Raw genomic sequence first — 115,006 nt, 5'->3', positions numbered from 1 at the left:
CCGCCACCGAAAATTGCTATTGCAGCCCCAGGTACGACCATGTCCCACCAAGCGCCAACAATGAATGCAGAATTAGACTGAGCCCAAAAAAGCATAGTGCCCCAAGTGATTATGGTTGGATCTCCTAGGCCCAAGAATTCTAGCCCTGCTTCAGCCATTAACGCATAAATACAGGTGCCCATTGCTCCACCAACAACTATGCTGATTAGGTTGGGAAGGATCTCAACAAAAATGATTCTAAATTTAGATTCTCCCATGACTTCAGCTGCTAGAACGAATTCCTTGTTCCTTATCGCCATAGTTTGAGAACGTATTACCCTTGCACCCCATGCCCAGGAAGAGAGCCCTATGATTAAGGCGATTACCAGTGGCCCCACTTGCCCGACAAATGCAGCGATGATGATTAGTAAGGGGAGTTGCGGAAATACTAGAACAATATTGGTCATCGACATCAGGATTTCATCAACACGACCACCAAAGTAGCCAGCGCTAATGCCAACTGCGACGGCAATTACAGTTGTGATAGCTGCGGCACTGAACGCAACCAATAGTGAGATCTTTCCACCGTGTAGAACTTGACTGAATACATCTTTACCCGAGCGTGTTGAACCAAGAAGCAGTTCGGCGCTGGGCGGTTGGTGGCCTCGAGCAACCCGTTTATTTGGGTCATTTTCTGCGATCCAGCTTGCGTTGATACTCATGAATAGAACGGTTGCTACAATGATTGAACCAATAATGGCTGCTGGATTTCCTTTATAAAATCTTCGTAAAAATGAAAAGAACTTATTATTAAACACTTTTAAAACCTCTAATTATTTACGCAGACGAGGATCTAGCCAAAGGTTAAGAAGGTCGGCTATGAAATTAAATACCAGAACGAAGACAACGATCATTAAGAAGCAAGCTTGCATGGTCGGGTAGTCGCGCGCTCCTAAGGCCTTGAATAGAAGTAGCCCAACTCCAGGGTAATTGAAGACTGTCTCAATGAAGATGGCGCCAGCCATTACGAAACCTATTTGCATTGAAACAGCAGTTACAACCGGGAGGAGTGCGTTTCTTGCTGCATAGTGGGTCATTACTCTTCGGTTAGACAAACCCTTGGCTTTTGCCATGGTGATATAATCTTCGCCTAGCACGTTAATCATTGCGTTACGCATGTTAAATATCCAAGCGCCAATGCCACCTACAATCATACAGGTGATTGGAAGAATGGCGTGGTGAAGTACGCTGCTTATGTACTCCCATGTAAGGCCGGGATCTAGATCCGGATTGGCACCATAAGATAGAGGGAAAACCTTCCAGCTAAGTGCCAATATAAAGAACAAAAATAGTGCGGTTACAGGTTGTGGCATTGCACCTACAAATGCCCAGAAAGCAGGCATAAATCGGTCTGTAAAGCCACCTCGGTTGTAGGCAGCGAATGTACCAATGATTAGACCAATCATGACACAGATAACAGTAGACATGCCGGCAAGGCCGATAGTCCACGGAAGCTTAGCCGCTAGCAGCTCTGATACTGGAAGAGGGTATAGCATGATCGTCGGCCCAAGGTCCCAGGTGAATATGCTCTTTAGATATTCTAAATACTGAATCCAAAGCGGCCCATCCACAAAACCGAGCATCTCTTTGTAAGCCTGCAGTGTCTCCAAAGGCATTCTGCCTTGCGCACTAGCAAACAGTGCGTCAACAGGATCACCTGGCATGAGTCTTGGAATGAGAAAGTTGAAAGTAATAGCAATTAGTATCGCTATTAAATAAAACATAAAGCGCCTAAGGATAAAGCCCATGAGATCACCTGTTTGATTTGGAGCAGCAAAGATGGGTTTGTTGATACCCCCAAACTCTGTTTGGGGGTAGATCGATTACTTGGCGTATAGTTGCTCAAAGACCAACAGCTTGTTACCACCGTTATAGAATACGGGTTGAACAAAGTCATTTTCTTCGGTTGGCCAGCCATCAATACGAGTCGAGTTGTACTGATACCAAGTTGGGTTTGAGAATAATGGAACAAATGGGAGATTTTTCCCTGTGAAGTCCATTAGTTCAGCCAGTATCTGTTTACGACGCGTTTTGTCAGATGTAGCCGAGTACTCGTCAATTAGGGCATCGACCTCTGGGCTGCTGATACCGTGATTGGTATGCCAAGAGAGTCCCTGTTTAGCTGTGTAGTAGTAATCGCTGTAGGCTTGGATCGGATCTTCGCCGTTTGTTCGAGACCAGTTGATGGACGCCTGATAGGTACCATCTTTCAGGGCGGTATCATATACAGACCAGTCAACTGTTTTGGTAGAGGCTTTAATGCCAACTTCAGCTAGAAACTCACTAACCATTTGCACTGTTTGAACCCAGTCTGTCCAACCATTAACAACCTGAATCTCAAAGTCGATTGGTGAACCGTCGGGATTCTCTACAAAACCATCCCCATCAATATCTTTGTACCCAGCTTCATCCAGCAATTGCATTGCTTTTTCAGGGTTATATTCTGCTAGGTAATCGTATTTCGCATTAACTTCGTCATTGAAGTGTGTTTTGAAGAATTCTCCAATTCCGGTTACATGCGTTTCAACGGTTGGGTATCCGTAAGCGGCCAGATCAACAATTAGTTCTCGGTCCATGGCCATTGAAAACGCCTGTCTGAAGCGAACATCACTGAACGGGAGTTCGCGAGTATTCAAGTAAATATTGATCAGGTCGTTAGCAGGGTACCAATAACCGTGTGTTTCAGGGCTCGCTGCTACATAAGTTTTGTCTATGTCTGAAATGAAGTTTGAGCCCCAATCAATCTCATCGTTAATTAGAGCTGCCTGAATTTGAGAGTTGTCTGTGTATTGGCGGAATTTAATACAATCCAGGTAGGGCAGTCCCTGATCGGCTTTGTAATAATTAGGGTTGCGACATATTTCAATTTGGTTGTCACGAACCTGTTTTACTTCAGTAATAGGACCTGAACCTACTGGGTTCTCATTTTTAAACAATGAAATGTCTTCAACACCCGCAAAAATATGTTCTGGAACAACATGTAGTCTCGGAAGATGCCAGTCAATTGTACTGTCTTTAGCGGTGAAGTTGATTTTTACTGTTAGGTTGTCGATTTTTTCAACTGACTCAAACTTTTTCGAACCCCATTGACCGGTAGCGTCTAATTTTGCGTCGTTTTTGCCAAGATTTAGTGAGAAAAGAAGATCATCTGCATCGATCGTTTGTCCATCCGACCAGGTTAGACCACTCTTTAGGTTGATGGTCATGGACATTAGATCGTCTGAGTATTCATAGCTCTCAGCAAGGCGCCAGTTGATATCACCCTTCAAAGTATTGATTACATACAAAGGCTCGTACATCGTGCCACTAACCATGTCAGCTTGCGCACCAGAGTAGGGGTTAAAGTCTGATACGAATGTCTGGGTGATGATGGGTACTGTCAATGTTCCACCCTGTTTGGGGGTGGATGCTTGCGCTGAAGAAGCCAATATAGTGGCTGCAATTGCTAAGGTTAGCTTTTTCATGTTGTTGCCTCTTATTTTTGTGACGTCGCCATTTTCTTGGCAACGTTTTCAAGTTTTTCATGACAGCATGGTATACCGTCGTGTAATTTATGAAAACGATTTCATAAAAGATATAACACGCAATCAGGTTGCGCAAGACTCTTTTGTAATGTTTGTTACGGCTTTTTATCGGTTGTCGATTGGTTTTTAATTCTTCACAGGCTGTTAGCTATGGGTTTTGTGGAAATTTTGTGTCGGAAAGTGCACACTCCAAACCTTGTTTTTGGGAGAGTGTAAATGGATTGGGAAAGGCTGCTAACGCGCAAACGTTATGGTCACGACGAAGTAGAATCGGCAGAGCAGGGTCGAAGCCACTTCCACAAAGATCATGACCGAATCATCTTTAGTAGTGCTTTCCGTCGCTTGGGTCGTAAGACGCAAGTGCACCCTATGTCCCTTAACGATCACATCCATACTCGTCTGACTCACTCCATTGAGGTTGGCAGTCTTGGGCGTAGTCTGGGCATTCGTGCCGGCGAGTTGATTGCTGATCAGCTACCTAAGGGCATATCGCCTGATGACTTGGGGATGATTGTTCAGTCGGCCTGTCTGGCTCACGATATTGGTAACCCCCCTTTTGGTCATGCTGGCGAGTACGCCATTCGTGATTGGTTCCGTCAGCGTCAAGAGGATGAGCGTTTTTCGCAGCTCTCTGACGACGAGTTTTTAGATCTGAAAACCTTTGAAGGCAATGCGCAGGGGCTTAGAGTCGTTACCAAGATCGAGAACCATCTCTTTGATGGTGGTCTGCGTTTAACCTACCCAACCCTAGGGACACTATTGAAATACCCTTGGACGGCGCGTCACGGTGGTAAAAAGGGTAAGTTCAGCTGTTATCAAGCGGAACTTCCTCTGGTGGCATCACTGGCGAAAGATCTTGGTTTGCCTCAGCTTGAAGAGGATCGTTGGGCGCGTCACCCTCTGAACTTCCTTATGGAGGCGGCTGATGATATCTGCTACGCCATATTGGATCTTGAAGATGCTATTGAGTTGAACCTGCTTAGTTTCGATGAGGTTAAACCTATCTTGTTAACGCTTTGCGGCGACCTGGAGTTTGATGATGAGATCTTCGCGACGCAGGCCTCTGCACGTCGCAAGATTTCGGCGCTTCGTGGTCGAGCGATGGAGAATATGGTCGACTCAGCGGTGCAGGTGTTTGCCGATCAGCTGCCTGAGATTATGTCAGGCCAATATCAGGGCGAGCTTCTCAGTGACGGTGACCCCATGGTCAGAGATGGGTTGGCTGCAGCGAAACGTATCGCCCAAGAGCGGGTCTTTCCAGACAATCGAAAAGCAGAGCTAGAGGTGGGTGCCTATACTATTCTAGGTGTGTTGGTTGAGGCTTTTATCGAGGCGGTCTGGGAGCAGCACCAAAAGCAGGGAGAAGATCTCTGTTATCGCAGTGAAAAGATTATCGGTCTGATGGGGATTCATGCCCCCTCTTCGGGTGAGTCGCTCTATCAAGGCTACATGCGTGCCTTGGACTTTATTAGCGGTATGACCGACTCCTATGCAAGCTACCTTGCTCGACAGATCGGTGGAGGAATAAAGGTTTAATATGGCATCACTTCAAGATCAGCTTAGTCGACTCGTCTACAGCACGGAAAAAGGTAACCTCTGTCCTGATTGTGGCGAAGCGTTAACCGCTTGTATCTGTTCAGAGCAGGCAGAGCAGACGCGCATTGCCGCAATGGATGGGGTAGTTCGCATTCGTCGTGAAACCTCTGGGCGAAAAGGCAAAGCCGTCACTACCATTTCCGGTGTGCCAAGAGTTGAGTCTGAATTAAAGACGCTTCTGAAAAAGTTGAAGCAGGGGTGTGGTTCAGGCGGTGCTGTCAAAGAGGGAATTATTGAGATTCAAGGTGATCACCGCGACAAACTTAAAACCCTCTTAGAGAAAGAGGGTTTTACCGTTAAGTTAGCGGGCGGTTAGAGGCCGATTGCTCGCTCCGAGAGTGCCAGTTCCATTCGGGCGCGCAGCAAAGAGTAAAGCTGTATTGCCGCATCAATCTCCTCTTTGCGGTTCGTAAGACTCTCGATATTTAAGCCGAGCGGTAGATCCAATTCGGCGCAAGATTCCAAAATCATCTGCAAGTTGGTGTAACAGATCTTAATAGACTCTTTAAGTGGCTGATCGGCATCCAAAATTCGGTAGCTGGTCGCCTCTGGTACCGAAATACCCAACCACTTCATAAACTCAAGGGTCTTCTCACTGCCACAAGGTGTGAAAGTCAAAATGATTCGTGCCGGCTCCATATCGAGCTGTTTGCAGCGACGAGCATAGGAGGTCAGCATGTCGATGGTCGCTTGTGCGTTATAAACCGCTTGCGAGATGAAGAAGTGACAGCCCTCTTTCTGCTTGGTCACCATGCGCTCGTGTTCATCGCCTTTTTTCTGATGGCGCTCTGCGATACAGACACCGCCAAGGGCAATTGTTTTATGAGACTCTTCCAGTGATTGGTAGGCATCATTCAAACTGAACTTGTAGTCACCTTCCGAGGAGGGGGCGCCAACCAGGACGATATTGTTCTGGTGGTAGGTCTCAGTCGTCTCTTCTACCCACTCTTCAAACTCTTGTCGACTACCTTGAGCAACACTGTTGTAGGTGATGGTTCCGCAGCCGCTCTTTTCGTGAAGCAATTTAGCGTAGTGGCGCGGGTCACGTGTTTGAGCAAAGGGGAATGGGCGAGGTGTGTCGATGCGAGTGCTCTCGTCCTGAATGTCATAAACGATAATGCCATCGAACGCGATACGGTCGAGTCGTTACAGCAGCTTGTCAGCAATGCCTGACATCACTTCATCTTCGGTGCCCATTTTGGGTGGGGTAGTACCGATGACATAAACCCCTTGGTCCGTACCGATTAATTTGTCCTGAAGTGAGCAGCTCATCTCTATTCCAATTGCTTCTTTTAAGTGTGGCTTAGTATAAACGTGAGTGGATTTCATGAAAATTGCATATCCCATGAAATTTTTTTCTTAAGATATGCATGACGTTCAATTTAGAGCTTTCGAACGACGTTGACACCGTCGCGCAGAGTCAGAAAGACGTTTTCCACCTCGGGGTCCTCTGCAATCAGTCGGTTTGTTTCAACTAACACATCATCGATATCGGATTCTGGTTGAATGACCTTGCCAGACCAGAGCACGTTATCAAGTACGATTAAGCCACCTGGGCGAGTCAGCTCTTTAACCTTTAAGTAGTAGTTTAGGTAGTTGCGTTTGTCGGCATCGATAAAGGTGAAATCCAATGGGCCATCGAGTTGATCTGCGAGAGTCTCAAGGGTGTCGATGGCAGGGCCGAAGATCACTTCAATCTTCTTGCCGTGTTCGCTTCGCTCATAAAAAGTTTTTGCGAAGTCGATCGCGCGTGGGTTGGTTTCACAGCAGATAAGCTTGCCATCTTCCGGCATACCTTCCGCAATGGATAGCGCTGAATAGCCTGTGAACATACCAATTTCAAGGGCGCGTTTCGGCTGAGCAATCGCAGAGAGCATCTTAAGTGTTCGGCCGACCAGGCGGCCAGATAGCTTTTGCGGCCATCCCATATTTTGGTTGGTTTGGTCGATCAACTCTTGCAGGAGTTCGGGCTCTGCTGAAGTAGAGATAAAGGCATAGTCTTCGACCTGTTCGTCGACGAGAAAGTCAGGCATGGGATACTCAGTTATTGATTAAGGGTGGAGATGATAGCACTGCCCCACATGGTGACGCTCTTTCCATCTTCGGTCCAAAGGTATTGGCAAAGTTTAATATCAGACTCAATGCAGCTTTGCTGGCTGATTGCGACACCGGTAGGTAGGGTTTGGCAGCCCTGTTCTGGCTCCTTGCCCACTCCGTATAGACGTGCGCTCAACAGCGAGCGATAGAGAGACTCGGTTTCGCACACCCAGTGCTTCCCTTCATCGCTAAGAGCGTTGGCGGTTGGAGTGAGTGCAAGTGCAGTGAGCGATCCTAAAATTATTTGTCTAACTTTCATTTTAATCTCTGTGCAGGTCCGTACAATATCGCTAAAAGGAGATTATAACTATGAACGAATCGCTATACATCTTTCTGTTAACCGGCGTCTTCTCAATGTCGGCTGCGCTGAGTGTAGGTGCCATCAACAAAATGCCAGAATCTGATCGTCCTGCATGGTTTGCGGTGAAGCAGAATATGGTCATGATGGTGGTGCTCGGTAATCTTGCTGCCCTAACGCTGGTGGGTTCTCTGGCCTATGGATTTCAGACCTTGCACTGGTCGATTCCATTGAGCTCAATGTTCATCACCTTCCCGATCGTGCATCAGTTATTGGTGGTCAAATTGATCGGTGCTACCAAGGCACTATTCTTAACAGTTCCTGCTACCTTGGCCTCTATTGCGGTGCTCTATATCTACTGGCCCTAATCGTTAATTTGTCCTACCTAAAAACGCAGCCTCGGCTGCGTTTTTTGTTTTTAGTTCTTATGACGCAAAAATGTTGCGATGTTATGTGTAAATCTAATGTAAACCTAAGAGAGTGTTTTTGCCGGTTATCAATAATATATTTTGATTTTGTGCTTACAATCTAATTTTAATGCAAATATTTTGCATAAATTAAAAATTATTGGCGTTTTATTTGTGTGTTAGTATTGTTGTTTCATATCTATAATTTGCATTAGTTTCGTTAATTTTTTGTAAATATAATTAAGTTACTGTTTATTTCTCAATAATGACGCAAAATTTGTGCGTAAATTAGAAAATATTGTTATTTATATGATTTATATGGGTTGCATTGGTAGTTTTTGCAAAAATTTGTCATTAAATTAAAGATAAACGCAAATATTTTGCGTTAAGTGTTGGAATGCTTGGTTGGGTTGTGTATATTTTGAGCAATGGACGATTTAATCGTCATCACTGGCTTTAGGATTTGTAATCTGTGGATGCTAAAGATTGGGAGATAATTCGTGCGCTCCAGCAAGATGGACGTCGCACCACGAATGAGATCGCGGATAGCGTTCGTCTCTCAGGCTCGGCCGTGTCTCGCCGTATCGCACGTCTAGAAAAAGACGGCATCATTTCTGGTTACACCGCACTCGTAGATCCCGATAAGGTTGGTTATACCGCCACCGTCATGGTTGAAATTACGCTCGATAGCCAGTCTGATGCGGCTCAATCAGAGTTTGAGCGTGCGGTTGCTAAGGTCCCGAGTGTCAGATTCTGTTACCTAATGAGCGGCGATGCGGATTATCTATTAAAGGTAGCAGCAAGAGATTTGCGTGACTTTGAACGGTTGCGCCGAAAGGTTTTGAGTGATTTACCGCATGTTTCACGTATGCAGACGTCGTTTGCTTTACGCGAAATCGTCAATCACTTGGAGTACGCGCCGGAGAGCGCATAACAATGGTTAAACGTAATGAAAATTGGGTGTGAATCGTGGATTCAAAAATGATTGTAGCTCTTGATATCGGTACCTCTAAGGTCGTCTGTATGGTGGCCGAGATCGGTACGGACGGTGATATTGAGGTCGTGGGCGTCGGCTCTCACCCATCACGCGGTTTAAAACGCGGTGTGGTCGTTAACATCGAATCTACTGTGCAGTCGATCCAGCGAGCGGTTGAAGCGGCTGAGTTGATGGCGGGAGTCAAAATTCACTCAGTCAGTGTGGGCGTCTCTGGTAGCCATATTGCGAGTCAAAACTCACACGGTATTGTTGCTCTGCAGAGTAAAGAGGTGACTCAATCAGACGTAGAGCGTGTCATTGAGGCTGCTCAAGCGGTCGCGATTCCGGCGGATCAGCGCATTCTGCACATCCTTCCGCAAGAGTATTTGATTGATAACCAAGAGGGCATCAAAGAGCCGCTTGGCATGTCCGGTGTGCGTTTGGAAGCTAAGGTTCATCTGATTACCGGTGCGACTAACGCCATTCAGAATATTGAGAAGTGTGTTCGCCGCTGTGGTCTTGAGATCGATGCCGTAGTTCTTGAGCAGTTGGCATCGGGTTACGCGGTGTTGACTGATGATGAGAAGGATCTGGGTGTCTGCATGGTTGATATCGGCGGTGGTACCACCGATATCGCGATCTTTACTCAAGGTTCAATTCGTCACACAGCTGTGATTCCTGTTGCGGGCGATCAAGTCAGCAATGATATTGCCATGGCATTGCGCACCCCAATGCAGCATGCCGATCAGATCAAAATGAAGTACGCCTGTGCATTGGCGCAGTTAGCGCGTGCTGATGAGACGATCAAAGTTCCAAGCGTCGGTGATCGTCCTGCGCGAGATCTATCACGCCAAGCTCTGGCTGAAGTGGTGGAGCCGCGTTATGAAGAGCTGTTTACCCTAGTTCAGCAAGAGCTTCGCCGCAGTGGGTTTGAAGATCTAGCGGCAGCCGGCATCGTCCTGACCGGCGGTACTTCGAAGATGGAAGGCGCGGTTGAGCTCGCTGAAGAGATATTCCACATGCCTGTTCGTTTGGCTAAGCCAACGGGTGTAGGCGGTGTTGATGATCTGTTGAGTAACCCTATCTACGCAACGGCGATTGGTCTGTTGCTCTACTCGGCGGATAACGACCTTGATCAGCATGTGGATGCCGAAACAATGACCGATTTTGGTTTGATGCCGGACGATATTGCTGAGCATCAGCCTGAGAAAAAACGAGTTAAAAAAGAGCCATCAGAAGGGTGGGTCTCTAAAACAAAATCTTGGTTAAAAGGTAACTTTTAATCAGAGCTTAGTTGGCAGTAACCGGCAAAGATCGGGCCTGCCTTACATAAAACCTGGAGGAAGATATGTTTGAGTTAGTAGAAGATACAAACGAGAACGCAGTAATCAAAGTTGTCGGTGTCGGTGGTGGTGGCGGTAACGCAGTCAACCACATGGTCGCGTCGGATGTAGAGGGTGTAGATTTTATCTGTGCCAATACCGATGCTCAGGCACTTGGAAAAATGGCCGCCAGTACAGCCCTTCATATCGGTGGTGATATGACGAAAGGCTTGGGTGCGGGCGCTAACCCGGATGTTGGTCGTCAGGCAGCGGTCTCTGACCGTGAACAGATTGCCGACTCTCTGCGTGGTGCCGACATGGTCTTCATCACTGCTGGCATGGGTGGTGGTACCGGTACGGGTGCTGCACCGATCGTTGCCGAAGTGGCTAAAGAGATGGGAATTCTGACGGTGGCGGTCGTCACTAAACCCTTCCCATTTGAAGGCAAAAAACGCATGAAGATTGCGGAAGAGGGTATTCGTGAGCTGCAGGAGCAGGTCGACTCTCTGATTATTATCCCTAACGAGAAACTGCTTCCTGTGCTAGGTAAAAACACCAGCTTGATCAAAGCCTTTGGTGAAGCCAACGATGTACTTAAGGGCGCCGTTCAAGGCATTGCTGACCTCATTATCCGTCCGGGTATGATCAACGTCGACTTTGCAGACGTTCGTACGGTGATGTCTGAAATGGGCATGGCCATGATGGGTACTGGTCATTCACGTGGTGATGAGCGTGCAGCAGAAGCGACGGAAGCGGCGATTAAGAGTCCACTGCTTGAAGATGTTGATCTGAAAGGCGCAAGTGGCATTTTGGTGAACATCACAGCGGGTATGGACCTTAGCCTGGGTGAGTTCGCTGAAGTGGGTGAAATTGTTGAAGAGTACGCGTCAGACAATGCGACCATTGTGGTCGGTACCGTTATCGATCCAGATATGAGTGAAGAGCTCAAAGTCACGGTAGTAGCGACTGGTTTAGCTCAGGCTCAACAGGCGGGTGCCCGTGTTGTAAACAGTGATGTGACAACCGGTGGTCCAACTCAAGTAGAGGTGAAAACGGCGCCACCTACGGCCTCTGATTTCAGCCAGCTTGAGTTGCCAACAGTAATCCGTAATCGTCAGGCTCAACAAGCCGAGCAGGCGGTTGAGATGGAAGAGCCAGTACAACAGAAAACCGGTACTGATGATATGGAGTTCTTGGATATCCCAGCCTTCCTGCGTCGTCAGGCCGATTAATTAAGTTTTAAACCGTCCAGGTTTCCCGCTCCCCATTATTGGGTGAGCGGGTCTTTTACTGCGACGAGCAGAAACTCGTGATTCCCATCACCCCCTTTAATAGGGCTGTCGATGTAGGTCACTACTCTCATCTCTAACTCGGACATCAGCGTTTTAAAACGCTCCTCCAGCTCTTTATAGAGATCCGTCGATTTGACGATTCCCCCCTTGCCTATGTGCTCCTTTCCTAACTCAAACTGAGGTTTCACCAGTGTGACTAGGTAGCTCCCTCTGTCCAGTAGTTGGCAAAGTCCCGGCAAAATAAGGGTTTGCGAAATGAATGAGACATCCATAACGGCTAGATCAAACTGTCCAGTGGGGCTGTGTGCTTTTAGCTCAGGCTTGAGTTCACGCGCGTTATAGCCTTCAAGGCAGGTCACCTTTGGGTTGGATCTCAGCTTCTGTGCCAGCTGGTCATGTCCCACTTCAATACCTAGTACAGAGGCGGCACCCTGTTGAACGAGGTAATCGGTAAAGCCACCGGTTGATTGTCCAACATCGATGGCATGAACATCGTTAAGATCAATTTGGCAGATCTCAACGGCGCCTTTCAGTTTCAGTGCACCACGCGAAACGTACTGGTCGACTTCAGACAGAGTCACCTGAAACTCAGTCGACTCGGGAAGCTTGATGCCGGGTTTGCTTAAGGTGCGCCAGGCTTTATCAAGGTAGCTAACGCGCCCCTCTTTAATGGTACGTTGTGCTTGCGTGCGACTATCACACAGACCTTTATCCAGCAGTAGTTGATCAGCGCGTTTCATCTTGGCTCCCAAATTAGTTGGCTAATAGTAAACAAAGTTCTACTACTTGTCAGAACCAGGATCTCTGCGATAATGGCCTGAGTTTAATATTCTTGATCAGGAGCGCTTCATGTCTAATCGCAGCACCATCTCTACACCCAATGCACCGGCTGCCATTGGTACCTATTCACAAGCTGTCAAAGTGGGTAACACGGTCTACATCTCAGGTCAGATTCCTTTGATTCCAGAATCGATGGAGCTGGTGACTGAAAGCTTCGAAGCGCAGGCCGTTCAGGTGTTTGAAAATTTAAAAGCGATTGCTGAAGCGGCAGGTGGCTCGCTCAACGAAGCAGTGAAATTGACTATTCTTTTGAGTGATATGTCGCACTTTGCCAAGGTCAATGAGGTGATGGCGCGTTACTTCGACGAGCCCTATCCAGCGCGTGCTGCGTTTGCTGTGAAAGAGTTGCCTAAGTCAGTCGATATCGAGATCGATGCCATCATGGTGACAGCCGACTAATCATGCCTCGTCCTCTTGTTGCTGAGGTTGATTTAGCTGCCCTCAAACATAATTTGGCACTGGCCAAGCAGCAAAATCTGCAGGCCAAAACTCTGGCCGTGGTTAAAGCGAATGCTTATGGTCATGGCGCTGTTAAGGTGGCGCTAGCCTTAGAGTCTGATGCCGATGCCTTTGGTGTTGCCTCTATCGAGGAAGCGCTAGAGCTGCGTGAGGGTGGCCTTAAAGCGCCTGTTCTGCTGCTTGAAGGTTGCTTTTCAGAGGAGGAGTTAGCCTCTTGTGAGCGTCAAAACTTTTGGGTGGTCTGTCACAGTGACTATCAAATTGAGTGGCTAATTCGCTATCTGTCGACGACCGATTGGCGACCACAGATCTGGTTAAAAGTGGACTCTGGTATGCATCGCCTCGGTTTTGATGCAGATGCCGTAGCGGGTGTAATGGAGCAGTTCTCCTCTATAGAGGGACTGCCTACACCGGTTATGATGAGTCACTTTGCCTGCGCCGATCAGCCTGCCCATCCTCGTAATGAGGTTGCACAGTCGCGGTTTAATCCAGTCAAAACTAACCTCAGTAGTTTTGCTAACTCTGCCGGAATTTTTACCCAAGCAACGCCTGCTGATAGTTGGCAGAGGCTAGGCATTGGGCTTTATGGTGGAACGCCGAGTGAGCTGGGTTTGCAAGGTTTGCAGCCTGCTATGACGCTGAAAACAGCCATTATTGCGTTGCGCGATATTTCACCGGGTGAGTCGGTGGGTTACGGTGCAACCTATACCGCGGAATCACCTCGTAAAATTGCGACGATCGCCATTGGGTATGCCGATGGCTATCCGCGCCAAGCGAAGCAAGGTACACCTGTGTTGGTTAATGGTGTTGAAGCACCGATCGTCGGTCGTGTCTCAATGGATATGATTACCGTTGATGTGACCGATTTGCCGTCAGTGTCGGTAGGTGATGAGGTGATCATGTTCAATGAACAGTTACTTGCGGATAGGGTCGCTAAATGCTGCGATACCATCGACTACACGCTGTTTGCGGGGCTAACAGCGCGTGTTCCTAGGCGGTATTCTGAGTGAGTCTCTGGAAAACGCTGTCAGAGCGGGTGACAGGCTGAAGGCCAGTCACCATGACTCCGTAATACGTTACGTGCACCGGTGACTGGCTTTAGCCTGTCATCCGCCTTCTATTTAAGCTCCAACCTACCACATCAAATCATCAGGAATCGCGTAATCCGCATAAGGATCATCCTCATCACTCACCTGTTGATCGCTAGACAGAGGAATGATTCGTTCAGGACGACGCTGTTCTATTCGTTCTGCCACAACGGCCGGTACTAAAGCATAACCTTCACCGAGTTTAGCGACCCGTATCTGGGCGCGAGTAAGCGGCTGAAACATCGATTCATCGATGTAGATGTGCTTGATGGTCTTGCCATCAGCGAACTGGTAACGAGTCTCTGCGCGCTCTGATATTGTAATTTGATGATGTTCAATCAGCTGCTTCACTTGAGCATCGATCGCTCTCTCGGCCTGTTCGGCATCACGTGCCTCATTCAAGGCGCGATCTTGTGCCGCTTTCTGCTCGCGTTTGGCTTGGATATCCGCTTGCTGTTTGGCTTTTTCTGCAGCGACCTCATCAGGAGACTGCTTTTTCTTTTTGCGCTTCTCAATCGTCGCCTTTTTTGCCTGTTGTTTGTTAGCAAGGCCCGCTTTTAACAATTGGTCCTGAAGTGATCCCGCCATGACACCTGTTTCCATAAGTTCTAGAATGCGCGGAGTTTAACATAGCTTTTTCATTGAGGTATTTGTGAATTTAGTTGAGTGGTTAACCCTATTAGCGGTCTGTACTTTGGGGGCAGTTTCACCCGGTCCCAGCCTTTTGGTTGTTGTAAACCAGGCGTTAAATGGATCCCGTGTTCATGGTCTATTAACTGCAATCTCGCACGGTTTAATGGTCGGTGGTTGGGCTCTATTGACGGTCGTAGGGTTAAGTCAGCTGCTGGCTCGTTTGCCTTGGATAGAGGTGGGTTTAACCGTCATCGCCGCCCTTTATCTACTGAACATGGCACGCGGCGCTTGGCAGGGTGGATCGATGAAGATTGCGCCTGAAGAGCGCGCGCGAACCAGTTATTGGCAGGCGATTCGTGATGGGGCCGTTATTGCGACCTTCAATCCTAAGTTGATGCTCTTTTTTATTGCGATTTTTGCCCCTTTTGTCGGCTCTGAATCAACCTTTGAAACGCAGACGCTGCTGGTCGTAACGCCCTGGGTTACTGATACCCTCTGGTACATCATCGTTTCGCTACTGCTAAGTACACGCAAAAGCTTGGCGCTACTGGAAAAGCACGAGCAGCGAATCAATCGAGGCATGGCGGTGGCATTGACGCTTCTGGCGGGTGTGATGCTGTCAGGTCTGCTTTAACTTCATTTGCAATAGCCTAGCGGGGTGCTTATACTTCGCGCTCCTCATTCGAGGTGTTTTTGTGGTGGCTCCATTGGTCCTCCCGCAATGATAAACCGTGAACCTGGTCAGGCCCGGAAGGGAGCAGCCACAGCGGTCGACTCATGTGCCGGGATGTGGCTGGTGGGGCCATCTCCATTTCTGGTAAAAATTCCCGCTGTTTGACTCTCCCTCACCAACGATAAATGTTAGTATCGGGTTAAAATTTTCCGACCACCGAGGATAGGATGAGTTATCAGGTTTTAGCCCGTAAATGGCGTCCCCGTCGTTTCGTTGAAACGGTAGGGCAGGAGCACGTTCTAAAAGCGCTTGTGAATGCGCTCGACGAGAACCGGTTGCACCACGCCTATCTGTTTACCGGCACGCGAGGTGTGGGTAAAACCTCCATTGCACGTCTGTTTGCTAAAGCGCTGAACTGCCAAGAGGGCGTCAGCTCGGAGCCATGTGGTCGTTGTAGCTCCTGTATCGAAATTGCTGAAGGTCGATTTGTTGATCTTATCGAGGTCGATGCGGCTTCACGTACCAAAGTGGAAGATACCCGTGAGCTGTTAGAGAACGTGCAATACGCACCAACTCAAGGTCGCTACAAAGTCTACCTAATAGACGAGGTACACATGTTGTCGACCTCGTCATTCAATGCCTTGTTGAAGACGTTGGAAGAGCCACCACCGCACGTTAAATTCCTACTGGCGACAACCGATCCACAGAAACTGCCAGTGACCATTTTGAGTCGTTGTCTTCAGTTCAACCTGAAGAACATGGCGCCAGAGAAGATCGTCTCTCACCTTCAGTTTGTACTGGGCGAAGAGTCCATCCCCTTTGATGACGCTTCACTCTGGCTGATTGCGCGTTCTGCGGATGGGTCTATGCGTGATGCGCTGTCGTTGACCGATCAGGCCATTGCGTTTGGCTCTGGTGCGCTGCGTGAAGGTGATGTGCGTGCTATGTTGGGTACCATTGATCATCGCTTGGTGTTTGATCTACTGGATGCGATTGTGGCCGGTGACGGTAAAGCAACGATCGATCGAGTAGCAGCCATGGCTGAGTTTTCGCCCGATTTTGCTGGTGTATTAGCTGAGATGATCTCGATTCTGCATCGAGTAGCCTTGGCTCAAGTGGTGCCTGCTGCGATCGATAATAGCTTAGGGGATCAGGCTCAGATTCAAGCGCTTGCTGGCAAGGTGCGTGCAGAAGAGATACAGCTCTACTACCAAATCGCATTAACAGGCCGTCGTGATCTGCCGATGTCACCGAACCCTCGTGAAGCATTAGAGATGTGCTTGTTACGTATGTTGGCCTTCCGTCCTGTCGATCAGCGTCCTATCGATGCGCCACCCGTTAAGCCGTCTGAGATCTCTAGGCCTGTTGAAAATGAGCCTGCTGTCAGTGAGCCGGAACCACAGCCAGCGATCGAAACGCCAGTTGTTGAAAAGCCGCTAGAGACTCAAGCGACGCTAGCGCAGCCAGAGTCTGCTCCAGTGAATGATCCCCCGCCATGGGAGGATATTCCCGCTGAGGCCTATGCAGATCAGGAGCCAACGGCAAAAAAGTTTGAAGCGGACTCGATGGAGGCCGTATCGGCTCCGTTGGAGTCCGCTAGGGTTGAATCAACTGAGCCATTTAAGCCAGTTGAGCCCATAGATAAACCCATGGGCGAGCCGGCTGCTGAACTCGTTGAATCTAACGACAGTGCGATTGATCTGTTTGGCGAAGAGACGCCACTGGCAACCTACGATAAGCCGGATGAGCAACCAGTAGTTGAAGAGGTTAAGCCATTTGAGCCGGTTGAGCATATTGAACAGGCTAAAAAAACTGCAGAAAAATCAATTACGCTCTCCAACGTTGCACTTGAAGATTGGGTGCATTTAATTACACAACTGAATCTAACCGGTATGACCGAGAGCTTGGCTAAGGCGATGTCCTTAGAGACACTTCAGGGGAATCGTATGGTGTTGCACTATACGGCTGAGCAGGAAGCGCTCTTTAATGATCAGCACAAACAACGTATTGCTGATGCGATAACCGCATTTTTCCAAGAGCCGATGTCGGTCGATTTTCAGCTGGCTGAACAGACGCGTGAAACGCCGGTGAACTACCGCATTCGCCGTGCTGAAGAGCGACGCATAGCGGCGGTAAGGCATTTGAAACAAGATCCCAATGTGGAACGATTAATTGAGATGTTCGATGGACAGTTAGATGAACTCTCCGTTGAGCCTTTAGAGATAGAGTGAGGTCATAGTTATGATGAAAGGTGGAATGGGCAACCTAATGAAGCAGGCCCAAAAGATGCAAGAGGACATGCAGAAAGCGCAAGAGGAGATCGCTCGCGCTGAAGTGACGGGTGAAGCGGGTGCAGGTCTTGTCAGCATCGTTATGAACGGTCGTCACGACGTAAAACGTGTCAGCATCGATGACTCTTTGATGGAAGAGGATAAAGAGATTCTAGAAGATCTTATCGCTGCAGCGGTTAATGATGCGGTGCGTAAGGTTGAAACCACCAGCCAAGAGCAGATGTCGAAAATCACCCAAGGTATGGGTATGCCACCTGGCTTTAAGATGCCGTTTTAATTATGTCGTTAACCCCTAAGCTAGAATCGCTAATCAGCGCACTGCGTCGCCTACCGGGAGTGGGCCCTAAGACGGCTCAGCGTATGGCGTTGCACCTGTTAGAGCGTGATCGCGATGCTGCCATCCAGATCAGTGGTGCGCTGGCTGATGCTGCTCAGAATATTGGTGAGTGTGAACAATGCCACTCGCTCTCTGAGCAGGCCGTCTGCGATATCTGCAGTAATGCAGCGCGTGATCGTAAAACCTTGTGTGTTTTGGAATCACCGATTGATCTGATGGCGATCGAGCAGACGGGGGGCTACGCAGGCCTCTATTTTGTATTGGGCGGGCACCTGTCGCCGATCGATGGAGTAGGGCCGGAAGATTTGAAAATCGATCAGCTTTTGGATCGAGTCTACCAGGGCGAGATTAACGAACTGGTGTTGGCCACCAATCCAACGGTAGAGGGTGAAGCGACCGCTCACTACATTGCCGAACAGCTTCGCGATGTTGATGTCAGTATCAGTCGTATTGCTCACGGGGTGCCTGTAGGTGGCGAGCTTGAGTACGTAGATGGCGGTACTCTGGCGCATGCGCTGGCCGGTCGCCGCCAGATGGAGCGATAAGTTGATAGATTTTAGCGGTTACGACTTTGCCAAGCTGAGACAAGCGGCCAAAAACCCAATCTGGATCGATACCGAAGAGCAGTTGGCTCACTACTGTCAGCAGTGGTTAGAGGTGCCGTTGATTACCTTGGATACTGAGTTCATTCGTACCTCCACCTTCTACGCAAAGCCAGGCCTGATTCAAGTCGCTGATCAGCACAGTGTTTATCTGATTGATCCACTGCCTATAAAACGCTGGCGCCCATTCAGAGAGCTGCTAGAAGCGCCTCAGGTCTTAAAGGTTCTGCACGCTTGTGGAGAAGATGTTGAGTTGTTTAAACATCGCTATAAAGCGGCACCCTCACCGATGTTTGATACCCAAGTCGCGGCCGCTTTTTGTGGTTGGGGTTTCAGTATGGGACTTCAGCGTCTTGTTAAACATGCGCTGGATATCGATCTGGATAAGGGTGAAACCAAGTCCGACTGGCTACAACGCCCGCTAACTGATAATCAGACACTCTATGCGGCACTGGATGTCTGCTACCTAGCCGAAATCGTTCAGATGCAGTTTAAAGAGCTTGAGAAGTTGGGGCGCACCGAGTGGGTCAAAGAGGAGTGCGAAGAGCTAGTTGCCAGTGTCATTGCTAACGAAGCGAATATTGATGACTACTATCGACGTTTCTCACAGCTCTGGAATATTCCGACGCGTAAGTTAGCGGCTCTGCGAGACCTGACCATTTGGCGTGAACGCACCAGCCGTTTGAGGGATAAAGCCCGCAATCGCATCTTGTCTAACCATCAGATTATCGATGTGATTCAGCAGTGGCCCAATAAGCGCGACGATTTGAGAAAAATTGAAGGGTTGCGTTCAGGCAACGTCTGGGATTTTGGTAACGATATTATTCGCTGCCTAAAAAATGCTGATAAGTCAGCCCAAGATAACCCGCCAGAACCGATTGAGCAGCCTTTGAAGTTCAAGTTTCATGCTCACCTTAAAGCCTTACGTGCAGTAGGCGCCAAAGCGGCGGAGCAACATAATGTGGCGCCGGAGCTGATGCTCAGAAAGCGAGATATTGAAGCGTTGATTCGCACAGGTGTTGAGACAGGTCATTACGAATTGCCAGATAGCCTGTGTGGATGGCGAAAACCTTTGATTGGTCAGGCTCTGCTTGATCAGCTAGCAGAATTAAACGAGTCAAACTGATGTTAATTTGTTCTATTTATAAAAGCTCAAAAAAAGATGAGATGTACCTCTACGTTGATAAGCGTGAAGGTCTAGAGCGTGTTCCAGAGGCCCTTATCGAGATCTTTGGTACTCCCGTTCACTCTATGGATATGCCACTAACGGCCGAACGTAAATTGGCGCGCGCCGATACTGCAAAAGTGCTTGAAAGCATTCGTGACCAAGGTTTTTACCTGCAGATGCCGCCCCCTAAAGAGGACTACATGCTCGATATCCACATGGACCGTCCAGAGACAGGCGTCCGCTAATGTCAGAGGTGTTTTGGCGCAGTAAATCACTGGAACAGATGACCCACGACGAGTGGGAGTCTCTCTGTGACGGCTGTGCCCTCTGTTGTCTGCACAAGCTGGAGGATGAGGATACAGAAGAGGTCTACTACACCACCGTCGTTTGCCACCTTCTGAATACCGATAACTGCCAGTGCACGGATTATCCTAACCGATCTACTCGCCAGCCCAGTTGTGTCAAATTGCATCCAAAAGATGTCGAAGAGTTCCACTGGCTACCGCAAAGTTGTGCCTACCGCTTGATCTATGAGGGGCATGAACTTCCTCAATGGCATCCGTTGGTCAGCGGTGATCAGCGCAGTGTCATCGAAGCTAACGCTTCTGTCTTGAGCTACTACGAAGTCAAAGATAACGAAATCACAGAAGATGAGTTCATCGATTACGTGATTGAGCCAGAATAACCTGCTTTTACAAGAAATCATTATGTCTCAAATTCAATGTGCCAATCTCTGGCAGATGAAACGGGGTATTCAAAGTGTTATTGAAGGGTTTACCCCCGCTTTGGATGCTGCTGTGATAGCGCGTTTGGAGGAGTTAGGGTTCCATCAAGGCGCACGCGTTTTATGTACTCAAGCACCTCGTTTGGGCGCTCCTAAATTGTATAAAGTGGGTAACGCAGTCTACTCACTTGAAAAGACAATCGCAGAGTGTGTGATTGCACATCCGGTCACGTCTGAATAATGAAACAACTACTACTGGTCGGAAGCCCTAACTCGGGCAAATCGATGCTGTTCAATCGTCTTACCGGCATGAATCAGCGTGTGGCAAACTTTCCTGGAATCACAGTCGATACCTCAACGGGCCCAGCGGTCGGTCGATCAGACCTATTGGTGGTCGATTTTCCTGGCGCTTACTCTTTAACCCCTCTTTCGGGCGAAGAGCAGGTTGCTGTAGATGCCTTCTATAAATTGTTGGACGTTCCTGTCGGTCACATAGAAGCCGTGGTCTGTGTTGTCGATGCGACCCGCATGGAGAAAGGTCTTGTATTTGCGTTGCAGGTCAGGGAGGCCTGTCGACGTGCTGGTCACCCCGTGATGATTGTGACCAATATGCATGATGTTCTAGAGAGTCATAATCAGAGCGTTGATGCTGAAGGGCTGTCGCAACGCTTGGATATGCCCGTCATTCCGATCTCTGCAAAGAGTGGTGTAGGCGTCGATCAAATCATTACACGCTCAGGGCAGGGGATAGAGGTTCCAAAGGGTGAGCTAAAAGAGGATCTGATTGCGTTTGACGCTTCTGTGTTCCGAAATCTAGCGGAATCGTTGGCGAATGAGTTTGGTCCCAAAGGGGACTACCTGCTTCTGGTTCATAACCGAGCGGATCAATTCTTCCTCAGTACCCTGACGGGTGGTCTGAGTTTTCTGTTGATCATGTTTTTATTGTTCCAGGCGATATTCAGTTGGGCCGCTCCTTTGATGGATGGCGTAGAGTCACTGATTGGACTCACGGCAGACTCCGTGTTGCCTCTGATACCAAGCGGTATGCTGCATGACTTTGTCAAAGATGCTCTGTTTGGCGGGCTGGGTGCTTTTTTGGTGTTTGTACCTCAGATTTTTATTCTCACGTTGATCGTCGGTTTTATGGAAGATTCAGGGTACCTCGCTAGGGCCGCTGTCATCTGTCACAGACCGCTTCGCGCTTTTGGTCTAACTGGTAAAAGTTTTGTCCCAATGTTATCGGGTGTCGCCTGTGCTATCCCAGGCATCTATGCAGCACGAACCATAGAGTCACCAAGACGTCGCTGGTTAACCTACTTTGCCATTCCGCTTATGCCTTGTTCGGCTCGACTACCTGTCTATGGGCTTCTTATTGTCGCGTTTATTCCCAATGAGTCACTTCTAGGTGGTGCAGTAGGGTTGCAAGGTCTGGCCATGTTGGCGATCTATCTATTCGGAATCGTTATGGCCTTGTTGATCGTGTCGTTACTCTCTAGAGTAAAGGCAGGTAAGGGGAGTGATCTCCCATTTGTTCTCGAGATGCCTCCCTATCGTCTACCGGGTGCAAAAACTTTAGGCCAGTTGGCTTGGTCACGCAGTGGTGATTTTGTGAAACGTGCAGGCCCCGTGATCTTCTGGGTCAGTTTGGTGGTCTGGGTGTTAGGCTACTTCCCTAATCAGGGAGCTAATTTGGGTGAATCCTGGTTGGGGGCTATTGGTAAATTCATAGCGCCTATCTTTGAACCCATCGGCCTTGATTGGAAGTACGGTGTTGCCATTATCGCGTCGTTCCTAGCGCGAGAGGTCTTTGTCGGCACACTGGGTACACTCTATGGTATTGAAGGTGCCGAGGAGGAGTTCACCTCCTTGGCTCAACAGATTCAGGATTCGGGCATCTCTTTGGCTTCTGGGGTCGCTCTGTTTGTCTTCTTCGCCATTGCTGCTCAGTGTGTCTCAACACTAGCAACGTTGCGCAGGGAGAGCGGTAGCTGGTCGCTGCCGGCCGGTCTGTTTGTGGGGTATAGTGTTTTGGCTTACAGCTTGGCTTGGATGGCTTATCAAGGTTTAAGCTATTTCTAATTGGAGTTGTTCGGGATGAAGGAATTTGTACTCGCCATTGATCAGGGCACTACATCGTCGAGAGCGATCGCCTTCGATGCTAATCTTTCGCCCATAGCGACAGCTCAGCAAGAGTTTACTCAGATATTTCCTCAGTCTGGCTGGGTTGAGCATGACCCTGAGGAGATCTGGTCTGTTACCGCGGGCGTCTGCCTTCAAGCGATCGAAAAATCTCATATAAACTTAGCCTCTATCGCCTCAATAGGGATTACAAACCAACGAGAGACGATCGTGGTTTGGGATAAGCGAACGGGTAAGGCGATTTATAATGCAATTGTATGGCAAGATCGTCGGACCGCCGATCACTGCTCTACCCTAAAACAGAACGGCTTTGAGCCCCTGTTTAGGCAGAAAACCGGTCTGCTATTGGATCCCTACTTTTCAGCGACTAAGGTGGCTTGGATATTGGATAACGTATCGGGCGCTCGTGAAGCGGCCGAGGCGGGTCATTTGCTCTTTGGTACCATTGACTGTTATCTCATCTGGCGGCTAACGGGTGGTGAAGTTCACGCCACGGATGCGACTAATGCTTCAAGAACCTTAATCTACAACATTCATGACGGGTGCTGGGATGATGAGCTTCTTGGGCTGCTGGATATCCCCTCATCTATGCTTCCAGTAGTCAAAAACTGTGCAGATGATTTCGGTGTTACTCGGCCAGATCTGCTGGGTGGTTATGCCATTCCGATCTCTGGAGTGGCTGGTGACCAGCAGGCAGCCACACTGGGGCAGGCCTGCTTTTCACCTGGTATGTTGAAGTCTACATACGGTACGGGATGTTTTGCCCTGCTTAATACGGGTGATCAATGTGTGGAATCAAAACATCGTTTATTGAGTACGATAGCCTATCAGTTTGATGGAAAACCCACCTACGCTTTGGAGGGGTCCATCTTTATAGCAGGCGCTGTCGTGCAGTGGTTGCGTGATGGTTTGAAAATCATTCGTGATGCTTCAGAAACAGAAACGCTTGCTAACAGTGCGGACCCTGATAACCGCCTCTATCTAGTGCCAGCCTTTACAGGTTTAGGTGCTCCCTACTGGAACTCAGAGTGCCGGGGAGCAATCTTTGGCATTAATCGAGATACCGGCATAGAGGATCTTGCCAGAGCAGCGTTACGTTCTGTCTCTTATCAGACCAGAGATCTCCATGAAGCGATGATCTCTGATTGGCAAAGCGTTGATCAATCTCTTGGTCAATCGATCCTTAGAATTGATGGTGGTATGGTGGCTAATGATTGGATGGCTCAATCTCTAGCCGATATTTTACAGGCGCCCGTTCATCGACCAGAGATTATCGAGACAACCGCGCTTGGTGTTGCATGGCTGGCGGGTATGAGTATCGGCCTATATCCTGCTCAGGATGAATTTGCAGGCTCATGGGCGCTGAATCGAGAGTTTCTTCCCAATATGTCCCCTGAAGACGCCAATCAACGATATGCTGGTTGGAAAGAGGCCGTCGGTCGTTTGCTGGTCGATAAGCAAAAGCTTTAATTAGGGCACTTCAGATCCTTTTGCTGCGGTCAGCAGTTCAAACCAGGTCTCTCGATCAAGCTCAACATGATTGACCTGATGCAGCGCTTTTATTCGATCTAGATTGTTTGTGCCAACAACAGGAAGAATATTGGCAGGGTGCACTCTTAACCAGGCCAGTGCGATATGTTCACGCTGGCACTGTTGGCTCCTCTCAATTCGTTTTAGTAGGCTGTCTAGCTCTGAATTGAGAGGTTGGTTAAACAGTTGGCCGCCAGCCAGTGGTGACCAGGCCATCGGCAGTAGCTGATCGAGTTGCATCGCTTCCAGCGTTCCATCCCAGAGTGAACTCTGTTTAAAGAGATTGATCTCAATTTGATTGGTGATCAGTCGATTCGTCATTTTCGACTGCAGTAGTTTCCACTGCCACACTGAAAAGTTAGAGACACCTACGGTTCTGACTAAGCCTTCTTTAATGAGATCGTCCAGTGCCTCTCCGGTCTCTTCGGCATCCATTAATGGATCAGGTCTGTGAATTAATAGGGTGTCTAGGTAGTCGGTATGTAAGTTCTTCAGACTCTGTTTGACCTGCTGAAATAGGTATTCACGCGAGGTGTCATAATATTTAACTCGTCGCTCTGGGTAGTGATCTGAGATCAAAGCGATATCACATTTGCTAATCAGCTCCATCTGGCCTCTTAGGGATGGATTGGCTTTCAGTACGTCGCCAAAGAGTTGCTCACACTGATAGTCACCGTAGATATCTGCATGGTCAAAGGTCGTTATTCCCTGATCCAAACAGGCTTGGATTTTGGCTTCGGTACTTGAAGTGGTTGGCTTGGACTCTGCGAGTCTCCAGACACCATAAGCCAGTTCGCTGAATGTTAGATCGTAATGAAGAGTTTTGATTCGTTTCAATCTAGAGCCCCGATTTTTAGATTTTTTACCAGTCTAAATATTGTCAATTTGAGGTTCAATATAGCAATGAAATAGCCAAAAAAAAGAGCGCCGAAGCGCTCTTTTTCAGTGTGTCGGTAATCTTAGGATTACTGACCCATCTGCTGCTTGATAAGGTCACCGATAGTCGTTGGACCAGCAGTTTCAACTTCAGCGTTCTGTACGGCTTTAAGAGCAGCTTTCTCTTCAGCTTGATCTTTCGCACGGATAGAGAAGGTGATAACGCGGTTGCGACGATCAACACCTACAATCTTACCTTCAACGCTGTCGCCAACGTTTAGAGCAGTTGTAGCGTCTTCGATGCGCTCTGCAGCGATGTCAGATGCTTTAAGAACAGCTTCGATACCTTCAGCAAGTTCAACAGTAGCAGCACGTGGCTCAACTGCTGTAACAGTACCAGTAACGATTGCGCCTTTCTCGTGGCCCGCTAGGAACTCAGAGAATGGATCGCTTTCTAGCTGTTTAACGCCAAGAGAGATACGCTCTTTCTCTGCGTCAATAGACAGGATAACTGCTTCAACTTCGTCGCCTTTCTTGTAGTCGCGAAGTGCAGCTTCAGCATCAGCTTCCCAAGTGATATCTGACATGTGTACTAGGCCGTCTAGATCGTTGTCTAGACCAACGAAGATACCGAAGTCAGTGATCGTCTTGATTGTGCCAGATACTTTATCGCCAGCAGCGTACTGCTCAGAGAATGCAGCCCATGGGTTAGTTGTACACTGTTTGATACCCAATGAGATACGACGACGCTCTTCATCAACGTCTAGAACCATAACTTCTACAGCATCACCAACCTGAACGATTTTAGATGGGTGGATGTTTTTGTTAGTCCAAGACATTTCAGAAACGTGTACTAGACCTTCTACGCCATCTTCTAGAGATGCGAAACAGCCGTAATCAGTTAGGTTTGTAACCTTACCTGATACACGAGTGCCTGCTGGGTAACGGTTCTTGATCGCTTCCCATGGATCTTCAGATAGCTGCTTAAGACCTAGAGAGATACGACCGCTCTCTTTGTCGAATTTGATGATCTTAACGTCGATCTCATCACCTGGAGTTAGCATTTCGCTTGGGTGAGAGATACGTTTCCACGCCATGTCAGTGATGTGTAGAAGACCGTCAACGCCGCCAAGGTCGATGAACGCACCGTAGTTAGTAAGGTTCTTAACGTAACCTTTAACTGCTTGGCCTTCTTCAAGATCAGCAAGGATCTCATCACGCTGTGCGCTGTTAGCTTCTTGAAGAACTGCGCGGCGAGAAACAACAACGTTGTTACGCTTCTGATCAAGTTTGATAAGTTTGAATTCAAGTTCTTTGCCTTCTAGGTGATCAACGTCACGTACTGGGCGAACGTCTACCAATGAACCTGGTAGGAAGCCTTGGATGTTGTTGACGTTTACAGTGAAACCACCTTTAACTTTGCCAGAGATGTAACCTTTTACGATCTCTTCCGCTTCAAACTTAGTCTGAAGAACTTCCCATGCTTCTGCACGTTTCGCTTTCTCGCGAGAAAGTTTAGTTTCACCGAAACCGTCTTCTACAGCTTCTAGTGCAACTTTAACGTCATCACCAATGTTGATTTCAAGTTCGTTCGCATCGTTAAGGAACTGAGAGCGTGGAATAACCGCTTCAGACTTAAGACCAGCGTTAACAGTTACCCAATCAGCATCGATATCAACAACAGTACCAGTTACTAGGGTACCTGGAGTCATCGCAAGTTCTTGGAGGGATTCTTCAAACAGTTCAGCAAAGCTTTCGCTCATGAAAGTGTCCTATTTTGGGTGCCAGGGGATGGCACACTAGCCTATGACATCAGCTTCATAGGGTCGGTTCATCGTCATCTCCGATGACTTGCTAAGCTGATGGATGCAAGCTGACGGAGTTATAAAGAGGGCGAAATTATACAGGAGTGTTAGCGGTGTGCAAAGCGGAATTGGTGTTTTTTTGAGCAGTGGACAGCGGTTGGGAATAGTCTCGAGAAGAAGGGGAAAGAATTACAAATCGCTAGTGCGGTTTGATCGCGGTTTGTCGCTGCGCTCCAATTCGCTCCTACAGTCGAGCTACGTAGATAATTTTTTCCGAAGTCCTACTGTAGGAGCGAATTGCCCGAAGGACAAGCCGCGAAAGATTCGCTTAGCGAATCGTATCTCACATTCCGCTATCAACCCGCCAAACGAGACTGATCCTCTTGAAAGAACATCTCGATCATATCGATGCTCAGCTCACTGGCTTCGCGAAGCACGGCTTCACTGTCGGGATCAGTGATCTCTTCACCGGGTGCTGTCTCTGTCAGTAGCTCATCAAGCGTCTTAATAGGTTGTTCACCCTTTGCCATGCGACGCTGATTCTCTAGATCGATTTGAGCCTGCTCCATCTGATCGCGTTGGGCTTTTAACTGCTCTTCATTGAGCGGCAGCCACTGCATCGATTTCTGCTCATTGATCAAGGCGATGGTGTCACGCATGTGCTGAAAATCAGGATCAGTTTGCGTTCTTTGAGTATGGCGGTTTTGCAGCTCAGGAACCCAACGATCGAGTGATGAGTAGCTGCCGTAACGAACAGGCCTTACTTTGTCCCAAGGGAGGGCAAAGTCGAGAGCGCTTTCACCGATTTCGCTCTGATCAAACATCGATGGAAACTCGATATCTGGAGCTACTCCTTGGTGCTGAGTACTCTCACCAGAGATACGATAGAACTTCGCGGTTGTGAATTTTAGCTGCCCATGACGCAGTGGTTGAAGAGTCTGCACAGTCCCTTTGCCGAATGTGCGACTGCCAACGACCAGCCCTCGGCGGTAATCTTGTATTGCACCGGCGAAGATTTCCGAAGCCGATGCACTGAGTCGATCAATCACAACGGTTAAGGGTCCAGTCCAAGTGGTCTCTGGGTTGTAGTCGCCCAGCACATCGACACGACCTTCAAGATCACGAATCTGCACGGTTGGGCCACGGCTAATAAAGAGACCCACCAGTTCATTGGCCTCTCGCAGTGAGCCACCACCGTTTTCGCGTAGATCAACAACCAGAGCATTAACGCCCTGTCGCTTGAGGTCTTCAATCAGTACCGCTACATCACGAGTCGTGCTCCGGTAATCCTTGTCCCCTTTTCTGAGGGCCGCAAAATCGATGTAGAAGGTTGGGATGTCTATGATGCCAACTTTATGGATGTTGCCGTCACGCACAACCTCCATGATCCGAGACTTGGCCGCTTGCTCTTCAAGCTTTACACGCTGTCGCTCTAATTTGACGATCTTGCGTGTGCTCTTGTCAGCCGAAGTGGATGGGATGATCTCTAAGCGCACAATGGATCCTTTAGGTCCACGGATTCTGTCAACGACATCATCCAAGCGCATACCCACCACATCTTCGATCTCACCATTCATGTCTTGTCCGACACCCACGATTAGGTCGGCAGGCTTCAACTGGCCACTCTTATCTGCAGGCCCTGCCGGTACAAGGCTGACGATTTTGGTGAACTCATCTTCGCTCTGCAGGACAGCGCCGATCCCTTCAAGGGATAGACTCATGTTGATCTCAAAGTTCTCTGAGGTCGCGGGTGAAAAATAGGCGGTATGCGGGTCGTAAAGACGTGCTAAGGCATTAGCATATGATTGAAAAATATCTTCGCTATTGGTCTGCAGTGCACGATTAAGTTGCGATTCGTAACGTTTGATCAGTGTCTCTTTAGCTTCAGAAACACTCTTGTCAGACAGTTTTAGATTTAACACGGCGCTTTTTAGACGCAGTGACCAGTATTGATCCTGTTCACCTTTCGATTGAAACCAAGGTTTCTCTTCACGACTGATCGGAAGTCTGTCGTCTAGAGTGAAATCAAATGTTGGGTCCGATTTTAGAGCGTCGATCATCTGCTCTGTACGCTCTTGAAAACGGGTCAAAAAGCGTTCGTAGGCGGCAAATGCAAAGGCTAGATTTCCGGAGCGCATGTCATCGTCCAGAGTACGCTTGTAGTGAGCCAGTGAGTCGATATCGCTCTGCAGAAGGTAGCTTTTGGTTGGGTCGATAGTCTCAAAGAAGTTGTTGAAGAGTTTTTCGGAGAGTTCATCGTCGACGGCCTGTTCGCGGTAGTGGTGAGATTCCAACCCCGCGACCAGCGACTGAATGGCATTCGAGTGGACGGTCTCAGGCTTAAGGGAGGCCTGTGCACCTGTCGCTATCGTTAATGATAAAACCAAAAAGAGCTGTAACGCTCGCATGCCAATACTCCAAAACCGCAATAAAAGTAAAAATCTAATAGAGAGCAGTTTAGGCCAGCTCTCCTCATGATGTAAAATAACTTTCTTTTACTACGCGGGAGTGGTTGCGGTGGTTTTGCGAATTGCGGGTTTAGCGATTTTTTCTTTGATGTTGGCCGGTTGTGATAGCGCCTCTGACCGGGACGAGATCGAAGATAAAGAGGCGTTTCGAAAAGAGCTAATAGAGAAGGCACTGAATGACGATACTCGCAAAGCAGGGGAGGCTTTCCTAGCTGAAAATCGTCAAAAGCCGGGTGTGATTGTTCGTAGGTCGGGACTGCAGTACCGTGTCATTTCCGAAGGACAGGGCAAGCAGCCAGAGTACGACAGTGTTGTGCTGGTTGAATATGAAGGCCGCCGTGTCGATGGCGGTATCTTCGATAAGACCGAAGCCGGAAAGCCGATCAAATTCCCGCTCAATCAAGTGATTAAAGGTTGGCGAGAAGGCCTAGGGTTAATGAAAGAGGGAGCTCAGTATGAGCTCTACATTCCTGCTGATTTGGCCTACGGTGCGCGCAGTCCCAGTCGTGAAATTCCACCCAATTCAGCTTTGATATTTGATGTTAGGTTAATAGAAGTACTCGAGAAGGGTGCGGAGAAACAGTAATGGAACAAGAGCGTTTTAACCAAGATCTACTAACCTTTTTAGCAGATAGTCCAACCCCTTTTCATGCCACGCAGCAGATGGCAGAACGCTTAAGTCAGGCTGGCTTCAAAGAGCTGTTGGAACACGAAGCTTGGAATCCTGTCGCTGGCGAGAGTTACTTTATTCGTCGTAACGGTTCATCGATCATCGCTTGGCGTCATACTGGCAACTTTGATGCAGGCTTTAGAATGGTGGGCGCTCATACCGACTCACCCTGTCTTCGCGTCAAGCCAACGCCAGAGCTCTACCGACAAAATTATCTGCAGCTAGGCGTTGAAGTCTATGGTGGTGCGCTGTTGAACCCCTGGTTTGATCGCGACTTGTCGTTAGCTGGCCGGGTGACCTACCGCCAAGCCGATGGATCACTGGACAGCTCGCTAATCGATTTCAAAGAGGCGATCGCGACGATTCCAAGCCTTGCGATTCACCTAGACCGTGAGGCCAATAAAGATCGAACGGTTAACCCACAACTTCACCTCCCTGTGCTGCTAGGTCAGGCGGAACAGAAGCAAGATTTCAGAGCCTTATTGAAATCTAAATTGCTTGAACAGGGTGTGACAGAGGTCCAGGAGGTTCTGGATTACGAACTCTCTTTCTACGATGTTCAAGCGCCTGCAATGGTGGGTTTGAACAGAGAGTTTATCGCCTCAGCTCGATTGGATAATCTGCTGAGCTGTTTCATCGGTTTGCAGTCTCTACTCGACAGTGATGGCCAACAGGCTGGTGTTTTGGTTTGTACCGACCACGAAGAGGTGGGGAGTGCGAGTGCCTGTGGTGCTCAAGGCCCAATGTTGGCCCAGTGGCTAGAGCGACTCTTGCCGAACAACGAAGAGCGTAACCGTGTGATCAGCCACTCCATGATGATCTCCGCAGACAACGCTCACGGTGTGCACCCTAACTATGCCGATAAACATGACGAGAATCATGGTCCGCTGATTAATGCAGGACCGGTCATCAAAATTAACTCTAATCAGCGCTACGCCACCAACAGTGAAACCAGTGCAACCTTCCGCGCCATTGCGCAGGATGTGAATGTGCCAGTACAGAGCTTTGTGGTTCGATCTGATATGGGGTGTGGCAGCACGATTGGTCCGATTACCGCATCGGAAGTTGGTATTCGTACTGTGGATATCGGCTGTCCACAATTTGGTATGCACTCAATTCGTGAGTTATGCGGCAGTCAGGATGCACACTCACTCTATCTGATTCTGCAACACTACTTCGATAAAGCCAGAGTGTAAGAGGGTTTAGACGTGTTACAAACGGTTCATGAGCTGAATGATTTTTTAACAAACCACTTTCCGCAAGGTGAAGGCTTTGGTGCCGTTGAAGAGGCGGGAGATGGTTGGGTATTGATGCGATTAACGGTTGAAGATAGTCATTTGCGTCCAGGTGGTACGGTCTCAGGTCCAACCATGATGGGGATGGCGGATGTGGCCATCTGGTCTGCGTTGCAAACTAAGATTGGCCCCTCGCCGATGACGGTTACGGGTAACCTAAACATCAACTTCTTAAGTAAGCCCAAGCCTGTTGATATGTTGGCACGTGCACGTGTGCTTCGCGTTGGTCGAAGAAACGGGGTGGGTGAGTGTTACATCTACTCGGGTGATGAAGACTCGATGGTGGCGCACGTCACAGCAACCTATTCGATACCGGCAAAGTAAGGCCTCTAAAACAGACTCAACGACAAGGATTGGTCGATCATGGAAATTAAAGTTAACTACCTCGATAACTTACGCCTAGAGGCGAAGTTTGACGACTTCACCGTGATCGCCGATCAGCCGGTTCGCTACAAAGGCGATGGCTCAGCCCCCGGTCCATTTGACTACTTTTTGGCTTCATCAGCGCTGTGTGCTGCCTATTTCGTAAAGGTCTACTGCGAAGCGCGAGGCATCTCTACCGATAATATCCGTCTTGCTCAGAACAACATTGTCGATCCTGAGAACCGCTACAAACAGATCTTCAAAATCAGTGTTGAGTTGCCAGAAGATCTCAGTGATAAAGATCGCACCGGTATCCTTCGCTCCATTGAGCGTTGTACCGTGAAAAAAGTCGTGCAAGAGGGGCCTGAGTTTCAGATAGAGGTCGTCGACAGTCTTGATGAGGATGCCCAAGCTCTACTAGCGATTGCTACCGACAGTGAAACCTTCATTGAAGGAAAAGACGCGCCACTTGAACAGACCATCGCAAAGATGACACAGATTCTTGCTGATCTGGGTATGAAAATAGAGGTAGCCTCCTGGCGCAACATTGTCCCCAATGTCTGGTCACTGCACATTCGTGATGCGGCCTCTCCTATGTGTTTTACCAACGGTAAAGGGGCCACAAAAGAGGCGGCACTGGCCTCTGCATTGGGTGAGTTTTTAGAGCGTCTCTCCTGTAACTTTTTCTACAACGATCAGTATTTTGGCCAAGAGTTGGCTGAAGCAGAGTTTGTCCACCGCCCAGATGAACGCTGGTTTGAACTGACAGAAGAGGATGATATCCCAGAGGGGTTATTGGATGAGTACACTCTTGAGATCTACGATCCTGATCAGGATTTAAGTGGCTCTAACTTAATCGATACCAACTCTGGTAATGAGGATAGGGGGATCTGCGCTCTACCATTCCAGCGTCGATCGGATGGTGAAACGATCTACTTCCCATCGAACCTGATTGAAAACCTCTTTTTGAGTAACGGTATGAGTGCCGGCAATACCCTTGAAGAGGCTCAGGTTCAGTGTCTTTCTGAGATCTTTGAACGTGCGGTTAAACGTCAGATTCTTGAGCAGGAGATTGCGCTTCCCGATGTGCCTTCACAGGTGCTTGAACGCTGGCCGGGTATTGTGGAGGGTATCAAGGCGCTAGAAGAGCAGGGCTTTCCTGTTTTGGTTAAGGATGCCTCATTGGGCGGCCAGTTCCCAGTCGCCTGTGTCACTCTGATGAACCCTAAAACGGGCGGTGTGTTTGCCTCGTTCGGTGCCCACCCCAGTCTGCATGTCGCTATTGAAAGAAGCCTGACTGAATTGCTGCAGGGCCGCAGCTTTGAAGGGTTAAACGACCTGCCACCACCGACCTTTAACTCACACGAGCTGACTGAACCGAATAACTTTGTTGAGCACTTCATCGACTCCAGTGGTGTTGTGAGCTGGCGCTTCTTCAGTGACGCGTTTGATTACGAATTTGTGGATTGGGATTTCTCAGGTACCAACAGAGAGGAGGCTGATACCCTGTTTGGTATTCTGGAGTCGATGGGTAAAGAGTCCTATCAAGCGAACTATGATGACCTGGGTGTACCGGCGGTTCGAATTCTGGTCCCAGATTACTCTGAGGTCTATCCCGTTGAAGATCTGATTTGGGATAACACCAATAAATCACTGGAGTTTCGCGAGGCGATCCTCTGTCTGCACGAGTTGTGTGATGAAGACCTAGAGGAGTTGCTGGTTCGTCTAGAAGAGAGCGAGCTGGATAACTACACTGATATCCGCACGTTGATCGGCATTGAGTTTGATGAGAACAGCGTCTGGGGGCAGCTCACCATTCTTGAACTAAAACTGCTGATTCACCTAGCACTGGGTCAGTTACCTCAGGCTAAAGAGTTGGTTGAGGCCTTCTTGCAGTACAACGATAACACCCTAGATCGCGCGCTGTTCTATCGTGCAATGGATGCTGTCATTGAGGTGGAGTTAGATTCAGATATGGCCCTTGAGCACTATCTCAACAACTTTACCCGCATGTTTGGTAAAGAGCGGATTGAGGCTGTGGTTGGCTCGGTGAATGGAACGATTCGTTTCTATGGTCTCGAGCCAGTCGGTATGGAACTGACTGGATTGGAGCGCCATCAACGACTGATACAGAGCTATCAGAAATTGCATCAATGGCGAGCTTCTAAATAGTTAGGCCCTCAGTTACTGAGAGCGCTAACCTGTTTACTGGTCTGTTCAACCGAGTACTTGCCTTTAGCATCCTTGGTCACACGGCCTATCGCTACAAACGGGTCGTGAACGAACAGTAATCGTCCACCTCGACTTTCAAGCCCTTCAAGCAGTTGTCGCTTCTCATCAATCAACTGCTCTGGGAAACGGTCATATCCCATTGTGATGGGGAGATGAACCCAGGCGCTGCCGGGAATAAGATCTCCAGGGTAAACGACCGGTCCCTCCGGCATCTCGACTTCAGGCAGTATCTGCCCAGGTGTATGCCCTGAGCTCTCATGCAGTGTCCAACCATCTCCCAGTGTTGCTGACTGTTGTCCCTCTGGAATAATCTCTAATCGACCGGACTCCTCCAGCAGTTTGATCAACATAGGAATGTAAGAGGCTCGATCACGAGCATGAGGGTCGTTTGCGCGCTGCCACTGGACTTCACCAACTAAGTATTTCGCATTTGGGAAGAGCAGGTAAGGATCTTCACCCTCTTGCCACTCAGACAGTAACCCGCCTGCGTGGTCAAAATGGAGGTGGGTCAATAGAACAATGTCGATCTCTTCGTGGGAGACACCTGCTGCCTGAAGATTGTTGATCAGGCAGTGCTCTTGCTCTTGAATACCATAGCGATCTTTCATCTCGGGGCTGAAGAATGCGCCAACGCCAGTCTCAACCAAGATGTTACGTTTTGGGCTGCTCTCCTGAACCAGCATGGCGCGGCAGGCTAAGGGAATACGGTTAAGCTCATCAGGCTCTATCCAGCGTTGCCATAACGCGCGAGGCGCATTACCAAACATTGAACCGCCATCCAGCTTCTGTGTATTCCCCTCTATCGAGGTAATGCTACGCATGATTAAGCAAACTCTTCGGTGTCGATCTCAGTTTGTTGACCGGTACTATAGCGCTCACCGGCCACGGTATCGCGGTTAATGAGTTGTTCTAACTCATTAACAATGTCGCTACTCAGTGTGACATCGGCTGCGCCTAGGTTGTCACGCATGTGCTCGACAAAGCGAGTGCCTGGAATCGAAACAATCGAGGGATCCTTTGCACGGATCCAGGCCAGCGCTAATTGCGCTGGGGTACAGCCAGCACGCTCAGCAATGGCAACATAGTCACTCAGTAGCGCTCTGTTCTGTTCAAAGTTCTCTGGGTAGAAGCGTGGCATGGCACGGCGAATGTCTTTTTCAGCCAGTTCGTCCAAGTTGTCGATTGTGAGACTTAAAAAGCCACGTGCCAGTGGACTGAAGGCGACGAAGGTAACGTCCAGTTCACGGCAGGCGTCGAGAACCGCGATCTCTGGGTTGCGAGTCCAAAGTGAATACTCAGTTTGGATAGCGGCAACGGGGCACTCTTTATGGGCGGCTCGCAAGGTGTCAGCTGACATTTCTGAAAGACCGTAGCTCGCAATTTTACCCTCTTTTATAAGGTCAGCCATGGCGCCTGCACTCTCTTCAATTGGAACGTCAAAGTCACGACGGTGCAGGTAGTAGAGGTCGATTTGATCTGTTTGAAGGCGTTTTAAGCTGGCTTCACACTGTGCTTTGATGGTTTCAGGGCGGCCGTCCAGTGCTTTACCTTTTTCAGGGTCGATGTAGAGAACACATTTTGATGCCAAAAAGATCTCATCGCGGACCGACTTGAGCGCTTCGCCAACAACTTTCTCATTTTTGCCGCCACCGTATAAGGTTGCTGTATCAAAATGGCGGTAGCCCATCTCAAAGGCTTCACGAAACCCTTTGATCGCCTCGTCATCTGATACCGGGGTGTTGTAGGCGTGTGACATGTTCATACAACCCAAACCGATTGGGTTATTGCGTAGCATCTCAAGTTTGCTCATGAAAAATCCTTAAAAATGAGTCAATTTGTACAGAGATTAACAAGTTAGTGCGGACGAGTGAACTCGAAAAGGGGAATTAGGTATTCGAAAAAAGAAAAACGATTCGGTGCCAGAATGGACTCTGGCACCTTTATTGAGGTTAGGCTGTTGCAGCGTTTAGAGCGGCATCGTAGTTAGGCTGTTGCGCAATCTCTGGAACCAGTTCTGAATGCAATACTTTGCCATCACGAATCACCACAATGGCTCTAGCCAGAAGCCCACGCATACCTGAATCGATGATTTCGACGCCAAAGCTTTTTCCAAACTCTGGATTACGGAAGGTTGAAGCATTGCTAACGCGCTCTAACCCTTCAGCACCACAGAAGCGTGCTTGTGCAAAGGGTAGGTCTGCCGAGACATTAATCACCTCGACGCCATCATGACTCGCCAACTGCTCGTTGAACGTGCGGACTGAGGTGGCACAGGTTGGAGTATCGATGCTAGGGAAGATGTTCAAAACAACCGTTTTGCCTGCAAGATCAGATAGAGAGAACTCAGAGAGGTCGGCTGCTGTGAGTGTAAAATCTGGACAGTCACTCCCTGCAGCAGGAACATCTCCATAGGTATGTAAAAAATCTCCGCGTCGCGTAATTTGAACCATGTTATTACCTCATTAAATAGAGTGATTTTGTTATAGGTATACTCATTACGCTAGCGGCAGACACTTGGATTTAATTACTCAGAGGCAGTGATCGCCTGTTTGAAAATTGCTCGAAAAAAAACCGGCTAGTGCCGGTTTTTTTTATGTTCCAACGATTAGATTCGTTCGAAGATGACGGCGATACCCTGACCACCACCAATACACATGGTTACTAGCGCGTATTTGCCGCCAGTACGTTGCAGCTCGTGAATCGCCTTAGTCGCGATGAAAGCACCTGAACAGCCAACAGGGTGACCCAATGCAATAGCGCCACCGTTCGGATTGGTTTTGTCTGCAGGAAGACCTAGACCTTTAGAGACTGCAATCGCTTGAGCGGCAAAGGCTTCGTTAGATTCGATCACATCCATATCATCAATGGTTAGGCCGGCACTCTCTAGTGCGGCTTTTGATGATGGGATAGGGCCTTCACCCATGATGTGGTTAGGTACACCGGCAACCGCGTAAGAGACGATTTTAGCGATGGGTGTTTCACCGTTCGCTTTAGCGGTTTCAGCATCTGCAAGCACAAGGAAGGCTGCACCGTCATTGATGCCTGAGGCATTACCTGCCGTAACAGTACCGTCTTTCTTAAATGCGGGACGCATGCCGCTCAGTTTTTCTGCGGTCGTACCTGGTTTAGGGTGTTCGTCCGTATCAAACACAGTTTCGCCTTTACGAGACTTCAGTGTGATTGGAACGATCTGATCTTTGAATCGACCTTCATTAATCGCTACTTCAGCACGACGTTGTGACTCTGCCGCGAACGCATCTTGCTCTTCACGAGAGATGTTCCATTTTTCAGCCAAGTTTTCAGCCGTGATCCCCATGTGACCAGCGCCAAATGGATCGGTCAGAACAGAGACCATCGCGTCAATCATGCCAGTATCACCCATGCGAGCACCGGTACGCATAGCAGGTGCCATATAAGTACCGCGTGACATCACCTCGACACCACCGCCAACAGCATAGTCGCATTGACCTAGCTCGATCTGTTGAGCACTGGATACCACCGCTTGAAGGCCTGAAGCACATAGGCGGTTAACAGCCATCGCAACTGAGTTCATAGGTAGACCTGCCTGGATAGAGGCAACACGTGCAACGTAGGGGTAGCGTGATTCTGTAGGAATACAGTTACCCACAGTCACGTAGTGGATCTTCTCGGGATCCGCTTTTGAACGTGCAACCGCCTCTTTCATAACGGTGCCCGCTAGCTCTGCTGGCTCCATAGAACTTAGGCTGCCACCAAAAGCACCGATTGGTGAACGCATTGCGCTTAGAACAACTACTTCACGTGTCATCTGCATATCTCCTTATGCACAATTAATTTTGGTATTCCGACAATATATAGGGTTATCGCTACAAATACATGACCAAGTCGACTAATTGATAGTTATAATCAAGAAAAAATTTGAGGTGTTTATGTTTGTTCTTTTCGATATGGATGGCGTGTTGGTCGATTCCGAACCGCAGTGGAAGCTTGTGGAACAGGAGGTGTTGGCTAAGTTTGGTATCCATATGGAGATCGAAGAGCTCAAAAAACACGCCGGCGCAACGACCTTCGATTTCATGACCAAGATGAACCGTCTCTACCCTGAGAAAGGCCTAGTGGTTGAAGAGATGGTTGACCAAGTTATTTCGGAGATGGAAAAGCGGTTGGTGACACTGCCGTTGATGAGAGGGGTAAAGGCATTTATTGATCAGCTTCAAGCCGATGCAGTTCCAATGGCGATTGCCTCAAGTTCGGCGATTCGGTTAATTGAAGCGGTGATTAAGACTCATAACTTACCGATCACTGCCTATGCCTCAGGCTCAGAGATCGGTCTCTCTAAACCTCACCCCGAGGTGTTCCTACAAGCTGCTAAACTGGTCGGAGCTGATCCCTGGCAAGTGCTCATCATCGAAGACTCTGTTAATGGAACCATAGCAGGTAAGGCGGCTTCGATGTCGGTGGCCGTTGTGCCAGAGAGTTTCCCACCAAGATCTGAATTGTCGATTGCGAATCATGCCTTTGAATCGATGACCGACCTGCATGATTTTTATCGTCAGGGTGGGTTTAGCTACCTAGACTAGCGTTTCTGTGAAGAGGTTTCCTCTGCCTGTGCTTGAATAGCCTCTTCATGGATATCGAAACTGTGCTCAGACTTCTGCTCCGCCAAGCCCTCTAATGGCTCTAGAGTTTCCTCGGTCAGCGACTCACTCTCAACAATAGAGTTAACGGGTTGATCCGTTTCATTAACCCCTTGTACCGCCTCAACCACTTCGTCTGGGAATAGCTCTTCAATCGCAGTGTCGGGTAGATCCTCGGTACGAGGGTCAAACTCTGCAATGACCTGTGTTTCTGGCATCGCAGGGATAAACTGCTCTTGCTCTTCGATCGGTACGGGTGGTTTTTGTACCTGTCTGAATAGTGTAAACACGACCAGCATCAGCAGAATAACCACGAATCCCAAGAACAACGAACCGGGTGCAAAAGAGCCCAGTAGCATTGAGCCTAACAGTGGCCCTGCAATACTGCCAAGGCCATAGCTCAGCATCAGTGTCGAGGAGGCGGCAACACGCTCCTCACTGCGAATCAAGTCGTTGGTAATCGCTACCGCTATTGAGTAGATCGCCGCAATCATCGCCATGAACAGTGAGGTCGAAAGAATCAGCAGCACAAACTGATCAGAACCAAACAGTGATGCTCCCAGAGCTGCTAGAGCTGCGACGAGGGCGGTTGCCGTTAACACTTTGCTTCGTGTGATTCGGTCACACAGCCAACCGATGGGCCAAGCGAACAGCATCGCGCTCATAACCGATATCGACATCAAGGTAGAAATTTGATCCGTTGCAATGTCGCTCAATGTGGCATAGAGCGGAACCAGTGCGTAGAACGAACCGATCAACAGCCCGCCACAAAATGCTGAAAAAAGCCCCAGCGCCGATTTACGCCAGAGTCGCTGCAGTGACATGAACTCTGCAGTCTCTAGGGGCGGTGATTGAAGGCGTGACGCAGAGAGAGGGATGACGGCTGCGATCAGTAGAAGCCCCGCAATGATGAAGGCTGTGGATATTTGCAGGCCAGAGGAGTGGCCGAGAATGACCTGCCCTGATGCTGCCGCTGAATAGGCTGCAATGGTGTACAGAGAGAATAGGGTAGCGCGGTTGTTGTCGCTAGCCACGGCGCTAAACCAACTCTCTATCGCAATGAATAGACCAGCAACGCTGAACCCGCCGATAATCCTGAGTAGACTCCAAACCCAAAAATCCTCAGCGAAGGGGTAGAGCAGAGCGGCCATCGCGGCAAGACTGGCCAGTGTCGAGAATGCCCGAATGTGTCCCACTCTGATCAGCAGCCGTTGAGCAAAGATTGAGCCAATCACAAACCCGATAGAGTAGAAGGTCATGATCCAACCAATCTCGGTTGGCGGTGTATTCGCCATACCCAAACGAACGCCAATCAGCGACATCAAATAGGCATTGCCAGACGCTACAAGCATCAGGCTCATGAATAGAGCCAGAAGAGAGATGAATATTAGGCGCATATTGGGCGTTACTTGCCAGAGGTGGAGTTTTGAAAATCGTTTAGCCGCTTCATTTCGACATCAAACAGCACTTTTAAGGCCTCTCGCACATGTCGAACGTGGTCCATCGCAGCCGATCGAGCCCAGGCCGATTGTCCTGTGGTTACTGCCTGGTAGATTTCGCTGTGGTGTTTATCGACCACCTGCTTAAAGCCCCCTTTCTGGTTGAAGTTTCTAACAGCCTCTTGAATGCTAATCAGCGTCAGATCCTTCAAACTTGACAAGGTGTGTATCAATACCGAGTTGTGGGATGCCTCGATCACGCGTCTATGAAACTCATGGTCCAAGTTAGCATCCCAATCGGGGGCTACCGACTCCATCTTCTTGAACGCCTCACGAATGCGATACTGATCGCGAGCGGTCGCTCGTTGTGCGGCTAGAAAGCAAGCTTGCCCCTCCAGCTGTTCACGGACCTCAAGAATTTCCAGTACAGCCTTGGGATCCTGACCAAAAAGATTGATCAGAGCGGACTTGTTTTCTGAACTGGTGACCGCGCAGGAGACAAATGATCCTCTACCGTGGTGCGTTTCAATGATCCCTTTACCCGAGAGTATATGCAGTGCCTCTCGAACAATGGTACGCGACACACCTAGACGTGCAGAGAGGGATCGTTCAGACGGGATCTTGCTCTCCGGTCCTAACTCACCATCAGCAATCAATTTTTGCAGATATTGAGTGACTTCATTAACAGCGCTGCTTGCAGATTGGCTCATCTATTTCGCATCTCGGTATGGATTGGTCAGACCAGTTTTCCACGCCATCAATTGAAACGCAAGCCCCATCTGGGTTTGAATGCATAAACGTTTCATCGAGTGAGTGACCATCAAATCAGTGGTTTGATTTCAAGTGGTCATACCAGTAGACAGCTGCGTAAGTTTTTGTGACAGCATCGCTCTATTGGTCTGTCTACTACTCCAATTTAAGAGGTTGAACTTATGCTCGAACTGAAACGCTTAGATATTGAAGATGCTCGTCTGTTAATCGAAGGGGCTCGAAACCGAGCTAATGAGATTGGTGTACCTATGTGTATCGCGATAACAGATGAGTCAGGGAATTTGATCGCTTTTGAACGTATGGATGGCGGTAAAACCACCAGTGTAACCATCGCTCAAGACAAAGCCTACACCGCAGCGGCTGCTCGCAAAGCGACGCACGAGTACAACGCTGCATGTACACCCGGCTCGTTGGTGTTTGGTATTCACACCTCGATGGGTGGACGTCTGTGTGTTGTGGGCGGCGGTTATCCCGTGGAGTCAAATGGACAAGTAGTTGGTGGCATCGGATTGAGTTCTGGTACACCAATGCAGGATATGGAGTGTGCTCAAGCTGGTATAGAGTACTGGCAACAGCAGACTCAACAATAAAAAGTACCCAGAGTGGGGTCGGAGATCAGTATGCAGAGTGCAGTGGCTAGCCCGGATCGTGTTGCTAAGCGTCAACGCATTGCTCAGCGATTTAATGAGTTCATTGATTCGCACTACGTCATCAGTGACAGCGAAACGTTAAAGCCTTATGAGTGTGACGGCCTTTCAGCCTATTGCGAAGAGGCGTTGATCGTTGTTTTGCCATCAACGGTAGAGCAGGCACAGAAGGTTCTTAAAATTTGTCACGAAGAGAACATCCCTGTGGTAGCTCGTGGTGCAGGTACCGGTTTGTGTGCCGGTGCTATGCCTCATGGTGATGGCGTGGTCTTATCGATGGCGAAGTTCAATAAGATCCTCGAGATCGATACTGACGCTAGAGCGGCTCGCGTTCAACCGGGTGTTCGCAACCTAGCGATTAGTGAGGCGGCAGGTGACTACAACCTCTATTATGGCCCAGACCCTTCCTCGCAAATAGCCTGCACCATTGGTGGTAACGTGGCTGAAAACTCAGGGGGTGTCCACTGCCTTAAATACGGTTTGACCGTGCATAACCTGTTAAGTGTTCAGTTCCTGACGATGGAAGGTGAGCTGCTAACCATCGGCTCAGAAGGTCTTGATAGCTGTGGTATGGATCTGATGGCGTTGTTCACCGGTTCAGAAGGGCTATTGGGTGTGGTCACCGAAGTGCGAGTGAAGCTGCTGCCAAAACCTGAGCGTGCTCAGGTAGTGGTTGCAGGATTCGACTCGGTACCCAAAGCGGGTGATGCCGTCGGTGAGATCATTGCTAAGGGTATCATCCCTGGCGGTCTTGAGATGATGGATGGCTTTGCCATTAAAGCGGCTGAAGATTTTGCCAAAGCGGGCTACCCAGTCGATGCTCAAGCATTGTTGTTGTGTGAGGTCGATGGCACCGATGAAGAGGTGGCTGAGCATATCGAAGCGGTTGAAACGCTGTTTCGTGAACTGGGAGCCACCTCGGTTCGCACATCTCAAAGTGAAGAGGAGCGAGCGCGTCTATGGGCTGGGCGAAAATCCGCCTTCCCAGCCGTTGGACGTATTTCACCAGACTACTACTGCATGGACGGTACCATTCCGCGTGGTCAGCTAACGCATGTGCTGCTCGAGATGCAGAAGATGTCAGAGCACTACGGTCTGCGTGTGGCCAACGTTTTCCATGCCGGCGATGGCAACTTGCACCCACTGATTCTCTTTGATGCGAACGTACCAGGTGAGCTGGAGCGCACCGAAGAGTTCGGTGGCAAGATTCTTGAACTCTGTGTTGAGGTGGGCGGCTGTATCACGGGCGAGCACGGTGTAGGCTATGAAAAACTCCGTCAAATGCCGGCTCAGTTCAGTGATTCAGAGATCGAGCAGTTCCACAAAGTGAAGCGTGCCTTTGATGCCAAAGAGCTTCTTAATCCCGGTAAAGGTATACCGACCTTGAGAAGTTGTCAGGAGTACCGTTCGTTGGATCTTGATCTAACGCCCAATGCTCAGGTTAGCGCCAATAGCAATACTGATGCAGGAGAGTTCCGTGTCTGATTTAACCAATGAATTGATTAGCCAAGTCCGTGATGCGGTTGAAGCTAAAGAGACGCTGGCTATTTCAGCGGGTGGCAGTAAAGCCTTTGTGGGACGTCAGATCGAGACGGATCGTAAGATCGATGTCAGTGGTCACACGGGCATTGTTAGCTACCAACCGGTTGAGCTCGTTATGACCGCACGTGCCGGTACCACGCTTGCAGAGATTGAGTCAGCCCTATCTGAACACAATCAGATGCTGGCTTGTGAGCCGCCACGTTTCGGTGGCAAAGCAACCCTAGGTGGTACTTTAGCAACAAACGTTTCTGGTCCGGGACGCCCTTGGTACGGATCCATTCGTGATCATGTACTAGGCGTCAGGTTGATCAATGGCGAAGCAGAACAACTTCGGTTTGGTGGTCAGGTGATGAAGAATGTCGCCGGTTACGATCTTTCGCGTCTGCAAGCGGGTGCGATGGGTGGATTAGGCCTAATGACCGAGATCTCTCTAAAAGTACTGCCTAAACCAGCGACTACCCGCACGTTGAAGTTTTCAATGGATCAAGCCGAAGCGATACAGCGCATGAACTCCATGTCAGGTCAGCCAAAGCCGATTACAGCGGCTTATTGGCACAACGGAGAATTGTTTGTTCGTCTGGCAGGTGCAGCCTCAGCAGTTGATGCGACTGCAAAAATTTGGGGTGGTGATGAACTGGCTCCAGAGGTTGCCTTGGCTCTTTGGGCGGATCTGCAAGATCAGAAACCAACCCTATTCAATGCGGAAAAAGTCTGGCGCTTCTCCGTTAAGGGCAGTGCGGATGTCCTACCCATCGAAGGGGATTCATTAATCAACTGGGGTGGCGCTGAGCGCTGGTATGCCGGTGATCACAGTTTCGATCGTATGGTGGAGCTAGCAGAGAGTGCTGGTGGACAGGTTTCACTCTACCGCGGAGGTGATCGTACTGACGAGGTACTTCATCCGGTTAATCCATCAATTCAGGCTCTGCAACAACGCATTAAAGCGTCTGTCGATCCGCAGGGGGTGTTCAATCCCGGCCGTGCGTTTGGTTGGTTGTAGGAGTCAGTGTAATGAAAACGAATATAGTTCAAACCTTCCTAGCGACGCCTGAAGGACAAGAGGCGGAAGAGATTCTGCGTAGCTGCGTTCACTGTGGTTTCTGTACAGCGACTTGCCCAACCTACCAAGAGTTGAATGATGAGCGAGACGGTCCGCGTGGTCGAATCTATCTGATCAAACAGCTGTTGGAGACCGATGAGGTGACCGAAAAAACTCGGACACACCTAGATCGCTGTCTGACCTGTCGTTCATGTGAGACGACCTGTCCATCGGGCGTTCAATATGGACGTCTAGTTGATATAGGTCGTGGCATTGTTGAGAAGAAATTGGATCGCCCTGTTACGGAAAAAGTGGTTCGCTGGGGATTGAAACAGGTTCTGCCTCACGCTAACCGCTTTGGTCCGCTGCTAAAAGTAGGTCAGGTGTTTAAACCGATTCTACCTGGCGCTCTGGGTAAGAAGGTCCCGCCTAAACGTAAAGCCTCTCCTTGGCCAGCCAAACGTCATGCTCGAGTTATGATGGCTCTTGCCGGTTGTGCTCAACCCAGTGCTGCACCCAATACCAATGCGGCAACGGCTCGGGTACTGGATAAGCTAGGAATCACTCTGGTTGAAGCACCACAAGCTGGATGCTGTGGAGCGGTGAATTACCACCTGTCGGCACACGAAGCGGGTCTTAATGAGATGCGCAAGAACATTGACGCCTGGTGGCCAGCGATTGAAGGGGGCTGTGAAGCCATTGTGATGACCGCGTCTGGTTGCGGTGCCATGGTTCAGGAGTACGGGCATCTATTAAGAGATGACCCATACTACGCGGAGAAGGCCAAGCGTGTGAGTGAGCTGACAAAAGATATCAGTGAGGTGCTGCTGGCTGAAGATCTGTCATCACTTGCTCCCAATACTGATGGTGAAAAGATCGCGTTCCACTGTCCTTGTACCTTGCAGCACGCTATGAAACAGAGCGGCTCCGTAGAAAAAGTACTCGAGAAAGTGGGCTTTGATCTGGCCAAGACCAAGGATAAGCATCTCTGTTGTGGTTCCGCGGGCACCTACTCGATTCTTCAGCCGAAGATCAGTCAAAAGCTGCTAGCCAATAAGGTTGAGGCACTGACAGGGGATAACCCGACACAGATCGCTACCGCGAACATTGGGTGTCAGTTACACATTGAGACAGCTTCGCCGGTACCGGTTAATCACTGGATTGAACTGTTGGATCGATAAGATCGCAGTCACTATTAAAGGGGCCTTGTTAGGCCCCTATTTATTTGTCACTGCTTCTATTTTTCAGTTTCGGATTCGGGTGTGACGAGATGATCTCGGTTCCAAAGAGTGGGGTAGAGCGGAATCCAAAGTGCTACCAGGGCGAGGGTGCCAAAGCCACCAAATAGAATGGAGGGGACCGCACCAATCCAGGCGGCAAGTGCACCTGATTCAAATTCACCCAGTTGATTGGAGGTTGCAATAAAGAGTGAGTTAACCGCGCTGACCCGTCCGCGCATCTCATCGGGTGTTTCAACCTGAACCAGTGTTGAGCGAATCACAACACTGATCATATCGGCGGCGCCAAGAACAAACAGAGCGGTCAGCGATACCCACATCACTTCAGAGAAACCGAAGACCAGAGTACCTAAGCCAAAGACCCAAACGGCTGCATAGAGCCAACGCCCCGAGTGTCGTTGGATCGGGTATTTTGCAAGCAAGAACGACATCGCAACAGCACCCGCCGCAGGTGCGCTTCTTAACAGTCCTAAACCGACCGAATCGGTCTGTAATATGTCATGCGCAATCATCGGCAGAAGAGCGGTGACACTGCCGATTAGGACCGCCAACGTATCGAGCATTAACGATCCCCATACCGGTTTGTTGCGCCAGACGTGGACAAAGCCCTCAAACAACTCTTTGCGACGCTGCTCGCTTCGGTCCCGTTTGATGGCTGTATCTTTCATGCCAAACAGCGTCACAATCGATATTAAGACGAACAGCATGCTAGTGGCATAGAGTGTGCCGGCTCCAAAAATATAGATGACGCCACCTAAAGCCGGACCAATAATTGTAATGGTCTCACGAGCTGAAGCGGTCAGTGTCATCGCTTGGGTCAGAAGCTGGCGCGGCACCAGATTCGGCACCATCGCTTGCCCCGCAGGCATGCTGAAGGTTCTAGAGACGCCCAGCATGAAACAGGCTATGTAGATGATCCCTTCTGTAATGGTCTCAGTGAAGCTGGTTAAGGAGAGCGCACCAATGGTGATTAACAGCAGCACCCGACTCCAAATCATCACCTTATGACGATCGTATCGATCGGCCATGTCGCCTGCGTGCAGCGTAAACAGAATCTGAGGTACATAACGCGCCAGACCAACCCAGCCGAGCGCCATAGCGCTTTCGGTCATCAGGTAGACCTGCCAGCCCAAGCCGATCAGCATCATCTGAATCGCCATGCCGGAGGTGAGTTGGCTGGTGAGGAACCGAACAAATAATCCCTGTTTTAATAGCCGGGTGTCACTCACTGGTCTGAATCCTTAGAGGGGTTTCTGGCCTCTTCATGACTCTCTAATCTATGGCCTGCATCAATAAATTTTGGCAGACGCAAATTGCCAAATATGGCGGCCAGTCGGGTTAGAAAAATGACTAACATTGCCAAGTAGGAGAGGAGTATCGGATCGATGTAACCCTCACCTAATACAAATACCATCGCACCGAGTATGGTGCAGGTGGCATAGAGTTCGCCGTCGCCACCGCCAAGAATCATCGGGTCTTCATTGGTTAGCACATCACGGATAAGGCCGCCTGCAACGGCTGTGATACAGGCCATCATGACGACCAGTAGGGGCGATAGATCAGCCATCTGGGCCTTTTGCGCACCGATGATTGCAAAAAGTGAGATACCGGCGGCATCGAATATCAGCAACAGTCGGCGCGGGTAGCGAAGATAACGCGCTAAGATAAAGGTCACGAGACCCGCAATCAGTGCCGTTGATATATACCAGGTCTCTTCAAGCCAAAAGATGGGGCCGTTGTTGATGGTTAGGTCACGAATAGTCCCTCCACCTACCGCAGTGACGACGGCTAATACCATTACGCCAAAGATGTCGATGCGCTTACCGGTGGCGGCTAAGGCACCGGTGATAGCAAATACAACCGTCCCTAGAAACTCGGCAGCGAGTAGTGGCTGACTAAACAACAAAAGCCTCCCTTTGCTCTCTATGGATGCAAGCTTATCTGTGCGACAATCGGACTCATATTTATATGGGTCAGTGTTGGTATGAATTGTGCATTCTTTCACTCAAATCATCCATGAGTAAAGGATCTATTTGATTATGAAAATTTCTGAAGCGGGCGTTAAGTTTGGTACCAGTGGCGTTCGAGGCTTGGTCAGTGAGCTAACCAATGAGGTCGCGTACGCCTTTGCTGCTGCGTTTTGGCAAGCGGCAGGTCAAGGGACCCGTGTTGTTATAGGTCATGACCTGCGTCCCTCCAGCCCGCAAATTACCCGAGCCTGCATGGCGGCCATGAGAGACTTAGGTGTCGAGGTGATTTATGTCGGTGCATTGGCAACACCAGCCGTCGCCTACTACGCGTCTAAGATGCATGCGCCTGCGATTGTGGTGACTGGCAGCCATATCCCGTTCGATCGGAACGGAATCAAGTTTTACAGCGTCGAGGGTGAGATCAATAAGGCACATGAAGAGTCGATCTCATCGGCCGAGGTAGTGCTGCCTCAAATTATTGAGTGTCCAGAACTGCCTGCGATTGATGCTGGTGCTAAGTCGGCTTACCTATCACGCTATGTTGACTGTTTCGGTCAAGATCTTTGTTCTGGCTTGAAGGTCGCTATCTATCAGCACTCAAGTGTTGCTCGTGATCTGTTAAGTGAACTGTTCGAGGCGATGGGGGCAGAGGTGATTGCCCTTGGCAGGACAGAACAGTTTGTGCCTATCGATACTGAAGCGGTGCGTACAGAGGATATTGAACAGGCTAAGCGTTGGGCGTCTGAGGTTGGATTTGATCTTTTGGTCTCTACCGATGGTGATGCGGACCGTCCTCTCATCGCCGATGAGACAGGGACCTTTTTCCGCGGTGATATTCTGGGTGTCCTCACAGCAAAGGCGGTCGGTGCAGAAGCGGTTGTGACTCCCGTCAGCAGTAATACGGCACTGGAATTAAGCGGTTGGTTTGATCAAACGCTGCGTACACGAATAGGCTCACCCTATGTGATTGCAGGAATGGAGTCGGTTGCAGAGGGTGTTGTTGCCGGTTTTGAAGCGAACGGTGGATTTTTGTTAGGTAGCGATGTTGGACTGAATGGGTCAACGCTTTCAACGTTGGCGACGCGTGATGCTGTTCTGCCAATGCTGGCGGTCATCTACCTCGCCAAACAGAATCAGCTTAAGGCCAGTCAACTGTCGGCCGAGCTGCCAGAGCGATACACCGCATCGGATCGCATTCCAGGGATAGCGACCGAGTGGAGCCAATCGATGTTACAGCGTCTGAATGAGGGACAGCTGCAGTTTGAATCGCTAATGCCTTGGTCTTTGGGTGGTATTCGATCAGTCGATCAGACCGATGGTTATCGTGTCGACTTTGATACTGATACGATTGTCCATCTTCGTCCCTCTGGTAATGCTCCAGAGCTGCGCTGTTATGTCGAGATGAACAGTGAACAGGATGCGACAGAACTCTGTCGTCGAGTACTTAACAAGGTCGAGCAACTGTTTAAGAGTGAAGTATAGATGTTAAATTTTGCTGCTAACCTATCGTTTCTATTTTCAGACCTTCCCTTTTTAGAGCGTTTCGTTGCGGCAAAAAAAGCCGGTTTTGATTCGGTCGAGTATCTTTTCCCGTACGACTATCCTGCGGAACAGATTAAAGACCTTTTAAATGAGTCTGGTTTGGAGCAAGCGCTGTTCAATGCCTCTGCCGGTGATTGGGGTGCGGGTGAACGTGGGCTAGCGGCGCTGGTCGGTCGCGAATCTGAGTTTAAAGCCTCGATTGAACAGGCGGCCTCTTATGCCGAGGTGTTGGGCAATCGACGTCTGCACATCATGTCCGGGCTAGCCGATTTTTCCGATCCAAAGGCATTTGAAACCTATCTGAATAATTTAACCTGGGCGGCCGATCAACTGAACTTATCAGGTATCAATGTGTTAATTGAGCCGATTAACAGTCGTGATATGCCAGGCTACTTTTTAACGACACCTGAGCAAGCTGCAGAGGTGATTGAGTTGGCCAATCGCACAAATTTAAAAATGCAGTTTGACCTCTACCATGCTCAGATTATGTGCGGGGATCTTATTACCCGTTTAGAGCGATACTGGCCTCTGATTGATCATATGCAGATCGCATCCGTGCCCGATCGCAATGAACCATCCAGCGGCGAAATCAACTACTCCTACCTCTTTAACTGGCTCGATCAAAAAGGGTATCAAGGATTCATTGGTTGCGAATATCGACCTAAAACAACGACTTTAGAGGGTTTGGGTTGGTTGTCTGACTACAAAAGGTCATCTAATGGATAAACCCAAGGCGCTTCTTGTTGCCGGCATTAGTGCTGAGCTAAAAGGTATGTTGGCGGAGGTGGTTGAACTGGTTCCGCTAAATAAGCAGGGTGATGCGAATCAGTTTTTAGCGGATCAGGGTGCCGATTTTGAATTGGTGGTCACCAGTGCCGGCAAAGGCTGTGCAAACGCATTGATGGAGCAGCTGCCCAATCTTAAAGTGATCTTTAACTGGGGCGTTGGCTATGACAAAGTGGATGTCGAGTTTGCGACTTCGCGCAATGTGTATGTGACCAACACACCCGACGTGCTTAACGAGTGTGTGGCGGATATGGCGATTGGGATGCTGATCTCACAAGCGCGCTGTATGGGCGAGGCTGAACGCTTTGTTCGTCGCGGTGAATGGCTTAGCAACCCAACACCACCGATGGGGCAAAAAGTCAGCGGTAAGCGCCTGGGTATTGTCGGATTAGGACGCATTGGATTGGAGACTGCTAAGAGAGCCGAGGCGTTTTCAATGCAGATTCGCTATCACAATCGTCATCCACGGGAGGATGTCGACTACGCTTATGAAGCGTCGATTGTTGAGCTGGCAAAATGGTCCGACTACTTGCTTCTGCTCTGTCCAAGTACGCCAGAGACCTATCAGATGATCGATCGAGAGGTGTTACAGGCCTTGGGACCACAAAGTTCGCTGATCAATATCGCCCGCGGTGCGGTGGTGGATCAAAAGGCACTGGTTGATCTTCTGCTGTCCGGTGAGTTGGGTGGTGCGGCGTTGGATGTCTTTGAGAGAGAGCCAGAGGTGCCAGAGGCGCTAATGGATCTGCCTAATGTGTTGCTATTGCCACACGTTGGTAGTGCCACGTTTGAAACCCGAACGGCAATGGCCCAGTTGGTTGTCGATAATGTAAAAGCCTATATCGAATCAGGAAGCCTGGTTACTCCCGTCAATTAGTCCAGTAGGTAAATGCTGGTAAAGAACCAGAGGGTGATGGCTGTGCTGGCAAAAATGATGGCCAGTCTAACCCAGCTGTTTGGAATCCTCTTGGAGATGATGCCTGCTGCATAGCCCCCAATCAGTGTGCCAACCAGCAGTATCAATGTTTCGTTCCAGCTAATCAGATCATTGATTAGGAATAGCACAATGGCACAACCTGAAATGGTCGATGAGTAGAGCAGTTTAAGTGCATTCATCTCATTAACAGAGCGATAGCCTGCTAAGCTGCAGTAACTCAGCAGTAATATCCCCAGTCCTGCATTAAAGAATCCACCGTAGATTGATACGCCAATAAAAAGCAGGGTAAATAACCCGTTTTGTGCTTTATCGATATGGCGATGTTTTTGGCTCCACTTTTGTAATGTCTTATTAAACTGTCCGCCAAAAATAAACAGCAGAGTCGCGAAGAGTAGTAGCCAAGGCACGGCTTTTTCAAATTCGCTGTTAGAGGTTTGTGTTAACAGGTAGGCACCTATTATTCCGCCGATCGCAGAGATAAAAGAGAAGATCAGAAGTTTTTTAGGTGAATCTTTTATCTCTTGTCGAAGCGCATAGGTGCCCGAAAGATAGCCAGCTGTTGCAGCAAAGGTGTTGCTGGCATTGGCGATGACAGGGGGAACCCCAACAGCAATCAGAGCGGGGAATGTGATAAAACTTCCACCGCCAGCAAGAGAGTTTACGATGCCACCTAAAATACCTGCAGCGGCAAGAAATAGAATCTCTTCCAAACTTATTGACTCTTTAGCTGATTGATTAAATGCCAAATTGATAAGGCTAAAGAGACCGCTGCCGTGACAATAAGCACCTCTGCCATAGTGATCCCTTTAATGATCTCTGGCGTGTAGCCACATAGCTCCCAAGGTTCAAATATTGCCGGAAGCCAAAGGTGAAGGGGAAACCAGTTTGGGAAAGGGTCGCTCAATGTGCAGCTGCTCTCAAACCAGTAGCGCTCGATCCCTAAAACTTGGTAGCTCTGGTAAAGCAGAAAAGCCATCAGTGGAACAAGTAAAAAGGCGAGCAGCGTCTGTATAGAACGCGCTGAGAAGATCTTCCCGGATACTGCCAAGAGAAGGGCGCCAAAGAGTGTGGCACGAATCTGTACGCAGAGAGCACAGGGACCGTAGTCGAGTAGGTATTGAAAAACTAAAGCCCCAGCCTCGAGGCCTAACGCGAGTATAAGTGTGTAGCTCCAGATGAGCGGTTTTGGCGATTCTCTAAACTTAAACATGGCTTCTTTGAATGGTTATTTTCTAGGTGATTCTAATCATCTTTTTATTCGCTGTCGCTATTAAAAATTAGAACTTTGTAAATTTATTTAAATGGATTTATTCGTGGTTTAATTTAATTGTTTGGTTTAGGTTTTTTAAATATTTTTATTTATTTAAATTTTTATATTGAGAAAACTATTTATTTTTATATATTATGTTGGCGTTAAATTAAAACTGTGCATCCCCTTTGCCAACTATTAATAGTATTAGGAATTTTTGATGAGCGATTTTATTAAAACTCTTTTGCGCAAAAACTCTCTTCGTAAACAGTGCCAATCGGTTGGTGCAGATGAGATCGAAAAAGTGATTGCCGATCTAACGGATATTCTTGAAGAGCGTCGCGCTGAGGAAGCTGCTTTACTAGAGCAGAACCGTGCAAAGCTGGAGGCGATTGAAGCGATTCGCCAGAAGATGCGTGAAGCGGGTATTGCGCTCGATGAGCTAACTGGTATCACTGAATCGGCGCCTAAATCTCGTAAAGAGGTGAAAGCTAAGTACCAGATTACCGATGCAAGTGGTCAAACCCATGCCTGGACAGGTCGCGGTCGCACTCCAACTGTATTCGCAGAGTACATGGCTTCTCGTGGTATCACAAAAGATCAACTGCCAACCATAGATTGATATATAATCGCCCTATGAGTGAAGGCCCTTCCTCGGAAGGGTCTTTTTGTTTCTATGTTTTGAGGTTGCGTCCGCATGTCTGATGAAAAACTGCAAAAAGTGTTGGCGCGCTCCGGTGTAGGCTCACGTCGTGAGATGGAGCGTTGGATCGAAGAGGGTCGAGTCGAAGTAAACGGCAAATTGGCGACTCTTGGTGATCGTGTTTCTGCTGAAGACCAGATTAAGGTCGATGGCAAATCTATTGAACTGAACAGTGCGGGTAGCCAAACGGCTCGAGTTCTTATCTACAATAAACCCATTGGTGAAGTCTGCACTCGCCATGATCCTGAAGGCAGGCCAACTGTCTTTGATAATCTGCCGAAGCTTAAATCTGAGCGTTGGGTTGCGATCGGTCGTCTCGATATCAATACATCGGGTCTTTTGGTTTTTACTACCGATGGTGAAATTGCTAACAAGATGATGCACCCATCGAGCAACATTGACCGCGAATACGCGGTTCGAGTTCTAGGTGATGTCAGTGATGCTGTACTCAAGCGTTTAACCGACGGTGTTCTGCTTGAAGATGGCATGGCTAAGTTTACCGACGTTCGTTACTTCAACGGTGAAGGTGCCAATAAATGGTTCCACTGTTGTGTGATGGAGGGTCGTAACCGTGAAGTTCGTCGTCTTTGGGAGTCTCAAGAGCTGCAAGTTAACCGCCTAAAGCGTGTCCGTTTCGGGCCGGTATTCCTGCCCAGTGACGTTAAGGTAGGCACTTGGCGAGAGCTTGGTCAGAAAGAGGTCGACATTCTAACGGATGAGCTGCTGCTAGAGCGTCGCAAAGTGCCTTCGATCAATCCCGAAGATCTTGATCGTAAAGAGCGCGAATACAAACGCCAGAAAATACGTCAAACCACCGATCACAACCGTGATTCAGCCCGACAGGACCGCCGCAAGCGTAAGGTTCGTGTGGTGGGCAAGCGAGGGTGACAATTGAGGGGGCTGTCCTTCGGTCTGATCCCTCTCTCTAGCTGATAGTGACGGGCCTTCAGCCTGTCATCTGCTTTATCGGTGTTTTCCAGATAGGCATTAAATTCTAACTGCGGATGACAGGCTGAAGGCCAGTCATCTCTACTAAGATCGCGGCCTTTTTAAGACCGCTCCAACGTTGGTAATGGCCAGCCTTTAGGCTGGGTATTCGCTCTCTAGCTCAAATCCGCAGCGGTCATTGCACCTTGTGCATCTATATTCTGTCCGTTGACTCCTTTGCTATCAGGTCCCATTAGGAATAGATACGCAGGTTGGATATCGTCGGGTGTTGCAATGGTGCTTGGGTCCTCTGCAGGGTATGCGTAGGCACGCATTGCAGTGGCGGTACCGCCTGGATTGATGGCGTTGATGCGGATGCTTGGGTCATTCTCTAGCTCGTCAGCTAAAGTCTCCATCAGTCCCAGTGTGGCGAATTTAGAGACGCAGTAGGCACCCCAGTAGGCACGGCCCTTGGTCGCAACCCCCGAAGTGACAAAAATGACTGAGGCGTCTTCGGATTGTCTAAGCAGTGGCATTAGGGTCTGTGTCAAGATGAACGGTGCATTGACGTTCACGCGCATCACCTGTTCCCAGATGATCGGGTCGTAGTTCTCAATCGAAGTTCTTAGACCAAGAATCCCGGCATTGTGCAGGATGCCATCTAGCTTGCCAAAGGTCTCATCCAGTAAGTTAGCCAGCTCAATGTAGTCGGGTTCGCTTGCCTTGTCGAAGTCGATCGGCACGATGGCAGGCTGTTTACAGCCTAGCGCTTCAATTTCATCGTAGACAGCTTCAAGCTTCTCTTCGGTACGGCCCGCTAATATGACGGTCGCGCCTGCTTTGGCGTAGGCGATAGCTGAGGCTTTACCAATTCCATCACCGGCACCGGTTACCAGAATGGTGCGTCCTTCAAGAAGTTGCTCGGGAGCGTCGTAGGTAAACATGCTTAGACCTTTTAAATAAATTGTTCACTAAGAAATGAGAGAAGGTTCTCGGACTGATGAAGTGCATGAGTTGCTTGCCACTCCCTATAATCCTCGCCTTGCGCTAAGTAACCGAAGGTGCAGGCTACCGTTGGTGTGCCTGCCGCTTTTCCAGCGACAATGTCGCGAATATGGTCGCCAAAGTAGAGTGAGTGCTCTGCTGTTGCATCAATCGTTTTAAGCGCTTTGATAATCCCTTCTGGATCGGGTTTTGATTGACTAACGTCCTCTGGGCAGATGCAGACACTGCAGCGATCAGTGAGTTGCAGTTGCTCAAGCACGATATCCGTCAAATCTCTAGGTTTGTTCGTCACAATGCCCCAGGGAATCTGCTGCTCTTCAAGCCAGCTCAACGCTTCGTTAAAGCCGGGAAACAGACCGCCACTCTCGACGGGGTTACTTCTATACAGAGAGAGAAACTCATTGTGAAGTGCTGTCTCATTGGCAATGAACTGCTCTGGGAAAGCGGCCTTAAGCATCGGCTTTCCGCCGTTCGAGGCATTGTCCCTAATTAGCTGAAAATCGGGCTCCGCGAAGCCGTGGTTCTGTGCCTGCTGACAAATGACGCGATAAAAGTCCGGGGCTGTATCCAGCAGTGTGCCGTCTAGATCAAAGAGTGCAGATCTCATAGTGGTTTGGTCGCGGCAACCAGATAGTTCACGCTGACATCATTAGCATTCAGTGCGTAGACTTTGGTCAGTGGGTTGTAGGTCATACCGCATAGGTCATCCACCTCCAGTCCAGCAGCACGCATGTGGTTGGCCAGTTCAGCCGGGCGGATGAACTTGTTGAAGTCGTGTGTGCCGTTGGGAACCAGTTTAAGCAGACGCTCTGCACCCAAAATGGCAAACAGGTAGGCTTTCGGGTTGCGATTTAAAGTCGAGAAAAAAACGCGTCCACCTGGTTTGGTTAGGGCTGCACAGGCTTTTACGACCGAAGCTGGGTCTGGAACGTGTTCTAGCATCTCCATGCAGGTGACGACATCAAAGCGCTCTGGGTTCTGTTCAGCGAACTCTTCCGCTGTTGTGCGGGTGTAATCGACTTTAACGCCAGACTCTAGGCCGTGCAGTTTGGCGATTTTTAGTGGCGCTTCACCCATATCAATGCCGCTAACTGAGGCGCCGCGGTGCGCCATCGCTTCCGATAAAATGCCACCGCCACAGCCGACATCTAATACCTCTTTGCCGGCCAGATCAGCATGACGATCAATGAAGCCAACTCGCAGTGGGTTGATATCGTGAAGGGGTTTGAATTCACTCTCTTTATCCCACCAGCGTGATGCAAGCTCTTCGAATTTAGAGATCTCTTGTGGGTCGATATTCAGGTTTGTTTGATCGGTCATTTAGGCTACCAAAGTGGCAATTCATTAACGGTTAATGGCGCTAGTTTATCACCCCTTTGAATAAGGCCCAAAAGCTGATTTGATTCAATTGTTTGTGTTATGATGTGGACTTTATTTTTGCACCGGGTGGCGGTGCGAACAGAAGACTAAAAGGAACGCCAGATAATGGGTGACCTAACCAAAGAAGTTCTTCCGGTAAATATCGAAGACGAACTGAAGCAGTCCTACCTAGATTACGCAATGAGCGTGATCGTCGGCCGTGCACTACCTGATGCGCGTGACGGCCTAAAACCGGTTCACCGTCGTGTGCTGTTTGCGATGAATGAGCTGGGTAATGATTGGAATAAACCCTACAAAAAATCCGCTCGTGTGGTTGGTGATGTAATCGGTAAATACCACCCTCACGGCGACAGCGCGGTTTACGATACGATCGTTCGTATGGCGCAAGACTTCTCTATGCGCTACATGCTGGTAGACGGTCAGGGTAACTTTGGTTCGGTGGACGGTGACTCTGCTGCGGCAATGCGTTACACCGAAATTCGAATGAAGAAGATCTCTCACGAGCTTCTTTCGGATCTGGATAAAGAGACGGTCGATTACGTCGATAACTACGACGGTACCGAAAAGATTCCAGCGGTCCTTCCGACTCGTGTGCCTAACCTGTTGGTCAATGGTTCAGCGGGTATTGCGGTAGGTATGGCGACGAACATTCCGCCCCACAACTTAGGTGAGGTGGTTCGAGGCTGTTTGGCACTGATCGAGAACCCGGATATTACTATCGATGAACTGCTTGAGTTTATCCCAGGTCCAGACTTCCCGACGGGCGGTATTATCAATGGCCGTGCAGGTATTTTGCAGGCCTACCGAACAGGTCGTGGCCGTATCTATGTTCGTGCAAAACACCACGTTGAGGAGCACCCGAAAAACGGTCGTCCTATGCTGGTTATCACCGAGATTCCTTACCAGCTCAACAAAGCGCGCTTGATCGAAAAGATCGCTGAGCTGGTCAAAGAGAAAAAGATCGAAGGTATCAGCGAACTTCGCGATGAGTCAGACAAAGATGGTATGCGTATCGTTATTGAGTTGCGTCGTGGTGAAGTGCCTGATGTCATCATCAATAACCTATTTGCGCAGACACAGCTGCAGAGCGTGTTTGGTATTAACATGGTGGCGTTGGTTGATGGTCAACCGCGTCTATTGGATCTGAAAACGGCGCTTGAGTGTTTCGTTCGTCACCGTCGCGAAGTTGTCACACGTCGTACGGTTTACCTACTGCGTAAAGCGCGAGAGCGTGGCCACATCTTGGAAGGTTTGGCGATCGCACTGGCAAACATTGATCCTGTCATTGAACTGATTAAGAAATCCCCAACCCCTGCGGAGGCAAAAGAGGCGCTGATTGCGACCGCTTGGGCGCCTGGTCAGGTGTTGGATATGCTAGAGCGTGCAGGTGAAGATGCCTGTCGTCCAGAAGGTTTGGAAGCTCAGTTCGGCCTGCGTGACAACAGCTACTACCTATCGCCAGCTCAAGCGCAAGCGATTCTCGAATTGCGACTACACCGTCTAACCGGTCTAGAGCACGAAAAGCTGATTGAAGAGTACCGCGATCTTATCGAGCGTATTGCAGAGCTTTTAGAGATTCTTGGCTCACACGTTCGTTTGATGGAAGTGATTACTGAAGAGTTGAACGAGCTGGTTGCAGAGTACGCAGATGAGCGTCGCACTGAGATCACTGCGTCTATGCAGGATCTAACCATTGCTGATCTGATCACCGAAGAGGAGATGGTTGTCACTATCTCGCACGGTGGTTATGCGAAGACACAGCCGCTTGAGGCCTACCAAGCACAACGTCGCGGCGGTAAAGGTAAGTCTGCGACAGCAATGAAAGATGAAGATTTTGTCGAGCATCTGCTGGTGACTAACAGTCACGATACGATCCTGTGTTTCACCAACTTCGGTAAGGTCTACTGGCTGCGCGTGTTTGAGATCCCTCAGGCAAGCCGTACCGCTCGTGGTCGACCTATGGTCAATATTCTGCCGTTGGCAGAGGGTGAGCGCATCAGCACGATTCTTCCTGTTAAAGAGTTTGATGATGAGCGTTGCGTATTCATGGCGACAGCCAATGGTACCGTGAAGAAGACCCGTCTATCGGCCTTCTCTCGCCCACGCAGTACAGGTCTGATTGCATTGGATATCGTTGAAGGTGACCGCCTAATCGGTGCATCACTGACAAACGGTAGCGACGATGTGATGCTGGTGACCTCTGCGGGTAAAGCGATTCGCTTCAATGAAACAGATGTTCGTGAGATGGGTCGTACCGCTCGCGGTGTGCGTGGCGTTAAGTTGGATGATGTCGCTAAAGTGATCTCATTGATGGTGCCTAAGGAGGGTGGTCAGGTGCTGACTGCTTCTGAGAAAGGCTATGGTAAGAAGACAGCGATCACAGAGTTCCCAATTCGTGGTCGTGGCGGTATGGGTGTCATTGCTATGCAGTGCACCGATCGTAACGGTGCGTTGGCCGGTGCTGTCCAGGTATTTGATGGCGATGACATCATGCTGATCAGTGATCTTGGCACCATGGTTCGTACCCGTACTTCTGAGATCTCCTCACTCGGTCGAAATACCCAGGGTGTCCGACTCATTCGCGTAGCGGATGATGAGACTCTGATCGGTATCGCTCGAATCGAAGAGCCGGAAGAGGATGAAGATGCGACTGATGCAGCTGGAGAGGGTAACTCAACAGAAACTAATGCATCAGAAGAGAGTCAAGTTGCACAAGAGGAGTCTGATGATTCCGACGGCAGCGAAGAAGAGTAATTGAGGCTCGGAACCCCTATTAAATGAATCGTCTATTTAATTTCAGCGCTGGCCCTGCAGCGCTGCCAACGGAAGTACTAGAAATCGCCCAATCTGAAATGTTGGATTGGCATGGCAAAGGCCTCTCTATTATGGAGATGAGCCACCGTAGCGCTGAGTTTGTTAGCGTTGCTGAAGGGGCTGAACAGGATTTGCGTGATCTGATGAACATCAGTGACGACTACGCTGTCATGTTCCTTCAAGGGGGCGCGACCAGTCAGTTTGGTATGGTGCCGATGAATCTGTCACAAGGTGGCAAGGTCTCGTACATCAACACGGGTGTTTGGTCGAAAAAAGCGATCAAAGAGGCAAAGCGTTTTGCAGATGTCTCTATCGCTGCCTCAACTGAGTCATCAAACTTTTGTGAAGCGCCGCTGCAGTCTGATCTCTCTATTGATTCGACGGCTAACTACCTTCACTACACCACCAATGAAACCATTGGCGGCGTTCAGTTTGATTACATTCCAGACGCGGGTGACGTGCCGCTTGTGGCTGATATGTCTTCGGACATACTCTCTGCGCCTGTTGATGTCTCACGCTTTGGTTTGATCTATGCGGGTGCTCAGAAGAATATCGGACCTGCCGGCTTAACGGTTGTGATCGCGCGTAAAGATCTATTAGGCAATCCCTTAAGTACAGCGCCGACTATGTACGACTATGCGGTTCACGCTGCTGAAGGGTCGATGCACAATACGCCGCCGACACTGGCCTGGTATCTGTCAGGTTTAGTATTCCAGTGGATTAAGCGCCAGGGTGGTTTGTCTGCAATGGCGGAATTGAATCATCGCAAAGCGTCTAAACTCTATGCTGCGATTGATGCAAGTGACTTTTTTGCCAACCCAGTTGCTGTGCGAAACCGTTCGATCATGAACGTTCCGTTCACACTGGCGGATTCTGCTCTGGATAAAGCCTTCCTGGCCGAATCTGAAGAGGCCGGGTTGTTGAATCTTAAGGGGCATCGTTCTGTCGGTGGTATGCGTGCAAGCATCTACAATGCTGTGCCCGAAGCAGCGGTTGATGCACTGATCGATTTTATGGCTGATTTCGAAAAGCGCCGAGGCTAACAATGGATCAGCAGAATCTCTACCAGGGGCTGACTCAAGATGAGGCGCTGACACAGGTGCGTGATGAGATCGATCAGATTGATCAAGAGATTCATGCTCTGTTGAACAAGCGTGCTGAGTGTGCCCAAAGAGTGGCTGATATTAAGCATAACTTTGGTGCAAATTCGCCGGTTTTTTATCGACCAGAGCGAGAAGCCCAGGTGCTTCGTAAAGCGATGCAGCGCAATCAGGGACCACTTCCTGATCAGGAGATTGCACGTCTGTTCAGAGAGGTGATGTCGGTCTGTCTGGCGCATGAGCACCGTATGAATGTTGGGTTTGTTTCAACCTCTGAATTAGATACTGAGCAAGCTGCTCTGAAACAATTTGGTCACTCGGTTGAGCCTATTGCATTCGCTAGTGCATCGGAAACCTTGCTGAGCTTAGCGCAGGGGGCGTTGCACTACGCGGTTCTTTCAGTAAATAGATTGCCTGAGGTCTTGTCGTTATTGGTGACTCATCAGTTAAACGTTGTTGGTGAGGTAACTCTCCATGGGGATGAGGCCTTTTTAGTGTTAGGGCATCAAGAGGTTTCGGCATCGGGCGATGATAAAACAGCATTGATTGTTGAGAGTGCCGAATCAGTGGTTACTGATTCGAAGCGAAATATCACCGATGGATCCCTAACCTACATGGAGCTTGATGGCGCTAGGTCGATTGAACAGCTTCAGTCTTTGTTGGGGCCAGAACTTAACTTTCACTACCTGGGTCTTTTTCCCAAAGCGGTTTTTTAGGAACTAAAATCGTGTCTGTAGATCAAAAAACTTTAGCAGTATCGGGTGTTCAACAGTTAACACCTTACCAACCAGGGAAGCCCATCGAAGAGCTTGAGCGTGAGCTGGGGATTACTGAGTCGATCAAACTGGCCAGTAATGAAAACCCTTTGGGCCCAAGCTCTATCGCACTTAAAGCAGCTATTGATAGTCTACAAGATGCAACGCTCTACCCTGATGCGTCGGGAACAGAGCTAAAACGCACCTTGAAGGCTCATTATGGACTAGCAGAGGATCGTTTAACCCTGGGTAATGGATCCAATGATCTACTCGAGCTGATCGCTAGGGTGTTTGTTTGTCCTGACGATGAGGTGATCTACTCAGAATACGCTTTCATTGTCTATCCGCTGGTGACTCAGGCCTGCTGTGCCGTGTCCGTAGTTACCCCAGCCAAAGAGTATGGTCACGATCTAGACGCTATGGCTAATGCCATTACTGACAAGACGCGTCTTATCTTCTTAGCCAACCCCAATAACCCAACCGGCACGGTCTTCTCTGAAGACCAGTTTCGCGCGTTCATGGCTCGTGTGTCTGAGCAGGTTATAGTGGTTTTGGATGAGGCTTACACCGAATATTTAACGGCCGAAAGTATGCCGAACGGACTGTTGCTGGCTGATGAGTTCGATAATTTAATCGTAACTCGAACCTTTTCCAAAGCCTGGGGCTTAGCAGGGCTTCGTTGTGGTTTTGCTTATGCTTCAGTCGCCGTTACCGATCTGTTAAACCGTGTTCGTCAGCCATTTAATGTCAGTATTGCGGCATTGGCAGCAGCTCAAGCGGTTCTTTCGGATTCTGAATACCTGAAGAGAAGCCAAGAGGTAAATCAGCAGGGCCTTAAACAGATGTCCGAAGGGCTCGCTGAATTGGGTGTCAGCTATGTTCCTAGTCAGGGCAACTTTGTCTTGATCGATTTGCAGCAGCCTGCCATGCCGATCTACCAATCCATGTTATTGGAGGGTGTCATTACGCGCCCAGTTGGCAATTACGGACTCCCTAATCATCTTCGGGTCAGTATCTGTCTTGAGCACGAAAACGCTCGTTTCTTGAAAGCCCTAGCTGAGGCGCTTGCTTAATGTCGTTTAAAGCTGAGCGCCTATTAGTCATTGGACTGGGTCTGATCGGCGGCTCTTTTGCGCGTGCTGCAAAAGAGTTGGTTAGCGTTCAGCATGTGATCGGTTTCGATCTCAATCAAGAGGAGTGCGACCTAGCGTTGGCTCTCAATGTGGTTGATAGCATCGCAACGGATCTTGAATCAGCGGTAAAACAGTCTGATCTCATTCTATTGGCCGTTCCAGTCAAAGCGATAGAGAAGGTGATGCTGCAGATCGCTCCTTGGCTTAAGCCTGAGGCGATCTTAACCGACGTTGGCAGTACAAAGCTGAATATTCTTGAAGCGGCTAAAGCTATTTGGCCTGAGGGTCTGCCAACAGGATTTATACCTGGCCACCCGATAGCGGGCGCAGAGAAAAGTGGTGTATCGGCATCGCAAACGGATCTTTTCAATCATAAAAAAGTGATCTTAACGCCTCCTGAGGGAGCCTCTAGCGAAGCGACGCTAACTCTGGCCCGAGTCTGGCAGGCAATTGGTGCTGAAGTGGTTCAAATGGAGCCTAAGCGTCATGATCAGGTCTTAGCGGCGACCAGCCATTTACCTCATCTCTTAGCTTTTTCACTCGCAGATACCTTAGCAGCAGAAGCTGAGAGTACCGATATCTTTCGTTATGCGGCCGGTGGCTTTAGAGACTTTACCCGAATTGCAGCCAGTGATCCGACCATGTGGCATGACGTCTGTTTCGCCAACCGTGAGCAGTTGCTAGAGCAGATAGATCGCTTTATGACGGGTGTGCAAGATCTAAGAGCTGCTGTTGATCAGGGTGACAGTCTACGCTTATTGGGCATTTTTACCCGTGCTAAAGCCTCCCGTGAACATTTCTCTTTGGTATTAGAGCGTGCTGGCTATGCTGAGCTCAGAGGTGATGCCATTGATACGCTGGTCTCATCTCCCACGGCTAAGTTGAGCGGTGAGTTACGAGTGCCCGGCGATCGTTCAATCTCGCAACGCGCCATTATGTTGGCAGCGATTGCCGAGGGTGTCTCCGAGATCGAGGGGTTAATTGAGAGTGAAGATACTCTAGCAACGATTCAGATCTTCCGTGATCTGGGCGTGGTTATCGAAGGTCCACACCAAGGTAGAGTAAGAGTGTTTGGTGTGGGTCTAAATGGACTGCAAGCGCCGTCAGCGCCTCTCTATTTTGGTAGCTCAATGACCTCGTTAAGAATGTTGTTAGGTCTACTCTCTGCTCAAGACTTCGATGTGAGGTTAACGGGCAGTGAGCAGTTATCCAAGATCTCGCTGCAAGAGATTATCGATCCACTGACACAGATGGGTGCCTCCATCGACAGTAATACAGGCTCGCTGCCAATCACTATTAAGGGTGGTCAGCGCTTTAAATCGATTACTTATGCGCCAAGCCATGCCAGTGCTCAGATTAAAGGTGCATTATTGTTGGCGGCCATCAGTGCGGGTGTTGAATTAGAGGTTTATGAGCCGAATACGACGCGTGATCACACTGAACGTCTCCTAGATGCCTTTGGTGTTCAATTGGTGAGAGAGGGACGTCGACTGTTTATCGAGTCGGGCGTTTCGCTAAAAGCCTGTTCGGTTCAGGTACCAGCGGATCTGAGTTTCGCCTTCGCCTTCGCGGTGGGTGCTCTTTTACAACAAGAGTCGAGTCTGGTTATTGAAAATGTCAGTGCGAATCCCACTCGACTTCACTCTTTGCGTCTACTTGAACGCATGGGTGCGCACATTGCGCTGAATAACAATCGTCATGCGGGCGGTGAGCCGGTCGCTGATTTAGAGGTAAAAGCCTCGTTGTTATCAGGTATCGAGTGCCTCTCATCTGAGTTGGCCTCGGTTGGGGATGATCTCCCTCTACTGCTGTTAGCGATGGCGTCTGCTCAGAGTGATTCGACTATATTAGGTATCGATCGAATTCCAGAACGACAGAGAGCCCTATTCAAGACGACAGTGGATGAGTTAAGTAAAGCGGGTGCCGACATCAGTATGTCACAGACTGATGTCACTATTTCGCCGGTTTCAGATTGGCGTCCCTGTGAGTTGGAAGCTGCAGAGCACCCAGCACTTGCACTCGCTCTACTGATGTTAAGTTTACGTTTTGATCGTTCCATCCGAATTAACGGATGTCGAGCAATCAGTACCGCCTTTCCTGAACTGATTGATCAGGCGCGAAGGGTCGGTATTAAATTGATTGAGGAGTAGTGGATGGATCCACTCAATAATGAAAATTCATGCCCTATCATTACCGTTGATGGGCCAAGTGGTTCAGGTAAAGGTACGATCTGTCGATTGCTGTCGCAGGAGCTTGGTTGGAGCTTGTTGGATAGCGGGGCTTTGTATCGCCTGACGGCTTTGGCTGCGAACCATCATGGTGTTGATCTTAGTGATGTAGAGGCACTGCAGGTGTTGGCTGAGCATCTCGATGTGCGCTTTGTTGCCTCTGAACAGGGCGATGAGGTGACTATTTTACTTGAAGGTGAAGAGGTCACTCATGCTATTCGTGCGGAGCAGATAGGTAACGATGCCTCTAAAGTGGCCGCTATTACTGAAGTGCGCTCTGCACTGTTGAAACGTCAACGCGATTTTGCTCAATCCCCCGGCTTGGTGGCCGATGGACGTGATATGGGAACCGTTGTATTTCCTCAGGCACCGTTGAAGATCTACTTGGATGCCTCCGCAGAGGTTCGCGCGGATCGTCGTTATAAGCAGTTGATAGATAAGGGGCTGAGTGCTAGCCTTGAAACTATATTAGAAGATATTCGTGCGCGAGATGATCGTGACATGAACCGTTCGGTTGCGCCACTTCGCCCAGCCGATGATGCCGTGATTCTCGATAGTACATCTATGTCTATCGATGAAGTTATGAAAACTGTGCTAGAACAAGCACGCCACAAAGGGTTGCGTTAGCACTCCGTAAACTGAGGCTTAGACCATGAGCGAAAGCTTTGCAGATCTGTTTGAAGAGAGTCTTGAACAGGTCAATATGACACCAGGTTCCATCATTACTGGAACCGTAGTAGGTATTGAAAATGACTTTGTTGTTGTAACAGCGGGTCTTAAGTCAGATGGGGTTATTCCCATCGATCAGTTTAAAAACGCTGCAGGTGAGCTTGAAGTCGCTGTTGGTGATGAAGTGCAAGTGGCGCTTGAATCCCTAGAAGATGGCTTCGGTGAAACCAAACTTTCGCGTGAACGTGCCAAGCGTGCAGAAGCATGGGCTGTTCTTGCAAAAGCGTATGAAGCTGGCGAGACGGTTACTGGTCGCATCAGTGGTCGTGTCCGTGGCGGCCTAACGGTTATGGTTAACGGCATCAACGCCTTCCTACCGGGTTCTTTGGTGGATACTCGCCCACTGCGCGATACCAGCCATCTTGATGATCAAGATCTAGAGCTTAAAATTGTTAAACTCGATGAGAAGAGCAACAACATTGTTGTGTCACGCCGTGCGATTCTAGAAGAGGCCAACAGCGAAGAGCGCGAGAAGCTGCTTGAGCAGATGGAAGAGGGCGCAACGCTTAAAGGTATTGTTAAGAACCTTACTGATTACGGCGCGTTCATTGACCTTGGCGGTATCGATGGTCTTCTTCACATTACCGATATCTCTTGGAAACGTATCAAACACCCAAGTGAAATGCTTAATGTTGGTGATGAGATCGACGTTAAGGTTCTTCGCTACGATCAAGAGCGTAAGCGCGTATCCCTAGGTATGAAGCAGTTGGCTGCAGATCCTTGGACTACGGCTATCGAAAACTATACTGTGGGTCAGCGCGTTACTGCTAAGGTGACTAAGCTTGCTGACTATGGCTGTTTTGCACAGATCGGTGAGGGCGTGGAGGGTCTAGTTCACGTCTCAGAGATGGATTGGACTAACCGCAATATCCACCCATCTAAAGTTGTTCAGGTTGGCGATGAGGTTGAAGTTCAGATTCTCGATATCGACCAACAGCGCCGCCGTATCTCTCTAGGTATTAAACAGTGCCGCGAAAATCCTTGGAATGCCTTTGCATCGTCAACGAATAAGGGTGACAAAGTTTCTGGTACTGTCCGCTCAATCACTGACTTCGGTATCTTCATCGGCTTAGATGGTGGTGTAGACGGTCTAGTTCACTTATCTGACATCTCTTGGGATGAGTCTGGCGAAGAGGCCGTTAAACGTTTCAATAAAGGCGATACGGTTGAAGCGGTTATCCAGCAAGTGGATGCAGAGCGTGAACGTATCTCTCTGAGCATTAAAGCACTTGCCTCTGATCCATTTAGCAGCTTTGCTGAAGCGAACGGTAAGGGCTCTAAAGTTACCGGTACGGTTGTAGCAGTGGATGCTCGTCAAGCTGAAATTGAAGTGGCTGAAGGTCTAAACGCTATTTTGAAAGTGGCTGAGTTTGCCCGTGAACGAACTGAAGATCTATCTGCAGAGCTCTCTGTGGGTGATAGTGTTGAAGCGATTGTGATCAATGTTGATCGTCGTAATCGTTCTATCTTCTTGTCAGTTAAAGCGATTGAAGCCAAAGAGCAGCAAGAAGCACTTAAAGCGGTTCAGTCTGCTCCAAAAGATATGGATGTAGGCGCAACGACGATTGGTGATCTCATCAAAGAGCAGATGGGTAAGAAAGAGTGATAGAAAACAGGGTGAGCTTATTACCCTGTTTTCAGTATCGATAGGAAGTGGGTATGACTAAGTCTGAGCTGATCGAACGCCTAATAGACAAACATCCGGAACTCTCTGTGAAAGATGTCGAGTTGGCAGTGAAAATCATGTTAACTCAAATGGCTGATACCTTAGCCGATGGCGAGCGTATTGAGATTCGCGGATTCGGAAGCTTCTCACTTCACTATCGTGCCCCCCGCGTCGGTCGCAACCCAAAAACGGGTGAATCCGTTTCTCTGCCGGCCAAGCATGTACCACACTTTAAGCCTGGCAAAGAGCTGCGCGAGCAAGTGAATGCAAGCTTGAAAGATGAGTATTAAGTTTGAGAGCGATTAAACTTCTTATCACGTCAGCGATTGCTCTGTTGGTTCTTTTAACGGGCATTGTTCTCACCATTCATAATACAACACCCGTCGTCATTGATTTGGTCTGGGTGAAGCTACCCGAAGCAAGCCTATCGATCTGGTTGATCATCTCAATGGTTGTCGGCCTGTTAGTCGGTATTCTATTGACCAGTGCACGAGTGCTGACACTGCGTGCTAAATTGCTCAATTCGGCTCGTAAGTTGCGTAATGCTGAGCAACAGATTGAGACGTTGAATCGTGAGGTTCAACGAGGCGCAGAATGAGTGCCAACTCCCCCTACCTAATTTTTCTCTTTCTACTGATTGCCGTTGCCATAGGTTGGTACCTGGGTAATCGACGCCTGAAAAGAAAAGATCGTCGCAATCAAGCACTACCACCAGCCTATCTGTCAGGTCTTGATCACCTCATTGATAACCGAACGGAAGAGGCGATCGAATCGTTCATTCATGCCCTTGAGGTTAACTCTGACAATTTGCCGGCACACATTGCGTTGGCCAAGCTGCTGAGGCGTAAAGGCGATATCGATCGTGCCGTTCAAATTCATGAGCGCATGTTAAAGCGTAAAGATCTCTCAGTTTATGATCGTCAGCGTGTGAAATTGGCCTTAGCACGAGACTTTTTTGCTCTAGGCTTGCTAGATCGTGCAGAAGACGCTGCTGCACCTCTAGCCAAACAGACCGACTATCCAGAATTAAGATATCGCGCCATCGTTCTGCTAATCCGTCTCTATGAGCAAGAGGGTGAGTGGCATCGGGCGCTGCAAAGTGCTGATATTTTGCCAAAGAAAAACCGTATAGAGCTTGTTAATGAGCTCTCACACTATCACTGTGAGCTTGCCCAAAATCACATCTCTAATGGTGAATTAGACCCTGCACTTAAAGAGTTAGAGTTTGCGTTGTCTACCGATGCAAAGTGTGTTCGAGCCAATCTCATCTCAGCTCGAGTATTCATGTTGAAGTCGCAATGGCGTTCGGCGATTAGAGCCTTGCAAAGCATTGCCGATCAAGACCCACTGTTTATACCAGAAACACTCAATCCACTCAGGCGATGTTTTGACGCTTTAGGTGATGAGCTTGGTTTGAGCCAGTATCTAAATGACTTAATGAAGCAGTACCCCTCAACCAGCGTGATGCTTGCCTTGGCTGAGTTGAAAAGAGATAGGGAAGGGGTTTTTGCTGCGGGCCTATTTATCACTGAGGCGTTGAAGAGTCGCCCATCAGTAAAAGGTTTTAACCGCCTAATTGATATGCATATTGAGCATGGCTCATCCAGTGCACGAGAGAGTCTGTTGAATTTGCGGTCGTTGACGCAGCAGCTCGAGATGTCAAAACCGGTCTACCGCTGTGGTCATTGTGGTTATGCAGCACGCAGTTTAGTTTGGCAGTGTCCAAGTTGTAAGCGATGGGGTAGTATCCGCCCAATCCAAGGTTTAGAAGGTGAATAGAGTGTCCATTGAAGATAACAAACGCGTTATTGTTGCCCTAGATTATCCAGAAGCTGATAGCGCCATTGCGATGGCTAAGCAGTTAGATCCTGAGGTCTCTCGTGTCAAAGTGGGTAAGGAGCTATTTACTCGTTGTGGGCCTGATGTGGTTGAACGTCTGCACGCTCTCGGTTTTGAAGTCTTCTTGGATCTTAAGTTTCATGACATCCCCAATACCGTTGCAAAAGCCTGTGGTGTTGCAGCCGAGCTGGGGGTCTGGATGGTTAATGTCCATGCCAGTGGCGGCCGTCGAATGATGGAAGCGGCTCGTGAAGAGGTTGAGAAGCGTAGCCAGGGGCCGCAACGTACCTCCTTGATTGCGGTGACCGTGCTAACGAGTATGGAGCGCAGCGATCTGGCCGAGATGGGTTTGGATATCGATCCCATTGATCAGGTTAAGCGCTTAGCCACATTGACAGAGAGTTCAGGACTTGATGGCGTGGTCTGTTCAGCACAAGAGGCGGCTGCAATCAGAGCTCAAGCCTCCGATCAGTTCCAGCTTGTGACTCCAGGTATTCGCCCAGCGGGTTCTGTAGTCGGTGATCAGCGTCGCATCATGACACCTGCTGAAGCAATCGCTGCAGGTAGCACCTATTTGGTGGTTGGGCGTCCAATAACCGGTTCAGAAGATCCTAAAGCCGCGGCCATTGCGGTGCAGTCAGAAGTAGATTTGGCTTTAGGTTCAAGGTAAACACTTTGAGGTGTCTGGCCTTTAGCCTGACACCTCTTTCAAATGACACTCATTACTAGATAACCGCTGTTAAAGTGGTGTCAGGCTGAAGCCAGACACCTTACTGCGAAAAAATATAAATATTTTTTGGTGTTTTTTGATCCATGGTCTAGTGTGAATAGTGAGAGTAAGGATTGCTCTCATTTCAAATAAGACATGGAGGTTCACTATGAACATCAAATCTCTCTCTACACGAGTTCTAGCACCACTCTTCTTTACACTGTTTTCATCGACTGCGATGGCAGGTTATCCGGTTAACATTAATTCAGCAGATGCCGTTGAGCTGGCGGATGCTTTGGATGGGATTGGCCAATCTAAAGCTGAAGCGATTGTTGCTTACCGTGATGCGAATGGTCCGTTTAACTCTGTTGAAGCGCTCACAGCAGTTCGTGGAATAGGTGTCGCCACCGTTGAGAAAAATGTGGAATACATTCTTCTTGAACCGGCTAAACCTATGAGTGAATAACGAATAGTGCTTAGGAGGCTCCAGAGGGGCCTCCTAAACCTGATTAAAGTACGAAGAAGAGTGTGAGAGGAATGAATGCCAGGCTGGCTAAATTTCCGATCAGTACAATAGAAGCAACCGTCTCAGGTTGCTGATTGTAGCGCTCAGCAAACATATAGTTCAGAACCGCCGGTGGCAGTACGCTAAATAACACAATGTAGGCGGTGAACTCTTTAGAGAGACCCATAATCCAAGCAAAGGGTATCGCGAATACTAGGCTGCTTAATGGTGAAAAGATGGCTCCATAGACACCGATCTTCCACTGGCTTAGATCGACACTGATCATCCTTACCCCTAATGCAAACAGCATCAATGGAATCGATATCTGGCCCAACATATCGATGGGTGTAGCCAGCCATGTAGGCAATGGCAATTTGAATAGCGCCCAAGCTAATCCAGCAAAGGTTGATAAGATAATCGGATTCTTAAAAAGCCCTGTGAGTTTGGCGTTCTCATCAACAATATGAATGCCCAGACTGAAGTGCAACAGGTTGCTCACTAAGAACATCACCACAAAAGCGGCAAGGCCGGCATCCCCAAAAGCCAGAAGTGCTAGAGGCAGACCTAGGTTGCCACAGTTGTTGAACATCATTGGCGGAACAAAGGTTTTAGAAGAGATGCCCAGAAGCTTCGCAACCGGTTTCATCACTATTCCTGCACCTAGCACCATGACGATCGACCCTAACGCTAGATCTAAGTGTGCGTACAGATCAAAACTCTTTCCAGCCATAACACTGAATATAAGCGCCGGCAAAAAGATATCCATGTTGATGCGGTTTGCGACTTGTAAGTCGGGATTTGCCTTTCTTGCGTAAAGGTAGCCAGCAGTGACTATGGCAATGATTGGAAATACGGTTGAGAAGACCCGCTCAAGCAGTAATAAAAGATCGGCGCTGGTTGTCATTGAGAGTCCTGACATCAAAAAAATAAGTATGGCAAAGGATACTCCAAATAGACTCAATTTTTCATATAACAAAACGTTACTATTGAATTAAATTGGTTATTTATTTCGCATATGCGTAAAAACTTTCAATTATCCGTAGCAAAAAGAGGGCGTTGTCGTAATAGTGCTACACTTGTCGCTAAAATCTGAAATATCTCTGGACTAAAGTCGAGTGCCTGTGTAGTGTTTTTACATAAATCAAAGCTAGACGCAGATTGACTGCGCTTCAAACGATCAACCAGGTACCTTTTTTACAAGGTCCAAGCGTCAACGGAAATGGCGCAAAAGGGAGAGTACTGTGAACGAAATCATTGAAGATATCGACCCAATTGAAACGGATGAGTGGCTTCAGGCATTAGAGTCAGTTGCGCAACATGAAGGCAGCGATCGAGCGTCTTACCTTCTTAGAAAATTGGGTGCCAAAGCGGCTGAGTTAGGTGTTGAAAACTGTTCAGAGTTGAGCACACCCTATAAAAACACTATAGCGCCACAGAACGAAGCGCCTCTTCCTGGTGATCTATTTATGGAGCGCCGCATCCGTTCCTTCATCCGCTGGAACGCGATGGCGATGGTGATGCGAGCGAATGACAACGATGAGGGACTTGGCGGTCACATCTCTTCATTTTCATCTTCAGCAACACTTTATGATATCGGTTTTAACCACTTCTTCCGTGGTAACGAAGGCGAGCAAGATGCTGATATGGTCTTCTTCCAAGGCCACATCTCACCAGGCATCTATGCACGTGCTTACCTTGAAGGCCGTCTGACTGAAGAGCAGTTAGACAACTTCCGTCGTGAAGTTGATGGTAATGGTCTATCGTCTTACCCACACCCTTGGTTGATGCCTGATTTCTGGCAGTTCCCAACCGTCTCTATGGGTCTAGGTCCAATCCAAGCCATTTACCAGGCACACGTGATGCGTTACATGTCTGCACGTGATTTGGTTAAACGTGGTGATCGTAAAGTTTGGGCATTCCTAGGTGATGGTGAGTGTGATGAACCAGAATCCTTGGGTGCTATCTCACTGGCTGGTCGCGAGCAGTTAGAGAACCTTATCTTCGTTGTTAACTGTAACTTGCAGCGTTTGGATGGTCCGGTTCGTGGTAACGGTAAGATCGTTCAAGAGCTAGAGAGTGTCTTCCGCGGTGCGGGTTGGAACGTCATCAAGTGTCTATGGGGTCGTCACTGGGATCCGCTGTTTGAGCGCGATAAGACGGGTCTACTGCAGAAGCGTATGGACGAAGTGGTCGACGGCGAACTTCAGAACATGAAGGCGAACGGCGGTGCTTACACACGCGAGCACTTCTTTGGTAAATACCCTGAACTTCTTGAGCTGGTTAAGGATATGTCTGATGACGATATCATGAACCTTAACCGTGGCGGTCATGACCCATACAAAGTGTACGCTGCCTACAAGGCTGCGGTTGAGCACAAAGGTCAGCCAACGGTTATCTTGGCTCAAACTGTAAAAGGTTACGGTACTGGTAAATCGGGTGAAGCGAAAAACGATACTCACTCGATGAAGAAAGTGGCACTGGATGATCTTAAAGATTTCCGTGATCGCTTTAATATTCCAGTTGAAGATGATCAGCTAAAAGAGCTGCCATACTACCGCCCAAGTCCAGATTCACCTGAGATGAAGTACATGTTGGGTGCGCGTAAGAAACTTGGTGGTTTCTACCCAATTCGTCGTACTGAGTTTGAACAGCTTGAAGTGCCTGCTCTGGATACCTTCGCAGGTCAGCTTAAATCGAGTGGCGAACGTTCGCTATCAACACAGATGGCATTTAACCGTGTGCTAAGTTCTATCGTTAAAGATAAGAATCTTGGTGAGCGAGTCGTGCCGATCGTCCCTGATGAAGCACGTACCTTTGGTATGGAAGGTATGTTCCGTCAGTTGGGCATCTACACCTCTGAAGGTCAGAAGTACGTACCGCATGACCATGACCAGATCATGTTCTACAAAGAGAGCAAGTCAGGTCAGATCCTTGAAGAGGGTATCAACGAGTCGGGTGCATTCTCTGCATGGCTGGCTTGTGCGACAGCTTACTCGAACAGTAACTGCACATTGATTCCGTTCTACATCTTCTACTCAATGTTCGGTTTCCAACGTGTTATGGACCTGACTTGGGCGGCGGGTGACTCACAAGCGCGCGGTTTCTTGATTGGTGCAACCTCAGGTCGTACGACGTTAAATGGTGAAGGTTTGCAACACCAGGACGGTCATTCACACCTGATGGCGCAGATGATTCCAAACTGTATCTCTTACGACCCAACTTACGGCTATGAAGTTGCGGTGATTGTGCAAGACGGCATGCGTCGTATGTATCAAGAGCAAGAGAACAAGTTCTACTACATCACTACCCTTAATGAGAACTACCAGCATCCAGAAATGCCAGTAGGAGCCGAAGAGGGAATTGTTAAAGGTATCTACCTGCTTGAAGAGGGTAAGAAAGCGGACCTTCGTGTTCAGCTGTTCGGTTGTGGTTCAATCCTTCGTGAAGTGCGCGAAGGTGCCACCATCCTTCGTGAGGAGTTTGGCGTTGAGGCCGATGTTTGGAGCACAACATCGATCAACGAGCTGACTCGCGATGCGATGGAAGTGAGTCGCTGGAATATGCTTCACCCAGAGGAGCAGCCACGTGAATCGTTCCTAGAGCAATCTTTGAAAGGTCACGAGGGTCCCGTTATCGCTTCTACAGATTACATGCGTATGTATGCTGATCAGCTTCGTGAATACATTCCACGTCGCTACAAAGTACTGGGTACTGATGGTTTCGGTCGTTCAGATACTCGCAGCAAACTGCGTAGCTTCTTCGAAGTTAACCGCTACTACGTCGCTGTAGCAGCGCTTAAGGCACTTCAGGAAGAGGGCAAAATCGAAGCTTCAGTTGTCGCTAGCGCGATTCAGAAGTTCAACATCAACCCGGATAAACCAGCACCTTGGACGGTTTAAGTCGATTGAGAACTTTGAAGAATTCGTAAGGAGATAACTGTGAGTACTATTACTGTAAACATTCCAGATCTCAGCGGCGCAACTGACGTTGATGTGATTGAAGTACTTGTGGCTGCTGGGGATGTGGTCGCTGAGGGCGATAGCCTGATTACACTAGAGACCGATAAAGCCTCTATGGAAGTGCCTTCACCGCAAGCAGGTAAGATTGTGTCGATGGCAATTTCAGAAGGCGACACAGTCAATGAGGGCGATCTGTTAATGGAAATTGAGATTGCCTCTTCTGAGTCTGCACCGGCTGAAGCAGCCGTTGCTGAGCCAGAATCGATTGAGCCAGTCTCTGCGCCTGTAGAGTCGGCTGCTCCAGTGGCGGCTGCGTCGACTATCGAACAGGTTCTAATTCCAGACCTGAGCGGTGCATCTGATGTGGATGTAATCGAGGTGTTGGTCGCTGTCGGTGATGCGGTGTCTGAAGGTGATAGCCTAATCACTCTAGAGACAGACAAGGCTTCTATGGAAGTTCCCTCTCCAGCATCGGGTGTCGTTAAAGCGCTAACGATTGCCGAGGGTGACAAGGTCAATGAAGGCGATCTACTGATCGAGCTTGAAGTAGCCGGTGCAGCTGCGCCAGTATCAGCACCTGTTGAAGCTTCACCTGCTGCGGCACCTGCTGAAGTGTCAGCGCCTGTTGCAGCGGCACCGACAGGCGGCGTTGAGTCTGTATTAATCCCAGATCTAAGTGGTGCATCGGATGTCGATGTGATCGAGGTGTTGGTCAAAGAGGGTGATAGTGTCGCTGAAGGCGATAGCCTGATTACGCTTGAGACCGACAAAGCGTCAATGGAAGTTCCGTCACCAGCGGCTGGTGTCATTAAATCGATGAAGATCAGCGAAGGCGATAAAGTTAACGAAGGTGATCTTCTATTAGAGCTTGAGGTGGTAGGCACTGCTCCTGCAGCAGCTCCTGTTTCTGCACCTGCACCAGCGGCTTCAGCGCCTGCTCCAGCGCAGTCAGCAGCACCTGAGAAACCAGCTCCAGTTGCATCAACAACGGATTTAGTGGATCTAGAGAAGCGTAATCGCTCAGTTCATGCTGGTCCTGCCGTTCGCGCCATTGCGCGTGAGTATGGTGTGGATCTCTCCAAAGTAACGGGTTCTGGCCGCAAGGGTCGTATTGTTAAGCAGGATGTTCAAGCCTACGTTAAAGGTGCGCTACAGAAGTTGGATTCAGCTCCTGCTACCGCGGTGACTGGTGGAAGTGGTATACCTGCAATTCCTGCGGTAGATCACAGTAAGTTTGGTGAGATCGAGAAAGTTAAGCTAAGCAAGATCGATAAGATCACCCGTGACAATATGTCTCGCTGCTGGTTGAACATCCCTCATGTGACTCAGTTTGATGATGCTGACATTACCGAACTTGAAGCTTTCCGTAAGGAGATGAAGGATGAAGCGGCTAAGCAGGGTGTGAAACTGACACCACTTCCTTTCTTGATCAAAGCGGCTGCGATTGCACTAACGCGTCATCAGAAGTTTAACGCTTCTCTGGATGCGGATGGTGAGCACATTGTCTACAAGAAGTTTGTAAACATTGGTATTGCGGTTGATACCCCTAACGGTCTGATGGTTCCTGTTATCAAGGATGCAGACAAGAAGAGTATCTACGAGCTCTCTAATGAAGCGATTGAGCTGGCGGGTAAAGCGAAGGATCGTAAGCTCAAGCCAAATGAGATGCAGGGAGCGTGTTTCACAATCTCTAGTCTTGGTGGTATCGGCGGTACAGGTTTCACCCCTATCGTGAATGCGCCTGAAGTGGCTATCCTGGGTGTCTCTAAAGCGGATATCAAGCCGCGTTGGAATGGTAAGGAGTTTGAGCCTCGCTTGATGCTGCCACTCTGCCTGTCGTATGACCACCGTGCGATCAACGGCGGCGATGCGGGTCGATTCCTAACAGATCTTAACGGATTGCTAAGCGATATTCGTCGTTTGGTTTTGTAAGTTAAGAGAACTCACTTATAAAAGCCCTGCACTGCAGGGTTTTTTTGTTTCAAACTCTCTATTTTTACAAAGTAAAATGTATTTTGTTATTCGGAATTAGCGATCGTGATACGCTTTAAATTTGGAGGTGCATTATGATTCAAGGGTTTTTAATACTGCTGGCATTTCAGCTGTTGGGTGAGTCGCTGGTTGTTGTATTGGGGTTGCCGCTACCGGGTCCTGTCATCGGTTTGGTTCTGCTGTTGTTTGGTCTGTTAGGGCTCGGCCGTATTCCAGATTCACTTAAAATCACCAGCGATGGATTGCTATCGAATTTAGCGCTTCTGTTCATACCTGCTGGTGTGGGATTGGTGCTGCACTTTGATCTACTGGCCAGCGAGTGGTGGATCATTCTATTGGCTCTATTGATATCGACCATTCTGGCGACAATTGTGACGGCGGCTCTGTTTCAGTGGTTAATGAAGCGGGTAGGGGGTGAGAAGTGATTATAGGAACCGACTTTTGGGTCTACTTTGCTGCCCGACCTCTGATATGGATTGTGTTGACCTTGGCTGTGTTTACCTTGGCGAATTTGCTCTATCAACGTGCAGATCGTTCGCCCATCTTACATCCTGTCTTGATCAGCATGGTTGTCCTGATTCTTATGTTGTTGGTGACCGGAACACCTTATGAGACCTATTTCTCAGGTGCTCAGTTTATTCACTTCCTACTCGGGCCTGCGACGGTGGCGCTGGCAGTACCGATGTTCCAATATTTTGATGAGATTCGTAGGCTCTGGTTGCCGATATTAGTCTCCAGTGCAGTGGGTGCACTGGTGGCCTCACTCTCTGCAGTTGGTGTGGCTTGGCTATTTGATGCTCGAGCTGAAACCATGATGTCAGTAGCACCGAAGTCAGTTACATCGCCTATCGCTTTGGGTATTGCGGAGAAGATTGGAGGGTTACCCTCCTTGGCCGCTGCTTTGGTGTTAGTGACCGGGGTGATGGGTAGTATTTTGGTGCCGATCATTCTTAAGCGAATGCGAGTTGAGGATCAGGCTGTTCGAGGCTTCGTATTGGGTTTGACCTCCCATGGTTTTGGCACGGCCGTAGCGTTGGAGGTGGGTGCAGTAGCCGGTGCTTTTGCTGGCTTGGCGATGGGATTGACCGGTCTATTAACAGCCTTCCTACTACCAATTGTTATCGGCTGAATTTGAAATAGAGAGGCAACATCAGTAAAGTTCGCGCCGAGATTGAAGGATTAATAGGTCATTATTGCCAATGAGTACTCCACTAGAGCGCTACAAAAAGGATTTGCAGCGCGACGACTTTTCATACGACGCCACTCAAGAGATGGCCGTTGAACACTTGCAGCGACTTCATGATCAGCTAATTGAAGCTGAGAATGCGCCGGCTCCAGGACTTCTGGGTCGTCTTAAGCAAAAAGTGGTGAAAGAGAAGGTGGAGCCGATTAAAGGTCTCTATTTCTGGGGTGGTGTGGGTCGTGGTAAGACCTACTTGATGGATACCTTCTATGACACGCTGCCCTTCGAGAGAAAGATGCGTACGCACTTTCACCGTTTCATGCAGCGAGTCCATGCTGAGCTGAAAGCTTTAGATGGCACTAAAAACCCTTTGGTTACCATCGCTGAAAAGTACTCGAGAGAGACGCGGATTATCTGTTTTGATGAGTTTTTCGTCTCTGATATCACCGACGCGATGATCCTGGGTAGCTTGCTTGAAGAGCTATTTGCCCGCGGCGTCTCTCTTGTAGCGACCTCCAACATCGTGCCTGATGGTCTCTATGAGAATGGTCTGCAACGTGCGCGCTTTATGCCAGCCATTGCGCTGCTTAATCAGTACACCGAGGTCGTGAACGTCGACAGTGGCATCGATTACCGTTTAAGAACACTTGAGCAAGCTGAACTCTACCACTGGCCACTGGATGATGGTGCTGATGAGTCGCTTGAGAAGAGCTTTAATGGTTTGGCACCAGATCTTGAAGAGTTAGAAGAGAATCTGTCGATTGAGATCAACAACCGCATGTTAACGGCTCGTAAAGCTTGTGAGGATGTGATCTGGTTTGACTTCAGTGCGCTGTGTGAAGGGGCGCGCTCACAAAACGACTACATTGAGTTGGCGAAACTCTACCATGCTGTACTCCTAAGTAATGTTCCACAGCTTGGGCGTACCAATGATGATGCAGCGCGTCGCTTTATCAACCTAGTCGATGAGTTTTATGACAGCGGTGTGAAGTTGATTATCTCAGCCGAAAAGCCCATTCATGAGATCTACACAGAGGGTCGATTGGAGTTTGAGATCGAACGAACCAAATCTCGACTGCTTGAGATGCAGTCGCATGAGTACCTGGCGAGAGAGCATAGAGCGTAAGTTGAAAGCGGGTGACAGGCTGAAGCCAGTCACCGAATGTGCTATCTACAACCTGTCCGTGTCTGGCTTCAGCCTGACACGACCCTATCGGCGGTTTTCCAGAGCTTAAAGCAACGCTTCCAACCACCTAAAAAAAATTCAATTTACACTGGTTTTATAAGCATAAATTCCTGTATAATCCGCGCTCCGCGTAATTGCGGAATGGAAGGTTGTGATTACCACACAACGAATAATTATAAGGTAAGTCGGGATCTATCCTCGATTTTGATTCGAGACTTATAGTAGGAAAATACAATGTCATACACTGTTAGCGCTAAGCCAGCCGAAGTAAAACGCGACTGGTACGTTGTTGACGCAGAAGGTAAAACCCTTGGTCGTCTAGCAACTGAAATCGCTCGCCGCCTACGCGGTAAGCATAAAGCGGAATACACTCCGCACGTTGATACTGGCGATTACATCGTCGTTGTTAACGCTGAAAAAGTACACGTTACTGGTAACAAACGTAACGACAAAATGTACTACCGTCACTCTGGTTTCCCGGGTGGTCTTAAAGAAGCAAACTTCAATAAGATGATCCAGACTTTCCCTGAGCGTACGATTGAACTTGCTGTTAAAGGCATGCTGCCAAAAGGCCCTCTAGGTCGTGCGATGTACAGCAAGCTGAAAGTATATGCAGGTACGGAACATCCGCACACTGCTCAGCAGCCTAAAGAATTGAACATCTAAGGGAAAACGAACAATGGCAACTACTCAGTACTACGGCACTGGCCGTCGCAAAACTTCCACTGCCCGCGTTTTCCTGCGTCCAGGCACTGGTTCTGTTTCTATCAACAACCGTACTCTTGAGCAGTACTTCGGTCGTGAAACTGCACGTATGATCGTGATGCAGCCACTTCAACTGACTGAAACTGCTGAGAAATTCGATGTATACGTAACGGTTACTGGCGGTGGCGGTTTCGGTCAAGCTGGTGCTATCCGTCACGGTATCACTCGCGCTCTTATGGAGTACGATGAGACTCTACGTCCTACACTTCGTCAAGCTGGTTTCGTTACTCGTGACGCTCGTGAAGTTGAACGTAAGAAAGTGGGTCTACGTAAAGCACGTAAGAAACCACAGTTCTCAAAACGTTAATTCGTTTTCGGCTCTACAGCCACAAAAAAACCCAAGCAATCGCTTGGGTTTTTTTTCGTTATAACCTTATGATTATTTAGTCTCTCTAAACACCCCTGAATACGACTATTGGCGGGCCTTTCCTTGACCTGTCACCTTGAAAAAATAGGGTCTTTTCTTTACCATTTCGCGCCAGATAGAGGTCTCAATCCGATAGTTCGAGATCTCATGTTAAACGGATTTTATCTTTCGTTTCGCTCCGTCTATTTGAGGTGATCCCTCGATTAGACCAATTAAGGGAGAGTAGTTGATGAGCAATGACGGCGTAAATAAAGGCCGGCGTCGACTTCTAATTGGTGCTACATCTGCAGCGGGTGCAGTGGGCGCAATTGGAGTAGCCGTACCTTTCGTCGCTTCCTGGAATCCTAGTGCCAAGGCGAAAGCCGCTGGTGCACCTGTTAAGGCGGATATCAGCAAGCTAGAGCCAGGTCAGCAGATGATTGTTGAGTGGCGTGGTAAGCCTGTATGGGTTGTACGACGCACTGAAGAAGCATTGGCGAACCTAGAAAAACTTAACGGCCAGTTGGCTGATCCAAGTTCAGAGAAACCTCAGCAGCCAGAATACATTCCAGGAACCTCTGCTCGCTCTTTGCGCCCAGAGATCATGGTAATGGTTGGTATCTGTACACACTTGGGCTGTTCACCAACTTACCGCCCTGAAGTGGCTCCAGATGATATGGGTCCTGAGTGGTTGGGCGGTTTCTTCTGTCCATGTCACGGTTCTCGTTTTGACCTGTCTGGTCGTGTTTATGCGGGTGTTCCTGCACCGACTAACCTGGTCATTCCTCCTCACTCTTACCTTGATGACAATACGCTTGTTATCGGTGTCGATACGGAGACTGCATAATGGCTGGTTCACGCAATAAGGGTAATCCAGGCTTCATGGGCTGGATCGATGATCGTTTCCCAGCGACAGCACTTTGGGATGATCACCTAGCAAAATACTACGCACCAAAAAACTTTAACTTTTGGTACTTCTTTGGCTCTCTTGCTCTATTGGTTCTAGTTAACCAGATCCTAACGGGTATCTGGCTAACAATGAGCTACAACCCAAGCGCTGAAGGTGCCTTTGCCTCTGTTGAATACATCATGCGTGATGTTGAATACGGTTGGTTGCTGCGCTACTTGCACTCTACCGGTGCATCGGCCTTCTTCGTAGTTGTCTATCTACATATGTTCCGTGGCATGATGTACGGCTCTTACCGTAAGCCTCGTGAGCTTGTGTGGCTGTTTGGTATGACCATCTACCTAGCGCTGATGGCTGAAGCGTTCATGGGTTACCTACTTCCTTGGGGACAGATGTCTTACTGGGGTGCACAGGTAATTGTATCGCTATTCGGTGCTATTCCTGTCGTAGGTGCTGATCTGCAGCAGTGGATTCGTGGTGACTTCTTGATCTCAGGTATCACTCTGAACCGCTTCTTCGCGCTGCACGTTATTGCACTGCCAATCGTCATTTTAGCGCTTGTAGTACTTCACATCATCGCGCTACACGAAGTGGGCTCTAACAACCCAGACGGTGTAGAGATCAAAGAGAAGAAAGATGAGAATGGCGTACCTCTAGACGGTATCCCTTTCCACCCTTACTACACAGTTAAAGACATTGTCGGCGTTGTCGTCTTCCTGTTTGTTTTCTGTACGGTTGTATTCTTCTTCCCTGAGGGTGGCGGTTACTTCCTAGAGAAGCCAAACTTTGAGCCTGCGAATCCGCTGAAAACGCCTGAGCATATTGCACCGGTTTGGTACTTCACACCTTTCTATGCAATCCTGCGTGCGATTACTTTCCCACTGTTTGGCTTGGATGCTAAGTTCTGGGGTGTCGTTGCAATGGGTGCTGCAATTGCGATCCTGTTCGTGTTGCCTTGGCTAGATCGCAGCCCAGTTAAGTCGATCCGCTACAAAGGCTGGTTGTCTAAAATCTGGTTGCTCGTATTTGCGATCTGTTTTGTCATTCTGGGTGTTTTAGGTGCGATTCCAGCAACGCCAGAGCGTACTCTGCTTGCTCAGATCTGTACTGCTTTGTACTTTGCATTCTTTATCCTAATGCCATGGTACACACGCATGGAAAGCACTAAACCAGTACCAGAGAGGGTGACAGGCTAATGAAAAAGTTTCTACTTACTCTAGTAGTGGCCCTTATCCCATCAGTAGCTTTGGCTGCTGGTGGTGCAAAAATGCCACTGGAACATATTGAACTGGATCGTACCAACGAAGCCTCTTTGCAGCGTGGTATGGCGACGTTTGTTAACCGTTGTCTTGGCTGTCACTCAGCTCAGTACCAGCGTTACGAGCGTTCAGCGACGGATCTAAACATCCCTGCGAATCTGGTTGAGGAGCACCTCATCTTCGGTGACAAGAAGATCGGTGAGCAGATGACGATCGCTATGAAGTCTTCTGATTCGGCAACATTCTTCGGTAATCCTCCACCAGATCTAACGCTAGAGACACGTCTACGTGGTCCAGATTGGGTATACACTTACCTTAAGAGCTTCTACAAAGATGAGTCGCGCCCATGGGGTGTTAACAACGCCGTCTTTAAAGATGTGGGTATGCCTAATGTGTTGGAAGATCTTCAAGGTACAGTGACACTTCGTTGTTCACAGGAAGAGCTGCTGCACCGTGGTTTAGAGTCTGAAATCGATCCACTAACAGGTGTCGCTAAACCAGGCTGTCTAACGGTCGATAATGGCACTGGTTCACTTGAGCCTGCTGAGTTCGATAAGGTGATCTACGACCTTGTTAACTACATGGCTTACATGGCGGAACCGTCTAAAGCAGATTCGCACCGTATCGGTACGAACGTATTGATCTTCTTGTTCTTCTTCTTCTTTATCGCGTTTGCATTGAAGAAAGAGTACTGGAAAGACATACACTAAACGTTCGATTTCTGTTAAATTATAAAATCTACGTACTCCATCGGGGTGCGTAGATTTTTTGTTTCTAATATCTGTTAATTTTTGGAGTAGTAGATGGGCGTGGTAGCTAAACGTTCTTCAATGACCTTTTTCTCTGATGGAGCTGACCATTACAGCCATCGAGTTCGCATTGTTCTGGCGGAAAAAGGTGTAGCGGTTGATATTGTCGACTGCCAAGATGATGAGTTGCCAGAAGATGTTGCTGCTCTTAACCCATACAACAGCCTACCAACACTGCTTGATCGCGAACTGGTTCTGTTTGAATCGAATGTGATGATGGAGTATTTGGATGAGCGTTTTCCACACCCTCCATTGTTGCCGGTATACCCTGTAGCTCGTGCAGAGAGCCGTCTCTACATCTACCGTATTCAACGCGACTGGTGTCGCTACGCTGATACCATTCTTAACAAGAAGGGTAGCGAAGAAGAGATCGATGCTGCACGCAAAGAGCTGCGTGACAGCCTAGTGGCAATCTCACCGATCTTCCAAGAGAAGCCGTACTTCATGAGTGAAGAGTTTAGCTTGGTCGATTGTGTTATTGCTCCCATTCTATGGCGTCTGCCTGCGATGGGTATTGAGCTTCCAGAAGCTCAGTGTAAGCCGCTGATCGCTTACATGGATCGCCTATTTGATCGTGAATCTTTCCAAGAGTCACTATCAGAAGCAGAGCGCGAGATTCGCGAGTAATCTGTGTCTGAACTAACCCCCTCGCGTGGTTACCTGCTAAGAGCCCTTAATGAGTGGCTCTTAGATATGGATCTAACGCCCCATATTGCTGTTGATGCTCTGGTACCAGGCACCGATGTTCCTCAAGAATTTGTCAAAGATGGGCAGATCACACTCAATATAGCGCCCGGCGCTGTACGTGATCTCTACATGGACAATGAGGCGCTCAGCTTCAACGCTCGCTTTTCAGGAACGCCTCGACAAGTCTATGTACCGATGGCGGCGCTGATCGCTATTTTTGCCCGCGAGAACGGTGTCGGTATGGGGTTTGGTATGGAGCCGGGTGCCGAAGCACTTAATCTTGTGCTAGAAAAGGCGCATGCAGAGCCAGGGAGTACTGAAGCAGTGACGGCAGAAGCCTCAGCTGCTAAACCTGATGCTGCCAAAAGGCCTGGCTTGCGTGTCGTTAAATAGGCGATGAGATAATAAAAAGGGAGCAATTAGCTCCCTTTTTTGTGCCTGTTAGCTGCTTATGGCAGTGGTACGTACTCAAATACTTTAACAATGCGCTGCACACCGGGTACTTCACGCACAATCGCTACGGCTTGATCGGCTTCGCGCTGGCTAACCAAGCCCATCAAGTAGACAATGCCATTTTCGGTGACAACCTTAACGCGTAACCCCTCAATTGACTTGTCACTTAGGAGTTTCAGTTTAACGCGGCTGGTTAGGTAGATGTCGTTACTGCGTACAATCGTCGAGCTTGGTCCTGCAATTTCAAGTTCGTTATGGATGCGTTTGACTTCACGTGTCTGCCCAACGATCTGCTCAGCCTCTTGGCGAACATTCTCATTAGGTACCTGACCCGTTAATAGCACTTGGCCGTTAAAGCTTTTCACATTGATGTGAGATTGAGCCAGTGGTGCCGATCCTTTACTTAGGTTGACCATAACCTTTAGCTCAATGGCTTCATCTTCGATGATGTTACCCAGTGTGCGATTTCCAATGTCTTCGCGAATTGGCTCCTCACGTGATGAGCTTACGATGGTAGAACAACCCGTTACTAGAGTCGTTGTCATCACAAGAGTGGCTAGGACTTTTTTCATGGCAAGTTAAGCTCCAAAAAGTTGATATTCAATAAGATCGAGAAGGCATTGAAGGGTCAGCATCTGTGCCAGGTGGATCGATGGATCATCCTCTGCTGCTACGCAGATCTCAATCTCTGTTGGCTCCATTAGTGCGGTAATATTTCCGCCGTCACGACCCGTGATCGCGATCACCTGCATTTCACGGTCGTGTGCCGCTTGAATTGCTTGAATGAGGTTACGATCATTACCTGAAGATGAGATTAATACTAAAACATCTCCGGGTTGACCCAATGCCTGGATTTGGCGCGCATAGGTCTGAACATAGCCAGACTCTTCTGCGGTACCGGTAGTGACACCGGAGTCAGCCCCAAGAGCGATAGCAGGCAGGCCCGGGCGCTCTTCACGAAATCGCTGCATAAGCGTCGTTGTGAAGTAGTTAGCGATCGATTGACTCGCGCCATTACCGGCGCAGATGATTTTGTGCTCTGACATTAAACAGGCTAGCAGCTGTTCAGAGGCGTCAGCGATCACCGGCGAGTAGTGCTCAATGGTTTGAGCGCTAATGCCTAAGGCGGTGTGTAACTGATTGACGATTCTCTCTTCGAGTTCCATATGACTACTAGCTATCGGGTCTAAAGGCATCTTTATACCATAGACAGTTGCTTATCTCGCCCCCTGTAGTGAGAGAAATGACATCAAATCTAAAGTTGTAGTTTGCATAACGTCTATTTTGGCCGATCCAGAGATGTGCGGCTTTAATCAGTTTGCGCTGTTTGCTGGCCGTGACGCTCTCGGCGCCCGACCCATAATGGGGATTGGATCGGACTCTTACTTCAACAAAAACGATGGTATCGGAGTCCAGCATCACTAGATCAATCTCCCCAAAACGGTAATTCACGTTTCGGTTTAGATATTTTAGACCCTGTTTACGAAGATACTGCTCAGCGATCTGTTCGCCCTGGTTGCCGATGGTTTTGCGGTTCATAGTCTCATCCTTGAGTGGTTATGAACTTAGTTTAGCTGAACCTCTTGAGTCTGCATGTTGATAGTCTCTGGCTGAGGCTCCTCCAAAGGGTCACTCTTTAAGGGCTTGGTTTCAGGTATCTGTGGTTCGCCCAATAAAACAGGTATACCTTGATCAAATTGTGCCCAGAGTAGCTGACGATTAAATCGTCCTGATGGGTCTAAGCTCAACCGGCCCGTCTCCCCCTGCACCGTGAGCTCTGGTGAACTCTTTAGCTGACTTAGGAAGGGGTAGACTTTGACCGCGTCTGAACCCAGTGCGTAGAGGCGTCCAAGTCGACTCGCGCTGTCGGGTCTCTCGAGTGCTAATGAGAGGTTCAAAGCTGTCGTTGGCTGAAGTAACCAGGGTTGGTCTGGGAATTGGATGCGATTAAGGTCGACGTCCCTTGTCTCATTGAAGTTGCCTTCAAAGTGGTGGGAAGTCGCATAAATGGGGTAATCACCAGCAAAATGGAATGCGAGCATGGGAGTCAGTTGACGTGCATCCTGTGGTTGAGCGGCCAGCAGAATGGCATCAATATCGCGTCTTGGACGCTCATCAAACTCCAGCGACTCGCCTAATAGTTTTTTAATCGCGTTGTATCGCTCAGTACTTTGATCCGTATTGAGCAGTTGGCTGACCTGACTGGATAGATCGCCATTCAGCTCATAACTCAATTCGGCAACGGCTTCTGCGCCGCTAGATTCTAGGTTCTGTCTGAAATCATCCGCTAAACGAGCGCCCCATGCCGCGGCTGGGGTGATCAGTGCAAAGCGTTTGTGTCCTTCTAGAGTGGCTCTGGTGACAACCTGTTTGATCTCTTGGTCCGAACCTAAATCGAGTTGAAATAGGTTGTCAGTCAAACGGTCAGTTCGGTTAAAGGTGATAAAAGGGACTGGAAGCTTGCCGTTATTTCCCAGTTCATCAATCAATTTACCGCGCAATGGCCCAATCACTAGGTCGGCTTGCTGCTCTATTGTATAGGCGATGATGCTCTCAGCACTGGCACCCTCTGTATCAAGGCTCACTAACTCAGGCGCCTCAAACCCACGTTGTGAGCGCGATTTAAGCGCAGCAATAACGCCCTCTGAAATGATTCGAGCCGGCTCAGCCAAGGGGCCGCTGAAGGGTAGGGCAATTAGGATACGTTTGGCAGAGATAACATCACCATCGAGAAGAGACGCGAGAGCTGCGGGTGGCGTATTACTTGCTGGGTGCTTGTCCCAGAGTGTTCGCCATTGTGAGGCGACTTCACGTTGGGCTGTTAAATCGTTTATTGGAGCAAGCTGCAGTGCGAGTTCAATCCACCCTTGGGTAACAAATCCATAGTTTGAGAAGTTGGCCGCAACCAAGGTTTCATTATCGACTTGGTTAATCAGTGCCCAGATTTGGTCGTTGATACTCTGCTGTTGATCGAGCGAAAGCTCGTTAAGTTCACTCAGAGATAAAACGGCACTGAGCGGGTTGTTTTGCTGTTCGAAAATGTCTGCTTTGAGCAGTGCGATCTCAACACGCTGTTCGCTGTTAAGTGTAGGAAGGTTTTGATCCGTTAAGCGGTTCAGCGCTGACCCACTATCACCCAGCTTAAGGTAGGCTTTTGCCTCTAATTGAACGACGTTGAAGGCGTTATTACTGTTGATGCCTGCTAGGTTGATGACTGACAGACTGTTCGCCGCCTCTTTGTAACGTTGCTGATCAAATAGCAGGTTAGCGGCTTTAAGGCGAAGTACCGCTGCTTGATCACCACGAGCATTGATCGCTTGTAGCAAAATGTCTGCGGCCGTGCTTGCCTGCTTTGGCGAATCCGGTGTTTTATCGACGACGGTTGGTTTTTCTAGTTGCGGAGTACAGCCTGCCACTAGTAAAGCTAATATTGCGCTTCTTCCTAACAACTTCAATGCGTTGCTCATGTTATAGTCCACACCCTGTAACTCAAATCGGATGGATATCATATGTCTTTGCCTACCCTGTATGTTGTGGCAACGCCCATTGGAAATCTTGCGGACTTTACGCCTCGTGCGCAGCAAGTGTTAACCGATGTCGACCTTGTTGCGGCTGAGGATACTCGCCATACAGGAAAGCTTCTGCAGCACTTTAACATTAAAGCGAACTTGATATCAGTACATGATCACAATGAGCGCCAACGCGCGGGATTGATTATTGATCAGTTGGCGGCTGGAAAGAGTGTTGCTCTAGTGTCTGATGCGGGAACTCCGCTCATTTCGGATCCCGGCTTTGTTCTGGTGCGGGCCGTTAAGGAGGCTGGTTATGCCGTCTCACCGATTCCTGGGTGTTGTGCCTTTGTTGCCGCTTTAAGTGCCTCTGGCATGCCTTCTGATCGCTTCTCATTTATCGGCTTTCTACCAGCTAAAACGGGTGCTCGAGTCAAAGCGTTAGAGCAGTTGTCTGATCGTGAAGAGACGCTGATTTTTTATGAATCGACCCACCGCATCGTCGACTCCCTAAAAGATATGCAGAGCGTCTTTGGTGATCAGCGAATGGTGGGCGTAGCTCGAGAGATCACAAAGACGTTTGAGACTATCCACTCAGCACCCATTGCAGAGCTGATTGAGTGGATGTTGGCTGACGCTAACCAGCAACGTGGTGAGTTCGTTGTGATGGTTGAAGGGGCTGTCAAAGAGGAGGGCTCTTTGAATGAAGAGACTCTTCGCGTACTCAATTTATTGGCTGCTGAACTGCCTCCCAAAAAGGCCGCTGCCATCACTTCTGAGATCACGGGTGTTGGAAAAAAAGAGCTCTATCAGCAGCTAATTTCCTAGGGGGCCGTTTCGAAGCGTGCTATGCTTCACTCTGAGTCTTTTAGACAGTCGCCGCTCTGCTTGCAGAGGGGAGGAAAGTCCGGGCTCCATAGGGCAAAGTGCCAGATAACGTCTGGGCGGCGTGAGCCGACGGAAAGTGCAGCAGAAAGTATACCGCCTAAGCGCTTCGGCGCCGGTAAGGTTGAAAAGGTGCGGTAAGAGCGCACCGCGTGGGTGGCAACACTCCACGGCGATGGTAAACCCCACTCGGAGCAAGACCAAATAGGGACCTGTTAGGCGTGGCCCACGCTAGGTCCGGGTAGGTCGCTGGAGGTTAGGAGTGATCCTAATCCTAGATGAATGACTGTCCACGACAGAACCCGGCTTATCGAAAGACTCACCCAATACCAAAAAGGCCGCTCTCAAATAGAGCGGCCTTTTTATTGGTCACTACCGCCTAATCTTTATATTTTTTATGGCACTCTATGCACTGGTTTCTAAGGCTGTGCAGTGTGTCTTGAAAACGCTTCAGATCGTTTGGAGTCTCTTCTGAAAGTTGCTCGGTGGTTGCAACAAACTCCGCCATCATCGATTGAAATTCAGAACCCTCGCTCCAGATCGATGCATTAGCATCACCCCAGGGGGCTTTAGGTTCAAACTGGGAAGCTAAGGGCTGTGTCGCTTTGACTAGATTGGCCGAATACTTCTTGATCAGCTCTGGCTGAAAAGAGATTCGCTCTTTGGCCATATCGTCCAGTGGTGAAAAATTACGCCGTACCTCCTTAAAGCTGTCAGTACGAAGCGAATGCCACTCTCTAAAATACTTCCCATCGGTCTCTTGGGTGTAGTGTTGGTAACCCAAAACGGATAAACCGATCATTGCCAGTAAACCGATCGTGATGATGGATATTTTTCTGTTCATGTCATTTGCCTGAATTGAGCTCTATTCATAGATTACAAATTTCGCTAGGGTAGCAACCCGTTTAGCTTTTGTGCCGTATACGATACCTCATGCGTAGCCGTTCAGGCAGATAATTTAACAATAGGTGTTAGGGTTTTGGTTAACGTTGGTTTTTTGGATGGTGGTGTAGGTCAGGAGATCTTTCAGCGTGCGGGCAAGCCACGTCACGCTCTCTGGTCTGTCGAAGTTATGATGAACCAGCCTGATATTGTTCGTCAGGTGCACTCGGATTATCTTAATGCTGGTGCGAGAACACTCTGTCTAAATACCTACACCGCGACCCCAACTCGTCTCAAGCGAGCGGGTGTCACTCATCCTATTGAGTCCATCTACAGCTTGGCCAGCAAAACGCTAGAATCCATTCGTGAATCCTCTGACACTCATTTTGATATTGCAGGTGTGTTGGCTCCGATTGAGGGGAGCTATTTACCCAATCCGCCACGCAGCTACCAAAGCCTGTTAGATGAGTTTCGATTGATCTGTGCGCTGCAGCCAGAGGTTGATCTGTTAATGATCGAAACGATGAGCAACTCCACTGAAGCGCGTGCTGCATGCCGGGCTGCACAAGAGACCGGTAAGCCTTTTACTCTTGGTATCCGTGTTGAACCCAATGGTCTGTTGAGATCAGGGGAGTCGATAGAAGATCTCTTAACCGCTGTGAAAGAGTTTGATCCCAATGGGTACTGGATCAACTGCTCTGCACCCGAGGAGGTGCCTGCAGCATTGAAACAGATCGCTGACCATCACAAACCCTTTGGTGCCTACGCTAATGGCTTCTCATCTGTTGAGCCCCTGGCTGCTGGTAACTCGGTCGCCGAGTTGATGGAGCGTAAAGATCTTACCCCGCATCAGTATGCCGAACTGGCGCTGGATTGGTTTGAAACGGGTGCTCGGTTAATCGGTGGTTGTTGCGCGATCTCTCCCAAGCACATGCAGCAGACGGCCGAGTTGCTCTCTCTTCAGGGTGCGCAGTTGGTGCCGGTCTCACAGATCCTGAAACCCTAACCGCTACTAAGCCACTAGGCGGTCGTTAGGTGCGCACCATCATGGTGCATAACTCTGCCCATTGACTGTGCATTTTTGGTGCGTACTCTCAATCTGTTTATATTTTATCCTATAAAAACAAAGGTTTATAATTTCTGGTACCCTGTTTGCAGTAGCTTCATAACGAATACTTAGATGAACTGTTATGAGTCGACTACTGCTCTCTACCGATCTGGATGGAACCCTTCTAGATCACTACACCTATAGTGCCGCGCCCGCGGACACACTCTTTCCGCTATTAAATCGGCTGAATATCCCTTGGATTTTCAATACCAGTAAAACAGCACCTGAGTTGATTGCGCTGCGAAGCCAGTTGGCCAACTCACACCCCTTCAGTGTCGAGAACGGTGGAGCTATTTATCTGCCCAAGGGGAGTCAGTTAGCAGCTGATTGGGAGATGCAAGAGCACCTCGGGTTTAACGTCATCAATCTTGGCCTGACACGCTCTGAAATTTTGTCACGAGTTGAGCCTTTCAGATCGCAGTTCAACTTCTATGGTCTTTCGGAGATCTCTGCTGATGAGATGGCTGCTTTGACCGGGCTCTCGCTTGAACGGGCTCAGTTAGCTCTGGATAGGAACTTCAGCGAACCCCTGGTCTGGAGAGACTCTGAAGAGCAGCTTCAACGTTTTGCGCTATCTCTAGCGAAGGTGGGTATCCAAGTCGTTAAAGGGGGGCGTTTTGTCCACCTGCAAGGTGAAGTATCAAAAGCGCTCTCTCTTGCGTGGTTGATCGATCAGTATAAAACGCTTTGGAACAGTAGTGTCGAGAGTGTTGCGCTGGGTGATGGTGAGAACGATCGCGCGATGCTTGAGATGGCGGATATTGCCATACAGGTTCGATCTCCCGTTCATAGCTTTCCAGTTATTAATGCCTCAGGTGAGGTGATTCAAACAGATCTTTGCGGGCCAGAGGGTTGGTATCAAGCGGTTAAGGCCTTGATCACTGATCGATTCCCCGATGCATTTTAATTTAGGAGTATTTCATGGGCGATTTTTATCAAAACGGTATCATTACAACGCTGCATAATTTGTCAGATAGACCGGTTGAAGCGCTTGAATCAGAGTTGATGGAGTTCTCTAAGCAGCGGCCAATGGGGTTGATCCTACCCTGTCTCTACTCGGAGTTGGAGACCGAAGCGATGCCCAATATTCTTGAGCATCTAAAGCAGGTCCCCTACCTGTCACAGATCGTGATCGGTCTAGATAGGGCCGATGAACAGCAGTACCGTGATGCCTTAAAATTTTTCTCCGATCTTCCACAAAATACCAAAGTGCTCTGGAATGATGGCCCACGTCTGCGTGCCGTTGATGAGATTTTGCAAAGTCATCAGCTATCCCCCGATCAACCCGGTAAGGGGCGGAATGTTTGGTTCTGCATGGGTTATGTATTGGCATCGGGTGTTGCCGAGTCTGTGGCAATGCACGACTGTGATATTTTGACCTACGATCGTTCTCTGCTGGCGCGACTTATCTACCCGGTTGCCAACCCCAACTTCAACTACGAGTTCTGTAAGGGGTTCTATGCGCGGGTGGCTGACGGCAAGATTAATGGTCGTGTCAGTCGATTGTTGGTTACCCCGCTGTTAAGAGCACTGAAGAAAGTGTGTGGGCCTCTCGATTATCTGGAGTATCTAGACAGTTATCGCTACCCCTTGGCGGGCGAGTTTTCGTTCAGACGCGATGTGATGAATGATATTCGTATCCCATCCGATTGGGGTCTGGAGATTGGCGTATTAAGTGAGATGACTCGCAACTACTCCAACAACCGCCTCTGTCAGGTTGATATTGCCGACATCTACGATCACAAACATCAGGATATCTCGCTCGATAATGAGAATGCCGGACTCTCTAAGATGTCGATCGACATTACCAAAGCGGTGTTCAGAAAGTTGGCGACCAATGGCATTGTCTTTAATCAAGAGACCTTCCGAACCATTAAAGCGACCTACTTCCGGATTGCTCTCGATTTTGTAGAGACCTATCGAAACGATGCTTTGATCAACGGTTTGAAGTTAGACGTTCATCACGAGGAGCAGGCTGTTGAGCTGTTCGCTCAGAACATTATGAAGGCGGGAACTCACTTCTTGGATCATCCAATGGAGACCCCCTTTGTACCAAGCTGGAACCGCGTGATCAGTGCCTGCCCAGATGTGCAGCAGATGATTTTAGATGCGGTCGAAGCGGATATGAGCGAATTTGGGGAGGGTTGATCATGGTGATACTAAACCACACTCCGCTTGAGCAACGCGTAGCCGCACATCTAACGGCACTCTTCCCTGATAAGGATGTTCATGAGCTGACCCGGCAGTGTCTAAAGGTTATGAAGATCTCGGTGGATACCCCCTCTCCTGAACCACATCGAAATATATGGGATCAGTCTGATGTCATGCTGATCACTTATGCTGACTCGCTTAGGAAAGAGGCTGAAGTGCCCCTTAAGACATTGAATGACTTTGTAAAGAGTCGTCTTTCAGAGAGCATCTCGGTGGTTCATCTGCTGCCATTCTTTCCATTCAGTTCCGATGATGGCTTCAGTGTTATGGACTACACCACGGTCAATCCCAGCTGTGGAGATTGGTCTGATATCCGTTCCATGACCCAATCTTTTAAGGTTATGGGTGACCTGGTCATCAATCACTGCTCAAGTCGCAGCCTCTGGTTTGAGAACTACAAAAAAGGGATCGATCCAGGGGCGGGTTACTTTTTTGAAGCCGAGCCTGAATGGGATCTGTCGCAGGTGGTTCGCCCCAGAACTTCGCCTCTTCTTAAAGAGGTACGTACTGTGAATGGCGAGAAGCACGTTTGGTGCACATTCAGTCATGATCAGGTCGATCTAGATTTTACTAATCCAGATCTGCTGCTAGAGATTCTCTCGATCATACATCTCTATCTGGAGCAGGGGATACGTTGGTTCCGCCTCGATGCGGTGGCTTTTTTGTGGAAGGTGCCTGGCACCAGCAGTATCAACTTGCCAGAGACTCATGAGGTGATACGGCTGCTACGACTGCTCATAGAGCACCACTCACCGGACGCCGTCATCATTACCGAGACCAATATTCCCAACTCGGAAAACCTCACCTACTTTGGTAACGCTAATGAAGCGCATCTGATTTATAACTTTTCCCTCCCTCCGTTACTGATTAATACCCTGGTGACAGGTGATTGCACTCATTTGAAGCAGTGGTTGATGACTATGCCTCCTGCCCAATATGGCACAACCTATCTCAACTTTATCGCGTCACATGATGGTGTTGGCTTGCGACCGACTGAAGGGCTGCTGAGCGAATGGGAGATCGACAACCTAATTGGCACCATGCAGAGGTTTGGTGGTCGAGTCAGTTGTCGAACGGACGCCGAAGGAAACTCCAAGCCTTATGAGATCAATATTAGCCTTTGGAATGCTATGGCTGGCACGCATCAGTCGGGTCCTGATGGGCTTCAGTTTGCACGCTTTATCTGTGCAGCAGCAGTAATGATGGCGCTCGAGGGTGTTCCGGCTTTCTACATTCATTCATTGTTAGCGACAGAAAATGATGTCGAACGCATCGAGCACACGGGTAGCTTTAGGTCGATCAATCGTCATGTGTGGGATGCTGATCGATTGGAACAACAGCTCTCTGCAGAGACCCATCACAAAAAGGTGTTCGAAGCGATGCAGGCTCTGCTGAAGGTTCGTCGCAAGCAGCCGGCCTTTCACCCCAACGCGACCATGTACACCTTGCACACAGGGGAATCGCTGTTTGCATTCTGGCGTCAAAGTATCAATCGCTCCCAGAGTATTTTTGCCGTCTATAACATCACCAATGAGCCGCAGACCTTTAATTTGTCGCAGTTGAACCTGGTGATCACCGATGAGTGGACAGATCTCGTTAGTGGAGAGGTGTTTGATGACCGGCTGGCACAAGTGACACTGCGCCCCTATCAATATCTTTGGTTGACCAATAAACCAGCCTAATTCTTTCAGTAATTTGGCACATCGCATAAGCTTGACCTATTAGGGGTTGAGTAGAGCGATGGTGCCAATGAAAGCCATAGTGTTTAGTGCTAGAAAAGATGAGAAGAGTTACCTGATCGACGCCTTTGAGGCTTCAGGTCATGAGGTGATGTTTGAAGAGGTACACCTTAATCGAAAAACTGCCGAGTTGGCGGCCGGTTTCGATGCTGTTGTCGTGTTCGTCAATGATCAGTTGGATGAGTCTTGTCTTGAGAGGCTGGCAGAGCTCAGCGTTAAAACAGTGGCGCTTCGTTGCGCGGGTTATAACAACGTCAATTTAGATGCTGCTAAACGGCTTGGTTTATCGGTTGTACGAGTGCCGGCCTATTCGCCATATGCGGTAGCCGAGCATGCTTTAACGCTTCTGATGACACTCAATCGACACGTTCACAAAGCCTACAATAGAGTGCGAGAGGGTAACTTTTTGCTGGATGGCTTGGTGGGGCGTGATATTCATCGCAAGACGGTTGGGGTAGTCGGCACCGGTAATATTGGTTCAGTCTTCTGCCAAATTATGAGGGGCTTTGACTGTCGTCTGTTAGCCTATGATCCTAATCCCTCTCAAGATCTAATCGAGCAGGGCGTTGAGTACGTAGAGCTTGATAGCTTGCTGGAACAATCAGATTTTATATCCTTGCACTGTCCGCTCACGGCTCAGACGCATCATCTGATTAGTGAGCGTGCATTGGCACTGATGAAACCTAAGGCTATGTTGATCAATACCTCTCGTGGAGGTCTGGTCGATACCAAGGCGGTTATCAATGCACTTAAACAGGGTGGGTTGTCGGGTCTAGCTATCGATGTTTATGAAGAGGAGGCGGATCTCTTCTTTGAAGATCAGTCTAATCGGGTCATTGCGGATGACGATCTGATGCGCTTGATGACCTTTCCCAATGTGATAGTGACCGGGCATCAGGCCTTTTTGACCGAAGAGGCATTAACTAACATTGCTCAGACAACGGCGAACAATCTAACCTGTCTGGAGCAAAACGCCTCTTGTGAGAACCAGCTTGTTTGAAGGTAACCCATGATAAAAACCGTTTTTCTTGATCGATCAACGCTTGGTCCGACGGTCTCAATAACCAAGCCAAGTTTTGAACATGATTGGATTGAGTACGATCGCACCGCTCAGTCTGAAGTGGTCGAACGTCTGCGAGGCGCCCAGATTGCGATCTCTAATAAGGTGCCTATTCGTGCCGAGGCTTTTGAGCAACTGCCTGACTTAAAGTTGATTGCCGTTGCTGCGACAGGTTATGACGTGATTGATGTGGAAGCTGCTCGTGCCCATGGGGTTAGTGTGGTGAATGTTCGTGGCTATGCGACTAATACCGTCCCTGAGCATGTGTTAGCCCTTATGTTTGCACTGCGTCGTTCCATTGTTGGTTATCGCCAAGATGTTATTGATGGTGAGTGGCAGAGAGCTCAGCAGTTCTGCTTTTTTAACCACCCGATCAAAGACCTTGCTGGTACAACCATGGGAATCGTCGGTCGGGGTGCATTGGGTAGCGCTCTGGGGCGTCTCTGCTCGGCACTTGGCATGAAGGTTCTCTATTCTGGACGTAAAGGTGAACAGAACCCGCCTGAGGGTTATACCCCCTTCGATCAATTTCTAGCTCAAAGTGATGTGATCTCACTTCACTGCCCGCTGACCCCGGAAACGCGCGGATTGATTGGTGCAGATGAGTTTGCGCAGATGTCTCGACAACCTATTCTGATCAATGCTGGTCGGGGTGGTTTGGTGGATGAACAGGCGTTAGTTGAAGCGATAAACAGTCAGCAGATTGCAGCAGCGGGCTTCGACTGCTTAACCTCTGAGCCAATCAACGACGACCACCCGTTTCACGCTATCCTCACCAGGCCAAATGTCATAGTGACACCTCATGTTGCCTGGGCAAGTGAAGAGGCGATGCAGACTTTATGGGATCAGTTGATCGGTCATATCGATAATTTTCACAAAGGTGAGCCAAGCAATTTGGTGAACTGATTCTCCTCTCTGGAAGATGTTCTCATGGCGGATGTCAGGCTGAAGGCCTGACACCGTCACTCCGTAGTTATTTTCTTGCACCGGCGACTGGCTTTAGCCTGTCACCCGCTCTCTTATTACGCGCGATATTTCTACTACCGCCCCGCTTTTACACCCCTAATAGATGAATTTATATCCACTTTTTTGAAGTTGCATTGCAGCTTGTGTGGGTCTATAGTGGCGTGGAGTGGTAAAAAGTGGGTTAAAGTGGGTCATAGTGGAGAAATGGTGGGGGAGCCGGCTCTTCGCGTGAGTGGCGATTTAAGTCGCAACTCAAGAGATTCACAGATAGGAGTGGTAACGAATGTTCCGTGGGGTCAACAAAATCAATTTGGATGCGAAGGGGCGCATGGCATTGCCTGCGCGCTATCGCGACCAAATTGCAGACTGCTGCGAGAACCAGTTAGTAGTTACCATCGATACAGAAACTCGCTGTCTACTTCTCTATCCGTTACCGGAGTGGGAAACCATTGAGAAGAAGATTGAGTCTCTACCAAGCTTTAACCCCGCGGCCCGCCGCATCCAGCGTCTGTTGATAGGTCATGCTACTGATCTTGAGCTGGATGCGAACGGCCGTTTTCTATTACCACAACCCCTTCGTGAATATGCGCAGATGGACAAGAAGTTGGTGCTTCTTGGTCAGGGCCGCAAATTTGAGATCTGGAGCGAAGACCAGTGGTTAGCCGCTCGAGATCAATACCTGGCTGAGACCGATGAGTCGAGCGCTCTGCCAGATGATCTTCAAACGCTTTCGCTTTAGGGGGTGACTCAATGAGTGACTCTTTCAAGCACATCACAGTCCTTCTGAACGAAGCGGTCGACGCGCTGGTGCAAGATCCAGCTGGAATTTATGTCGATTGCACCTTTGGTCGTGGCGGCCACAGTGCGTTGGTGTTAGAGAGATTGAATGAAGAGGGTCGTTTAATTGCTATCGATAAAGACCCTGAGGCGATCGCTTTTGCTCATCAACGTTTTGCGGATGAGCCGCGTTTCTCAATTGAGCATGGCTCCTTCTCACGACTTCAATCCTTTATCGAAGCGCGTGGTTTAACGGGCAAGATTTCTGGCGTTTTGATGGATCTGGGTGTTAGCTCACCGCAGCTGGACGATCCCAAGCGTGGCTTCAGCTTCCAGAATGATGGTCCATTAGATATGCGGATGGATACAACGTCTGGCGAGAGTGCCGCGGACTGGATCAATCGTGCCTCTGAAAAAGAGATCGCCGATGTTCTATTTACCTATGGCGAAGAGAAGTTTGGTCGTCGCATGGCGGCGGCGGTTGTTCGTGAGCGAGAGATAGAGCCTATAACCACAACGGCTCGTTTGTCCTCGATCATTGCAGAAGCTAACCCTAAATGGGAGAAAGGCAAGAACCCAGCGACTCGTGCCTTTCAGGGGATTCGAATTCATATCAATAAAGAGCTTGAAGATGTTGAGCAGGTTCTTGATCAATCCCTAGAGGTGCTTGCTGTTGGTGGGCGTCTTGCAGTCATCAGTTTCCACTCGTTAGAAGATCGAATTGTTAAGCGCTTTATTCGTACTTATGTGAAAGGGGATGAGCATCTTCCTGCAGGTATACCGGTTACGCAGGATATGTTGAATCAACGGCTGAAGGCGATTGGTAAGGCGGTCAAAGCGGGCAAGGATGAGGTGTCTGATAACCCACGCTCCCGAAGTGCGGTGATGAGAATAGCGGAGAAACTCAAATGATCCCATTCTCTATACCCTTCAAGGATAGGCTGGCCATAAAGCAGAAGCCAAAGCAACAAACTAAAGAGCTGCCCATGTTAGAACTTGGTCAGCTTTTTGCACCTCTGGTCTCTGGCTTTTTATTGATTGCTTTCATCTTTATCTCAGCCTTGGCGGTGATCTACACCGCTTACGACTACCGTCGTCTGTTCAATCAGCATCAGGTCCTGGTGCGTCAAAGTGACGAGCTACGCATTGAGTGGGGGCAGCTGTTGCTAGAGCAGTCGGCTTGGGGTGCAAACAACCGAGTTGAAGTGTTGGCAGAGCAGCGCTTAGGCATGAAGATGCCTAAAGCTAATGAGATTAGGCTGGCGATCGATGAGTAACGAAGAGGTGGTACAGACTCAAGCGGCAAAAGGCTGGCGGCTGTGGTTGGTCTTCATTGCGCTCGTGCTAATCTCTGGTGTGATTGTCGCTAAGATGGTGTCGCTCTATACAGCGGAGCAGGCGTTTCTGCAGAAGCAGGGTGATGCTCGATCGCTTCGCACTCGCTTAACGCCTGCGCATCGCGGCTTGATTACCGATCGCCATGGTGACCCCTTGGCGGTCAGTGCACCGGTGGCGACCATTTGGGCTGACCCTAAAGAGACTGATCTACAAAATTCAAACTTGCCTCAGTTGGCTCGTCTGTTGAGTCTTAACCCGCAATCACTACTCAACTCTCTAAAAGAGAATCCATCACGCCGCTTCATGTACCTTAAACGACAGGTGACGCCTGAATTGGCAGAGCATGTGAATGATCTCAATATTCGTGGTATCCATGTCGATCAAACCTTCCGTCGCTTCTACCCGACCGGCGAAGTGTCAACTCACTTAGTTGGGTTCACAAATGTGGACGGAAAAGGGCAAGAGGGCTTTGAGTTGGCCTTTGATGAGATGCTGCATGGCGAACCTGGTCGAGCGCTGGTTCTTCAGGATCGCAAGGGACGCACCATCAAACACCTAAAATCTCTGCAGGAGGCAGATCCAGGTGAAGATTTAGCGCTCAGTATCGATCTGCGTTTACAGTATTTAGCCTACCGTGAGCTCAAAGACGCGGTTCAGACGCATAAGGCCGATTCGGCATCGGCAGTTATTCTCGATGCTCGTACTGGTGAGGTATTGGCCCTAGTTAATCAGCCCTCTTACAACCCGAACGATCGCCGAAATTTAAACCCTATCGGGCTGCGTAATCGTGCAGTTACCGATATTTTTGAACCGGGCTCAACGATGAAGCCGATCACAGTTGCCGCCGCCTTAATGAGTGGCGATTACCAGTTTGAAGATGTGATCGATACCTCCCCAGGTTATATCCGAGTTCGAGGTTCATCCATTCGTGACCACCGTAATTACGGTGAATTGGATATGACAGGCATCATCACCAAATCGAGTAACGTCGGTGTCGTTAAGCTGGCGCTATCGATGGAGAGTGACGCGGTTCGTAACCTGATGTTTAACATGGGACTGGGTCAGCCCACCAATACCGGTTTTCCAGGCGAGCGCTCAGGTGTGCTGCCTTTCCTAAGTGAACGTCAAGAGGTAGAACGTGCGACCTTGTCCTACGGATATGGTCTATCGGTGACGCCGCTGCAGTTAGCTCAATCGTACATTCCCTTCGCGAATCGGGGCGTCAAACTGCCTGTATCACTTTACAAGTTGGACGAAAAGCCCAAGGGTGAGCGCGTGATGCCAGCCGAGGTGGCTACCCAGGTGCTTGGCATGATGGAAACGGTTGTTACGCCAATTGGTACGGCTAAACAGGCCGCAGTGACCGGCTACCGTGTTGGGGGTAAGACGGGTACAGCTCACAAAGCCGTTGCTGGCGGTTACGCAGAAGATGCCTATGTCTCAGTATTTGCCGGCATCGCACCGATCAGTGATCCTCGAATTGTCATGGTGGTGATGGTCGATAACCCTAAAGGCCAAGAGTATTACGGTGGTGCGGTGGCTGCGCCCGTCTTTTCACGAGTGATGGGCGGTGTGCTGCGCTTAATGAATATCCCACCCGATAACTGGGAAGAGGCAAGTATGCAGGTGGCCTCAAAATGACCCAGTTATCAATGCAGTGGAATCTTAATGAACTCCTAATGCCATTTGGCCTAAGGAGCTCTGAGGTTTCTGTTACGCGACTATCGCAAGACAGTCGTGAAGATCAGACCGGCTCTCTGTTTGTGGCGCGTTCGGGTGCCAACTACAGTGCATGCGATTTCGCTGAGCAGGCCGTTAACAAGGGCGCTAAAGCGGTTATATTGCAGGGTACGGCAGCTGAGGCATCTGAGTTAGCTGAAAAACTGAATGTCGAGGTGATCGCTTGGCAGCCTGAGATCTGCTCTTTGGCTCAGTTGGCTGATCGCTTTTACCGATCACCCTCTCGTTCGATGACGCTGGTCGGTATTACCGGTACCAACGGTAAAACTTCCTGTGCTCACTTCCTCGTTCAACTGCTCTCACAATTGGGCCGTCGAGCCGCTATGTTGGGCACAATTGGTATTGGCTTTTTAGACGATCTTAAGGTCTCTAGTCATACCACGCTGGATCCGATTGCCTTGCAAAGAACTCTGGCTGAGTTGCTTGAAGCGGGCGCTGACAGCGTAGTGATGGAGGTGTCGAGCCACGCCATTGATCAGGGGCGAATCGATCAGCTAGCCTTTGATTTAGTGGCCTACACCAACCTGTCACGTGACCACCTGGACTACCACGGTTCGATGGAAGCTTATGCCGCCGCCAAAGCGAAGTTGTTTGACGCCTATGGGGCACCGCTGCAATTGATTAATGCCGATGATGAGTACGCGGTAACTTTGTTAAATAGGCCAACCGACGCAAGGCGCTTAAGCTTCTCTACGACATCGAAATCAGCGGATGTCGCTTCGTACGACCCTAAGTTTAGTGCCAAAGGACTCTCATTTACGCTAGAGATGATGGATCAAACCATCAGGGTAGACGCACCACTGATGGGTAGCTTTAACCTCTCCAATCTGACTCTGGTGATCGGTGCAGCGGCGATGCTGGGTTATGACCTAAGTGATGTAGAGCGATCTGTCTCTAAAGTTCAGCCGGTGCCGGGTCGTATGGAAGTAGTCTCTAACGCAACCGAGCCTTGTGTCATCGTTGATTATGCCCACACGCCGGATGCGTTAGAGAAAGCGCTAACCGCCTGTCGAGAGCATTTGGCCGGTGGCGAATTGCTGACTCTGTTTGGCTGCGGCGGTGACCGTGATCGTGGAAAACGCCCAATGATGGCAGCCATTGCCGAGCAGTTGGCGGATCGGATTTGGGTGACCAGTGACAACCCTCGCACCGAAAACCCTCAAGCGATTATTGATGAAGTGATGCAAGGTTTTGCTGGCGTTAAGCCTGTCTTTGAAGTGATCGGTCGTGCCGATGCGATTGATCAGATTATTGCTCAGGCATCGGTTAACGACATCGTTTTGATCGCCGGTAAAGGTCACGAAGATTATCAAGAGATCAATGGCGAACGCCTGCCCTTCTCAGATCAAAAACAGGCTCTGTCAGCATTGAGAGGAGGTGTCACACTATGATGCGCGATTACTCTCTGATAGAGCTTGCGGCCGTATTAAACGCTGAACTTAAAGGTTCAGATACAAAGATTGAACGTGTGATTACTGACAGTCGCAAAGCCTGTTCGGGTGATCTCTTCGTCGCTCTAAAAGGAGAGCGATTTGATGCTCATGCGTTCGTTGAACAGGTTAGTCAGCAAGGTGCATCGGCCGCTGTTGTCGATCATCCACTCGAGCTGCCTATTGCTCAGCTAGTCGTAGCCGATCCCCGAATAGCATTGGGACAACTGGGTGCACTGAATCGTCAGCAATTTTCTGGTCAGTTGGTTGCTGTGACAGGAAGTGCCGGTAAAACCAGTGTTAAAGAGATGCTCGCATTGATGTTCTCCTCGCTGGCGCCCACTTTGGCTACTCAGGGCAATTTGAATAATGACATTGGTGCACCACTGACCCTGCTTGAGCTCTCACCCGATCATCAGTTTGCAGTGATTGAATTGGGTGCTAGCGCAGTCGGTGAGATCGATTACACCGCTGCACTGACTCAGCCAAATATCGCCATTCTTAACAATGCAATGGAAGCCCATGTAGAGGGGTTCGGTAGCCTTGAGAATATCGTGCAGGCTAAGTCAGAGATCTATAACGGCCTCGTTGAGAGCGGAGTCGGAATCGTTAATTTAGATGATCCGCATGCCCAGGTTTGGACAGATAAGCTGGATCGTTTGAATAAGCGCTGGATCGGTTTTGGTTTGAATGAATCGGCAGAGTTATCCGCAACGAATCTGAGAGTGAATGACCAGGGTTGCTTTGGATTTACTCTGACATATCAAGGCAATCAATACGCTGTTCAGCTCTCTGTTATGGGGCGTCACATGGTCTTCAATGCGCTTGCAGCCCTTGCTGCTTGGGTCGCTTCGGGTCAGCCCATTGCCAGCGCAATCAAACCGCTGCAAAACTACACAGGGTTCAAGGGGCGCCTGCAGGTTCATTCACTCAAGCCCTCTCTTGCATTGATTGATGACTCCTACAACGCTAGCCCTTCCGCCGTTAAAGCCGCCATCGATACTCTGATGACTCTGGATGGCGAGCACCTGCTTGTCCTCGGAGATATGGCCGAGTTGGGTGCTGACGCGGAGGCGCTTCATTCAGAGATCGGTCGTTATGCCAAGCAGCAGGGGGTTGATCGTCTGATGGCAACGGGTCCTCTGATGGCCAATGCGGTGTCAGCTTTCGGCGAAGGGGCGAGTCATTTCGCTTCGCGTGATGAATTGATTACTGAGTTAACACATAACCTGCCTAAAGAGGGTGCTCTGCTGGTTAAAGGTTCACGAAGTGCAGCGATGGATCGTGTCGTCGATGCACTAATAGAGATGGAAAAATAGTATGTTGGTCTACTTAGCAGATTACCTTTCTCAGTTTTATAGCGGCTTCAATGTCTTCAAGTACATTACGCTGCGCGGCATTATGGGTGTGTTAACGGCCCTCGCCATGGCGCTTTGGATGGGACCTCACCTGATTAGAAAGCTTCAGATAAAACAGATAGGACAGGCTGTTCGCAACGATGGGCCAGAGTCACACCTAAGCAAAGCTGGCACACCGACTATGGGCGGTGCGCTGATTATTCTAGCGATTATCACCAGTACCTTACTCTGGTCAGACTTAACGAACCCCTATGTTTGGGTGACGCTGTTTGTACTGGTGGTGTTTGGTGCTGTTGGCTGGGTGGATGACTGGCGCAAAGTCATTGAAAAAGACTCACGAGGTCTGCCTGCAAAGTGGAAATACCTGTGGCAATCTGTGGGCGGTGCCGCGGCCGCTGTGGCGCTCTTTTGGTTGGCCGAAACACCCGCTGAAACCGATCTCTTGATTCCGTTCTTCAAAGATACCGCGCTGTCACTGGGTCTGCTTTTTATACCCTTCGCCTATTTTGTCATTGTCGGAAGTTCCAACGCAGTCAACCTAACCGATGGTTTGGACGGCTTAGCCATTCTTCCGACGGTTATGGTGGCCGGTGCACTGGCGGTTTTTGCCTACCTGACGGGTCACGTTAAGTTTGCAGAGTACCTCAATATCCCTTACATCCCTGGCGCCGGTGAGTTGATCATTCTGCTCGGCGCCATTATTGGTGCCGGTTTAGGATTCCTCTGGTTTAACACCTACCCAGCGATGGTCTTTATGGGCGATGTAGGTGCACTCGCGCTAGGCGCTGTATTGGGTGTGGTCGCGGTTATTGTTCGCCAAGAGCTGGTACTTCTCATTATGGGCGGAATTTTTGTGCTGGAAACGGTCTCAGTCATTCTGCAAGTGGCGTCGTTCAAATTGACGGGGCGTCGCATCTTTAGAATGGCTCCAATCCATCACCACTTTGAGTTGAAGGGTTGGCCTGAGCCACGAGTCATCGTCCGTTTCTGGATCATCAGTTTTGTACTGGTGTTGATCGGCTTAGCCTCATTGAAAATACGATAGGAAATAACGTGTCACTGATTACCAGCGATAAGCGCAGAATCATTATTGGCCTAGGTCAAACTGGCCAGAGCATCGCACGCTTCTTTGCAAGTCGTGGTCTGCCGTTTGCCGCTTGTGATACCCGTGAGACAGCTGCTGCAATTGATGCATTCCGTCATCAGTACCCTGAAGTTGAGCTACAAACCGGTCCGCTCAATGGTGAATGGCTGAGTCAGGCAGATGAGCTAGTGATCAGTCCAGGTGTCGCTAAAGATCAGCCTGCGATTCAGGCAGCCATAGCATCGGGTGCTAAATTGATCGGTGATATTGATCTGTTTGCTCGCGAGGTAACGGCTCCGATCATTGCGATTACCGGTTCCAATGGTAAAAGTACCGTTACGACGCTAGTTTGGCAGATGGCAGTCGATGCTGGATGTCGTGCAGAGATTGGCGGCAATATCGGTATTCCGGTTCTGGATCTATTAGCCAAGCCGGCTGCCGATCTCTATGTTTTAGAGCTCTCCAGTTTTCAGCTTGAAACCACGCATGATCTCAAAGCATCAGCTGCGACCGTATTGAACATGTCGGCAGATCATATGGATCGTTATGACGGTATGCAGGGGTATCATGCAGCGAAACACCGCATCTATCGCCACTGTCAGCAGGCGATTTTTAATCGTGAAGATGCTCTTTCAAGACCTCTAGTACCGAACAGTACTAAACAGACCTCCTTTGGTTTGGGAGCGCCCGACCTTAATCAGTACGGCCGATTGATGGTTGAGGGTAAGCCTTGGTTAGCAAAAGGTGCTGAGGCCCTTATGCCAGTTGCCGATATGAAGATGCGTGGCGAACACAATGAGTTGAACGCATTGGCGGCTCTGGCTCTGTGCGAATCTCAGGGACTGAAACTATCGTCCCTTTTAAAGACCCTGTCTCAATTCCCGGGACTCGAACACCGCTGTCAGTGGATTGCAGAGCGAGAGGGTGTCAGCTGGTTCAACGACTCTAAAGGGACTAATCTTGGCGCTACACTGGCTGCCGTTGTGGGTCTTGGAGAGACGCAAGAACGCACACACTCATTAATCTTGATCGCGGGTGGACAAGCTAAAGGTCAGGATTTTTCGGGCCTAAAACTACCTAGCCAACGCTACTTAAAATCACTCATTCTGATCGGGGAAGATCGCCAACAGATGGCCGATGAGATCGGTTTTGAAGCAACCTGTTTTGCCGATTCATTGATGGACGCAGTGCGTTTGGCTGAGTCTCAAGCAGAGTCGGGTGATGCGGTTCTGTTATCCCCAGCTTGTGCAAGTTTCGATATGTTCACAGGGTTTGAAGATCGTGGTCATCAGTTTGTGGCGGCCGTGAGAGAGGTGTTGTCATGCGATTAACACTTCCCCATTTTAGTAAGCTTTGGAATTTTAAATTGCCTGCGGAGCTGCGTGTTCCTCAGGGCACTTTACCTTTCGATCCACTGTTGATGATGAGTATGCTAGCACTGATGCTGACAGGCCTTGTCATGATCTCTTCAGCCTCTATGGATGTTGCAGCGGCTAAATTTGGTGGGCCATTCTTCTTCATTTTTAGGCACGGCCTATTTGTTGTGGCAGCGCTGTTAGTGGTTGCACTGCTGGTGAGAATTCCCATTACTGTATGGGAGCGTTTCTCAGTCTGGCTGCTCTTCTTGGGACTGTTGTTGCTGTTGATTGTTTTAGTGCCTGGCATCGGTCGCGAGGTCAATGGTAGTCAGCGTTGGATAGGACTGGGTAGCTTCAATCTACAGGCCTCAGAGGTCGCTAAGGTCTGTATGGTGATGTTTATTGCGGGCTATCTGGTGCGCCGTCTACACGAGGTTAGATCGACTTGGAAGGGGGTTGTGAAACCTGCTATTCCACTGGCGTTCTATGTTTTTGCACTCTACCTAGAGCCGGATTACGGTGCCATCGTTGTTACAACTGCAACGGTTATGGGCATGATCTTCCTGGGTGGAATGCGACTGTTACAGTTAGTTACTGTTGTTGGCGTTGTCGGAGTGTTGGTCGGTGCGATGGCGTTGACTCAAACTTACCGTTTGAAACGTCTGCAGTCTTTCTCGGATCCTTGGGCGGATCCATACGGTGCTGGCTATCAGCTCTCTCAAGCGCAGATCGCTTTTGGTCGCGGAGAGTGGTTTGGAACCGGTCTTGGTAACAGCGTACAAAAACTCTTCTACCTACCCGAAGCCCATACAGACTTTGTCTACTCAGTACTCGCGGAAGAGCTCGGGCTGATCGGTGCCATGGCGGTTGTTGTTCTCTATGTGGTTTTAATCGCTCGAATCTTCTTGATCGGTCGCCAGGCTGAGAAGCAGCAACGCTTTTTTATGAGCTACATCTCCTACGGTTTCGGCTTCATTCTTGCGGGTCAGGCGATGATCAATATCGGTGTGAACGTGGGCGCCTTGCCAACCAAAGGTCTGACACTGCCGCTGATGAGTTACGGTGGTTCATCACTGATTATCTGTGCGGCGATGATCGCCATCGTGCAGCGCGTCGATTATGAACTGAAACGTGAGCGCCTGGGTATGAAGCCCGTTGAGAGCCGTTGGAGTCGATTCTGGTCACGCTGGACACAGGAGGCCTCTCATGAGTCAGTCTAAACGCCTACTCATTATGGCCGGCGGTACCGGCGGGCATGTCTACCCAGCACTTGCCGTGGCTGATCTGTTGCGTGCTGAGGGTCACCAGGTGGAGTGGTTAGGTTCTGTTCGTGGCATTGAGAATCGAGTGGTCCCTGAAGCGGGCATTAGGTTGCATGCCATTAACGTCTCAGGCCTAAGAGGGAAAGGCAAACTGAGCCTTATTGCTGCGCCTTTCAAATTAATTAAAGCGCTATGGCAGGCCTTCAAGGTAGTGAAGCAGGTTCAGCCAGATGCCGTTCTGGGTATGGGTGGTTTTGCGTCGGGGCCTGGAGCCCTGGCCGCTTGGCTACTCAATAAGCCTCTAGTGATTCATGAGCAAAATGCGGTCGCTGGATTGACGAATACACAGTCTCGTCGATTTGCTAAACGTGTACTCCAAGCCTTTCCCAACGCCTTTAAATCGGGCGCACAAGGTGAAGTGGTCGGTAATCCTATTCGTGGCCCTATCTTGGATGTTGCAGCGCCTGATAAACGGTTTGCAGGGCGAAGCGGGGCTATCAATTGCCTAGTAGTGGGGGGCAGTCTGGGTGCATTAGCGATCAACGACTTGGTACCTCAAGCTGTGGCTAGATTGTCATCTGAAGAGCGCCCCAATCTGTGGCATCAATCAGGACCAACGCACATTGAGCGTTGCCAACAGGCTTATGCTGATGCAGGTGTTGATGCCGAGGTCGTGCCCTACATTGAATCCATGGATGAGGCTTATGCCTGGGCCGATCTGGTGATCTGCCGAGCGGGGGCATTAACCGTCTCTGAAATTGCTATAGCCGGTGTGCCTGCTCTGTTTATTCCCTTTCCTCATGCGGTTGATGACCATCAAACAGCAAACGCTCAGTATTTGGTTGACGCAAAGGGTGCAGACCTAATTGCACAAAAGAATTTAACAGCCGAGGGACTCTCTCAATGGCTGAAACAACATCAATCTCGAACCGATCTGTTGGCCATGGCTAACGCTTCGCGTTCTCAGGCGAAACCAGACGCAACCCGTCAGGTCGCTGATATCTGTTTGGAGGTGGCCCTATGAGCCCAAAAGCCGGACATCGTAAAGAGTATGAAGTGCCAGAGATGCGCCGTATTAACCGAATCCACTTTGTGGGCATCGGTGGTGTGGGTATGTGTGGCATCGCCGAAGTGTTATTGAACCAGGGTTATGCTATTTCCGGTTCTGATATCCGTGAGTCGGCAGTGACCAATCGACTTCAGTCACTCGGCGCGACCATTTTTATTGGCCATGCGGCTGAGAATGTCGAGGGGATAGATGTCCTAGTCACCTCAACAGCGGTCGATCAAACCAACCCAGAAGTTGCTCGCGCCAAAGAGCAGTTAATACCGGTGGTTCGTCGTGCTGAAATGTTGGCCGAGTTGATGCGCTACCGCCATGGGATTGCAGTGGCAGGCACACACGGTAAAACAACGACGACCAGCTTAGTTGCTTCTATTCTCGCAGAAGCCAATCAGTCCCCCACCTTCGTGATTGGCGGTCGTCTAACCAGTGCAGGCACTAATGCTCAGCTTGGACGCAGTCGCTACTTAGTCGCTGAAGCGGATGAGTCTGATGCCTCATTCCTGCACCTGCAGCCGATGGTGGCGATTGTCACCAACATTGATGCTGATCATATGGATACCTACGATGGCGACTTCGGCAAGTTGAAGCAGACCTTTATCCGTTTTCTGCAGAATCTTCCATTTTACGGACTGGCCGTTATGTGTATCGATGATCCCGTCGTGCGCGAATTGATGCCAGAGGTTGGGCGACCCATGCTTAGTTATGGCTTCTCCGAGGATGCCGACTTCCAAGCTTATGACCTAGAGCAGAATGGACTGCAGAGCCGTTTTAAGGTGAGACGTCCAGGTGGACTAAGTCATCTTTCGGTCTGTCTAAATATGCCAGGACGCCACAACGTGTTGAACGCACTCGCGGCGATTGCCGTGGCAACGGATGAAGAGATCGACGATGCCGCGATCTGTCGAGCATTGGAGAAGTTCGAAGGCGTGGGCCGTCGTTTCCAGGTGTTGGGTGAGCTGCCACTAGAGAGTGGTAGCGTGACACTGGTTGATGATTACGGTCACCACCCACGTGAGGTGCAGGCGGTTATCAGTGCGGTCGAAGAGGGCTGGCCGGGTCGTCGCTTAGTGATGGTCTATCAGCCTCACCGCTACACACGTACGCGTGATCTCTATGAAGATTTTGTTCAGGTGTTGCAACGTCCCGATCAGCTACTGCTGCTTGAGGTCTATGCAGCCGGTGAGGAGGCGATTCCAGGCGCGGACACACGTTCCCTCTGCCGTTCTCTGCGTCAACGTGGCAAAGAGCCCATTTTTGTTGAATCAAATGAGCACATAGCCGAGATGTTGAAAGAGGTTCTGCAACCGGGTGATCTGCTTCTGACTCAGGGTGCAGGGAACATCACAACGCTGGCTCACCAGCTACGTGAACACTGGGGTGAGGTCTAAGTCTGATGGCTGAATCGATTACTAAATACTCCAAACAAGAGCTGCAAAGCCTAGGTCGTGTCGCCGTTATCATGGGTGGCAATGCGTCAGAACGTCAGGTATCTCTGAACAGTGGTAATGCGGTATTAGCGGCGCTGCAGAGTGCCGGTGTCGATGCGTTCGCACTGGATTTGACAGGTAATGGACAGAACCCATTAACTCAATTAGTCGAAACCGAATTTGATCGCGCGTTTCTGATTGTCCACGGGCCTGGTGGAGAAGATGGCCAGCTACAAGGCGCTCTTGAACTGATTAATAAGCCTTACACCGGCAGCGGCGTCGCAGCCTCTGCGGTGGGAATGGATAAGATGCGCACCAAGCAGCTCTGGTTAGGTGCCGGTCTACCCACTCCAGCCTATGCGTCGCTTTGCCCAAGCAGTGACTTTGATCAGATCGTTGAGGATCTCGGACTGCCTCTGATGGTGAAACCCGCTAATGAGGGGTCGAGTATTGGCATGAGTCGTGTCAGCAGCGCTCAAGAGTTACGTGATGCTTATGCTGTGGCGGCTCAGTTTGATAGCCGAGTGATCGCCGAACAGTGGGTCAATGGTCCTGAGTTCACCGTCGCAATTCTAAATGGCCGTGCACTGCCCATTATTCGCCTTGTGACACCCCATGAGTTTTACGACTTCGATGCTAAGTACCAAGCGAATGACACTCAATACCTGTTTGATACCGGTTTGGATAACGAGCAGATCGAAGAGATGCAAGGTCTGGTTGAGCAGGCTTTCCATGTAGTCGGTTGTAGTGGTTGGGGGCGCGTGGATTTGATGATGGATCAAGCGGGTCGGTTTCAGTTGTTAGAGGTAAATACCACACCGGGTATGACCGATCACAGTCTGGTGCCTATGGCGGCAAAACAGGCCGGAATTAGTTTTAGTGAACTCTGTGTCGAAATTGTGATGGAGGCTCGATAGTCGTGGCCTTCAGCCTACCTTGGAAAAAAACGATCCCCACTCAAGTGGCTGAGATCGTTGAGACTCAACAGTCAGCTGCGCAAGAGGCGGAGATCCTCTTTGAGCGAGCTGATCGTTTGGTTGAGTCCGAGGTGGCAAATGAGTCGGATTGGATCTGGAAGCCGGTGTTGGTACTGACCATCTGCTGGATTTTGCTGTCACTGATATTCACAGCGATTCGCGAGTATACCCAGTGGTTGAATCGTCCTGTAGAGACCGTTGTTGTCGATGGAGCAACCCGTCACATCGATAAAACTGTCATCGCGAATCAGGTAGCAGCGGGTATCAATGGACGCATTTTGGAGCTCGACCTTGGCGCCATTCAAGAGCGACTTGTTGAGGAGCCATGGATCAATGAAGTTGAGGTGCGCCGAGCTTGGCCACCGGCTTTACAAGTGAAGTTGATTGAAGAGGTTCCTGTTGCACGTTGGGGAAATCGAGGCTTATTGAATCACCAGGGTGACATCTTCTGGCCAGAGAGGGTCGATGCTTATCACGCCCTGCCCGAGTTGTCAGGACCGTCCCACGAGACGGTTCGAATTATGCAGCAGTTTAGGGATCTAAACTCACTGTTTATTCGATCGGGTATTACCTTGGCTGGACTGGAGTTGGAGTCTCGAGGTGCTTGGACACTGCATCTCAATAATGGAATCAAAGTGGTCGCAGGTCGAGATGACCTGATGCCCAGACTAAGGCGCTTCATACAGGTCTATGAAACGCAGCTGGTTAAGCAGCAAGAGTCAATTGAAGAGGTTGATATCCGTTACACCAATGGTGTGGCGGTTAAATGGAAAAAGGGTTCAGGAACCAAGCGTTCCTAAAACAGGTTTTCACGACTCAATCAGCAGAATTTGAGCGAGGGTATTTAAATGCTTCATCTCTATTGGGGAATAGAGTTGAAAGGGGGAGAGAAGATGTTTCAGTTAATTGATCAGGCTGCAGAAGGCGCAAAGATCAAAGTGGTCGGCATCGGGGGTGGCGGCGGTAACGCGGTTGCTCATATGCGTACACAAGCCATGGATGGGGTTCAGTTTATCTGTGTGAATACTGATGCCCAGGCGTTGAGTGATATTACTTTGAGTGAGGCGCTGCACATTGGTCGCGAAACGACCAATGGTCTTGGCGCAGGTGCTAATCCAGAGGTTGGGCGTGCCGCGGCTCAAGAGAGTCGAGCTGCGATTGCTGAACAGTTGGCGGGTGCCGATATGGTGTTCATTACGGCCGGCATGGGCGGTGGTACAGGTACCGGGGCAGCGCCAGTGGTTGCCGAGGTTGCACGTGAATTGGGTGCGCTGACGGTTGCGGTCGTGACTAAGCCGTTTAAGTTTGAAGGCAAGAGCAGAATGCGCATTGCGGATCAGGGTATCTCTGAGCTTAAAGAAGCGGTTGACTCGTTGATTATAATTCCCAACGAGAAGTTGATGAGCGCGCTTGGTAGTAAGGTGACGTTGATCAAAGCCTTTGCGGAAGCCAATAATGTTCTTAAAGGGGCGGTCGAGGGCATCTCTGATCTGATCACTCGTCCTGGTATGATCAATGTCGACTTTGCCGATGTACGTACTGTGATGACAGAGATGGGCATGTCGATGATGGGCACTGGCCGAGCATTAGGTGATGAGCGTGCTCGAATTGCGACAGAGCAGGCGGTTCAAAGTCCTCTTTTAGAAGGGGTTGATCTTAAAGGGGCTAAGGGTGTCTTGGTCAATGTAGCGGCAGGCAAAGATCTAAGCCTGGGTGAGTTTTCGGAAGTGGGTGATCTGGTTGCAGAGTACGCCGCTGAAGATGCCACTATCGTGGTCGGCACGGTAGTCGATGAAACTCTGGGAGACGAGATTAAGGTTACGGTTGTAGCAACAGGGTTAAGTTCTACTCAGCAGAGCGTTATACCGGAACCTGTGTTGGTTGTTGAAAACAGAGAGCCTAAAGCGAAATTGGACATCAATACGTTCGAGCTTCCGGAGATTCTGAAGCGAACTAATCTTGAAGCTCTGCTGGATAAGCCGGAGCCTGAAGATCCCTACGCGGATCTCGATTACTTAGATGTTCCGACCTATCTTCGTCGCTGAACGGAACCTGAATATTTTTTGAGTAAACGCTAGGAAGCGGGGTGGCTTTCCTTTATGATGTGCTGTTAATACGTCATAACTGGATTGGTTGCCCCCGCGGATGATTAAACAGCGCACACTCAAAAACAGCATTAAAGCGACAGGTATCGGCCTGCATTCAGGTCAAAAAGTCTACCTGACCTTGCGCCCAGCCCCTGTTAATACGGGTATTATCTTCCGTCGTGTGGATCTTGATCCCGTGGTTGAAATCCCTGCTGTTGCGCACAATGTCTCTGACACCACGCTGTCTACCAACATCTCTATGGGCGGCGCTCGTGTCGCGACGATTGAGCACCTTCTATCTGCTCTGGCGGGACTTGGTATCGATAATGCCTACATCGAGTTGAGTGCTGAAGAAGTCCCTATTATGGATGGCAGTGCCGCTCCTTTTGTTTTCTTGGTTCAGTCTGCCGGTATTGAAGAGCAGAACGCGCCTAAACAGTTCATCCGTATCCTTAAAGAGGTTCAGGTTGAACACGAAGGTAAGATTGCTAAATTCCTTCCGTTCAATGGATTTAAAGTCGGCTTTCAGATTGAGTTCGATCACCCAGTATTTGAAAACCGTACTCAGCATGCTGCCCTCGATTTTTCGAGCACCTCCTTTGTTAAAGAGGTGGCACGTGCGCGTACTTTTGGTTTTATGCGTGATATCGAATACCTACGTTCTCAAAACTTGGCGTTGGGTGGCAGCTTTGATAACGCAATCGTTGTTGATGACTACCGTATCCTCAATGAAGATGGCCTTCGTTACGAAGATGAGTTCGTTAAGCACAAGATTCTTGATGCAGTCGGTGATCTCTACCTACTCGGTAAGAGCTTGATCGGTGAGTTCTACGGCGATAAATCAGGTCACTTCCTGAATAACCGTCTGCTTCGTACGCTTCTAGAAGATGAATCTGCATGGGAAGTGGTGACCTTCGAAACTGACGATCACAAAGCCCCCATTTCATATCAGCGTCCAGCAGCTGCTGTCTGATTGAACAAAACATGTTATAAAACAGGGCCGACTTAGATCGGCCCTATTTTTTTGCAAAATAGCTAAGGGTTTACTCAGTAAAAGGTTGTTTTTAGGCTGAGTGCCCCCATAAAAAACTTAATTAATAATGACTCACTAGTTGACCCAATCATGCTTACCTCTTTCCTCTCTAAAATTTTCGGCAGTAAAAACGATCGTGAACTTAAACGTATGGGCCGCATCGTTAAACAAATTAACGAACTAGAACCCGAGTTTGAATCACTCAGTGACGAGGGGATCAAAGAGAAAACGGCTCAATTTAGAGAGCGACTCGAACAGGGAGAGTCTCTAGATAAGCTCCTACCTGAAGCCTTTGCCAACTGTCGAGAAGCGTCAAAACGCGTGATGGGTATGCGCCACTTCGACGTTCAGTTGATCGGTGGTATGACACTGCATGATGGCAAAGTGGCTGAGATGCGCACCGGTGAAGGTAAAACTCTGGTCGCTACGCTTGCGGTCTATCTAAACGCAATCTCTGCCAAAGGTGTTCACGTCGTAACCGTCAACGACTATCTTGCAAGTCGTGATGCAGAGTGGATGCGTCCACTCTACGAAGCACTGGGTCTATCAGTGGGTGTCGTTGTGTCAGGTCAGGATGGTGAGACCAAACGCGCTGCCTATGCCTGTGATATCACCTACGGTACCAATAACGAATTTGGTTTTGACTACCTGCGCGACAACATGGCGTTCAATCTGACCGATAAGGTTCAGCGTGATTTCAACTTTGCCGTGGTCGATGAGGTGGACTCGATTCTGATCGATGAAGCACGTACCCCGTTGATCATCTCAGGTCCTGCTGAAGACAGTTCAGAAACCTACAAAGCGATCAACACACTGATTCCACATCTGACTCAATTTGAAGGTGAGATTGATGTCAAAGATGAGACGCAGGTGATCAATGAAGATTTCCACGTCGATGAGAAGAACCGTACCGTTGAGTTGACCGAAGCGGGTCATGAAAAAGTTGAAGGCATGTTGATCGAAGCGGGTCTTCTTGCGGAAGGCGATAGTCTCTATGCTCCGCAGAACCTAACCCTGCTGCACCATGTCCTAGCGGCACTTCGCGCACACCACCTGTTTGTTAAAGATCGTGACTACATCGTTCAGGGTGGTCAGGTTGTCATCGTCGATGAGCATACCGGTCGTATCATGGCGGGCCGTCGTTGGTCAGAAGGTCTTCACCAAGCTGTTGAAGCGAAAGAGGGTGTTGAGATCCAGATGGAGAGCCAAACCCTAGCGTCGACCACCTTCCAGAACTACTTCCGTCTCTACAACAAGCTATCGGGTATGACCGGTACAGCGGATACGGAAGCGTTCGAGCTACGTCAAATTTATGGTCTGGACGTAGTGGTCATTCCGACTAACCGTCCGATTCAACGTATCGATTACAACGATCTGGTCTACTTGTCGATCGAGGATAAGTTCGAAGCGATCGTTAAAGAGGTTAAGCACTGCCAAGAGCAGCAACGCCCAATTCTAGTGGGTACTGCGTCAGTCAGCTCTTCTGAACTTCTTTCGCAGATGCTTGATAAAGCAGGCATCAAACATAACGTACTGAACGCCAAGCAACACGACCGAGAAGCGGGTGTCATCGCTGAAGCGGGTCGTCCAGGTGCAGTCACCATTGCAACCAATATGGCCGGTCGTGGTACCGATATCATGCTTGGCGGTAAGCTTGAAGTTGAACTTGAAGCACTAGGTGAAAATGCTACAGAAGAGCAGATCGAAGCCGCTAAAGCGGATTGGTCTAAGCGTCATGAAGCGGTGCTTGAGGCGGGTGGTCTACACATCATCGGTACTGAGCGTCACGAGTCTCGTCGTATCGATAATCAGTTGCGTGGTCGTGCTGGCCGCCAAGGTGACCCAGGTTCGTCACGTTTCTTCCTGTCACTTGAAGATGACTTGATGCGTATCTTCGCTTCCGATCGTGTTCGTAACATGATGAAAGCGCTAGGTATGGAGAAAGGTGAAGCGATTGAGCATAAGATGGTCTCCAATGCCATTGAGAAAGCTCAGCGCAAAGTGGAAGGCCGAAACTTCGATATTCGTAAGCAGCTTCTTGAGTATGATGATGTTGCTAACGACCAGCGTACCGTCATCTACGATCAGCGCAATGAGTTGATGTCGAGCGATGATATTTCTGAAACCATCGATGCGATCCGTGAAGAGGTGGTTAACGACACCATCAGCACCTTTATTCCACCTGAGTCACTCTCTGAACAGTGGGATATCCCGGGTCTGGAAGAGGAGATCAAAACACGCTTTGCCGTTGAGATGCCGATTCAGCAGTGGCTAGATGAGGACGATAACCTCTACGAAGAGACACTGCGCACACGCATTCTTGATCAGATCGTTGAAGTGTATCGCCAGAAAGAGGCGTTGGTCGGAACCGAATCCTTCCGTAATTTCGAGAAGCAAGTGATGCTTCAAGTGCTGGACCAGCTTTGGAAAGAGCACCTGCAGACGATGGATCTACTTCGTCGTGGCATTCACTTACGTGGTTATGCTCAGAAAAACCCGAAACAGGAGTACAAACGTGAGTCGTTTGAACTGTTCCAGGGGCTTCTAGAGAACATCAAAGCCGACGTTGTTCGTATCATCAGCCACGTTCAAGTGCGTGCTCCTGAAGATGTTGAAGAGATGGAGCGTCAGCGTCGTGAAGCGGCTGAGAAACAGGCCATGGACTTCAAACACGATGCTGCGACGGGAATGCAGGGTGAAGAGACTGATAGCGGTATTGAAGGCGAAGAACAACCAGCAACCTTCAAACGTGATGATCGTAAAGTAGGGCGTAACGAACCTTGTCCTTGTGGATCAGGCAAGAAATACAAAGCCTGTCACGGTAAGATCTCTTAAGCAAAATCGATCATTAAAGGCTGCTCATTGAGCGGCCTTTTTTGTGCGCGTTACTTTCGATCGGTTATTTTCTAGCCGTTATTTTGAAGGGTTAAGCAGAGAGAGTCGACAATCTCTCAATCTGTCTGCGACGCAACTCAGATCCTAGCTCGGCACCCGAGAATCCATCAGCCATCACCTGTTTTGGCTGAACAGCTGCGACTGACTCAACGGCTGTCGCTAAGTCAGCAGAGTTGAATCGGTTATCCTGCTGCAGTGCGTCGTGAATATGGATCAGAGGCTCAGCGGCGGTGGGTTGCTTGATCAATTTAAGAT

The 115,006-nt window shown here is 49.3% G+C and carries 111 protein-coding genes and 2 other RNA genes (2 of these 113 running past the window's edge); 81 read left to right on the top strand and 32 right to left on the bottom strand.

Annotated elements, in window-relative coordinates; genetic code table 11:
• The 3 genes from XMA152_RS12605 to XMA152_RS06745 form a co-directional block, all read right to left on the bottom strand.
• A protein-coding gene (locus XMA152_RS12605) for an ABC transporter permease (RefSeq protein WP_371813293.1) crosses the window boundary here: on the bottom strand, positions 1-797 show its 5' portion. The gene continues 121 nt to the left of window position 1, outside the view; the window shows 797 of its 918 coding nt (coding positions 1-797); its start codon is at positions 795-797; its stop codon lies beyond the left edge, outside the window.
• Between the two features lie 15 nt (positions 798-812).
• Positions 813-1,787: an ABC transporter permease gene (locus XMA152_RS06750; RefSeq protein ID WP_173483110.1), complete on the bottom strand. Its 975-nt coding sequence runs from the start codon at positions 1,785-1,787 to the stop codon at positions 813-815.
• Positions 1,788-1,862: 75 nt separating this feature from the next.
• The gene (locus tag XMA152_RS06745; RefSeq protein WP_173483109.1) at positions 1,863-3,503 is read right to left on the bottom strand and encodes an ABC transporter substrate-binding protein; all 1,641 of its coding nucleotides are present in this window, start codon (positions 3,501-3,503) and stop codon (positions 1,863-1,865) included.
• 276 nt (positions 3,504-3,779) lie between these two features.
• Between XMA152_RS06745 and XMA152_RS06740 the strand changes: the two genes are divergently transcribed.
• Together XMA152_RS06740 and XMA152_RS06735 are read left to right on the top strand one after the other, a co-directional pair.
• Positions 3,780-5,099, top strand: coding sequence for a deoxyguanosinetriphosphate triphosphohydrolase (locus tag XMA152_RS06740; RefSeq protein WP_173483108.1), 1,320 nt, complete (start codon positions 3,780-3,782; stop codon positions 5,097-5,099).
• Between the two features lies 1 nt (position 5,100).
• Complete coding sequence (locus XMA152_RS06735; protein ID WP_173481374.1) at positions 5,101-5,475, top strand: translation initiation factor Sui1; 375 nt, start codon at positions 5,101-5,103, stop codon at positions 5,473-5,475.
• Here XMA152_RS06735 and XMA152_RS06730 read toward each other — a convergent pair.
• The 4 genes from XMA152_RS06730 to XMA152_RS06720 form a co-directional block, all read right to left on the bottom strand.
• On the bottom strand, positions 5,472-6,182 hold the full coding sequence (locus tag XMA152_RS06730; RefSeq protein WP_371813292.1) for a hypothetical protein: 711 nt from the start codon (positions 6,180-6,182) through the stop codon (positions 5,472-5,474). The genes XMA152_RS06735 and XMA152_RS06730 overlap by 4 nt on opposite strands.
• 123 nt (positions 6,183-6,305) lie before the next feature.
• The gene (locus XMA152_RS12830) at positions 6,306-6,431 is read right to left on the bottom strand and encodes a hypothetical protein (protein WP_371813291.1); all 126 of its coding nucleotides are present in this window, start codon (positions 6,429-6,431) and stop codon (positions 6,306-6,308) included.
• 110 nt (positions 6,432-6,541) lie between these two features.
• Positions 6,542-7,192, bottom strand: a complete 651-nt coding sequence (locus XMA152_RS06725; RefSeq protein ID WP_173483107.1) for an O-methyltransferase — start codon at positions 7,190-7,192, stop codon at positions 6,542-6,544.
• 11 nt (positions 7,193-7,203) lie between these two features.
• A complete protein-coding gene (locus XMA152_RS06720) occupies positions 7,204-7,515 on the bottom strand; it encodes a hypothetical protein (RefSeq protein WP_173483106.1) in 312 nt (103 codons plus the stop codon).
• A gap of 50 nt (positions 7,516-7,565) precedes the next feature.
• Between XMA152_RS06720 and XMA152_RS06715 the strand changes: the two genes are divergently transcribed.
• The 4 genes from XMA152_RS06715 to ftsZ (XMA152_RS06700) all read left to right on the top strand — a co-directional run bounded on the left by XMA152_RS06715 (position 7,566) and on the right by ftsZ (XMA152_RS06700) (position 11,491).
• Complete coding sequence (locus tag XMA152_RS06715; protein WP_173481370.1) at positions 7,566-7,922, top strand: hypothetical protein; 357 nt, start codon at positions 7,566-7,568, stop codon at positions 7,920-7,922.
• A 511-nt stretch (positions 7,923-8,433) separates the two neighbouring features.
• Positions 8,434-8,895, top strand: a complete 462-nt coding sequence (locus XMA152_RS12825; RefSeq protein ID WP_173483105.1) for an Lrp/AsnC family transcriptional regulator — start codon at positions 8,434-8,436, stop codon at positions 8,893-8,895.
• Positions 8,896-8,942: 47 nt separating this feature from the next.
• Entirely contained in the window at positions 8,943-10,220 is a 1,278-nt protein-coding gene (ftsA, locus tag XMA152_RS06705) for a cell division protein FtsA (protein ID WP_173481368.1), read from the top strand.
• A 65-nt stretch (positions 10,221-10,285) separates the two neighbouring features.
• The gene (gene ftsZ, locus XMA152_RS06700) at positions 10,286-11,491 is read left to right on the top strand and encodes a cell division protein FtsZ (protein ID WP_173481367.1); all 1,206 of its coding nucleotides are present in this window, start codon (positions 10,286-10,288) and stop codon (positions 11,489-11,491) included.
• A gap of 35 nt (positions 11,492-11,526) precedes the next feature.
• On the opposite strand, the gene XMA152_RS06695 is transcribed toward ftsZ (XMA152_RS06700), so the two are convergent.
• Entirely contained in the window at positions 11,527-12,291 is a 765-nt protein-coding gene (locus tag XMA152_RS06695; protein ID WP_173483104.1) for a TlyA family RNA methyltransferase, read from the bottom strand.
• A gap of 109 nt (positions 12,292-12,400) precedes the next feature.
• Between XMA152_RS06695 and XMA152_RS06690 the strand changes: the two genes are divergently transcribed.
• Both XMA152_RS06690 and alr read left to right on the top strand, forming a co-directional pair.
• Complete coding sequence (locus tag XMA152_RS06690) at positions 12,401-12,790, top strand: RidA family protein (protein ID WP_173481365.1); 390 nt, start codon at positions 12,401-12,403, stop codon at positions 12,788-12,790.
• 2 nt (positions 12,791-12,792) lie between these two features.
• Positions 12,793-13,860 (top strand): alanine racemase, encoded by a 1,068-nt coding sequence (gene alr / locus XMA152_RS06685; RefSeq protein ID WP_173483103.1) that lies wholly within the window; start codon positions 12,793-12,795, stop codon positions 13,858-13,860.
• A 123-nt stretch (positions 13,861-13,983) separates the two neighbouring features.
• Here alr and XMA152_RS06680 read toward each other — a convergent pair whose 3' ends face one another.
• Positions 13,984-14,526, bottom strand: a complete 543-nt coding sequence (locus tag XMA152_RS06680) for a DUF2058 domain-containing protein (protein WP_173481363.1) — start codon at positions 14,524-14,526, stop codon at positions 13,984-13,986.
• Positions 14,527-14,590: 64 nt separating this feature from the next.
• Between XMA152_RS06680 and XMA152_RS06675 the strand changes: the two genes are divergently transcribed.
• From XMA152_RS06675 to glpK, 11 genes are all read left to right on the top strand, one after another.
• Complete coding sequence (locus XMA152_RS06675; protein WP_173481362.1) at positions 14,591-15,205, top strand: LysE family translocator; 615 nt, start codon at positions 14,591-14,593, stop codon at positions 15,203-15,205.
• Positions 15,206-15,276: 71 nt separating this feature from the next.
• Positions 15,277-15,373, top strand: an RNA gene (ffs, locus tag XMA152_RS06670) — signal recognition particle sRNA small type.
• A gap of 98 nt (positions 15,374-15,471) precedes the next feature.
• Complete coding sequence (gene dnaX, locus XMA152_RS06665) at positions 15,472-17,475, top strand: DNA polymerase III subunit gamma/tau (RefSeq protein ID WP_173483102.1); 2,004 nt, start codon at positions 15,472-15,474, stop codon at positions 17,473-17,475.
• Positions 17,476-17,485: 10 nt separating this feature from the next.
• A complete protein-coding gene (locus XMA152_RS06660; RefSeq protein ID WP_173481360.1) occupies positions 17,486-17,812 on the top strand; it encodes a YbaB/EbfC family nucleoid-associated protein in 327 nt (108 codons plus the stop codon).
• A gap of 2 nt (positions 17,813-17,814) precedes the next feature.
• Positions 17,815-18,417 carry a recombination mediator RecR gene (gene recR, locus XMA152_RS06655; protein WP_173481359.1) on the top strand — a complete coding sequence of 201 codons (603 nt, stop codon included), beginning with the start codon at positions 17,815-17,817 and terminating at the stop codon, positions 18,415-18,417.
• Positions 18,365-19,600 carry a ribonuclease D gene (gene rnd, locus XMA152_RS06650; RefSeq protein ID WP_254442830.1) on the top strand — a complete coding sequence of 412 codons (1,236 nt, stop codon included), beginning with the start codon at positions 18,365-18,367 and terminating at the stop codon, positions 19,598-19,600. Before recR ends, rnd begins: the two co-directional genes overlap by 53 nt.
• Entirely contained in the window at positions 19,600-19,887 is a 288-nt protein-coding gene (locus XMA152_RS06645; RefSeq protein WP_173483101.1) for a YcgL domain-containing protein, read from the top strand. The genes rnd and XMA152_RS06645 overlap by 1 nt, the downstream gene beginning before the upstream one ends.
• Positions 19,887-20,327 carry a YcgN family cysteine cluster protein gene (locus XMA152_RS06640; protein ID WP_173483100.1) on the top strand — a complete coding sequence of 147 codons (441 nt, stop codon included), beginning with the start codon at positions 19,887-19,889 and terminating at the stop codon, positions 20,325-20,327. Before XMA152_RS06645 ends, XMA152_RS06640 begins: the two co-directional genes overlap by 1 nt.
• Before the next feature lie 22 nt (positions 20,328-20,349).
• On the top strand, positions 20,350-20,607 hold the full coding sequence (locus tag XMA152_RS06635) for a FeoA family protein (protein ID WP_217364012.1): 258 nt from the start codon (positions 20,350-20,352) through the stop codon (positions 20,605-20,607).
• On the top strand, positions 20,607-22,445 hold the full coding sequence (locus tag XMA152_RS06630) for a ferrous iron transporter B (RefSeq protein ID WP_173483099.1): 1,839 nt from the start codon (positions 20,607-20,609) through the stop codon (positions 22,443-22,445). The genes XMA152_RS06635 and XMA152_RS06630 overlap by 1 nt, the downstream gene beginning before the upstream one ends.
• A gap of 15 nt (positions 22,446-22,460) precedes the next feature.
• Positions 22,461-23,975 carry a glycerol kinase GlpK gene (gene glpK, locus XMA152_RS06625; RefSeq protein WP_173483098.1) on the top strand — a complete coding sequence of 505 codons (1,515 nt, stop codon included), beginning with the start codon at positions 22,461-22,463 and terminating at the stop codon, positions 23,973-23,975.
• On the opposite strand, the gene XMA152_RS06620 is transcribed toward glpK, so the two are convergent.
• The 3 genes from XMA152_RS06620 to XMA152_RS06610 form a co-directional block, all read right to left on the bottom strand.
• Positions 23,976-24,872: an aldo/keto reductase family oxidoreductase gene (locus XMA152_RS06620; RefSeq protein WP_173483097.1), complete on the bottom strand. Its 897-nt coding sequence runs from the start codon at positions 24,870-24,872 to the stop codon at positions 23,976-23,978.
• A gap of 128 nt (positions 24,873-25,000) precedes the next feature.
• Positions 25,001-26,674 (bottom strand): 30S ribosomal protein S1, encoded by a 1,674-nt coding sequence (gene rpsA / locus XMA152_RS06615; RefSeq protein WP_173481345.1) that lies wholly within the window; start codon positions 26,672-26,674, stop codon positions 25,001-25,003.
• A 398-nt stretch (positions 26,675-27,072) separates the two neighbouring features.
• Positions 27,073-29,124, bottom strand: a complete 2,052-nt coding sequence (locus XMA152_RS06610; protein ID WP_173483096.1) for a carboxy terminal-processing peptidase — start codon at positions 29,122-29,124, stop codon at positions 27,073-27,075.
• A 109-nt stretch (positions 29,125-29,233) separates the two neighbouring features.
• Here XMA152_RS06610 and XMA152_RS06605 point away from each other — a divergent pair, with 109 nt between their 5' ends.
• Genes XMA152_RS06605 through XMA152_RS06590 form a run of 4 tightly spaced genes read left to right on the top strand, consistent with a single transcriptional unit; the run spans position 29,234 to position 33,684 of the window.
• A complete protein-coding gene (locus XMA152_RS06605; RefSeq protein ID WP_371813290.1) occupies positions 29,234-29,770 on the top strand; it encodes an FKBP-type peptidyl-prolyl cis-trans isomerase in 537 nt (178 codons plus the stop codon).
• Positions 29,770-31,050, top strand: coding sequence for a M18 family aminopeptidase (locus tag XMA152_RS06600; RefSeq protein WP_173483095.1), 1,281 nt, complete (start codon positions 29,770-29,772; stop codon positions 31,048-31,050). The genes XMA152_RS06605 and XMA152_RS06600 overlap by 1 nt, the downstream gene beginning before the upstream one ends.
• Positions 31,051-31,062: 12 nt before the next feature.
• A complete protein-coding gene (locus tag XMA152_RS06595) occupies positions 31,063-31,473 on the top strand; it encodes a PaaI family thioesterase (RefSeq protein ID WP_371813289.1) in 411 nt (136 codons plus the stop codon).
• Between the two features lie 39 nt (positions 31,474-31,512).
• Positions 31,513-33,684: an OsmC domain/YcaO domain-containing protein gene (locus XMA152_RS06590; protein ID WP_173483094.1), complete on the top strand. Its 2,172-nt coding sequence runs from the start codon at positions 31,513-31,515 to the stop codon at positions 33,682-33,684.
• A gap of 8 nt (positions 33,685-33,692) precedes the next feature.
• Here the strand turns inward: XMA152_RS06590 and XMA152_RS06585 are convergent, their stop codons facing one another.
• From XMA152_RS06585 to XMA152_RS06570, 4 genes are all read right to left on the bottom strand, one after another.
• Entirely contained in the window at positions 33,693-34,565 is an 873-nt protein-coding gene (locus XMA152_RS06585) for an MBL fold metallo-hydrolase (protein ID WP_173483093.1), read from the bottom strand.
• A gap of 2 nt (positions 34,566-34,567) precedes the next feature.
• Entirely contained in the window at positions 34,568-35,554 is a 987-nt protein-coding gene (locus tag XMA152_RS06580) for an aldo/keto reductase (RefSeq protein ID WP_173483092.1), read from the bottom strand.
• A 139-nt stretch (positions 35,555-35,693) separates the two neighbouring features.
• Positions 35,694-36,194: a thiol peroxidase gene (tpx, locus tag XMA152_RS06575; protein ID WP_173483091.1), complete on the bottom strand. Its 501-nt coding sequence runs from the start codon at positions 36,192-36,194 to the stop codon at positions 35,694-35,696.
• Positions 36,195-36,349: 155 nt separating this feature from the next.
• On the bottom strand, positions 36,350-37,531 hold the full coding sequence (locus XMA152_RS06570) for an acetyl-CoA C-acyltransferase family protein (protein ID WP_173481336.1): 1,182 nt from the start codon (positions 37,529-37,531) through the stop codon (positions 36,350-36,352).
• 121 nt (positions 37,532-37,652) lie between these two features.
• Here XMA152_RS06570 and XMA152_RS06565 point away from each other — a divergent pair, with 121 nt between their 5' ends.
• Positions 37,653-38,303, top strand: coding sequence for an HAD family phosphatase (locus XMA152_RS06565; protein WP_173483090.1), 651 nt, complete (start codon positions 37,653-37,655; stop codon positions 38,301-38,303).
• Here the strand turns inward: XMA152_RS06565 and XMA152_RS06560 are convergent.
• Positions 38,300-39,757, bottom strand: a complete 1,458-nt coding sequence (locus XMA152_RS06560) for an MFS transporter (protein WP_173483089.1) — start codon at positions 39,755-39,757, stop codon at positions 38,300-38,302. The two genes, XMA152_RS06565 and XMA152_RS06560, sit on opposite strands and share 4 nt — an antisense overlap.
• Before the next feature lie 8 nt (positions 39,758-39,765).
• Entirely contained in the window at positions 39,766-40,509 is a 744-nt protein-coding gene (locus XMA152_RS06555) for a FadR/GntR family transcriptional regulator (RefSeq protein ID WP_173481333.1), read from the bottom strand.
• A gap of 222 nt (positions 40,510-40,731) precedes the next feature.
• On the opposite strand from XMA152_RS06555, the gene XMA152_RS06550 reads away from it, so the two are divergent.
• From XMA152_RS06550 to glcF, 4 genes are read left to right on the top strand one after another with little or no spacing between them, the layout of a single operon-like run.
• Entirely contained in the window at positions 40,732-41,160 is a 429-nt protein-coding gene (locus tag XMA152_RS06550) for a heme-binding protein (protein WP_173481332.1), read from the top strand.
• 30 nt (positions 41,161-41,190) lie between these two features.
• Positions 41,191-42,702 carry an FAD-linked oxidase C-terminal domain-containing protein gene (locus tag XMA152_RS06545; RefSeq protein WP_173481331.1) on the top strand — a complete coding sequence of 504 codons (1,512 nt, stop codon included), beginning with the start codon at positions 41,191-41,193 and terminating at the stop codon, positions 42,700-42,702.
• Positions 42,695-43,759, top strand: coding sequence for a glycolate oxidase subunit GlcE (glcE, locus tag XMA152_RS06540; protein WP_173483088.1), 1,065 nt, complete (start codon positions 42,695-42,697; stop codon positions 43,757-43,759). Before XMA152_RS06545 ends, glcE begins: the two co-directional genes overlap by 8 nt.
• Before the next feature lie 11 nt (positions 43,760-43,770).
• Positions 43,771-44,979, top strand: a complete 1,209-nt coding sequence (gene glcF / locus XMA152_RS06535) for a glycolate oxidase subunit GlcF (RefSeq protein WP_173483087.1) — start codon at positions 43,771-43,773, stop codon at positions 44,977-44,979.
• Positions 44,980-45,035: 56 nt separating this feature from the next.
• On the opposite strand, the gene XMA152_RS06530 is transcribed toward glcF, so the two are convergent.
• Both XMA152_RS06530 and XMA152_RS06525 read right to left on the bottom strand, forming a co-directional pair.
• A complete protein-coding gene (locus tag XMA152_RS06530) occupies positions 45,036-46,265 on the bottom strand; it encodes an MFS transporter (RefSeq protein ID WP_173483086.1) in 1,230 nt (409 codons plus the stop codon).
• Positions 46,262-47,041, bottom strand: a complete 780-nt coding sequence (locus XMA152_RS06525; RefSeq protein WP_371740564.1) for a trimeric intracellular cation channel family protein — start codon at positions 47,039-47,041, stop codon at positions 46,262-46,264. The genes XMA152_RS06530 and XMA152_RS06525 overlap by 4 nt, the downstream gene beginning before the upstream one ends.
• 34 nt (positions 47,042-47,075) lie before the next feature.
• Between XMA152_RS06525 and XMA152_RS06520 the strand changes: the two genes are divergently transcribed.
• The 3 genes from XMA152_RS06520 to XMA152_RS06510 are packed head-to-tail and all read left to right on the top strand — an operon-like array spanning position 47,076 to position 50,211.
• Positions 47,076-48,488 carry a phosphomannomutase gene (locus tag XMA152_RS06520; protein ID WP_173481327.1) on the top strand — a complete coding sequence of 471 codons (1,413 nt, stop codon included), beginning with the start codon at positions 47,076-47,078 and terminating at the stop codon, positions 48,486-48,488.
• Positions 48,489-49,274, top strand: coding sequence for a 2-oxo-tetronate isomerase (gene otnI / locus XMA152_RS06515; RefSeq protein WP_173481326.1), 786 nt, complete (start codon positions 48,489-48,491; stop codon positions 49,272-49,274). It begins immediately after the preceding gene.
• A complete protein-coding gene (locus XMA152_RS06510; RefSeq protein WP_173483085.1) occupies positions 49,267-50,211 on the top strand; it encodes a 2-hydroxyacid dehydrogenase in 945 nt (314 codons plus the stop codon). The genes otnI and XMA152_RS06510 overlap by 8 nt, the downstream gene beginning before the upstream one ends.
• Here XMA152_RS06510 and XMA152_RS06505 read toward each other — a convergent pair.
• Together XMA152_RS06505 and XMA152_RS06500 are read right to left on the bottom strand one after the other, a co-directional pair.
• Complete coding sequence (locus tag XMA152_RS06505) at positions 50,208-50,981, bottom strand: sulfite exporter TauE/SafE family protein (RefSeq protein WP_217362073.1); 774 nt, start codon at positions 50,979-50,981, stop codon at positions 50,208-50,210. The two genes, XMA152_RS06510 and XMA152_RS06505, sit on opposite strands and share 4 nt — an antisense overlap.
• A gap of 2 nt (positions 50,982-50,983) precedes the next feature.
• Entirely contained in the window at positions 50,984-51,481 is a 498-nt protein-coding gene (locus tag XMA152_RS06500) for a disulfide bond formation protein B (protein ID WP_173481324.1), read from the bottom strand.
• A 259-nt stretch (positions 51,482-51,740) separates the two neighbouring features.
• Here XMA152_RS06500 and XMA152_RS06495 point away from each other — a divergent pair, with 259 nt between their 5' ends.
• Positions 51,741-52,142, top strand: coding sequence for an H-NS family nucleoid-associated regulatory protein (locus XMA152_RS06495; protein WP_173483084.1), 402 nt, complete (start codon positions 51,741-51,743; stop codon positions 52,140-52,142).
• A 75-nt stretch (positions 52,143-52,217) separates the two neighbouring features.
• Complete coding sequence (gene rluB / locus XMA152_RS06490; protein WP_173481322.1) at positions 52,218-53,111, top strand: 23S rRNA pseudouridine(2605) synthase RluB; 894 nt, start codon at positions 52,218-52,220, stop codon at positions 53,109-53,111.
• 215 nt (positions 53,112-53,326) lie between these two features.
• On the opposite strand, the gene XMA152_RS06485 is transcribed toward rluB, so the two are convergent.
• From XMA152_RS06485 to ubiG, 3 genes are read right to left on the bottom strand one after another with little or no spacing between them, the layout of a single operon-like run.
• Entirely contained in the window at positions 53,327-54,094 is a 768-nt protein-coding gene (locus XMA152_RS06485; RefSeq protein ID WP_173481321.1) for a YciK family oxidoreductase, read from the bottom strand.
• An 11-nt stretch (positions 54,095-54,105) separates the two neighbouring features.
• Complete coding sequence (locus tag XMA152_RS06480) at positions 54,106-54,762, bottom strand: HAD family hydrolase (RefSeq protein ID WP_173483083.1); 657 nt, start codon at positions 54,760-54,762, stop codon at positions 54,106-54,108.
• A complete protein-coding gene (ubiG, locus tag XMA152_RS06475; RefSeq protein WP_173481319.1) occupies positions 54,759-55,475 on the bottom strand; it encodes a bifunctional 2-polyprenyl-6-hydroxyphenol methylase/3-demethylubiquinol 3-O-methyltransferase UbiG in 717 nt (238 codons plus the stop codon). Before ubiG ends, XMA152_RS06480 begins: the two co-directional genes overlap by 4 nt.
• Before the next feature lie 165 nt (positions 55,476-55,640).
• Between ubiG and gyrA the strand changes: the two genes are divergently transcribed.
• From gyrA to XMA152_RS06415, 12 genes are all read left to right on the top strand, one after another.
• A complete protein-coding gene (gyrA, locus tag XMA152_RS06470; protein WP_173481318.1) occupies positions 55,641-58,289 on the top strand; it encodes a DNA gyrase subunit A in 2,649 nt (882 codons plus the stop codon).
• A 23-nt stretch (positions 58,290-58,312) separates the two neighbouring features.
• On the top strand, positions 58,313-59,392 hold the full coding sequence (serC, locus tag XMA152_RS06465; RefSeq protein WP_173481317.1) for a 3-phosphoserine/phosphohydroxythreonine transaminase: 1,080 nt from the start codon (positions 58,313-58,315) through the stop codon (positions 59,390-59,392).
• A gap of 2 nt (positions 59,393-59,394) precedes the next feature.
• Positions 59,395-60,165: a chorismate mutase gene (pheA, locus tag XMA152_RS06460; RefSeq protein ID WP_173481316.1), complete on the top strand. Its 771-nt coding sequence runs from the start codon at positions 59,395-59,397 to the stop codon at positions 60,163-60,165.
• Between the two features lie 11 nt (positions 60,166-60,176).
• Entirely contained in the window at positions 60,177-61,277 is a 1,101-nt protein-coding gene (gene hisC, locus XMA152_RS06455; RefSeq protein ID WP_173483082.1) for a histidinol-phosphate transaminase, read from the top strand.
• Entirely contained in the window at positions 61,277-63,487 is a 2,211-nt protein-coding gene (locus XMA152_RS06450) for a prephenate dehydrogenase/arogenate dehydrogenase family protein (protein WP_173483081.1), read from the top strand. The genes hisC and XMA152_RS06450 overlap by 1 nt, the downstream gene beginning before the upstream one ends.
• Positions 63,488-63,490: 3 nt before the next feature.
• A complete protein-coding gene (cmk, locus tag XMA152_RS06445; protein ID WP_173481313.1) occupies positions 63,491-64,192 on the top strand; it encodes a (d)CMP kinase in 702 nt (233 codons plus the stop codon).
• Between the two features lie 25 nt (positions 64,193-64,217).
• Positions 64,218-65,900: a 30S ribosomal protein S1 gene (gene rpsA / locus XMA152_RS06440; protein ID WP_173483080.1), complete on the top strand. Its 1,683-nt coding sequence runs from the start codon at positions 64,218-64,220 to the stop codon at positions 65,898-65,900.
• Between the two features lie 53 nt (positions 65,901-65,953).
• Positions 65,954-66,250, top strand: coding sequence for an integration host factor subunit beta (locus XMA152_RS06435; RefSeq protein WP_173481311.1), 297 nt, complete (start codon positions 65,954-65,956; stop codon positions 66,248-66,250).
• Between the two features lie 2 nt (positions 66,251-66,252).
• Complete coding sequence (locus XMA152_RS06430; protein WP_173483079.1) at positions 66,253-66,558, top strand: LapA family protein; 306 nt, start codon at positions 66,253-66,255, stop codon at positions 66,556-66,558.
• Positions 66,555-67,739, top strand: a complete 1,185-nt coding sequence (gene lapB / locus XMA152_RS06425; protein WP_173481309.1) for a lipopolysaccharide assembly protein LapB — start codon at positions 66,555-66,557, stop codon at positions 67,737-67,739. The genes XMA152_RS06430 and lapB overlap by 4 nt, the downstream gene beginning before the upstream one ends.
• Position 67,740: 1 nt before the next feature.
• Positions 67,741-68,469: an orotidine-5'-phosphate decarboxylase gene (gene pyrF / locus XMA152_RS06420; protein ID WP_173483078.1), complete on the top strand. Its 729-nt coding sequence runs from the start codon at positions 67,741-67,743 to the stop codon at positions 68,467-68,469.
• Between the two features lie 208 nt (positions 68,470-68,677).
• Positions 68,678-68,974 (top strand): ComEA family DNA-binding protein, encoded by a 297-nt coding sequence (locus tag XMA152_RS06415; RefSeq protein ID WP_173481307.1) that lies wholly within the window; start codon positions 68,678-68,680, stop codon positions 68,972-68,974.
• A 43-nt stretch (positions 68,975-69,017) separates the two neighbouring features.
• Here the strand turns inward: XMA152_RS06415 and XMA152_RS06410 are convergent, their stop codons facing one another.
• Positions 69,018-69,917, bottom strand: coding sequence for an AEC family transporter (locus tag XMA152_RS06410; protein ID WP_173483077.1), 900 nt, complete (start codon positions 69,915-69,917; stop codon positions 69,018-69,020).
• A 337-nt stretch (positions 69,918-70,254) separates the two neighbouring features.
• Between XMA152_RS06410 and aceE the strand changes: the two genes are divergently transcribed.
• From aceE to XMA152_RS06350, 12 genes are all read left to right on the top strand, one after another.
• Positions 70,255-72,912 carry a pyruvate dehydrogenase (acetyl-transferring), homodimeric type gene (gene aceE / locus XMA152_RS06405; RefSeq protein WP_371813288.1) on the top strand — a complete coding sequence of 886 codons (2,658 nt, stop codon included), beginning with the start codon at positions 70,255-70,257 and terminating at the stop codon, positions 72,910-72,912.
• A 39-nt stretch (positions 72,913-72,951) separates the two neighbouring features.
• Entirely contained in the window at positions 72,952-74,904 is a 1,953-nt protein-coding gene (gene aceF / locus XMA152_RS06400; RefSeq protein ID WP_173483076.1) for a dihydrolipoyllysine-residue acetyltransferase, read from the top strand.
• A 134-nt stretch (positions 74,905-75,038) separates the two neighbouring features.
• Complete coding sequence (locus tag XMA152_RS06395) at positions 75,039-75,389, top strand: CidA/LrgA family protein (RefSeq protein WP_173481304.1); 351 nt, start codon at positions 75,039-75,041, stop codon at positions 75,387-75,389.
• Positions 75,386-76,093: an LrgB family protein gene (locus XMA152_RS06390; protein WP_173481303.1), complete on the top strand. Its 708-nt coding sequence runs from the start codon at positions 75,386-75,388 to the stop codon at positions 76,091-76,093. The genes XMA152_RS06395 and XMA152_RS06390 overlap by 4 nt, the downstream gene beginning before the upstream one ends.
• A 70-nt stretch (positions 76,094-76,163) precedes the next feature.
• Complete coding sequence (gene zapE, locus XMA152_RS06385; RefSeq protein WP_173481302.1) at positions 76,164-77,273, top strand: cell division protein ZapE; 1,110 nt, start codon at positions 76,164-76,166, stop codon at positions 77,271-77,273.
• A gap of 294 nt (positions 77,274-77,567) precedes the next feature.
• Positions 77,568-77,999: a 50S ribosomal protein L13 gene (rplM, locus tag XMA152_RS06380; protein ID WP_173481301.1), complete on the top strand. Its 432-nt coding sequence runs from the start codon at positions 77,568-77,570 to the stop codon at positions 77,997-77,999.
• A gap of 13 nt (positions 78,000-78,012) precedes the next feature.
• Positions 78,013-78,405, top strand: a complete 393-nt coding sequence (gene rpsI, locus XMA152_RS06375; protein ID WP_173481300.1) for a 30S ribosomal protein S9 — start codon at positions 78,013-78,015, stop codon at positions 78,403-78,405.
• Positions 78,406-78,694: 289 nt separating this feature from the next.
• Positions 78,695-79,291: a ubiquinol-cytochrome c reductase iron-sulfur subunit gene (gene petA / locus XMA152_RS06370; protein ID WP_173481299.1), complete on the top strand. Its 597-nt coding sequence runs from the start codon at positions 78,695-78,697 to the stop codon at positions 79,289-79,291.
• The gene (locus tag XMA152_RS06365; protein WP_173481298.1) at positions 79,291-80,547 is read left to right on the top strand and encodes a cytochrome bc complex cytochrome b subunit; all 1,257 of its coding nucleotides are present in this window, start codon (positions 79,291-79,293) and stop codon (positions 80,545-80,547) included. Before petA ends, XMA152_RS06365 begins: the two co-directional genes overlap by 1 nt.
• The gene (locus XMA152_RS06360; RefSeq protein ID WP_173481297.1) at positions 80,547-81,320 is read left to right on the top strand and encodes a cytochrome c1; all 774 of its coding nucleotides are present in this window, start codon (positions 80,547-80,549) and stop codon (positions 81,318-81,320) included. Before XMA152_RS06365 ends, XMA152_RS06360 begins: the two co-directional genes overlap by 1 nt.
• Before the next feature lie 93 nt (positions 81,321-81,413).
• Positions 81,414-82,046, top strand: a complete 633-nt coding sequence (gene sspA, locus XMA152_RS06355; RefSeq protein ID WP_173483075.1) for a stringent starvation protein SspA — start codon at positions 81,414-81,416, stop codon at positions 82,044-82,046.
• Positions 82,047-82,049: 3 nt separating this feature from the next.
• Entirely contained in the window at positions 82,050-82,499 is a 450-nt protein-coding gene (locus XMA152_RS06350) for a ClpXP protease specificity-enhancing factor (RefSeq protein ID WP_173483074.1), read from the top strand.
• Between the two features lie 56 nt (positions 82,500-82,555).
• Here the strand turns inward: XMA152_RS06350 and XMA152_RS06345 are convergent, their stop codons facing one another.
• Genes XMA152_RS06345 through XMA152_RS06330 form a run of 4 tightly spaced genes read right to left on the bottom strand, consistent with a single transcriptional unit; the run spans position 82,556 to position 86,026 of the window.
• Positions 82,556-83,131, bottom strand: a complete 576-nt coding sequence (locus tag XMA152_RS06345; protein WP_173483073.1) for a BON domain-containing protein — start codon at positions 83,129-83,131, stop codon at positions 82,556-82,558.
• Between the two features lie 6 nt (positions 83,132-83,137).
• Complete coding sequence (locus tag XMA152_RS06340; RefSeq protein WP_254443870.1) at positions 83,138-83,755, bottom strand: SIS domain-containing protein; 618 nt, start codon at positions 83,753-83,755, stop codon at positions 83,138-83,140.
• A complete protein-coding gene (locus XMA152_RS06335; protein WP_173483072.1) occupies positions 83,733-84,098 on the bottom strand; it encodes a YraN family protein in 366 nt (121 codons plus the stop codon). Before XMA152_RS06335 ends, XMA152_RS06340 begins: the two co-directional genes overlap by 23 nt.
• Positions 84,099-84,124: 26 nt before the next feature.
• Positions 84,125-86,026 carry a penicillin-binding protein activator gene (locus tag XMA152_RS06330; protein ID WP_173483071.1) on the bottom strand — a complete coding sequence of 634 codons (1,902 nt, stop codon included), beginning with the start codon at positions 86,024-86,026 and terminating at the stop codon, positions 84,125-84,127.
• A gap of 42 nt (positions 86,027-86,068) precedes the next feature.
• Here XMA152_RS06330 and rsmI point away from each other — a divergent pair, with 42 nt between their 5' ends.
• Both rsmI and rnpB read left to right on the top strand, forming a co-directional pair.
• Positions 86,069-86,896, top strand: coding sequence for a 16S rRNA (cytidine(1402)-2'-O)-methyltransferase (rsmI, locus tag XMA152_RS06325; RefSeq protein ID WP_173483070.1), 828 nt, complete (start codon positions 86,069-86,071; stop codon positions 86,894-86,896).
• Between the two features lie 32 nt (positions 86,897-86,928).
• Positions 86,929-87,279: RNase P RNA component class A (gene rnpB / locus XMA152_RS06320), an RNA gene on the top strand.
• Between the two features lie 53 nt (positions 87,280-87,332).
• On the opposite strand, the gene XMA152_RS06315 is transcribed toward rnpB, so the two are convergent.
• The gene (locus XMA152_RS06315; RefSeq protein WP_173481289.1) at positions 87,333-87,797 is read right to left on the bottom strand and encodes a cytochrome c; all 465 of its coding nucleotides are present in this window, start codon (positions 87,795-87,797) and stop codon (positions 87,333-87,335) included.
• A gap of 135 nt (positions 87,798-87,932) precedes the next feature.
• On the opposite strand from XMA152_RS06315, the gene XMA152_RS06310 reads away from it, so the two are divergent.
• The 22 genes from XMA152_RS06310 to secA all read left to right on the top strand — a co-directional run bounded on the left by XMA152_RS06310 (position 87,933) and on the right by secA (position 114,691).
• Complete coding sequence (locus XMA152_RS06310; RefSeq protein WP_173483069.1) at positions 87,933-88,841, top strand: homocysteine S-methyltransferase family protein; 909 nt, start codon at positions 87,933-87,935, stop codon at positions 88,839-88,841.
• A gap of 184 nt (positions 88,842-89,025) precedes the next feature.
• The gene (locus tag XMA152_RS06305; RefSeq protein ID WP_173483068.1) at positions 89,026-89,850 is read left to right on the top strand and encodes a mannosyl-3-phosphoglycerate phosphatase; all 825 of its coding nucleotides are present in this window, start codon (positions 89,026-89,028) and stop codon (positions 89,848-89,850) included.
• A 14-nt stretch (positions 89,851-89,864) separates the two neighbouring features.
• Complete coding sequence (locus XMA152_RS06300) at positions 89,865-91,091, top strand: glycosyl transferase (RefSeq protein ID WP_173481286.1); 1,227 nt, start codon at positions 89,865-89,867, stop codon at positions 91,089-91,091.
• Between the two features lie 2 nt (positions 91,092-91,093).
• The gene (locus XMA152_RS06295; protein ID WP_173483067.1) at positions 91,094-92,836 is read left to right on the top strand and encodes an alpha-amylase family glycosyl hydrolase; all 1,743 of its coding nucleotides are present in this window, start codon (positions 91,094-91,096) and stop codon (positions 92,834-92,836) included.
• 67 nt (positions 92,837-92,903) lie between these two features.
• Positions 92,904-93,893: a 2-hydroxyacid dehydrogenase gene (locus tag XMA152_RS06290; RefSeq protein ID WP_173483066.1), complete on the top strand. Its 990-nt coding sequence runs from the start codon at positions 92,904-92,906 to the stop codon at positions 93,891-93,893.
• 9 nt (positions 93,894-93,902) lie between these two features.
• Entirely contained in the window at positions 93,903-94,859 is a 957-nt protein-coding gene (locus XMA152_RS06285) for a D-2-hydroxyacid dehydrogenase (RefSeq protein ID WP_173481284.1), read from the top strand.
• Positions 94,860-95,202: 343 nt separating this feature from the next.
• Entirely contained in the window at positions 95,203-95,658 is a 456-nt protein-coding gene (gene mraZ, locus XMA152_RS06280; protein ID WP_173481283.1) for a division/cell wall cluster transcriptional repressor MraZ, read from the top strand.
• 11 nt (positions 95,659-95,669) lie between these two features.
• Entirely contained in the window at positions 95,670-96,608 is a 939-nt protein-coding gene (gene rsmH / locus XMA152_RS06275; RefSeq protein ID WP_173481282.1) for a 16S rRNA (cytosine(1402)-N(4))-methyltransferase RsmH, read from the top strand.
• A gap of 74 nt (positions 96,609-96,682) precedes the next feature.
• Positions 96,683-96,973 (top strand): cell division protein FtsL, encoded by a 291-nt coding sequence (gene ftsL / locus XMA152_RS06270; protein ID WP_173481281.1) that lies wholly within the window; start codon positions 96,683-96,685, stop codon positions 96,971-96,973.
• Positions 96,966-98,675: a penicillin-binding protein 2 gene (locus XMA152_RS06265; RefSeq protein ID WP_173483065.1), complete on the top strand. Its 1,710-nt coding sequence runs from the start codon at positions 96,966-96,968 to the stop codon at positions 98,673-98,675. Before ftsL ends, XMA152_RS06265 begins: the two co-directional genes overlap by 8 nt.
• Positions 98,672-100,165, top strand: a complete 1,494-nt coding sequence (locus XMA152_RS06260; RefSeq protein WP_254443123.1) for a UDP-N-acetylmuramoyl-L-alanyl-D-glutamate--2,6-diaminopimelate ligase — start codon at positions 98,672-98,674, stop codon at positions 100,163-100,165. The genes XMA152_RS06265 and XMA152_RS06260 overlap by 4 nt, the downstream gene beginning before the upstream one ends.
• Entirely contained in the window at positions 100,162-101,523 is a 1,362-nt protein-coding gene (gene murF / locus XMA152_RS06255; RefSeq protein ID WP_173483064.1) for a UDP-N-acetylmuramoyl-tripeptide--D-alanyl-D-alanine ligase, read from the top strand. The genes XMA152_RS06260 and murF overlap by 4 nt, the downstream gene beginning before the upstream one ends.
• Position 101,524: 1 nt before the next feature.
• Positions 101,525-102,607: a phospho-N-acetylmuramoyl-pentapeptide-transferase gene (mraY, locus tag XMA152_RS06250; RefSeq protein WP_173481278.1), complete on the top strand. Its 1,083-nt coding sequence runs from the start codon at positions 101,525-101,527 to the stop codon at positions 102,605-102,607.
• 8 nt (positions 102,608-102,615) lie between these two features.
• Positions 102,616-103,977 carry a UDP-N-acetylmuramoyl-L-alanine--D-glutamate ligase gene (gene murD, locus XMA152_RS06245; RefSeq protein WP_173481277.1) on the top strand — a complete coding sequence of 454 codons (1,362 nt, stop codon included), beginning with the start codon at positions 102,616-102,618 and terminating at the stop codon, positions 103,975-103,977.
• Entirely contained in the window at positions 103,968-105,224 is a 1,257-nt protein-coding gene (ftsW, locus tag XMA152_RS06240; protein ID WP_173483063.1) for a putative lipid II flippase FtsW, read from the top strand. Before murD ends, ftsW begins: the two co-directional genes overlap by 10 nt.
• The gene (murG, locus tag XMA152_RS06235; protein WP_173483062.1) at positions 105,211-106,290 is read left to right on the top strand and encodes an undecaprenyldiphospho-muramoylpentapeptide beta-N-acetylglucosaminyltransferase; all 1,080 of its coding nucleotides are present in this window, start codon (positions 105,211-105,213) and stop codon (positions 106,288-106,290) included. The genes ftsW and murG overlap by 14 nt, the downstream gene beginning before the upstream one ends.
• Entirely contained in the window at positions 106,287-107,720 is a 1,434-nt protein-coding gene (murC, locus tag XMA152_RS06230) for a UDP-N-acetylmuramate--L-alanine ligase (RefSeq protein WP_173481274.1), read from the top strand. Before murG ends, murC begins: the two co-directional genes overlap by 4 nt.
• A 5-nt stretch (positions 107,721-107,725) precedes the next feature.
• Positions 107,726-108,676 (top strand): D-alanine--D-alanine ligase, encoded by a 951-nt coding sequence (locus XMA152_RS06225; RefSeq protein ID WP_173481273.1) that lies wholly within the window; start codon positions 107,726-107,728, stop codon positions 108,674-108,676.
• A gap of 2 nt (positions 108,677-108,678) precedes the next feature.
• Positions 108,679-109,536, top strand: a complete 858-nt coding sequence (locus XMA152_RS06220) for a cell division protein FtsQ/DivIB (RefSeq protein WP_371813287.1) — start codon at positions 108,679-108,681, stop codon at positions 109,534-109,536.
• Between the two features lie 93 nt (positions 109,537-109,629).
• Entirely contained in the window at positions 109,630-110,781 is a 1,152-nt protein-coding gene (ftsZ, locus tag XMA152_RS06215) for a cell division protein FtsZ (RefSeq protein WP_173483061.1), read from the top strand.
• A 100-nt stretch (positions 110,782-110,881) separates the two neighbouring features.
• Entirely contained in the window at positions 110,882-111,796 is a 915-nt protein-coding gene (gene lpxC, locus XMA152_RS06210; protein ID WP_173481271.1) for a UDP-3-O-acyl-N-acetylglucosamine deacetylase, read from the top strand.
• A 150-nt stretch (positions 111,797-111,946) separates the two neighbouring features.
• Positions 111,947-114,691, top strand: coding sequence for a preprotein translocase subunit SecA (gene secA, locus XMA152_RS06205; RefSeq protein WP_173481270.1), 2,745 nt, complete (start codon positions 111,947-111,949; stop codon positions 114,689-114,691).
• 91 nt (positions 114,692-114,782) lie between these two features.
• Here secA and XMA152_RS06200 read toward each other — a convergent pair whose 3' ends face one another.
• Positions 114,783-115,006 carry the 3' end of a hypothetical protein gene (locus tag XMA152_RS06200; protein ID WP_173481269.1) on the bottom strand. The gene runs 868 nt beyond the window's last position, so 224 of the gene's 1,092 nt are visible here — the last part of the coding sequence; its start codon lies beyond the right edge, outside the window; the stop codon is at positions 114,783-114,785.

The organism is Marinobacterium sp. xm-a-152 (genome assembly GCF_013282965.1).
In the GTDB taxonomy this organism is placed as follows: domain Bacteria; phylum Pseudomonadota; class Gammaproteobacteria; order Pseudomonadales; family Balneatricaceae; genus Marinobacterium_E.
This window is presented reverse-complemented; position numbering and strand designations above follow the sequence as displayed.

What these genes read in the sequence shown, in the direction of transcription:
- XMA152_RS06290 (WP_173483066.1), top strand. Translation starts at nt 92,904, where the DNA reads ATGAAAGCCATAGTGTTTAGTGCTAGAAAAGATGAGAAGAGTTACCTG.
- recR (WP_173481359.1), top strand. Translation starts at nt 17,815, where the DNA reads ATGTCGTTAACCCCTAAGCTAGAATCGCTAATCAGCGCACTGCGTCGC.
- XMA152_RS06745 (WP_173483109.1), bottom strand. Translation starts at nt 3,503, where the DNA reads ATGAAAAAGCTAACCTTAGCAATTGCAGCCACTATATTGGCTTCTTCA.
- rpsA (WP_173483080.1), top strand. Translation starts at nt 64,218, where the DNA reads ATGAGCGAAAGCTTTGCAGATCTGTTTGAAGAGAGTCTTGAACAGGTC.
- XMA152_RS06495 (WP_173483084.1), top strand. Translation starts at nt 51,741, where the DNA reads ATGAGCGATTTTATTAAAACTCTTTTGCGCAAAAACTCTCTTCGTAAA.
- XMA152_RS06750 (WP_173483110.1), bottom strand. Translation starts at nt 1,787, where the DNA reads ATGGGCTTTATCCTTAGGCGCTTTATGTTTTATTTAATAGCGATACTA.
- XMA152_RS06590 (WP_173483094.1), top strand. Translation starts at nt 31,513, where the DNA reads ATGGAAATTAAAGTTAACTACCTCGATAACTTACGCCTAGAGGCGAAG.
- XMA152_RS06410 (WP_173483077.1), bottom strand. Translation starts at nt 69,917, where the DNA reads ATGACAACCAGCGCCGATCTTTTATTACTGCTTGAGCGGGTCTTCTCA.
- XMA152_RS06680 (WP_173481363.1), bottom strand. Translation starts at nt 14,526, where the DNA reads ATGGCGGGATCACTTCAGGACCAATTGTTAAAAGCGGGCCTTGCTAAC.
- XMA152_RS06645 (WP_173483101.1), top strand. Translation starts at nt 19,600, where the DNA reads ATGTTAATTTGTTCTATTTATAAAAGCTCAAAAAAAGATGAGATGTAC.
- ftsZ (WP_173481367.1), top strand. Translation starts at nt 10,286, where the DNA reads ATGTTTGAGTTAGTAGAAGATACAAACGAGAACGCAGTAATCAAAGTT.
- XMA152_RS06345 (WP_173483073.1), bottom strand. Translation starts at nt 83,131, where the DNA reads ATGAAAAAAGTCCTAGCCACTCTTGTGATGACAACGACTCTAGTAACG.
- XMA152_RS06480 (WP_173483083.1), bottom strand. Translation starts at nt 54,762, where the DNA reads ATGAGATCTGCACTCTTTGATCTAGACGGCACACTGCTGGATACAGCC.
- ftsA (WP_173481368.1), top strand. Translation starts at nt 8,943, where the DNA reads ATGATTGTAGCTCTTGATATCGGTACCTCTAAGGTCGTCTGTATGGTG.
- rluB (WP_173481322.1), top strand. Translation starts at nt 52,218, where the DNA reads ATGTCTGATGAAAAACTGCAAAAAGTGTTGGCGCGCTCCGGTGTAGGC.
- XMA152_RS06545 (WP_173481331.1), top strand. Translation starts at nt 41,191, where the DNA reads ATGCAGAGTGCAGTGGCTAGCCCGGATCGTGTTGCTAAGCGTCAACGC.
- XMA152_RS06640 (WP_173483100.1), top strand. Translation starts at nt 19,887, where the DNA reads ATGTCAGAGGTGTTTTGGCGCAGTAAATCACTGGAACAGATGACCCAC.
- XMA152_RS06300 (WP_173481286.1), top strand. Translation starts at nt 89,865, where the DNA reads ATGGGCGATTTTTATCAAAACGGTATCATTACAACGCTGCATAATTTG.
- dnaX (WP_173483102.1), top strand. Translation starts at nt 15,472, where the DNA reads ATGAGTTATCAGGTTTTAGCCCGTAAATGGCGTCCCCGTCGTTTCGTT.
- murC (WP_173481274.1), top strand. Translation starts at nt 106,287, where the DNA reads ATGAGCCCAAAAGCCGGACATCGTAAAGAGTATGAAGTGCCAGAGATG.
- XMA152_RS06260 (WP_254443123.1), top strand. Translation starts at nt 98,672, where the DNA reads ATGACCCAGTTATCAATGCAGTGGAATCTTAATGAACTCCTAATGCCA.
- lapB (WP_173481309.1), top strand. Translation starts at nt 66,555, where the DNA reads ATGAGTGCCAACTCCCCCTACCTAATTTTTCTCTTTCTACTGATTGCC.
- XMA152_RS06435 (WP_173481311.1), top strand. Translation starts at nt 65,954, where the DNA reads ATGACTAAGTCTGAGCTGATCGAACGCCTAATAGACAAACATCCGGAA.
- XMA152_RS06695 (WP_173483104.1), bottom strand. Translation starts at nt 12,291, where the DNA reads ATGAAACGCGCTGATCAACTACTGCTGGATAAAGGTCTGTGTGATAGT.
- secA (WP_173481270.1), top strand. Translation starts at nt 111,947, where the DNA reads ATGCTTACCTCTTTCCTCTCTAAAATTTTCGGCAGTAAAAACGATCGT.
- petA (WP_173481299.1), top strand. Translation starts at nt 78,695, where the DNA reads ATGAGCAATGACGGCGTAAATAAAGGCCGGCGTCGACTTCTAATTGGT.
- XMA152_RS06510 (WP_173483085.1), top strand. Translation starts at nt 49,267, where the DNA reads ATGGATAAACCCAAGGCGCTTCTTGTTGCCGGCATTAGTGCTGAGCTA.
- XMA152_RS06520 (WP_173481327.1), top strand. Translation starts at nt 47,076, where the DNA reads ATGAAAATTTCTGAAGCGGGCGTTAAGTTTGGTACCAGTGGCGTTCGA.
- cmk (WP_173481313.1), top strand. Translation starts at nt 63,491, where the DNA reads ATGGATCCACTCAATAATGAAAATTCATGCCCTATCATTACCGTTGAT.
- rpsA (WP_173481345.1), bottom strand. Translation starts at nt 26,674, where the DNA reads ATGAGCGAAAGCTTTGCTGAACTGTTTGAAGAATCCCTCCAAGAACTT.
- zapE (WP_173481302.1), top strand. Translation starts at nt 76,164, where the DNA reads ATGAGTACTCCACTAGAGCGCTACAAAAAGGATTTGCAGCGCGACGAC.
- pheA (WP_173481316.1), top strand. Translation starts at nt 59,395, where the DNA reads ATGGATCAGCAGAATCTCTACCAGGGGCTGACTCAAGATGAGGCGCTG.
- glpK (WP_173483098.1), top strand. Translation starts at nt 22,461, where the DNA reads ATGAAGGAATTTGTACTCGCCATTGATCAGGGCACTACATCGTCGAGA.
- XMA152_RS06635 (WP_217364012.1), top strand. Translation starts at nt 20,350, where the DNA reads ATGTCTCAAATTCAATGTGCCAATCTCTGGCAGATGAAACGGGGTATT.
- XMA152_RS06660 (WP_173481360.1), top strand. Translation starts at nt 17,486, where the DNA reads ATGATGAAAGGTGGAATGGGCAACCTAATGAAGCAGGCCCAAAAGATG.
- rsmH (WP_173481282.1), top strand. Translation starts at nt 95,670, where the DNA reads ATGAGTGACTCTTTCAAGCACATCACAGTCCTTCTGAACGAAGCGGTC.
- XMA152_RS06450 (WP_173483081.1), top strand. Translation starts at nt 61,277, where the DNA reads ATGTCGTTTAAAGCTGAGCGCCTATTAGTCATTGGACTGGGTCTGATC.
- XMA152_RS06610 (WP_173483096.1), bottom strand. Translation starts at nt 29,124, where the DNA reads ATGCGAGCGTTACAGCTCTTTTTGGTTTTATCATTAACGATAGCGACA.
- XMA152_RS06560 (WP_173483089.1), bottom strand. Translation starts at nt 39,757, where the DNA reads ATGCGCCTAATATTCATCTCTCTTCTGGCTCTATTCATGAGCCTGATG.
- XMA152_RS06720 (WP_173483106.1), bottom strand. Translation starts at nt 7,515, where the DNA reads ATGAAAGTTAGACAAATAATTTTAGGATCGCTCACTGCACTTGCACTC.
- XMA152_RS06485 (WP_173481321.1), bottom strand. Translation starts at nt 54,094, where the DNA reads ATGTTTACCTACGACGCTCCCGAGCAACTTCTTGAAGGACGCACCATT.
- XMA152_RS06630 (WP_173483099.1), top strand. Translation starts at nt 20,607, where the DNA reads ATGAAACAACTACTACTGGTCGGAAGCCCTAACTCGGGCAAATCGATG.
- XMA152_RS06740 (WP_173483108.1), top strand. Translation starts at nt 3,780, where the DNA reads ATGGATTGGGAAAGGCTGCTAACGCGCAAACGTTATGGTCACGACGAA.
- XMA152_RS06415 (WP_173481307.1), top strand. Translation starts at nt 68,678, where the DNA reads ATGAACATCAAATCTCTCTCTACACGAGTTCTAGCACCACTCTTCTTT.
- XMA152_RS06565 (WP_173483090.1), top strand. Translation starts at nt 37,653, where the DNA reads ATGTTTGTTCTTTTCGATATGGATGGCGTGTTGGTCGATTCCGAACCG.
- ftsZ (WP_173483061.1), top strand. Translation starts at nt 109,630, where the DNA reads ATGTTTCAGTTAATTGATCAGGCTGCAGAAGGCGCAAAGATCAAAGTG.
- XMA152_RS06265 (WP_173483065.1), top strand. Translation starts at nt 96,966, where the DNA reads ATGAGTAACGAAGAGGTGGTACAGACTCAAGCGGCAAAAGGCTGGCGG.
- XMA152_RS06500 (WP_173481324.1), bottom strand. Translation starts at nt 51,481, where the DNA reads ATGTTTAAGTTTAGAGAATCGCCAAAACCGCTCATCTGGAGCTACACA.
- gyrA (WP_173481318.1), top strand. Translation starts at nt 55,641, where the DNA reads ATGGGTGACCTAACCAAAGAAGTTCTTCCGGTAAATATCGAAGACGAA.
- XMA152_RS06725 (WP_173483107.1), bottom strand. Translation starts at nt 7,192, where the DNA reads ATGCCTGACTTTCTCGTCGACGAACAGGTCGAAGACTATGCCTTTATC.
- XMA152_RS06570 (WP_173481336.1), bottom strand. Translation starts at nt 37,531, where the DNA reads ATGACACGTGAAGTAGTTGTTCTAAGCGCAATGCGTTCACCAATCGGT.
- rplM (WP_173481301.1), top strand. Translation starts at nt 77,568, where the DNA reads ATGTCATACACTGTTAGCGCTAAGCCAGCCGAAGTAAAACGCGACTGG.
- alr (WP_173483103.1), top strand. Translation starts at nt 12,793, where the DNA reads ATGCCTCGTCCTCTTGTTGCTGAGGTTGATTTAGCTGCCCTCAAACAT.
- murF (WP_173483064.1), top strand. Translation starts at nt 100,162, where the DNA reads ATGATGCGCGATTACTCTCTGATAGAGCTTGCGGCCGTATTAAACGCT.
- XMA152_RS06395 (WP_173481304.1), top strand. Translation starts at nt 75,039, where the DNA reads ATGATTCAAGGGTTTTTAATACTGCTGGCATTTCAGCTGTTGGGTGAG.
- XMA152_RS06600 (WP_173483095.1), top strand. Translation starts at nt 29,770, where the DNA reads ATGGAACAAGAGCGTTTTAACCAAGATCTACTAACCTTTTTAGCAGAT.
- XMA152_RS06285 (WP_173481284.1), top strand. Translation starts at nt 93,903, where the DNA reads ATGATAAAAACCGTTTTTCTTGATCGATCAACGCTTGGTCCGACGGTC.
- ubiG (WP_173481319.1), bottom strand. Translation starts at nt 55,475, where the DNA reads ATGACCGATCAAACAAACCTGAATATCGACCCACAAGAGATCTCTAAA.
- XMA152_RS06340 (WP_254443870.1), bottom strand. Translation starts at nt 83,755, where the DNA reads ATGCCTTTAGACCCGATAGCTAGTAGTCATATGGAACTCGAAGAGAGA.
- ftsL (WP_173481281.1), top strand. Translation starts at nt 96,683, where the DNA reads ATGTTAGAACTTGGTCAGCTTTTTGCACCTCTGGTCTCTGGCTTTTTA.
- otnI (WP_173481326.1), top strand. Translation starts at nt 48,489, where the DNA reads ATGTTAAATTTTGCTGCTAACCTATCGTTTCTATTTTCAGACCTTCCC.
- XMA152_RS06330 (WP_173483071.1), bottom strand. Translation starts at nt 86,026, where the DNA reads ATGAGCAACGCATTGAAGTTGTTAGGAAGAAGCGCAATATTAGCTTTA.
- XMA152_RS06365 (WP_173481298.1), top strand. Translation starts at nt 79,291, where the DNA reads ATGGCTGGTTCACGCAATAAGGGTAATCCAGGCTTCATGGGCTGGATC.
- XMA152_RS06315 (WP_173481289.1), bottom strand. Translation starts at nt 87,797, where the DNA reads ATGAACAGAAAAATATCCATCATCACGATCGGTTTACTGGCAATGATC.
- serC (WP_173481317.1), top strand. Translation starts at nt 58,313, where the DNA reads ATGAATCGTCTATTTAATTTCAGCGCTGGCCCTGCAGCGCTGCCAACG.
- rpsI (WP_173481300.1), top strand. Translation starts at nt 78,013, where the DNA reads ATGGCAACTACTCAGTACTACGGCACTGGCCGTCGCAAAACTTCCACT.
- XMA152_RS06295 (WP_173483067.1), top strand. Translation starts at nt 91,094, where the DNA reads ATGGTGATACTAAACCACACTCCGCTTGAGCAACGCGTAGCCGCACAT.
- XMA152_RS06225 (WP_173481273.1), top strand. Translation starts at nt 107,726, where the DNA reads ATGGCTGAATCGATTACTAAATACTCCAAACAAGAGCTGCAAAGCCTA.
- XMA152_RS06580 (WP_173483092.1), bottom strand. Translation starts at nt 35,554, where the DNA reads ATGAGCAAACTTGAGATGCTACGCAATAACCCAATCGGTTTGGGTTGT.
- ftsW (WP_173483063.1), top strand. Translation starts at nt 103,968, where the DNA reads ATGCGATTAACACTTCCCCATTTTAGTAAGCTTTGGAATTTTAAATTG.
- XMA152_RS06690 (WP_173481365.1), top strand. Translation starts at nt 12,401, where the DNA reads ATGTCTAATCGCAGCACCATCTCTACACCCAATGCACCGGCTGCCATT.
- XMA152_RS06735 (WP_173481374.1), top strand. Translation starts at nt 5,101, where the DNA reads ATGGCATCACTTCAAGATCAGCTTAGTCGACTCGTCTACAGCACGGAA.
- XMA152_RS06305 (WP_173483068.1), top strand. Translation starts at nt 89,026, where the DNA reads ATGAGTCGACTACTGCTCTCTACCGATCTGGATGGAACCCTTCTAGAT.
- XMA152_RS06715 (WP_173481370.1), top strand. Translation starts at nt 7,566, where the DNA reads ATGAACGAATCGCTATACATCTTTCTGTTAACCGGCGTCTTCTCAATG.
- murG (WP_173483062.1), top strand. Translation starts at nt 105,211, where the DNA reads ATGAGTCAGTCTAAACGCCTACTCATTATGGCCGGCGGTACCGGCGGG.
- mraZ (WP_173481283.1), top strand. Translation starts at nt 95,203, where the DNA reads ATGTTCCGTGGGGTCAACAAAATCAATTTGGATGCGAAGGGGCGCATG.
- glcF (WP_173483087.1), top strand. Translation starts at nt 43,771, where the DNA reads ATGAAAACGAATATAGTTCAAACCTTCCTAGCGACGCCTGAAGGACAA.
- rnd (WP_254442830.1), top strand. Translation starts at nt 18,365, where the DNA reads ATGGCGGTACTCTGGCGCATGCGCTGGCCGGTCGCCGCCAGATGGAGC.
- XMA152_RS06360 (WP_173481297.1), top strand. Translation starts at nt 80,547, where the DNA reads ATGAAAAAGTTTCTACTTACTCTAGTAGTGGCCCTTATCCCATCAGTA.
- XMA152_RS06550 (WP_173481332.1), top strand. Translation starts at nt 40,732, where the DNA reads ATGCTCGAACTGAAACGCTTAGATATTGAAGATGCTCGTCTGTTAATC.
- XMA152_RS06335 (WP_173483072.1), bottom strand. Translation starts at nt 84,098, where the DNA reads ATGAACCGCAAAACCATCGGCAACCAGGGCGAACAGATCGCTGAGCAG.
- rsmI (WP_173483070.1), top strand. Translation starts at nt 86,069, where the DNA reads ATGTCTTTGCCTACCCTGTATGTTGTGGCAACGCCCATTGGAAATCTT.
- XMA152_RS06585 (WP_173483093.1), bottom strand. Translation starts at nt 34,565, where the DNA reads ATGCGTAGCATTACCTCGATAGAGGGGAATACACAGAAGCTGGATGGC.
- XMA152_RS06555 (WP_173481333.1), bottom strand. Translation starts at nt 40,509, where the DNA reads ATGAGCCAATCTGCAAGCAGCGCTGTTAATGAAGTCACTCAATATCTG.
- tpx (WP_173483091.1), bottom strand. Translation starts at nt 36,194, where the DNA reads ATGGTTCAAATTACGCGACGCGGAGATTTTTTACATACCTATGGAGAT.
- mraY (WP_173481278.1), top strand. Translation starts at nt 101,525, where the DNA reads ATGTTGGTCTACTTAGCAGATTACCTTTCTCAGTTTTATAGCGGCTTC.
- sspA (WP_173483075.1), top strand. Translation starts at nt 81,414, where the DNA reads ATGGGCGTGGTAGCTAAACGTTCTTCAATGACCTTTTTCTCTGATGGA.
- XMA152_RS12830 (WP_371813291.1), bottom strand. Translation starts at nt 6,431, where the DNA reads ATGAGCTGCTCACTTCAGGACAAATTAATCGGTACGGACCAAGGGGTT.
- lpxC (WP_173481271.1), top strand. Translation starts at nt 110,882, where the DNA reads ATGATTAAACAGCGCACACTCAAAAACAGCATTAAAGCGACAGGTATC.